This window comes from Erwinia sp. E_sp_B01_1 (assembly GCF_036865545.1).
Lineage (GTDB): Bacteria > Pseudomonadota > Gammaproteobacteria > Enterobacterales > Enterobacteriaceae > Erwinia.
Genome location: NZ_CP142208.1, coordinates 3,908,758 through 4,024,100, shown reverse-complemented (window position 1 = coordinate 4,024,100; position 115,343 = coordinate 3,908,758). Strand labels below are relative to the sequence as shown.

At 54.1% G+C, this 115,343-nt stretch carries 98 protein-coding genes, 1 tRNA gene, 1 other RNA gene and 10 pseudogenes (2 of these 110 only partly in view); 67 read left to right on the top strand and 43 right to left on the bottom strand.

The window, feature by feature from the left end:
• The 9 genes from nac to VRC33_RS18725 form a co-directional block, all read left to right on the top strand.
• On the top strand, nucleotides 1–473 hold the 3' portion of the coding sequence (nac, locus tag VRC33_RS18765; protein WP_338558210.1) for a nitrogen assimilation transcriptional regulator NAC. 451 nt of this gene lie to the left of the window's left edge; only the last 473 of its 924 coding nucleotides appear in the window; its start codon lies beyond the left edge, outside the window; the stop codon is at nucleotides 471–473.
• A gap of 102 nt (nucleotides 474–575) precedes the next feature.
• Nucleotides 576–1,013 carry an acetyl-CoA carboxylase biotin carboxyl carrier protein subunit gene (locus VRC33_RS18760; RefSeq protein WP_338558207.1) on the top strand — a complete coding sequence of 146 codons (438 nt, stop codon included), beginning with the start codon at nucleotides 576–578 and terminating at the stop codon, nucleotides 1,011–1,013.
• Complete coding sequence (locus VRC33_RS18755) at nucleotides 1,010–1,789, top strand: 5-oxoprolinase subunit PxpA (protein WP_338558204.1); 780 nt, start codon at nucleotides 1,010–1,012, stop codon at nucleotides 1,787–1,789. Before VRC33_RS18760 ends, VRC33_RS18755 begins: the two co-directional genes overlap by 4 nt.
• Before the next feature lie 129 nt (nucleotides 1,790–1,918).
• A complete protein-coding gene (locus VRC33_RS18750) occupies nucleotides 1,919–2,671 on the top strand; it encodes an SDR family oxidoreductase (protein WP_338576815.1) in 753 nt (250 codons plus the stop codon).
• A 30-nt stretch (nucleotides 2,672–2,701) separates the two neighbouring features.
• Entirely contained in the window at nucleotides 2,702–3,397 is a 696-nt protein-coding gene (locus VRC33_RS18745) for an amino acid ABC transporter permease (RefSeq protein WP_338558200.1), read from the top strand.
• A gap of 4 nt (nucleotides 3,398–3,401) precedes the next feature.
• Entirely contained in the window at nucleotides 3,402–4,145 is a 744-nt protein-coding gene (locus VRC33_RS18740) for an amino acid ABC transporter permease (protein ID WP_338558198.1), read from the top strand.
• Nucleotides 4,146–4,156: 11 nt separating this feature from the next.
• Nucleotides 4,157–4,894, top strand: a complete 738-nt coding sequence (locus VRC33_RS18735; RefSeq protein WP_338558196.1) for an amino acid ABC transporter ATP-binding protein — start codon at nucleotides 4,157–4,159, stop codon at nucleotides 4,892–4,894.
• Between the two features lie 1,068 nt (nucleotides 4,895–5,962).
• Nucleotides 5,963–9,088 (top strand): autotransporter outer membrane beta-barrel domain-containing protein, encoded by a 3,126-nt coding sequence (locus VRC33_RS18730; RefSeq protein ID WP_338558194.1) that lies wholly within the window; start codon nucleotides 5,963–5,965, stop codon nucleotides 9,086–9,088.
• Between the two features lie 75 nt (nucleotides 9,089–9,163).
• Nucleotides 9,164–9,616, top strand: coding sequence for a CaiF/GrlA family transcriptional regulator (locus tag VRC33_RS18725; protein ID WP_338558192.1), 453 nt, complete (start codon nucleotides 9,164–9,166; stop codon nucleotides 9,614–9,616).
• Nucleotides 9,617–9,819: 203 nt separating this feature from the next.
• On the opposite strand, the gene VRC33_RS18720 is transcribed toward VRC33_RS18725, so the two are convergent.
• The 8 genes and pseudogenes from VRC33_RS18720 to VRC33_RS18685 all read right to left on the bottom strand — a co-directional run bounded on the left by VRC33_RS18720 (nucleotide 9,820) and on the right by VRC33_RS18685 (nucleotide 16,696).
• Nucleotides 9,820–10,512 carry an amino acid ABC transporter permease gene (locus VRC33_RS18720; protein ID WP_338558190.1) on the bottom strand — a complete coding sequence of 231 codons (693 nt, stop codon included), beginning with the start codon at nucleotides 10,510–10,512 and terminating at the stop codon, nucleotides 9,820–9,822.
• A 13-nt stretch (nucleotides 10,513–10,525) separates the two neighbouring features.
• Nucleotides 10,526–11,218 carry an amino acid ABC transporter permease gene (locus VRC33_RS18715; RefSeq protein ID WP_338564355.1) on the bottom strand — a complete coding sequence of 231 codons (693 nt, stop codon included), beginning with the start codon at nucleotides 11,216–11,218 and terminating at the stop codon, nucleotides 10,526–10,528.
• A gap of 83 nt (nucleotides 11,219–11,301) precedes the next feature.
• Nucleotides 11,302–12,129 (bottom strand): transporter substrate-binding domain-containing protein, encoded by an 828-nt coding sequence (locus VRC33_RS18710; protein ID WP_338558188.1) that lies wholly within the window; start codon nucleotides 12,127–12,129, stop codon nucleotides 11,302–11,304.
• Nucleotides 12,130–12,146: 17 nt separating this feature from the next.
• Complete coding sequence (locus VRC33_RS18705) at nucleotides 12,147–12,887, bottom strand: amino acid ABC transporter ATP-binding protein (protein ID WP_338558187.1); 741 nt, start codon at nucleotides 12,885–12,887, stop codon at nucleotides 12,147–12,149.
• Nucleotides 12,888–12,898: 11 nt separating this feature from the next.
• On the bottom strand, nucleotides 12,899–13,465 hold the full coding sequence (locus tag VRC33_RS18700) for a peroxidase-related enzyme (protein ID WP_338558186.1): 567 nt from the start codon (nucleotides 13,463–13,465) through the stop codon (nucleotides 12,899–12,901).
• Entirely contained in the window at nucleotides 13,462–13,944 is a 483-nt protein-coding gene (locus VRC33_RS18695; protein ID WP_338558184.1) for a hypothetical protein, read from the bottom strand. Before VRC33_RS18695 ends, VRC33_RS18700 begins: the two co-directional genes overlap by 4 nt.
• A pseudogene (locus VRC33_RS18690) lies at nucleotides 13,941–15,409 on the bottom strand (NAD(P)/FAD-dependent oxidoreductase). The gene VRC33_RS18695 and the pseudogene VRC33_RS18690 overlap by 4 nt, the downstream one beginning before the upstream one ends.
• Before the next feature lie 327 nt (nucleotides 15,410–15,736).
• On the bottom strand, nucleotides 15,737–16,696 hold the full coding sequence (locus VRC33_RS18685) for a LysR family transcriptional regulator (protein WP_338558180.1): 960 nt from the start codon (nucleotides 16,694–16,696) through the stop codon (nucleotides 15,737–15,739).
• Nucleotides 16,697–16,944: 248 nt separating this feature from the next.
• Here VRC33_RS18685 and VRC33_RS18680 point away from each other — a divergent pair, with 248 nt between their 5' ends.
• From VRC33_RS18680 to VRC33_RS18665, 4 genes are all read left to right on the top strand, one after another.
• Nucleotides 16,945–18,174, top strand: coding sequence for an MFS transporter (locus VRC33_RS18680; RefSeq protein ID WP_338558178.1), 1,230 nt, complete (start codon nucleotides 16,945–16,947; stop codon nucleotides 18,172–18,174).
• A gap of 22 nt (nucleotides 18,175–18,196) precedes the next feature.
• The gene (locus VRC33_RS18675; RefSeq protein WP_338558176.1) at nucleotides 18,197–19,264 is read left to right on the top strand and encodes a sugar phosphate isomerase/epimerase; all 1,068 of its coding nucleotides are present in this window, start codon (nucleotides 18,197–18,199) and stop codon (nucleotides 19,262–19,264) included.
• Nucleotides 19,261–20,406: a Gfo/Idh/MocA family oxidoreductase gene (locus tag VRC33_RS18670; protein WP_338558175.1), complete on the top strand. Its 1,146-nt coding sequence runs from the start codon at nucleotides 19,261–19,263 to the stop codon at nucleotides 20,404–20,406. Before VRC33_RS18675 ends, VRC33_RS18670 begins: the two co-directional genes overlap by 4 nt.
• Nucleotides 20,407–20,608: 202 nt before the next feature.
• The gene (locus tag VRC33_RS18665) at nucleotides 20,609–21,589 is read left to right on the top strand and encodes a LacI family DNA-binding transcriptional regulator (RefSeq protein ID WP_338558173.1); all 981 of its coding nucleotides are present in this window, start codon (nucleotides 20,609–20,611) and stop codon (nucleotides 21,587–21,589) included.
• Nucleotides 21,590–21,709: 120 nt separating this feature from the next.
• Here the strand turns inward: VRC33_RS18665 and VRC33_RS18660 are convergent, their stop codons facing one another.
• A complete protein-coding gene (locus tag VRC33_RS18660; protein ID WP_338558171.1) occupies nucleotides 21,710–22,558 on the bottom strand; it encodes a sugar phosphate isomerase/epimerase in 849 nt (282 codons plus the stop codon).
• 186 nt (nucleotides 22,559–22,744) lie between these two features.
• On the opposite strand from VRC33_RS18660, the gene VRC33_RS18655 reads away from it, so the two are divergent.
• On the top strand, nucleotides 22,745–23,101 hold the full coding sequence (locus VRC33_RS18655) for a polymorphic toxin type 44 domain-containing protein (RefSeq protein WP_338558169.1): 357 nt from the start codon (nucleotides 22,745–22,747) through the stop codon (nucleotides 23,099–23,101).
• A gap of 2 nt (nucleotides 23,102–23,103) precedes the next feature.
• Nucleotides 23,104–23,541, top strand: a complete 438-nt coding sequence (locus VRC33_RS18650) for a hypothetical protein (RefSeq protein ID WP_338558167.1) — start codon at nucleotides 23,104–23,106, stop codon at nucleotides 23,539–23,541.
• Nucleotides 23,542–23,692: 151 nt separating this feature from the next.
• On the opposite strand, the gene VRC33_RS18645 is transcribed toward VRC33_RS18650, so the two are convergent.
• A tRNA-Phe gene (locus VRC33_RS18645) sits at nucleotides 23,693–23,768 on the bottom strand.
• 642 nt (nucleotides 23,769–24,410) lie between these two features.
• Between VRC33_RS18645 and VRC33_RS18640 the strand changes: the two genes are divergently transcribed.
• The gene (locus VRC33_RS18640; RefSeq protein WP_338558165.1) at nucleotides 24,411–26,561 is read left to right on the top strand and encodes an ornithine decarboxylase; all 2,151 of its coding nucleotides are present in this window, start codon (nucleotides 24,411–24,413) and stop codon (nucleotides 26,559–26,561) included.
• 56 nt (nucleotides 26,562–26,617) lie between these two features.
• On the opposite strand, the gene VRC33_RS18635 is transcribed toward VRC33_RS18640, so the two are convergent.
• Entirely contained in the window at nucleotides 26,618–27,250 is a 633-nt protein-coding gene (locus VRC33_RS18635) for a TetR/AcrR family transcriptional regulator (RefSeq protein ID WP_338558163.1), read from the bottom strand.
• Between the two features lie 312 nt (nucleotides 27,251–27,562).
• Here VRC33_RS18635 and VRC33_RS18630 point away from each other — a divergent pair, with 312 nt between their 5' ends.
• The 4 genes from VRC33_RS18630 (at nucleotide 27,563) to VRC33_RS18615 (ending at nucleotide 30,310) form a co-directional block, all read left to right on the top strand.
• Nucleotides 27,563–28,783, top strand: coding sequence for a Tm-1-like ATP-binding domain-containing protein (locus VRC33_RS18630; RefSeq protein WP_338558161.1), 1,221 nt, complete (start codon nucleotides 27,563–27,565; stop codon nucleotides 28,781–28,783).
• Nucleotides 28,784–28,785: 2 nt separating this feature from the next.
• Entirely contained in the window at nucleotides 28,786–29,613 is an 828-nt protein-coding gene (locus VRC33_RS18625; RefSeq protein WP_338576812.1) for a phosphoenolpyruvate hydrolase family protein, read from the top strand.
• Between the two features lie 227 nt (nucleotides 29,614–29,840).
• Nucleotides 29,841–30,023: a stability determinant gene (locus VRC33_RS18620; RefSeq protein ID WP_338558159.1), complete on the top strand. Its 183-nt coding sequence runs from the start codon at nucleotides 29,841–29,843 to the stop codon at nucleotides 30,021–30,023.
• Between the two features lie 5 nt (nucleotides 30,024–30,028).
• Complete coding sequence (locus VRC33_RS18615) at nucleotides 30,029–30,310, top strand: type II toxin-antitoxin system RelE/ParE family toxin (protein ID WP_338558156.1); 282 nt, start codon at nucleotides 30,029–30,031, stop codon at nucleotides 30,308–30,310.
• A gap of 27 nt (nucleotides 30,311–30,337) precedes the next feature.
• Here VRC33_RS18615 and mltC read toward each other — a convergent pair whose 3' ends face one another.
• Genes mltC through mutY form a run of 3 tightly spaced genes read right to left on the bottom strand, consistent with a single transcriptional unit; the run spans nucleotide 30,338 to nucleotide 32,829 of the window.
• A complete protein-coding gene (gene mltC / locus VRC33_RS18610; protein ID WP_338558152.1) occupies nucleotides 30,338–31,417 on the bottom strand; it encodes a membrane-bound lytic murein transglycosylase MltC in 1,080 nt (359 codons plus the stop codon).
• A gap of 51 nt (nucleotides 31,418–31,468) precedes the next feature.
• Entirely contained in the window at nucleotides 31,469–31,741 is a 273-nt protein-coding gene (locus tag VRC33_RS18605) for an oxidative damage protection protein (RefSeq protein ID WP_338558149.1), read from the bottom strand.
• The gene (mutY, locus tag VRC33_RS18600; protein ID WP_338558147.1) at nucleotides 31,741–32,829 is read right to left on the bottom strand and encodes an A/G-specific adenine glycosylase; all 1,089 of its coding nucleotides are present in this window, start codon (nucleotides 32,827–32,829) and stop codon (nucleotides 31,741–31,743) included. The genes VRC33_RS18605 and mutY overlap by 1 nt, the downstream gene beginning before the upstream one ends.
• 151 nt (nucleotides 32,830–32,980) lie before the next feature.
• Here mutY and trmB point away from each other — a divergent pair, with 151 nt between their 5' ends.
• From trmB to VRC33_RS18585, 3 genes are all read left to right on the top strand, one after another.
• The gene (gene trmB / locus VRC33_RS18595; protein ID WP_338558145.1) at nucleotides 32,981–33,700 is read left to right on the top strand and encodes a tRNA (guanosine(46)-N7)-methyltransferase TrmB; all 720 of its coding nucleotides are present in this window, start codon (nucleotides 32,981–32,983) and stop codon (nucleotides 33,698–33,700) included.
• A complete protein-coding gene (locus VRC33_RS18590; protein ID WP_338558142.1) occupies nucleotides 33,700–34,026 on the top strand; it encodes a YggL family protein in 327 nt (108 codons plus the stop codon). Before trmB ends, VRC33_RS18590 begins: the two co-directional genes overlap by 1 nt.
• Nucleotides 34,027–34,124: 98 nt before the next feature.
• Nucleotides 34,125–34,838, top strand: coding sequence for a DUF2884 domain-containing protein (locus VRC33_RS18585; RefSeq protein ID WP_338558140.1), 714 nt, complete (start codon nucleotides 34,125–34,127; stop codon nucleotides 34,836–34,838).
• A gap of 246 nt (nucleotides 34,839–35,084) precedes the next feature.
• Here VRC33_RS18585 and hemW read toward each other — a convergent pair whose 3' ends face one another.
• Genes hemW through VRC33_RS18565 form a run of 4 tightly spaced genes read right to left on the bottom strand, consistent with a single transcriptional unit; the run spans nucleotide 35,085 to nucleotide 38,102 of the window.
• Entirely contained in the window at nucleotides 35,085–36,224 is a 1,140-nt protein-coding gene (gene hemW, locus VRC33_RS18580) for a radical SAM family heme chaperone HemW (protein WP_338558137.1), read from the bottom strand.
• Complete coding sequence (rdgB, locus tag VRC33_RS18575; RefSeq protein WP_338558135.1) at nucleotides 36,217–36,810, bottom strand: RdgB/HAM1 family non-canonical purine NTP pyrophosphatase; 594 nt, start codon at nucleotides 36,808–36,810, stop codon at nucleotides 36,217–36,219. Before rdgB ends, hemW begins: the two co-directional genes overlap by 8 nt.
• Nucleotides 36,811–36,831: 21 nt before the next feature.
• Nucleotides 36,832–37,386 carry a YggT family protein gene (locus VRC33_RS18570; RefSeq protein ID WP_338558133.1) on the bottom strand — a complete coding sequence of 185 codons (555 nt, stop codon included), beginning with the start codon at nucleotides 37,384–37,386 and terminating at the stop codon, nucleotides 36,832–36,834.
• A gap of 8 nt (nucleotides 37,387–37,394) precedes the next feature.
• On the bottom strand, nucleotides 37,395–38,102 hold the full coding sequence (locus VRC33_RS18565; protein WP_338558131.1) for a YggS family pyridoxal phosphate-dependent enzyme: 708 nt from the start codon (nucleotides 38,100–38,102) through the stop codon (nucleotides 37,395–37,397).
• Nucleotides 38,103–38,116: 14 nt separating this feature from the next.
• Between VRC33_RS18565 and VRC33_RS18560 the strand changes: the two genes are divergently transcribed.
• Nucleotides 38,117–39,145: a type IV pilus twitching motility protein PilT gene (locus tag VRC33_RS18560; protein WP_338558129.1), complete on the top strand. Its 1,029-nt coding sequence runs from the start codon at nucleotides 38,117–38,119 to the stop codon at nucleotides 39,143–39,145.
• An 84-nt stretch (nucleotides 39,146–39,229) separates the two neighbouring features.
• Here the strand turns inward: VRC33_RS18560 and ruvX are convergent, their stop codons facing one another.
• The 8 genes and pseudogenes from ruvX to metK form a co-directional block, all read right to left on the bottom strand.
• The gene (ruvX, locus tag VRC33_RS18555) at nucleotides 39,230–39,652 is read right to left on the bottom strand and encodes a Holliday junction resolvase RuvX (protein WP_338558127.1); all 423 of its coding nucleotides are present in this window, start codon (nucleotides 39,650–39,652) and stop codon (nucleotides 39,230–39,232) included.
• Nucleotides 39,652–40,215, bottom strand: a complete 564-nt coding sequence (locus VRC33_RS18550) for a YqgE/AlgH family protein (RefSeq protein ID WP_338558125.1) — start codon at nucleotides 40,213–40,215, stop codon at nucleotides 39,652–39,654. Before VRC33_RS18550 ends, ruvX begins: the two co-directional genes overlap by 1 nt.
• A 94-nt stretch (nucleotides 40,216–40,309) precedes the next feature.
• On the bottom strand, nucleotides 40,310–41,254 hold the full coding sequence (gene gshB / locus VRC33_RS18545) for a glutathione synthase (RefSeq protein ID WP_338558123.1): 945 nt from the start codon (nucleotides 41,252–41,254) through the stop codon (nucleotides 40,310–40,312).
• Between the two features lie 93 nt (nucleotides 41,255–41,347).
• Nucleotides 41,348–42,078 (bottom strand): annotated as a pseudogene (gene rsmE, locus VRC33_RS18540) (16S rRNA (uracil(1498)-N(3))-methyltransferase).
• A 74-nt stretch (nucleotides 42,079–42,152) separates the two neighbouring features.
• Complete coding sequence (endA, locus tag VRC33_RS18535) at nucleotides 42,153–42,866, bottom strand: deoxyribonuclease I (RefSeq protein WP_338558121.1); 714 nt, start codon at nucleotides 42,864–42,866, stop codon at nucleotides 42,153–42,155.
• A gap of 107 nt (nucleotides 42,867–42,973) precedes the next feature.
• The gene (locus tag VRC33_RS18530; RefSeq protein WP_338558119.1) at nucleotides 42,974–43,498 is read right to left on the bottom strand and encodes a SprT family zinc-dependent metalloprotease; all 525 of its coding nucleotides are present in this window, start codon (nucleotides 43,496–43,498) and stop codon (nucleotides 42,974–42,976) included.
• A gap of 68 nt (nucleotides 43,499–43,566) precedes the next feature.
• Nucleotides 43,567–44,964: a sugar porter family MFS transporter gene (locus VRC33_RS18525; protein WP_338558117.1), complete on the bottom strand. Its 1,398-nt coding sequence runs from the start codon at nucleotides 44,962–44,964 to the stop codon at nucleotides 43,567–43,569.
• A 412-nt stretch (nucleotides 44,965–45,376) separates the two neighbouring features.
• Nucleotides 45,377–46,531, bottom strand: a complete 1,155-nt coding sequence (gene metK / locus VRC33_RS18520) for a methionine adenosyltransferase (protein WP_338558115.1) — start codon at nucleotides 46,529–46,531, stop codon at nucleotides 45,377–45,379.
• A 643-nt stretch (nucleotides 46,532–47,174) separates the two neighbouring features.
• Here metK and speA point away from each other — a divergent pair.
• The gene (gene speA, locus VRC33_RS18515; RefSeq protein WP_338558113.1) at nucleotides 47,175–49,151 is read left to right on the top strand and encodes a biosynthetic arginine decarboxylase; all 1,977 of its coding nucleotides are present in this window, start codon (nucleotides 47,175–47,177) and stop codon (nucleotides 49,149–49,151) included.
• 16 nt (nucleotides 49,152–49,167) lie between these two features.
• Nucleotides 49,168–50,091: an agmatinase gene (gene speB / locus VRC33_RS18510; RefSeq protein ID WP_338558111.1), complete on the top strand. Its 924-nt coding sequence runs from the start codon at nucleotides 49,168–49,170 to the stop codon at nucleotides 50,089–50,091.
• Between the two features lie 59 nt (nucleotides 50,092–50,150).
• On the opposite strand, the gene VRC33_RS18505 is transcribed toward speB, so the two are convergent.
• Entirely contained in the window at nucleotides 50,151–50,903 is a 753-nt protein-coding gene (locus tag VRC33_RS18505; RefSeq protein WP_338558109.1) for a M48 family metallopeptidase, read from the bottom strand.
• A 285-nt stretch (nucleotides 50,904–51,188) separates the two neighbouring features.
• Between VRC33_RS18505 and tkt the strand changes: the two genes are divergently transcribed.
• The 6 genes from tkt (at nucleotide 51,189) to argO (ending at nucleotide 58,810) form a co-directional block, all read left to right on the top strand.
• On the top strand, nucleotides 51,189–53,180 hold the full coding sequence (gene tkt / locus VRC33_RS18500) for a transketolase (protein WP_338558107.1): 1,992 nt from the start codon (nucleotides 51,189–51,191) through the stop codon (nucleotides 53,178–53,180).
• 356 nt (nucleotides 53,181–53,536) lie between these two features.
• A complete protein-coding gene (gene epd, locus VRC33_RS18495; protein WP_338558105.1) occupies nucleotides 53,537–54,556 on the top strand; it encodes an erythrose-4-phosphate dehydrogenase in 1,020 nt (339 codons plus the stop codon).
• A 50-nt stretch (nucleotides 54,557–54,606) separates the two neighbouring features.
• A complete protein-coding gene (pgk, locus tag VRC33_RS18490) occupies nucleotides 54,607–55,767 on the top strand; it encodes a phosphoglycerate kinase (RefSeq protein ID WP_338558103.1) in 1,161 nt (386 codons plus the stop codon).
• Between the two features lie 94 nt (nucleotides 55,768–55,861).
• Nucleotides 55,862–56,941, top strand: coding sequence for a class II fructose-bisphosphate aldolase (gene fbaA / locus VRC33_RS18485; protein WP_338558101.1), 1,080 nt, complete (start codon nucleotides 55,862–55,864; stop codon nucleotides 56,939–56,941).
• A gap of 186 nt (nucleotides 56,942–57,127) precedes the next feature.
• Entirely contained in the window at nucleotides 57,128–58,045 is a 918-nt protein-coding gene (gene mscS, locus VRC33_RS18480; RefSeq protein ID WP_338558099.1) for a small-conductance mechanosensitive channel MscS, read from the top strand.
• Between the two features lie 141 nt (nucleotides 58,046–58,186).
• Nucleotides 58,187–58,810, top strand: coding sequence for an arginine exporter ArgO (argO, locus tag VRC33_RS18475; RefSeq protein ID WP_338558097.1), 624 nt, complete (start codon nucleotides 58,187–58,189; stop codon nucleotides 58,808–58,810).
• On the opposite strand, the pseudogene VRC33_RS18470 reads toward argO, so the two are convergent.
• A pseudogene (locus VRC33_RS18470) lies at nucleotides 58,803–61,060 on the bottom strand (FAD-dependent oxidoreductase). The gene argO and the pseudogene VRC33_RS18470 sit on opposite strands and share 8 nt — an antisense overlap.
• Before the next feature lie 57 nt (nucleotides 61,061–61,117).
• On the opposite strand from VRC33_RS18470, the gene VRC33_RS18465 reads away from it, so the two are divergent.
• Nucleotides 61,118–61,813: an IclR family transcriptional regulator gene (locus VRC33_RS18465; protein ID WP_338558095.1), complete on the top strand. Its 696-nt coding sequence runs from the start codon at nucleotides 61,118–61,120 to the stop codon at nucleotides 61,811–61,813.
• Here VRC33_RS18465 and VRC33_RS18460 read toward each other — a convergent pair.
• Entirely contained in the window at nucleotides 61,797–63,104 is a 1,308-nt protein-coding gene (locus tag VRC33_RS18460; protein WP_338558093.1) for an MFS transporter, read from the bottom strand. The two genes, VRC33_RS18465 and VRC33_RS18460, sit on opposite strands and share 17 nt — an antisense overlap.
• 348 nt (nucleotides 63,105–63,452) lie before the next feature.
• Between VRC33_RS18460 and VRC33_RS18455 the strand changes: the two genes are divergently transcribed.
• A complete protein-coding gene (locus VRC33_RS18455) occupies nucleotides 63,453–64,178 on the top strand; it encodes an oxidative stress defense protein (RefSeq protein ID WP_338558091.1) in 726 nt (241 codons plus the stop codon).
• 205 nt (nucleotides 64,179–64,383) lie between these two features.
• Here the strand turns inward: VRC33_RS18455 and VRC33_RS18450 are convergent, their stop codons facing one another.
• A complete protein-coding gene (locus tag VRC33_RS18450) occupies nucleotides 64,384–65,286 on the bottom strand; it encodes a LysR family transcriptional regulator ArgP (protein ID WP_338558088.1) in 903 nt (300 codons plus the stop codon).
• A 205-nt stretch (nucleotides 65,287–65,491) separates the two neighbouring features.
• Here VRC33_RS18450 and rpiA point away from each other — a divergent pair, with 205 nt between their 5' ends.
• Nucleotides 65,492–66,151: a ribose-5-phosphate isomerase RpiA gene (gene rpiA, locus VRC33_RS18445; RefSeq protein ID WP_338558086.1), complete on the top strand. Its 660-nt coding sequence runs from the start codon at nucleotides 65,492–65,494 to the stop codon at nucleotides 66,149–66,151.
• A gap of 282 nt (nucleotides 66,152–66,433) precedes the next feature.
• Nucleotides 66,434–67,669 (top strand): phosphoglycerate dehydrogenase, encoded by a 1,236-nt coding sequence (serA, locus tag VRC33_RS18440; RefSeq protein ID WP_338558084.1) that lies wholly within the window; start codon nucleotides 66,434–66,436, stop codon nucleotides 67,667–67,669.
• 116 nt (nucleotides 67,670–67,785) lie between these two features.
• On the opposite strand, the gene VRC33_RS18435 is transcribed toward serA, so the two are convergent.
• The 3 genes from VRC33_RS18435 to zapA form a co-directional block, all read right to left on the bottom strand.
• Complete coding sequence (locus VRC33_RS18435) at nucleotides 67,786–68,373, bottom strand: 5-formyltetrahydrofolate cyclo-ligase (RefSeq protein WP_338558081.1); 588 nt, start codon at nucleotides 68,371–68,373, stop codon at nucleotides 67,786–67,788.
• An 88-nt stretch (nucleotides 68,374–68,461) separates the two neighbouring features.
• Nucleotides 68,462–68,645, bottom strand: a non-coding RNA gene (gene ssrS / locus VRC33_RS18430) — 6S RNA.
• Between the two features lie 42 nt (nucleotides 68,646–68,687).
• On the bottom strand, nucleotides 68,688–69,017 hold the full coding sequence (zapA, locus tag VRC33_RS18425) for a cell division protein ZapA (RefSeq protein WP_318789620.1): 330 nt from the start codon (nucleotides 69,015–69,017) through the stop codon (nucleotides 68,688–68,690).
• A gap of 167 nt (nucleotides 69,018–69,184) precedes the next feature.
• On the opposite strand from zapA, the gene VRC33_RS18420 reads away from it, so the two are divergent.
• From VRC33_RS18420 to VRC33_RS18385, 8 genes and pseudogenes are all read left to right on the top strand, one after another.
• Nucleotides 69,185–69,763: a YecA family protein gene (locus tag VRC33_RS18420; protein ID WP_338558072.1), complete on the top strand. Its 579-nt coding sequence runs from the start codon at nucleotides 69,185–69,187 to the stop codon at nucleotides 69,761–69,763.
• 25 nt (nucleotides 69,764–69,788) lie between these two features.
• The gene (gene pepP / locus VRC33_RS18415) at nucleotides 69,789–71,102 is read left to right on the top strand and encodes a Xaa-Pro aminopeptidase (RefSeq protein WP_338558069.1); all 1,314 of its coding nucleotides are present in this window, start codon (nucleotides 69,789–69,791) and stop codon (nucleotides 71,100–71,102) included.
• Complete coding sequence (gene ubiH / locus VRC33_RS18410) at nucleotides 71,102–72,280, top strand: 2-octaprenyl-6-methoxyphenyl hydroxylase (RefSeq protein WP_338558065.1); 1,179 nt, start codon at nucleotides 71,102–71,104, stop codon at nucleotides 72,278–72,280. The genes pepP and ubiH overlap by 1 nt, the downstream gene beginning before the upstream one ends.
• A 13-nt stretch (nucleotides 72,281–72,293) precedes the next feature.
• A complete protein-coding gene (gene ubiI / locus VRC33_RS18405) occupies nucleotides 72,294–73,496 on the top strand; it encodes an FAD-dependent 2-octaprenylphenol hydroxylase (RefSeq protein ID WP_338564353.1) in 1,203 nt (400 codons plus the stop codon).
• Between the two features lie 581 nt (nucleotides 73,497–74,077).
• Nucleotides 74,078–75,172 carry a glycine cleavage system aminomethyltransferase GcvT gene (gene gcvT, locus VRC33_RS18400; protein ID WP_338558063.1) on the top strand — a complete coding sequence of 365 codons (1,095 nt, stop codon included), beginning with the start codon at nucleotides 74,078–74,080 and terminating at the stop codon, nucleotides 75,170–75,172.
• A gap of 29 nt (nucleotides 75,173–75,201) precedes the next feature.
• Nucleotides 75,202–75,588, top strand: coding sequence for a glycine cleavage system protein GcvH (gene gcvH, locus VRC33_RS18395; RefSeq protein WP_338564351.1), 387 nt, complete (start codon nucleotides 75,202–75,204; stop codon nucleotides 75,586–75,588).
• A 68-nt stretch (nucleotides 75,589–75,656) separates the two neighbouring features.
• A complete protein-coding gene (gene gcvP, locus VRC33_RS18390) occupies nucleotides 75,657–78,530 on the top strand; it encodes an aminomethyl-transferring glycine dehydrogenase (RefSeq protein ID WP_338558059.1) in 2,874 nt (957 codons plus the stop codon).
• Nucleotides 78,531–78,607: 77 nt separating this feature from the next.
• A pseudogene (locus VRC33_RS18385) lies at nucleotides 78,608–78,709 on the top strand (SDR family oxidoreductase); the annotation flags it as partial.
• Nucleotides 78,710–78,886: 177 nt separating this feature from the next.
• Here the strand turns inward: VRC33_RS18385 and VRC33_RS18380 are convergent.
• The 4 genes and pseudogenes from VRC33_RS18380 to VRC33_RS18365 form a co-directional block, all read right to left on the bottom strand.
• Nucleotides 78,887–80,325: pseudogene (locus VRC33_RS18380) on the bottom strand (6-phospho-beta-glucosidase).
• Nucleotides 80,326–80,379: 54 nt separating this feature from the next.
• Nucleotides 80,380–81,882, bottom strand: a complete 1,503-nt coding sequence (locus VRC33_RS18375; RefSeq protein ID WP_338558054.1) for a PTS transporter subunit EIIC — start codon at nucleotides 81,880–81,882, stop codon at nucleotides 80,380–80,382.
• A 160-nt stretch (nucleotides 81,883–82,042) separates the two neighbouring features.
• A pseudogene (locus VRC33_RS18370) lies at nucleotides 82,043–82,770 on the bottom strand (MurR/RpiR family transcriptional regulator).
• Nucleotides 82,770–83,378 carry an HD domain-containing protein gene (locus tag VRC33_RS18365; RefSeq protein WP_338558051.1) on the bottom strand — a complete coding sequence of 203 codons (609 nt, stop codon included), beginning with the start codon at nucleotides 83,376–83,378 and terminating at the stop codon, nucleotides 82,770–82,772. The pseudogene VRC33_RS18370 and the gene VRC33_RS18365 overlap by 1 nt, the downstream one beginning before the upstream one ends.
• Before the next feature lie 260 nt (nucleotides 83,379–83,638).
• Here VRC33_RS18365 and VRC33_RS18360 point away from each other — a divergent pair, with 260 nt between their 5' ends.
• Entirely contained in the window at nucleotides 83,639–84,289 is a 651-nt protein-coding gene (locus tag VRC33_RS18360; RefSeq protein WP_338558046.1) for a hemolysin III family protein, read from the top strand.
• 28 nt (nucleotides 84,290–84,317) lie between these two features.
• Here the strand turns inward: VRC33_RS18360 and ygfZ are convergent, their stop codons facing one another.
• Nucleotides 84,318–85,301 (bottom strand): tRNA-modifying protein YgfZ, encoded by a 984-nt coding sequence (gene ygfZ, locus VRC33_RS18355; protein ID WP_338558042.1) that lies wholly within the window; start codon nucleotides 85,299–85,301, stop codon nucleotides 84,318–84,320.
• 216 nt (nucleotides 85,302–85,517) lie between these two features.
• Between ygfZ and sdhE the strand changes: the two genes are divergently transcribed.
• On the top strand, nucleotides 85,518–85,784 hold the full coding sequence (gene sdhE, locus VRC33_RS18350; protein ID WP_338558040.1) for an FAD assembly factor SdhE: 267 nt from the start codon (nucleotides 85,518–85,520) through the stop codon (nucleotides 85,782–85,784).
• Nucleotides 85,765–86,163, top strand: a complete 399-nt coding sequence (locus VRC33_RS18345; RefSeq protein ID WP_338558033.1) for a protein YgfX — start codon at nucleotides 85,765–85,767, stop codon at nucleotides 86,161–86,163. Before sdhE ends, VRC33_RS18345 begins: the two co-directional genes overlap by 20 nt.
• A gap of 6 nt (nucleotides 86,164–86,169) precedes the next feature.
• Here the strand turns inward: VRC33_RS18345 and fldB are convergent, their stop codons facing one another.
• Complete coding sequence (gene fldB, locus VRC33_RS18340; RefSeq protein WP_338558028.1) at nucleotides 86,170–86,688, bottom strand: flavodoxin FldB; 519 nt, start codon at nucleotides 86,686–86,688, stop codon at nucleotides 86,170–86,172.
• 99 nt (nucleotides 86,689–86,787) lie between these two features.
• Between fldB and xerD the strand changes: the two genes are divergently transcribed.
• From xerD to VRC33_RS18310, 6 genes are all read left to right on the top strand, one after another.
• On the top strand, nucleotides 86,788–87,681 hold the full coding sequence (xerD, locus tag VRC33_RS18335) for a site-specific tyrosine recombinase XerD (RefSeq protein WP_338558024.1): 894 nt from the start codon (nucleotides 86,788–86,790) through the stop codon (nucleotides 87,679–87,681).
• Nucleotides 87,682–87,733: 52 nt separating this feature from the next.
• A complete protein-coding gene (gene dsbC, locus VRC33_RS18330) occupies nucleotides 87,734–88,438 on the top strand; it encodes a bifunctional protein-disulfide isomerase/oxidoreductase DsbC (RefSeq protein ID WP_338558019.1) in 705 nt (234 codons plus the stop codon).
• Between the two features lie 2 nt (nucleotides 88,439–88,440).
• A complete protein-coding gene (gene recJ / locus VRC33_RS18325; protein WP_338558014.1) occupies nucleotides 88,441–90,162 on the top strand; it encodes a single-stranded-DNA-specific exonuclease RecJ in 1,722 nt (573 codons plus the stop codon).
• A 176-nt stretch (nucleotides 90,163–90,338) separates the two neighbouring features.
• Nucleotides 90,339–91,437, top strand: a protein-coding gene (gene prfB, locus VRC33_RS18320; protein ID WP_338558011.1) for a peptide chain release factor 2 whose coding sequence is annotated in 2 segments (ribosomal slippage) — nucleotides 90,339–90,413 and nucleotides 90,415–91,437 — 1,098 coding nt in all. Because the reading frame shifts where the segments join, the coding sequence is not laid out codon by codon here.
• Nucleotides 91,438–91,446: 9 nt separating this feature from the next.
• Nucleotides 91,447–92,967 (top strand): lysine--tRNA ligase, encoded by a 1,521-nt coding sequence (lysS, locus tag VRC33_RS18315; protein WP_338558006.1) that lies wholly within the window; start codon nucleotides 91,447–91,449, stop codon nucleotides 92,965–92,967.
• Between the two features lie 145 nt (nucleotides 92,968–93,112).
• Nucleotides 93,113–93,808: an amino acid racemase gene (locus tag VRC33_RS18310; protein WP_338558001.1), complete on the top strand. Its 696-nt coding sequence runs from the start codon at nucleotides 93,113–93,115 to the stop codon at nucleotides 93,806–93,808.
• 112 nt (nucleotides 93,809–93,920) lie between these two features.
• Here the strand turns inward: VRC33_RS18310 and VRC33_RS18305 are convergent, their stop codons facing one another.
• Complete coding sequence (locus tag VRC33_RS18305; protein ID WP_338557998.1) at nucleotides 93,921–94,544, bottom strand: serine protease; 624 nt, start codon at nucleotides 94,542–94,544, stop codon at nucleotides 93,921–93,923.
• Between the two features lie 472 nt (nucleotides 94,545–95,016).
• Between VRC33_RS18305 and VRC33_RS18300 the strand changes: the two genes are divergently transcribed.
• Entirely contained in the window at nucleotides 95,017–96,180 is a 1,164-nt protein-coding gene (locus VRC33_RS18300; RefSeq protein WP_338557995.1) for an MFS transporter, read from the top strand.
• Here VRC33_RS18300 and VRC33_RS18295 read toward each other — a convergent pair.
• Nucleotides 96,177–97,097 carry a LysR family transcriptional regulator gene (locus VRC33_RS18295; RefSeq protein ID WP_338557992.1) on the bottom strand — a complete coding sequence of 307 codons (921 nt, stop codon included), beginning with the start codon at nucleotides 97,095–97,097 and terminating at the stop codon, nucleotides 96,177–96,179. The genes VRC33_RS18300 and VRC33_RS18295 overlap by 4 nt on opposite strands.
• Before the next feature lie 121 nt (nucleotides 97,098–97,218).
• Between VRC33_RS18295 and lysA the strand changes: the two genes are divergently transcribed.
• From lysA to VRC33_RS18280, 3 genes are read left to right on the top strand one after another with little or no spacing between them, the layout of a single operon-like run.
• Nucleotides 97,219–98,472 carry a diaminopimelate decarboxylase gene (gene lysA / locus VRC33_RS18290; protein ID WP_338564558.1) on the top strand — a complete coding sequence of 418 codons (1,254 nt, stop codon included), beginning with the start codon at nucleotides 97,219–97,221 and terminating at the stop codon, nucleotides 98,470–98,472.
• 36 nt (nucleotides 98,473–98,508) lie between these two features.
• Complete coding sequence (locus tag VRC33_RS18285; RefSeq protein WP_338557988.1) at nucleotides 98,509–98,679, top strand: hypothetical protein; 171 nt, start codon at nucleotides 98,509–98,511, stop codon at nucleotides 98,677–98,679.
• 21 nt (nucleotides 98,680–98,700) lie between these two features.
• A complete protein-coding gene (locus VRC33_RS18280) occupies nucleotides 98,701–98,961 on the top strand; it encodes a hypothetical protein (RefSeq protein WP_338557983.1) in 261 nt (86 codons plus the stop codon).
• A 391-nt stretch (nucleotides 98,962–99,352) separates the two neighbouring features.
• Here the strand turns inward: VRC33_RS18280 and VRC33_RS18275 are convergent, their stop codons facing one another.
• Nucleotides 99,353–99,661, bottom strand: coding sequence for a PTS lactose/cellobiose transporter subunit IIA (locus VRC33_RS18275; RefSeq protein WP_338557980.1), 309 nt, complete (start codon nucleotides 99,659–99,661; stop codon nucleotides 99,353–99,355).
• Nucleotides 99,662–99,851: 190 nt separating this feature from the next.
• Between VRC33_RS18275 and VRC33_RS18270 the strand changes: the two genes are divergently transcribed.
• The 5 genes and pseudogenes from VRC33_RS18270 (at nucleotide 99,852) to VRC33_RS18250 (ending at nucleotide 104,345) form a co-directional block, all read left to right on the top strand.
• Nucleotides 99,852–101,186 (top strand): PTS transporter subunit EIIC, encoded by a 1,335-nt coding sequence (locus VRC33_RS18270; RefSeq protein ID WP_338557975.1) that lies wholly within the window; start codon nucleotides 99,852–99,854, stop codon nucleotides 101,184–101,186.
• 9 nt (nucleotides 101,187–101,195) lie between these two features.
• Nucleotides 101,196–102,623 carry a glycoside hydrolase family 1 protein gene (locus tag VRC33_RS18265; protein ID WP_338557970.1) on the top strand — a complete coding sequence of 476 codons (1,428 nt, stop codon included), beginning with the start codon at nucleotides 101,196–101,198 and terminating at the stop codon, nucleotides 102,621–102,623.
• Between the two features lie 9 nt (nucleotides 102,624–102,632).
• The gene (locus tag VRC33_RS18260) at nucleotides 102,633–102,950 is read left to right on the top strand and encodes a PTS sugar transporter subunit IIB (protein ID WP_338557964.1); all 318 of its coding nucleotides are present in this window, start codon (nucleotides 102,633–102,635) and stop codon (nucleotides 102,948–102,950) included.
• 87 nt (nucleotides 102,951–103,037) lie between these two features.
• Nucleotides 103,038–103,810 (top strand): annotated as a pseudogene (locus VRC33_RS18255) (FCD domain-containing protein).
• A gap of 85 nt (nucleotides 103,811–103,895) precedes the next feature.
• Entirely contained in the window at nucleotides 103,896–104,345 is a 450-nt protein-coding gene (locus VRC33_RS18250) for a GNAT family N-acetyltransferase (RefSeq protein ID WP_338577007.1), read from the top strand.
• A gap of 24 nt (nucleotides 104,346–104,369) precedes the next feature.
• Here VRC33_RS18250 and galR read toward each other — a convergent pair.
• Nucleotides 104,370–105,400 (bottom strand): annotated as a pseudogene (galR, locus tag VRC33_RS18245) (HTH-type transcriptional regulator GalR).
• Between the two features lie 210 nt (nucleotides 105,401–105,610).
• On the opposite strand from galR, the gene VRC33_RS18240 reads away from it, so the two are divergent.
• The 5 genes and pseudogenes from VRC33_RS18240 to VRC33_RS18220 form a co-directional block, all read left to right on the top strand.
• Complete coding sequence (locus tag VRC33_RS18240) at nucleotides 105,611–107,890, top strand: molybdopterin guanine dinucleotide-containing S/N-oxide reductase (protein WP_338557957.1); 2,280 nt, start codon at nucleotides 105,611–105,613, stop codon at nucleotides 107,888–107,890.
• A gap of 335 nt (nucleotides 107,891–108,225) precedes the next feature.
• Nucleotides 108,226–109,946, top strand: a pseudogene (locus tag VRC33_RS18235) (penicillin-binding transpeptidase domain-containing protein).
• Nucleotides 109,947–110,311: 365 nt separating this feature from the next.
• Nucleotides 110,312–111,441 (top strand): annotated as a pseudogene (locus VRC33_RS18230) (efflux RND transporter periplasmic adaptor subunit).
• A gap of 10 nt (nucleotides 111,442–111,451) precedes the next feature.
• Nucleotides 111,452–114,574, top strand: coding sequence for an efflux RND transporter permease subunit (locus VRC33_RS18225; RefSeq protein WP_338557954.1), 3,123 nt, complete (start codon nucleotides 111,452–111,454; stop codon nucleotides 114,572–114,574).
• On the top strand, nucleotides 114,564–115,343 hold the 5' portion of the coding sequence (locus VRC33_RS18220; protein WP_338557950.1) for an efflux transporter outer membrane subunit. 627 nt of this gene lie beyond the right edge of the window; the window shows 780 of its 1,407 coding nt (coding positions 1–780); the start codon lies at nucleotides 114,564–114,566; its stop codon lies off the right edge, out of view. The genes VRC33_RS18225 and VRC33_RS18220 overlap by 11 nt, the downstream gene beginning before the upstream one ends.

Sequence of the window (115,343 nt, the reverse complement as noted above, 5' to 3'; positions counted from 1 at the left end):
GTGAGATCCACGGCCTGCGTTTTATGCCGTTGATCAAGGAGGATCTCTATTTTGTCTGCCCTCACAGTCTGGGCAGACCGGGCAAATCCGTCCGCCTCGTGGAGGTAGCTAAGTACGATCTCTTCCTGCCCCGTATCTATAACATCATGCGCAAAGTGATTGATGAGGCTTTCATCCATGAGGGGCTGGCTTACCGGGTGAAATGTGAAATCGAATCGCAGACAACGCTGAATGCCGCGCTGGCTGCGGGCCTGGGTTGCACCGTGATGCCGGAATCAGCGGCACGGGCCATGCTGCAGGCATCGGATTCATGGATGGCGAAGATTGAGGATCCGGATATTCAGGCCTCCCTGTCGTTTTGCATGTCCGATCACCTGCCGCTGTCCCAGCCTGCCGAAGCCGTGAAAGGGATCCTGCTTTCGCTGATGGCCAACCGCACTCAGGATAATCGTCCGCTCACGCTGGTGGGGTGATAAGCCTCGCTTATTACCGCAAAGCCAAATGCTCTTACCAGGCATGAAAAAGGCCAGGTAAAGTTATCCCACCGTTTAGTCACTCTTTCCGGCGGGACAGATATGGAAAACAGAGCACCAGCACTTCGGGATTTACGTCAGATTGCGCAGAAAATGTGGGCGTCGGGCCTCAGCAGTATTGAAATCAGCGGCGGTAACTACCGCGTGCATATGAAATATGCCGCGCTGCCTCCGGCACCCTTATTCCAGCCTTTTGAAAGTGGGGATTTGCCCGTTGCTGCACCAGCAACCAGGGAAACGTTGTGCGCGCCAATGCCGGGCATCGTGCTGCTACAACATCCGCTCAGCGACCAACCCTTTACCAGACCCGGCCTCTTTGTCCGGAAAAACACCCTGCTGGGATTACTGAAGGTGGGACTGCTTTATCTGCCTTTAAGAAGCCCCGGTGAGGGCGTTGTTGGCGTTATTGCAGAGCAGGGCGACAGGGTAGAGTTTGGCGCCGGGATTTTCACCCTGGAAGCTCAGGAGGCAGCAGCATGAAGTGCATCGATCTCAATGCGGATATTGGCGAAGGCTTTGGTGACTATGAGATTGCCGACGACGCCACGCTGATGCCGTTAATCACTTCGGCCAATGTGGCCTGTGGTTTCCATGCCGGGGATGCCGTAATTATGGCGCGCACGGTAGCGCTGGCTAAACAACACGGGGTGGATTTGGGGGCGCACGTAGGTTTTCCTGACCTGCTGGGATTCGGCCGCCGCCGGATGCAAATCGACCCTGAGGTGATGGCAAACTATGTCACCTATCAGTTGGGGGCCTTATCTGCTTTCGCGGCGGCAGCTCACTATCCTCTGACACACATGAGCTTTCATGGCGCGCTGGGCAATATGGTTTCTGAGGATGAAGAGCTGGCACTGGTTTTACTTCGTGCCGTTAAGGTTTTTGATCCCACGATGATCATCAGCACTATGCCGGGCACCGCCGTAGAGCGCATGGCACGCCAGTTGGAATTACCGGTTATCTGTACTTTTCTGGCCGATCGCGCCTACGAGAGCAATGGTTTACTGGTCAGCCGCAGCAAACCCGGCGCGGTCATTCACGATAAAGAGCAGGTTCGCAGCCGTGTTCGTCAGCTTCTGACGAAAGGCACCGTACAGAGTATCGATGGCGTTGCTCTGAGAGTTGAGGCCAGCTCGATTCTTGTTCATGGCGATACCCCCGAATCGATAGAAATGGTTCATACCCTGCGAGAAATCCTTGCAGAGCTGCAGATCGCTTTGCTGCCGCCCGCAAAGCAGTTACGTCAGCAAAACTGAGCGTTATAAGTCCCCCTTATTGCCTCACACTGTTTATGTCTTATACCGGGTGAGGATTACTGGATAGAGTCACTTTCAGAGATTGAACCCGGCAAAAATCGTTGTGCCGGTGCTTACAGGAGAAGCGAAATGCCATTTTCAGATTACAAGACCGCGCTGGTCACCGGAGCTTCCGCAGGTATGGGTGAAGCCATTGTCGAGCGCCTCTGCCAGGAAGGAATTACGGTGCACGCCGTTGCCCGTCGTGAAGAGCAACTCAGTACTCTGGCTGCCCGCACGGGTTGCATTCCTCATGCCATAGATGTGGGCGATCTGGATGCCATCACCCGTCTCTGTCGGGAGCTTGAGGTGGATATTCTGGTCAACAATGCGGGCGTCTCCCGTCCCGGTTCAATTCTGGATGCTGACGAAGAAGCGATTGATACCCAGGTAGACGTAAACCTGCGCGCCGTGCTTCATCTCTGCCGTCTGGTGGTACCCGGCATGATGAAACGTGACCGGGGCCATGTCATCAACATCACCTCCATCGCCGCTATTTATAACTTCAACGGAAATTCGATCTACCACGCCACCAAAGCCGGAGTGCATGCTTTGTCACGTCAGCTGCGTGTGGACTGCTATGGCAAGAGGGTGCGCATCACCGAGATTTGTCCTGGCCGTGTGGCTACAGATATCTTCGGCAACGTGATGGGCGATCAGGAAGAGGCACGCCGCCGTTTTATTGATGGCTTTGAGCTGCCTCAGGCGAAAGATATTGCCGACTGCGTGGCCTTCGCGCTCTCAGCACCGGTAGCGGTCAATATCGGCAATATCGAAATCACCCCGACATTACAGGTACCTGGGGGGCTCTCCACTATGCGTCCAGGCGACCGTACCGACTAATCAGCCTGAACAGAGAGGGGTGAACAGAGGATGACACTTGATTTCAGTGCCGTCATGACCGGCCAGTTTGGGCAGATGATCGTCGACGGTACGGTAGTTACCCTGAAGCTTGCACTGGGATCCTGGCTGCTGGCGATGTGCATTGCTCTGCTGCTGGTAGTGGTACGTTTAAGTCAGAAACGATTGCCGGTATTTCTGGTCGCGGCTTATGTCTCTTACCATCGCAACGTCCCCACGTTGATCCAGCTGATGATGTGGTACTTCGCCATCCCCACGCTGCTGCCGGAATCGGTACAGATGGCGATCAATGACTATAACGCGGAGTTTCTCTTCTCAATGTTTGCGCTGGGTCTTTGTCAGGCAGCCTATTTTTCTGAGGATATCCGCAGTGGGCTGCGGGCCATTCCGGATGGACAAAACGAGGCATCCCGCGCTTTGGGCATGAGTTACCTGCGATCAATGCACTCGGTTATCCTGCCGCAGGGGATTCGCAATGCTTTACCCTCGCTGCTTAACCACACTGTGCTGCTGTTCAAAAATACCAGCCTGGCGATGGTCATTGGCGTAAGCGAACTGACCTACGTGACCCGTGATATTGAAAACCAGACATTCCGTACCTTTGAGTCTTATCTGGTGGCATCCATTGGCTATCTGTTCTTCTCCTTAATGTTGATGGCGGGCGGGGCTTTACTGGCTCGTCGCTTCCAGCGGGCTTACGCGAGGTAATCTGATGTCTGACCTCTTCACCATCCTGCAGGATAACGGGATGCTGCTCCTGATGGGGCAATATCCCAACGGGCCACTGGGCGGCATTCTCTGTACCCTGCTGATCTCACTGCTTGCCGTACTGTTGGCCTTTCCCCTGGGCGTATTACTGGGGCTGGCACGCATTTCCCCCTGGCGCTGGGTAAGCTGGCCTGCTGCCTGTTGGGTCTATGTTCTGCGCGGCATCCCGCTGCTGATGGTGGTCTTCTGGACCTACTTCTGCGTTCCCTTGTTGATCGGCCACAACATCAGCGGCTTCGCCACTATGCTCTGTACGCTTGTCATCTATGAAAGCGCCTATATTGCGGAAATTGTGCGCGGCGGGATCCAGGCGCTGCCTGGCGGACAATATGAAGCCTCAAGGGCGTTAGGGATGAGCTATTTCAAAACCCTCCGCCTGGTGATTTTGCCCCAGGCTTTGTACAACGCGCTGCCCAGTCTGGTGAGCCAGTTGGTATCGATCATCAAAGACAGCACGCTGGGCTATGTGATTAACGTGCCGGAGCTGACCTATGCTGCTAATCAGGTCAACAATCAATTGCTGACCAAACCTTTCCAGGTCTTCGCTATCGTTGCCATCAGTTATTACCTGATCTGTTTCAGTCTGACCTGGCTGGCCAACAGGCTCGAACTGCGGATTGCCCTTAAGCGACGCAATGCCACACCCGAGGCCGCGCAGGCCATGTTGCTGACCAAGACTCAGTCATAAAAGGAACCAGGATGAGACCGATGATATTGTTCAATCAGGTTAACAAGTGGTACGGCGAATACCAGGCGCTGACCGACCTGAGCGCTGAAATTCAAAGCGGCGAAGTGGTGGTGGTTTGTGGCCCTTCCGGCTCAGGAAAATCGACGTTGATCCGTACGGTAAATCGCCTTGAACCGATAGAGCAGGGGCAGATCCTGTTTGATGGAACCGACATTCACGGCACCAGCACCCGTCTGAATCAATTGCGTACGCGGATTGGTTTTGTATTTCAGAACTTCAATCTGTTCCCGCATGTTTCGGTGCTGGAAAATATAATGATGTCCCCAATGAAAGTGTTGGGCGTCAGGCGCGCTGAAGCCAAAATCCATGCCGGTGAATTGCTGGAAAGGGTGGGGCTGTCGCACAAGGCCGATGCTTATCCTGCGCAGCTTTCTGGCGGCCAGCAGCAGCGAGTGGCCATAGCCCGTGCCCTGGCAATGAAGCCCCCGGTGATGCTGTTTGATGAGCCGACCTCGGCGCTGGATCCCGAGATGGTAGGGGAAGTGCTGAACGTGATGCGCGGGCTGGCGCAGGAGGGAATGACCATGATGTGTGTCACCCACGAGATGAACTTTGCCCGCGAAGTTGCCGATACCATCTGGTTTATGGATCAGGGGCAGATACTTGAAAAAGCCAGCCCGGAACGCTTTTTCAGCAATCCTCAGCATGAGCGGGCTAAACGTTTCCTGAGCGATTTACGCCAGCACTGAGATCGCCCTGCGAAGGAATGCCCGTGAGTCTGCGACAGCTATTCAACCGGAAAAAGGGTCTGAGTCCTGAGCCTTTTCAGTACAGACCTGCTTAACTTCTCATGAATGCCTGGTGAGCGGAGAATCACTAATACCGCTCACTGGCCGTTGAATTCAGAACCCGTGTCACATCCTGTAAATTAAATTTATCTCCCTCCTCGTAACATTCCCTGTCTGAACTCTTTCACCTGATGATGTTAGGGCGCCATCCTCTGCCATAATAACAACAGAGTTGTTGTAACTGATAAAAAATGAAATAGCAGTCCCACTGACTAATATCTTAAAGAGAGTTTTTTCGTCTGTAGATTAATCTGTCAGTGTTACTGGAAATTAATAACAACTTAAATTCTGGTGAATTTAAATAAACTCAGGTAGCAAGGCTCAATTTCATCTGCTGAACGATGGTTGTAATTTTATTTCCGAAAATCATGCTGTAAAAAAAATTTTCTCCTTGTGTACTAATACAGGAATGATCTGATAGAGATTTAATAAATCTTACCTTTTTGCGAAAGTTTAATCAGACCGGTTTTTTTATAAAAATACACTTTAAAAACAGAGGGTAATCGGATGGTATCTTTCCGTGACGTGCCTTGTGATCTCTCAATCTTGCCGATAGCCCCTTACTTTCATCAGATTAATTAATGATCTGACTTATTTTTTTATTGAGTTAACCGCTTGTTATGATCAAATGGATTGATCGTTGCAATAAAAAATATTTGTTTTACAGCTTTTGTCTGCAATTCACATACTCGCCCCGATATTTACCTCGATTGTGTTTTTCTTGCGTAAATATAAAAAGGCCATATTAAGCGTTGTTCCTCAACAGGCCGTTATATCATGGGGTTTCTTCAGGGTTTAATTGATCTGCGTGAGAGGATTTTCATCAATTATTTGTCAGAAAAACAGAAGGCTTATTCCAGTAAGCCTGTGCGTCTTTATAATGTTAAAAGGAATTGCAGTGATGAAAAAAACAGCTTCAGTCTGAGCGCTGTCGCGTTATCTGTCTTATTTGGCTTAAGCGCAACAGCGATGACGGCTAACGCAGCATCAGTTGCTGTACCGGATGTCAGTGCACTGAGCAAAGATGCGAAGGGGCAGTATAGCGGTGGCGGCTCTGTGTTTATTGGTGGATCTGATTTGGCCTGGGCCAGCGAGGTTGTCAGCGGTACGTCCTGGGAGACGATCAACACCCGTACCGCCGGATTTGATGCGCTGGTACGGAGCAGTGGCTATCTGGCTTACCTGAACGGAAACGCGGCGACTTTGGGCTTCGATCCCAATTATTTAATCGAAGAAAACTATGAGCGCGCCGTTCATGGTCAACGACTCGCCTCTACCCTGACTGAGGCTGGCTATTCCCGCCCGGTCGGTGTGGTACAGGGATTGCGTATGGGAACAGCGGATCAGCGCTATACCAAAAACCAGTCGGTCACCTTCTATCAGCGTGATGCCAGCGGCAATATTGAATATCAGAAAGATGCCGGGGGTGCTTATGTGCTGGATAAACTGGATCATAAAATCCCTCTGACCGTCAGCAGCACGATCGCGCTGGATCGCAATTCAGATATCTATATTCGTACCGCTGATGACAGAGGGGGTGAAGTGGGTCTGCTTGATGCCGCCCTCTATTCCAAAGTTAAAAGCTTCCGCACTGATGTGGTTGCCGCCGTGACCGCTACCGGCAATCTGCATGAGAACAGCTGGAATGGCCATGCGCGCGATGTACTGAGCGTGAAAAACAGCATTATTAACAACACACTGACTGAAGATGCCAGCATCATCAATCCGGCAAACGAAAACAACGGTGATGAAGAGCAAATCTACAGCGAGGTGCCTTTTGCGGTGGGCATGTCAATTTCTCACACCGGTATGAGCTGGCAGACTGATGTGGCTAACGATCGGACCGGCTACAGCACGTCAACCAATGTGGTGCCGTCTGCCGCCAATGTCCTGCTGGATAACGTCCAGATTACGGCGCAGAATCTTGCGGCCGTTCGTAGTGACGATCACACCTATAACAACCAGACTCTTTACGGCAGGCTTGCAGATAACAGATCCACAGCCCTGCAGATTTCAGGCTCAGGTCTGTTTGTCTCACTGGCAAACTCGACCCTGACCGGCGGCGTGAATGGCGCAGGCAAATCGCTGACCCTGGGCGGACATGCAATCCGCACTGATATCTCAAATTCCATCCTGAAAGGTAATATCACTCTTGAGCATGACGGTTACACCCCTGTTATCACTGTAGCGGTGAAACGTGACACCAACGGCAACTATGTTGCGGTGGCTGCCGCCACTGGCACAGCCGGTGCTTCAGCGCTGGATCGCAGCCACAATGGCATCAGCCTTAACGTGGCTAACAGCGTGATTGACGGCGACATCACCGCTTCTGGTGTGCACGGTTTTGAAGTGCAGTTGGTCGATGTAACCAATGAAAAATCGTTGGGCAATATCTCTCCAACGGCGCACCCGACAGCCCAGGCGATTTACAATAATGCCGTGGCCAGTCTCGAGCAGACCGTGCTGACTAACGCCAGCAATGCCTGGACACCGACAGATGTGGCCCTGGATCGCAGCGTTCTGAATGGCGGCATCACTGGCACCACTGCGGTGGTTAACCCAGTAAGTCATGCGCACAACAGCGGGGTTAGGGTGATAACCTGGAATCCCGATCTGACCATGAAAAACGGTGCGGTCTGGAATGCGGCAGCCACGGCAGAAAGCAGCGGGACAGAAGTGAAGGTCAGTAATCTGCATGATTTTGATCTCTCTGCCTCCACGTTGAATCTGGTCAATCTCAACGCCGAAAATGCCACGCTTGGGGATAAAAATCGTTATGAGGAACTCAGTACCGCACGCGTGGTGGTTCATAACGACCTGACCCAGAGCAAAGATGCTAACGGCAACTATCTGACCTCACAGATCAACGTGGGGAAAAGTGTGGTTGAACCTCTGCTGGATCTGGGCGGCAGCTACAACTGGGGTTCTCTGCAGGTGAAAGGCAGGTCAGCGGGTAATTATCTGCTGAACATTGCCAACTCTGGTGTTGAACCCTATGTGAAAAAGGGATACCTGGCCGACAGTTCTGTCGATTCAGAAAGCCACAGCTTTGTTAATTACAAAAATGCCAACAGCAACGCCTTGTTCTTCGGCAAAACGGAGCTGGGCGTTTATCAATACATTGTGTCTGATGAGTATGACGATACGCAGCATGGCGAACGTAACGTTTACTTCAAGCGTAATGGCCATCTTTCTAACTCCGCAGCAGTTGCCTTAAGCCTGCCAGCAGCCCAGGCAAATATTGCCACGCAGGAATCGGACGCTCTGGCAAAACATCTGAACGCCTCCCGTTCATCTAAAGATGATGGTGGCGTGTGGATTTCATACTTCGGGGGTAAAAACGAAAATCGTGTCAGCGAGGGTGCAGAGTATGATCTGAAAACGCAGGGCGTAATGCTGGGTGTTGACAGTCGTTTCGACAGCGCCAAAAGCGGTAGCTGGCTGGCGGGTCTTGCCTTTAGTTCTGCACGTTCAAATCTCAGCGTGATGAACAGCAGCGGCGATCTGGACAGCTACGGTGCGCAGTTCTACCTGTCACGACGTTTCAATAACGGCGTGTTCGTTGATACCCAGGGGCAATTTGACCACTTCAGCAACAGTGCTTCTGTTCACATGCTGGATGGGGGCAAAGGCCACGCTGAAGTCTCCGGCAATGGATATGGTCTGGGTATGAAGGTGGGCTACACCTGGGAACAACAGGGATTCTTTGCTGAACCTTATGTCAAAGCTACCGCTCGTGCATTTGATGGCGCTGATTACACCCTGAGCAACGGCATGGTCGTTAACGGTAATGACTACAAATCTATGCAGGGTGAATTGGGTGTTGATCTGGGGCTTACGCTGGATATTAACGCCGGCTACGTGAAGCCTTATGTCCATCTGGCAGGGATCAACGAATTTGCTGACAACAACAAAACCCGGGTCAACAACGTGACGCTGAATAACAGCATCGACGGGGCTGCTGTCCAGATAGGTGTAGGGACTGAGGTTAAACTGTTTGAAAACCTTGGCGGCTACGTAGCCTTTGATTACACCAAAGGCCATGACGCTGAAAGGCCATGGCAGACCAACGTGGGGGTGAATTACAGCTGGTAAATTTTTACCATCTTCCCTGCCTTCCGCGCTTCGGAGGCAGGGCTTTTTTTAACACCGCTCAGGGAGAAAAGGGCTATGGCCAGGGAAGATAATCCACAGACAGAACCTTCGATGCGCAAAATAGTGAAACAACGCAACCATGACAGCGCCATGATCCCTGCGGGGCTGCAGGAACACGCCGACAAGCCGCTCTACATGCTGATTGCACTCTGGTGTTGCAGGCAAAAAACCTGGATAGATCGCCAACAGATATCCGATGCTTTTGCCATCACTGAACGCCGTGCCACTTTTCAGATTACCTATATTCTTCGGCACAATAAGAGGATCAATTGTCAGAGTCGCAAAATACGGGGAGAACAGACCGGCAGGATCAGATTGCAGATCAATGTTCAAAAAGTTGATTTAGACCGGAGGTTAAAAAACCCGGAGGCAGCGGCACAAAGCAGCGCTTTAAAACTGAGAAACGGTGAGGAGCACCGTGAAAATCTGCGTTGGGTGTTAAGCAGACAGCCACCGCAATTTAAATAACCTCTTAACCCGCGTACCTGACAATGCCCTTACAGATTCACAATGAATGCCAGGACGTACAGGCTCCATTTGCATGATTATTGACGACGCCACCCAGGGAAAAACTTCAACATTACTGACAGTTATCTCTGAATCCCTCCTGTTTGGCTGAGCAGTTGCCTTGCCCAGCCAAATCAGGCGTATCAACGTTTTGTCACACCCTCTCAGGTCCGGACTCTCAGCGCGGCTTCGATCTTATCAGCCACTTTCGTCACTACCCAGGCTATCACCATATAAAACACCACGGCCACCAGGAAAGCTTCCAGGTAGTAGAAGTTCAGTGCAGCAGTCAGCTGTGCCTGAGCAAAGATATCGACCACTTCGATAGCAAAAGCCAGCGACAGCGCCTTCATGATCACCATAAAGGAGTTAGCCAGATCCGGTATAGCCGACACGATAATCTGAGGAAACAGCACGCGGCGGAACAACTGGCCGTTGGTGTATCCCAGCGAGTGGGCCGCATCAGACTGACCGGAATCAAATGAGTTTAACGCCCCCTTGACCACTTCTGCCTGAAAAGCGGCCACACAGGCGGTCAGTGCCACAATGATGATCACCCAGTTCGGCATCGAATGAGCATTGATTTCAATGCCCAGCAATGTGCTCACTGACTGAAGCGCCATCGGTAAACCGTAATAGGCCAGGAAGATCACCACCACCATCGGAATTCCTTTGAAGGTGATTTTATACAGCACTACCAGCTGACGCAGCACGGGGATCCGTTTGTGTTCCACAAGGGCAAACAGGCCACCTACCAGCGTTGAAATAATAAAGATGGTCACGGCCATCGCCAGGGTTACCGGCACCGCATCCAGGATGCTCCAGAAGTCCGGCAGCAATACATCAAAATCAAACATAATTACCTCTGTATCAGACGCTTGCCGTGAACTTTATCTTCGCCGTGGCGGTTTTTGAGGTGTACTTCGCATGGCGTTTTTCAAAGAAGCGGACGATTAGCCAGGCGATCAGACACAGCAGGGAATAGATCACCGCCAGCACCAGGTAAGTGCCAAACTGATACTGATTATAATCCCGCTCCATGATCAGATGAGCTGTAGCCATGACATCGGCGGCACCGATATACATCACCAGCGCGACATTATGAATAAGGTAGATGATCGAATTGCCGTAACCCGGCAGCGCAATGTGCACGGCCTGTGGCCCGATAATACGGATAATCTTCTGACGGAAGGTATAGCCCATGCTGTCAGCCGCATCATGCTGGCCCCGTTCCACCGCCAGAAATGCCGGACGCATCACTTCAGAAAGATAACCGCCATGATAAAGGCTCAGACCTAACATGGAGGCCACCGTGGCAGAAAGAGAATCGTCCAGGCCAAACTGATCTGCCACCAGAGGGATGCCGTAGAATGCCACAAACAGCTGCAGCACTACCGGCACACTGCGGGCATAAGAGACGTACAGGTCAGCCAGCTGGCTGAGTACGGGGATCCTGCGCACGCGCAGCGCGGTGGCGATCAGCGCGAGGAAAAACCCGGCGATAAGCGCCACAAACATAATCGCTAACGTCAACGGCAAAGCCGAGAGCAGCTCGGGAATCATGGTAGAGAGATCCACGTTGAAACACTCCTGAAAAAAGCACAGCTTTGACCGTCGGCCCTGAAATACAGGGCCGGAAAGCCTGATTACTTCATGTATTTAACAATGTCTTCGCCAAACCATTTCTGCGAAAGCTTGTCGAGAGTGCCGTCATCTTTCAGTTCTTTCAGCGTATTGTTGATATCGTCATTCAACGCTTTATTTTCATCTGAACGATGGATCAGCACGTAGGTATTGTTAACCGAGACAGGCTCACTGGCTTTGATGGCGAGTTTCTGATTGTCGATAACAGTCTGCTCACCCAGGTTGGAAGGCAGGATCAGGGCGTCGTACTTGCCGTTCTGCACCTCTTTCAGGCGATCCGGATAAGGAATACCGGCGCTGGACGCTTTGACAGTGACCTTATCGTTGGGGTTTTCCTGCTGCCACTGAGTAACGAATTTGTAAACACCACCACCGGCTGTTACCGGCACGATGTTTTTACCCGCCAGATCTTTCATGGTGTTGATGTTGCTGTCTGTACGGCTGTAGATCTTCATCAGACTGGCACCCATAGGGTTGTCCGGGATCAGGAACTGTTTACTGCGGGCAGGCGCTTTATAGAAACCGCCGGTGGCAATATCGTACTTGCCGGTCGCCAGACCGGTTTCCTGCGCGATATCAGCAGCACCCGTCATCACAAATTTGTACTGAGGCAGCTTAGCGTTGATCGCCTTGAGCACGTCCGGCTCATAGCCCTGAGGTTCATGGCCAATGGCACCCCATGACAGCGGCTTGGATTCTGCAGCCGTAGCAATTTTAATGGTGCGTACCGCGCTGTCTGCGTTAGCTGAGCCGATCCCGGCAGTAGCCAGTGCCAGAGTGATGCCGCCCAGTGCAGCAAAGCGACGTAATGTTGAGGTGATTGCAGGCATGTCTTACTTTCCTTTTATTAGTAGAGTACGCGTTCAGAATTCAGGAACTGAGCCAGTCGCGGAAGCGTCGGACGATCAAAAATCTCCGACGGCGAACCTTCTGCGGCAACCACACCCTGATCCATAAATACAATGCGGTTTGAAATGTTCTTCGCAAACTGCATCTCGTGCGTCACCAGCAGCGAGGTGATGCCGGAAGAGGTCACTTCTTTAATCACCTTCAACACTTCACCCACCAGTTCGGGATCCAGCGAGGAAGTGGGTTCATCAAACAAAATCACATCGGGCCGCACGGCCAGCGCCCGCGCAATGCCGGTACGCTGTAACTGCCCACCCGAAAGCTGCGACGGGTAGTTATCCTGTTTTGCGGAAAGCCCCACGCGCTCCAGCTCCTGTCGCGCAATTTCGCGGGCTTCTTCTCTGGACTTACGCTGTACCACAACCAGCGGGTCCATGATGTTTTCAATTACCGTCATGTTTTTAAAGACGTTAAATTGCTGAAACACCATAGCGGTACGCAGGCGGATCGCCTGAACCGAACTTTTATCCGCAGACTGGTAATCCATGCGGATATTGTCGAGCGTAATGGTGCCGGACGTGGGTTTAGCCAGATAGTTGATACATCTCAGCAGGGTAGTTTTGCCCGTGCCGCTGGGACCGATAATGGATACCACATCGCCACGTTTTACCGACAGGTTGACGCCTTTGAGGATCTCGTTGTTGCCGTAGGACAGTTTGATGTTATTGAGTTCAAGCATTGAAAATCCCCTTATTTCCCGACGGTGGCATGGCCAAGCACATGCATCAGGCGGTTAGCCCAGCCGAAAATGGCAATAGCGTGGATCAAATCGATGATCTCGACTTCCTCCAGGCCTGCTTCACGCAGTTGCGCCACATCTTCTGCCGTGGCCTGTGAAGGCGTGACCGACAGACGGCGGGCAAAACGGTAAATTGCGGCATCTCTTGGGCCAAGCAGTTCAGCTTTGTCGAACCAGAGCGCACTGACCACTTTTTCGTCTTTAGTGAGTTGCGCATGGCGACGGGCGTGAACCACTGCACAATATTTGCAGCCGTTAACGATGGATGCGCCTAATGCGCCCAGTTCACGATCCGCACGGTCAAGGCCACCTTCAACATACATAATGGCGTTAAACAACACCGTACGGGCGACGTAACTTTCAGGATCGTGGGCCAGCGTGCGCACATATTCTGAAATTTTCTTGTTTGAAGGGGTCACTTTCATCGCATCCAGCTGGGCTGGCGTCGCCTGGTCAACTTCGACAGGCGCAATATAAGGATGCCAGTGCAGGGGCTTCAGGCTGACCATCGGGATCATACAGACCTCATCAGGCGCAAGCCGGCGGCCACGCGCGTCTGGAAGTTAATAAATGCGATCAGCTCGGACAGCGCGACAATCTGCGGATTATCCAGACCGGCCTGCTCAAGCAGGGTGATATCACCGGCTTCAGCTCTGTCTGGCGTCAGGGTGATCAGATCGATATGACGGGCCAGCGTCGCCAGAGGCTGGGTCAGGGAGGTTTCGCCTCCGGCCAGCGCCAGCAGTTCCGCTGAAGGCTGGCGCTCTGCAAGCTGCGCGGCATAGTCGGCAACCAGAGCGGGATCGGCATTCAGGGTGGCGATACGGTGTGCCACCGCCAGACGTAACTCGCAGGCCAGGCCCTGATCGTTCTGCGGATACAATACGGAAAGGCGGCAGAGTTCCGCCCCCTCGACAAATTCAGGCCGGAAACGGCGGGCACGGAAGAGTTCTTCATCCGCAGAAAGGCCGGCGACCTTATCAATGGCGTCGATCACAACGCTTTCTCCTGTTTTAGCAAAGGGGTTGAATCTGTCCACTCGTCACCCTGAAGTTCGGGTTTATCGTAAGCGATCAGACTGGCGAAATGGCTGTCGACATCTTCGGCGAAAAGAGAGGCGGTGATCCCCCGCACCAGACGATCTGCTCCTGCGCTTACCGCCGGAATATCGCCAGAGACTTTGCCGTGGGTCAGCATCGCCGCATCGTTGAAGCAGTGAATATGGGCCAGCAGTGGGCAGATACCTGGCACAAGCTCGCGGAATTCGAAAGCGGGGCCGAGGTCGGGCGCTTCCAGCATATTCTGTCGTGGCGTGCCCATCTCCGGCTGATAACGACCGTCAGCCCAGTTGCGAATATAAGGCGCGAAGGCGGCAAATTCCGGGCGGCCGGTGAAATCGTTGGAAAACCCGGTGGCCGCGATCAGATAGTCGTACTGCAAAAGACCCTGCGTGGTTTCGATCTCAAGCCCGCCCGCCCTCCCGGTTACCGCCAGAATGCCGCAGTCCAGCAGGAAGCGTGCATTGGTATGACGGGAAACACGCAGCGTGGATGAGCGTGGCGGGGGAGTCTGGGTAGTGGCGGTGTAATCCACAAATTTCCATTTCCAGCTGTCGGGTAACTGATGCATACCCTGAACCACACCCTGACTGCCGATGCCGGTCATTTTGTTGATGCGTGGCATCTCTTTACGGCGTATCAACAGATCTACCGAACCTGCACCCGCTTCCAGAGCGGTAGCCGCGTTATCCATAGAGGAAGCGCCGGCACCAATTACCGCGATGTTTTTCCCTTTCAGCGCGGCAAAGTCGATCTCGCCAGCCGAATGTGCCCAGTATGCAGGCTTGATGCCTTTAAGGAAGTCGGGAACTGCAAAGCCCCCAGGCCTGATCGCCCTGTAGCCAGAACCAGGCGGCGGGTCAGCACACGGCCCGTTTCGTCGCCCTGCAGATCGAGCGCGATTAAATCACCTTCAAAAGAAATATTGGTCACGCTGACAGCATTACGCACGGGCAGATCCAGCACTTTGCGGTACCAGACCAGATAATCCATCCACTGATTTTTGGGGATTTTTTCCAGCGCCTGCCAGGCCTCATTACCCCACTGGGCCGTGAACCACGCACGGAAAGTGAGTTGAGGCAGGCCGAGTGCCGGGCCGCTCAGCGTTTTGGGTGAACGCAGGGTTTCCATGCGGGCAAAGGTGACCCAGGGGCCTTCCAGCCCGGCCGGCGCTGCATCGTAAGCCACCACGTTGGTGATGCCCGTCAGTATGAGTTTTGCCGTAGCGGCAAGTCCACACATCCCTGCACCAATCACCACCACGTCCCGGACCTGCTCACCCTGATACGTGCGCCCGGGCACCCAGGGTTTAGCGGGCAGTTCCAGAAACTCCAGATCCTGCCGGAGTTGGGCTTCCAGTGCGGCAAGGCCGGCTGGAGCAGAGGAGAGGGCTGAAGGCGTCATAAAAGTCCCTGATTAATGTCGGATCCCATAGCATGGCCGTTGAAGGCCTGCCGTGGACGAAATCTATTCATGAAAGGTGCTGGATAGCGCCGATGTTACTATCTGTCTTATGCATGATTTAGTGCTCATTATTTTTATATCGCATAATAAAGATGGGCGTCCCGAATCATCCACTGCCCCGGACAGTGAGTCAATAATGGCGCTTAATTACTGACCAATGAATTTCTTATAACTTATACCGAAAAACATCTAAGCCCCGTGAGAAGGGCTTGTGCGGCATTTTTGAGAGGGGGAAGGAAGCGTGGTTGGCGAGCGGGCGGCTAAAAATTAATGGCTGTTAATCAGCAACATCACGCGCTGATGTTCCGATGCGGGCAGGCGCCTGAACGCAGGTAAGAGTTTTTCTGCCGCAGCCTCAAGTGCTTCCACTAATGAGACCGCAGCGGGCGAAAGCTGACGCCCAAGCGGTGTGATTACACCAAAGAAATAGGGGATCTCCTCTCTCAGCGGACGAATGGTGACGCCCTCCAGCGGCATTCCCCAGGCCGTGACCGGCTCAATGATTGCCACACCAAGACCGGCACGCACGCACGCCAGCATGTTAGCCGAAGAGTTGGTTTCAATCATTTCATGCGGCGGCACCTTAAGCTTCTTCAGCGCTTTCTCGAAACGCCCTCTCAAGCGAAGGGGATTCCAGGGCGCAATCAGACGGCGGCCAGCCAGACTCGTCAGCGGGATTTCAGCCTCGTTTGCCAGAGGATCTTCTGCCTGAAGTGCCACCGCGCAACGGGACTGCCCAATCCAGTGCAGGTCTACCGCATGATGGTCCAGCGGCAGGCTGCACAAGCCAATGTCGGCCTCAGCCGTGATCACCGCATGGGTAGTCTGCTCGGCAGACTGACTGACAATCTGCACCTTATTCTGTAATCCCAACAGCGCGAGCGCCTGGGGCAACAGCCCGGCTGCCAGCGCCGGAGTAGTGGCGATGTTCAGGGGGCGATGCTGTTGGTGACCAATTTCATGGGCACGCAGACGGATCTGCTGCAGAGAAAGTAGCGCTCTCTGCACATACTGATGCAGTTGCAGAGCCTCTTCGGTTGGATGGATCCGGGGGCCATTGCGTATAAACAGAGGATAACCGAGAGAGAGTTCCAGTTCCTGAATCAGACGAGAGACCGTAGGCTGCGAACGCGCCAGCACTTTTGCTGCCGCCGTCACGTTACCGGCAGAAATCACCGCCGCAAATGCCTCAAGCTGTCGTAAATCAAGGTCTTGTAAAGTGTTCATCTGGTCAGCAATGTCCCGAAATATGACCCCGGCCACGGCGGGAAACGTTGCCAATCATAGAGAGACTTCACGAAATATGCCACAGCAGGGGAGGTCCGGCGGCACGGCATGCAGATGATCAGGGCCCTGGCAGACCGGATGATCTTCATGATCCCGATTTGTGATCGGGCTAAAAGACTTCTTAAAAGTAATCGATTACTTTTTTAGCCACTACAATGTAATCGATTACTTTTAAGCTGAGGTGATTCATGGTGTCTACAACGCAACCTACCCGTCAGGCAGTGGTCACCCAGCGGATGCTGGTACCACGCCTGTCATTGATGATGTTTATGCAATTTTTTATCTGGGGAAGCTGGTCAGTGACCCTGGGGCTGGTGATGACTCAGCACAATATGTCGCTGCTGATAGGCGATGCGTTTTCTGCCGGGCCAATCGCCTCCATTCTTTCACCTTTTGTACTGGGTATGCTGGTCGACCGCTTTTTTCCGTCGCAAAAAGTGCTGGCGGTGATGCATCTGGCGGGCGCGGTGATCCTGTGGTTTGTGCCGCAGGCATTGATAGCTGAAAACGGCGCGCTGCTGATCGGGCTGCTGTTCGGCTACACGCTCTGCTACATGCCAACGCTGGCTCTGACCAACAACATTGCCTTTCACAGCCTGGCAAACACGGAAAAAAGTTTCCCGGTGGTGCGGGTATTCGGCACCATTGGCTGGATTGTGGCGGGGATATTTATTGGCGTGGCCGGAATTTCCGCCAGCGTCTCAATCTTTACCCTGGCAGCCATCTGCTCGGTAATACTGGCCGTCTACAGCCTGACATTGCCCCACACGCCTGCACCGGCTAAAGGCCTGCCGTTCAAAGTGCGCGACATGTTCTGCGCCGATGCTTTTGCGCTGCTGAAAACCCGCCACTTCTTTATTTTTGCCCTCTGCGCCACGCTGATCTCTGTCCCCCTTGGTACCTACTATGCCTTTACCGCCTCCTGGCTGGCCGATGCAGGCGTGGAAAACGTCAGCACCGTGATGTCCTTCGGACAGATGTCTGAAATCTTCTTCATGCTGGTGATCCCGCTGCTGTTCCGTCGCCTGGGTGTGAAGTACATGCTGCTGATTGGCATGGTCGCCTGGTTTGTGCGTTATGCGCTGTTTGCTATGGGCATGAACGAAGAGGGGCGCACGCTGATTTATCTGGGGATCCTGCTGCACGGGGTCTGTTACGACTTCTTCTTTGTGGTGGGCTACATCTACACCGACCGCATCGCAGGCGAGAAGGTCAAAGGTCAGGCACAGAGCATGGTGGTGATGTTCACTTATGGCATCGGCATGCTGCTTGGCTCGCAAATTTCGGGCGCACTTTACAACAATCTGGTGGCCGGGCAGGTATCGGCCCAGAACTGGGCGCTTTTCTGGTGGATCCCTGCCGTATCGGCAGCGGTAATCGCCTTAATTTTCTTCTTCTCGTTTAAATATAAAGAGTAAGAGGCTTTATCCGGAGGTGAACGTGAAAACGTTAAAAGGACCTGGTATTTTTCTGTCGCAGTTTATCAGTGAGAGTGCGCCCTTTAATTCGCTGGAAGGGCTGGCACAGTGGGCATCTTCTCTGGGATATAAAGCGTTGCAGATCCCCTGTAACCATCAGGCGATATTCGATCTTTCTCTGGCGGCAAACAGCCAGACTTATTGTGACGAGGTCAGCGGGATGCTGGCCAGTTATGGCCTGTCGGTCAGCGAATTATCCACCCATCTGGAGGGGCAGTTGATTGCTGTCCATCCGGCGCATGATGTTGCTTTTGATGGGTTTGCCCCGGAACAAGTCAGAGGCGATAACGCAAAACGCACGGCGTGGGCTATCGACAGGGTGAAGCTGGCAGCCAAAGCCTCTGCCAGTCTGGGGCTGACTGCCCATGCCACCTTTTCTGGCTCGCTGGCCTGGCCCTATCTCTATCCGTGGCCGCCACACAATCCTGTTCTGTTTGAGGAAGCGTTTGCCGAGCTGGCACGGCGCTGGGAACCCGTGCTGAACGAGTTTGATCGGCACGGCGTGGATGTCTGTTACGAGATCCACCCTGGTGAAGATCTGCATGACGGGGTGACGTTCGAACGTTTTCTGGCGCTGGTGAACAACCATCCGCGCTGCAATATGCTGTACGATCCAAGCCATCTCCATCTGCAACACATTGATTATCTTCAGTACATCGACATTTACCATCAACGAATCAAAGCCTTCCACGTTAAGGATGCCGAATATCTGCCGAATGGCCGCAGCGGGGTTTATGGTGGTTACCAGCGCTGGATCGACCGCGCCGGACGTTTCCGGTCACCCGGCGACGGCCAGATCGATTTCAAAGGGATATTCAGCAAGCTGGCGCAATATGATTACGGCGGCTGGGCAGTTCTGGAGTGGGAATGCTGCTTAAAAGAGAGCGACGCAGGCGCACGAGAGGGCGCGGAATTTATAAAACGCCACATTATCCCGGTGGCCGGACGCGCTTTTGATGATTTCGCCGCGCAGGGATCCTCATCTGATGTTCGTGCGCAGCTTGGGCTGGATAACGGGAGGATGAAATGATCCAGGTCGGTATTATTGGCACCGGCTTTATCGGGCCTGCTCACCTTGAAGCTTTACGCCGCCTGGGTAACATCCAGGTGGTGGCGCTTTGCGAGTCCAGCCAGGCCAGCGCTGAGAAACGAGCGCTACAGCTTAATGTGCCGCACGCCTACGGCGATGTAGCGACCTTCCTTCAGCACCCCGGGCTGGAAGTTGTGCATAACTGCACGCCAAATCATCTCCATGCTGAAATCAACCGTCAGGTTCTGCGGGCGGGCAAGCATCTCTTCTCAGAAAAACCGCTTTGTATGACTCTGGATGAGGCTCACGAGCTGGTGGAACTGGCCGAACAGGCCGGTGTAGTACATGGCATCAGCTTTGTTTATCGCCAGTTTGCTATGGTGCAACAGGCGGCCAGCATGATCAGGCAGGGCGAGCTGGGACGACTGTTCTCAGCGCAGGGAAGCTATCTGCAGGACTGGATGCTGCAAGAGACAGATTACAACTGGCGGGTAGAGGCGGCTAAAGGCGGGCCATCGCGGGCAATGGCCGATATTGGCTCACACTGGTGTGACACCATACAGTTTGTCACTGGCCGAAAAATTGTCGAGGTCATGGCGGATCTGTCGATTGTCTGGCCCACGCGCAAAGCCAACGTCAGCGGATCCTCTACCTTCAGTGCGCATCAGGAGCAGGCAGTTTATGAAGATCGCGAGGTGACGACCGAAGATATGGGCTTTGTCCTGATCCGGTTTGATGACGGCAGCAAAGGCAGCTTCAGCGTTTCGCAGGTTTCGGCAGGGCGCAAAAATCGCCTGAATCTGGAGGTCAGCGGCAGCGAGGCTTCTGTGGCCTGGGATCAGGAAACGCCGCAGCAGCTCTGGACAGGCAAACGGCATCAGCCCAATCAGCTCCTCTCTGACGATCCCGCTTTACTGAACAGCGACATTGCCGACCGGGCACATTTTCCCGGCGGCCATATTGAAGGCTGGCCGGATGCCTTCCGCAATATGATGCAGCAGTACTATGCCGCTGTAGCAAAAGGAACACCTCCTGCCCCCGGAGAAGCCGGGTTTGCCACTTTCCACGAAGGTGCTCAGGTGATGGCAGTAATTGAGGCTATAGTCCAGAGCCATCGCCAACAGCGCTGGATCAGGGTTTGAAGCCTGCTCTGTAACGGATCTTAAGGTGAGAGTGGCGAGCTTTTGCGCCCACTTTATGGCCGTTTTGTAGGTATGGCCGGCAAGCTGGCTGGCCCTGACCTGTGACTCTCTCTTAGCCCGGCGCACTGCCGGGCTAACTTATTGTGTCGGGTGAAATTATGGTAGCCTTGAGGCCAATAATTCGTCTGCAGGAACGCTGTCCATGTCCATTCAAAAAATCGCCCGAATGGCGGGTGTCTCAGTTGCTACGGTTTCGCGGGTGCTGAATAACAGCGACTCAGTGAAGGAAGCCAACCGGGAAAAGGTTCTGCAGGCCATCAAAGCAAGTAATTACCAACCTAACTTACTTGCCCGTCAGCTCCGTACTTCGCGCAGTTCTATGGTGCTTGTTCTGGTATCCAATATCTCCAATCCGTTTTGTGCCGAAGTGGTTAAAGGAATAGAAGCCCAGGCCGAAAAGAACGGCTACCGCATTTTGCTGTGCAACTCCGGCTCGGATATTGAGCGCTCCCGATCCAGCCTGCAAATGCTGGCAGGTAAAATGGTGGATGGCATCATTACTATGGATGCCTTCAGTAAACTGCCGGATCTGGCCCGCCTGATAGGTGAGATGCCCTGGGTTCAGTGTGCAGAATATGCTGACGAGGGGGAGATTTCCTGCGTTGGCATCAATGATATTGAAGCCGCACAGCAGGTGGTGGGGTATCTGGCGGAGAAAGGCTGCCAGCGGATCGCGTTGATCAACCACGATCTGAGCTACAAATATGCCCAGCTTCGTGAACAGGGTTATAAGGCCGCCCTGGAACGAGGCCAGCTAAACTGGCAAGCCATCGCTTACGCCAGCGAGTTAAGTTTCAGCGCGGGAAAGCAGGCGATGGCATCGCTACTGGAGCAGGAAGAAAAGCCGGATGCTGTTTTCGCCGTGTCCGATACGCTGGCAGCAGGCGCGATGTCGGTGATCCAGCAGGCTGGTCTCCGTGTACCTGAAGATATTGCGGTGGTGGGGTTCGATGGAACCGAACTGGCAGAGATGACTTCACCGCCACTGACCACGCTTGCGCAGCCTTCCCGGGATATTGGCCGTCAGGCCTTTATGCTGCTTCTGCAAAAAATCGACAGCCCGGCATCAGGCGCAGAACGGGTCATGCTGGACTGGCAGCTTATCAGGCGGGCCAGTGCCTGAGATTGTCCAACAGATAAGACTACCCACCCAGGACTGGCTTGAATGAACAGGGCCAGCCCTGGGGCGATTTTCCTGAAATGGGGAGCCCTGCCAGTCGAAAACTCACCTCTTTGATTTCAGTTAATGAGGCAGTTTTTCCAGCGCTTCCGTCAAGTTGTTGTGCGATGTGGTGATGATGCTCCACGGATTTTTCGGCTTGTCATGTTCGATGATAAACCAGCGCACGCCACTGGCTTTAGCCGCAGGCAGGATACTTTTCCAGTCCAGTAACCCTTCTCCCAGAGGCGCAAAGTTCATTTCATCGTCCCTGATGCCAATCGATGCATTGTCTTTTGCATGAAGAGCATAAATCCGCCCAGGGTATTTTTTGAGAAATTTCACCGGATCCTGACCGCCACGAGAGACCCACGCGGCATCCATTTCCAGCTTAAGGTTATCTGGCTTTGTATGGTCGAGAAGGATTTCAAGAGCCGTCAGGCCATCGTACTTTTTCATCTCAAAATTGTGATTGTGATAAGCCAGCTGGATGCCATCCTTATGAAGTTTTGCGCCCAAAGCATTCAGACGCTGAGCGTACTTAATCCAGCTTTGCGTGCTGTCGGGGCGATCCTCTGGCTCAATCCACGGCACGATAATTGTGGCGTTATCAATGGTTTTGCTGAACGCTACTGTGTTCTGGTAATCGTTCTCCAGTACACTGAGTTGCACATGTGAAGAGGTTACTTTGAGATGATTTTTAGCCAGAGAGGCTTTCATTTGTGCGGCATCAACGCCCTGGTCACCCACAAGCTCAACATTTTTGAACCCCGCTTTGTGCGCCATAGCGAACTGTTCCTCCAGTGAACCCACGTTCCTTAAGGTATACATTTGCAGGGCAATCTCATTTTCTACGCTGACTGCATGGCCGGGTAGTGAAGACAAAGCTGATACGGCCAGTATTCCTGCACCCAACAAGTTTTTGAACGGCATTTAGTGCTCCCTGAATTTAAAAGTAATCGATTACAAAATTACCTTTGCTAAGTAATCGATTACAAAATATTTTCAGAATTTGCGCCAGATATGTGATTTGGTTCAAATAGTCTTCTCTGCTCAGGGTACCCTTTCAGATTGCAAGGTGATTCAATAACCAGCAGGATTTTTAAACTAAGGGATTATATGGCTATTATACCTCTCTTGCCCCCACAGGGTTTTCCGCTGCTGATGAAAAACCTTTATGAAGCCCGCCACCATGGATTGCCCCGCAATATGGCTAGTCCTACAGTTTATTACTGGTTTTACCAACAAGTTCGTAATAAAGGACCATGGGATTACAAGCAAATGGGACCTCAGTATCAAAATTTTGACAACTTTAATTTTGGAGCAACAGGTGTTGTTGCCGGGATCCCTGAGGCAGTCTTGTTAAGGGGCGCTGGTTGGGCGCAAAATCGCGCCGGTACTTCGGATCCTCGCTGGGGGCAATGGTATTGGGATATGCCTTATGGTGATGATCCACGCGATCGGTTTTGGAATTGATTATGCCAATCGGCACCATTATTAAGTGGTCACACCGGGCGCTTACAGCCGTCTTGTTACTTATAGTTGTTGTGGGCGGGGTACTCTGGTATTCGGAGAATGCCCCCAGGAACAATCGCTTATTCAGCCAGAGGCAGTTATCAGACAGCGTCTGGCTGTATGTGACCAAATATCAGGATGCAGGCGCGACGGATTCTGATGTGTATCGGTACTACGTTAACCAACATCTGACCGATCCAATGCATGTGTTAGCGAAAGCAGCGCCATTTTTGGAGGCTGACACGGGGAGTGCTTCAGTATCGGCTGTGGGTGACCATGTACTGGTCAGCCTTAACGGGAAGATCTATTCCTTCTCAAATACTGCATTTTATTACGATGGAAAAGTGCCCATCATGCCGCGTATCGATCTTAATTCAACTGCAGTTAATCCCTGGAAGTGACTCTGCTCAGGGGAACTTAACGCTATCAAGAATCAATACCTGGATGAAAGATGCCAGGAGGGCGAGAGGGAGGGGGCATACTTTTTGCTCACCAGAATCAGCCCGATCCCAGAAAGCAAAAACCCAGCCACAGGCTGGGTTCTTTAATTAGTGGTGCCCGGACTCGGAATCGAACCAAGGACACGGGGATTTTCAATCCCCTGCTCTACCGACTGAGCTATCCGGGCAACGGGGCGCATTAAACCGTACTGGCTGCCGGGCGTCAATGGCTTTATGGCTTAATCGCTACTGACTGCACTTTTTTGCATCAAAATGATGGAAAAGTGACAATTTTCCACTCGTTACACTATTTTATTTATTGCTGAATAGGCTTGCAGTGAAATTGCATAACTAACAGAAATTTAACCGTTTTTATTGCTGGATTTATTCACAAATACAATTAAATCAATTGCTTATATTTTAGTGTCCGCTTGCGTGAAATCAGATCCCGTCTTGTACCGAAAAATAAAAAATGTCATCATTGCGCCCACTTTGGACGGACACCGTCATCCCCTTTACTTTGAGGACGCCGCATGAAAGGTTCACTGCTGTTTACCAGCATCTGTCCCCGCCTGAAAATGTGCATGCGCCTCTCTCCCAGTCACATCCTGTTGAAAAAAACGCCCCCCGTGCGGTGAGGTTTTCATAAGCTTACTGTTGGCCATGAGTAAAAACAGACGCGATCTGATTTTACTGATGTCTATCGGTCGAAGCTGGTTCCCATCTGGCTGTTCATCCATCAGACACCTTTCGCCGGGCGAGGGCTTTTGCCGTCTCCCATTGCTGTGCCACTGGCACCCACTCATCCTTATCGCCTGAGGATTTGTGTTATGACACCACTGAAAATTGCAGCCAGCACCACTGTGGCTATCCACCTCCAGACCGGACGCGAAGTCGTCACCCTGGAGAAAACTGATTTTACTGATGTGGCGGCGGTGGTCGTCTCCGTTGCCGACTCCCGTAGCGGCATGCTGGCGCTGCTGCGCCATACCGGCTTTAACCTGCCGGTCTTTATCTCGCTGGATTATCCCGGCCAGCAACATGAGCAGGATCTGCCTGAGAATGTCGGCCTGCTGACCGGCGATGCGGACGATGCGATCAAACTTGAAGCCGCTGCTGCGGAATATCAGAACGATCTGCTGCCGCCGTTTTTCAACACGCTGACCAAATACGTGGCGATGGATAACAGCACTTTTGCCTGTCCGGGCCATCAGGGCGGCGCGTTTTTTAAAAAGCATCCCGCAGGACGGCAGTTCTATGATTTCTTCGGTGAGAACGTGTTTCGCGCTGATATGTGTAATGCGGATGTAAAGCTCGGCGATCTGCTGATCCACGAAGGCTCCGCCAAGCACGCCCAGAAGTTCGCGGCCAAAGTTTTTAATGCTGATAAAACCTACTTCGTTCTTAACGGCACCTCCAGCGCAAACAAAGTGGTGACCAATGCGTTGCTGACGCGTGGCGACCTGGTGTTGTTCGATCGCAATAACCATAAATCTAACCACCACGGCGCGCTGATTCAGGCTGGTGCCACGCCGGTGTGGCTGGAAACGGCCCGCAATCCCTTTGGCTTTATCGGGGGCATTGATGCGCACTGTTTCAATGAAGAGTATGTGCGCGAGCAGATCAGACAGATCGCGCCGGATCGGGCGAATGAAGCACGGCCTTTCCGCCTGGCGGTGATCCAACTGGGAACCTACGATGGCACCGTATATAACGCCCGTAAGGTGATCGACAGCATTGGCCACCTTTGTGATTACATCCTGTTTGACTCAGCGTGGGTAGGGTACGAACAATTCATCCCGGTGATGGAGGCCTGTTCGCCACTGTTGTTGGATCTGAATGCCAACGATCCCGGTATTTTTGTCACCCAGTCAGTGCATAAGCAGCAGGCTGGTTTCTCGCAGACTTCGCAGATCCATAAAAAGGACAACCATATCCGCGGGCAGCAGCGTTTTTGCAGCCATAAGCGGCTGAACAATGCCTTTATGCTGCACGCTTCAACCAGTCCTTTCTATCCCTTGTTTGCCGCGCTGGACGTTAACGCCAAAATGCATCAGGGAGAAGCGGGGCGCCGTCTGTGGCATGAGTGTGTCACCTTAGGGATCGATGCCCGAAAAGCGATCCTCGCCAGATGCGAAATGATCAAACCCTTTATCCCGGATGAGGTGGACGGCAAGCCCTGGCAGGAGGCAAAAACCGAAACCATCGCTTCTGATGTCCGTTATTTCAGTTTTGCGCCGCGGGCGACATGGCATGGTTTTGAAGGCTACGAGAAAGATCAGTACCTGATCGATCCCTGTAAGCTGCTGCTGACCACGCCGGGCATTGATGCGGCCAGCGGGCAGTATGCTTCTTTCGGCATCCCGGCCACAATCCTGGCTAATTATCTGCGCGAAAATGGGGTAGTTCCGGAGAAATGCGATCTCAATTCGATCCTGTTCCTGCTGACGCCAGCAGAGAGCGTTGAGAAGATGGCGCATCTGGTAGCGAAACTGGCGCAGTTTGAGCAGCACGTCAAAGAAGATGCGTTGCTCTCCGATGTGCTGCCGACTATCTATCGCAAAAATGCAAAGCGCTATGCGGGATACACCTTACGCCGACTGTGTCAGGAGATGCATCAGCTCTATGTCAGTTATGGTGTGAAAGACTTACAGAAGGCGATGTTCCGCCGGGAAAGCCTGCCGAAAGTGGTGATGAACGCCCAGGATGCCAACATCGAATTTATTCGCGGCAACGTGGAGCTTGTCCCTGTTGCTCAGGCTGAAGGGCGCATCGCTGCCGAAGGCGCGTTGCCTTACCCTCCGGGCGTTCTCTGTGTGGTCCCTGGCGAAGCCTGGGGCGGCGCAGTGCAGCGCTACTTCCTGGCGCTGGAAGAAGGCCTTAACCTGCTGCCCGGCTTCTCTCCTGAATTACAGGGAGTCTACGCCGAGGCCGATGAGCAGGGTGTGAAACGTCTGTATGGCTACATGATTAACGAATAGGATCCCCCGCGCCTGCGGATGTCGATAGCGATCGACATTTCAGGCGCGGTTCAACATCAGCTCAATGCTGCCCGCGTCTGGCCAGCCTTCAGCGTTTTCTCGTCTTCCCGTGCCTGACTGACGATAGCTTTGGCAATCCATTTGCCGATATCCTCAAGCTGGTGGTTGGAACACCCCCAGATATCCTTCATCACCAGAAAAATCTCCGAACCGTAAACCAGCGATAACGACTGTACGACGCGCTCGACTAATTCCGGAGACATCTCCTGGTTCAGCGGTTCGACCACATGTTGCAGTAGCGCCTTACGGTTACCCCTGATCAGCTTCTCTTTTTCCGGCCGGTCACTGGAGCGGGATTGCGCCCATTGGGTCAGCGAAAGATGCAGTGCTGCACGCAGCGTCCCTTCGTGCTCCAGCATTTTTGGAAACGCAAAGCCCAGCAGTTCATCAATACGTTCGCTGGTCTCCTCTTTAGAAGGACGCCAGCTTTTGATCGGGCTGAGGGTTTCAGTCACGATCGCAGAGACCAGCGCGCTTTGAGTAGGGAAATAACGGTATGCCGTAGCGCGTGAAAGCTGAGCTTCCTGAGCGACTTCAGTAATCGAAGGAAAGGCGCCACTGTCAAACATCTTCATGGCAGTTTCGATCAGTAAACGGCGTGTTCTTGCTCTTGTAGCGGTTAATGTCATAACCCCAGCGGAATCCCTTTGCTCCACAATAACCTCATTTGTTCGGTTAAATCTGCTTGCTATTCAAGCGATTGACGAATATTAAGCAGGATAAACAGCTTTAGCCTGCCTGAACCTGACACTCAGATCCCGTTGTTAAGCGTAGTCAACAACAGCGTGAGACGCATATTTCATTCAATTGATTTATCAATATTGAAGGTGGTACTGTAATCTCGTGACCCTGAAAACGTTGACGCCTCTATGGTTATTTACGTTTTTATTACAGGTTTATCAAGTCTTTATTTTGTCTAATAACAGGGTGTTGTTACGGCTATGAGTATAAATACAGGTTATATCTATGCTGTTGCTACAGCAGATACTAAAGGAAGGGAACTGTTTTACGTCAGCGAGTGTATAGCTAATACCGGCGCTGAGGTAGTAACAGTTGATCTGTCTACTCAACCAGTTAGCCCACCTTCGGGCGCTGATTTTCCTCCCGAACTGATTGCTGATTTCCATCCCAATGGCCGTGATGCCGTATTCTGCGGTGACCGGGGCAAAGCCATTGATGCTATGGCGCTGGCCTTTAAGAATTTCCTCAGCCGCCGCAGTGACCTGCTGGGCGTAATAGGATTGGGAGGTTCAGGCGGTACCGCGCTGATCACGCCCGCTATGCAGGCCCTGCCCGTCGGGATCCCAAAAGTGATGGTCTCCACCATGGCCTCAGGCGATGTCTCCGGCTATGTGGGTGCCAGCGATATCAACATGATCTATTCCGTCACCGATGTGGCCGGGCTCAACCGCATTTCCCGTCGGGTACTGGGAAACGCTGCACACCAAATTGCCGGAGCAGTGCTTTGGGAGCAGGAGGAGAGCGAGGAGGAAAAACCTGCGCTGGGGCTGACGATGTTTGGCGTCACCACCCCCTGCATTCAGCAGGTCAGCGCTGAACTGGAAGCGGACTACGACTGCCTGGTGTTTCATGCCACCGGCAGCGGCGGCATGGCGATGGAGAAACTGACTGAGAGTAATATGCTTTCCGGTCTGCTCGACCTCACCACTACGGAAGTCTGCGATCTGCTGTTTGGCGGAGTGCTTGCCTGTGATGATACGCGCTTTGACGGGGTGGCAAAATCTGGTGTGCCTTGCGTTATTTCCTGTGGGGCGCTGGATATGATCAACTTTGGTCATGTCACTACCGTGCCGGAAAAATATGCCGACCGGCTGTTCTATCATCACAATGCGCAGGTTACGCTGATGCGTACTGACGTGGATGAGAACGTGGCGATGGCCAGGTGGATAGCTGGCAAACTCAACCAGTGTCAGGGAAAAGTCGTATTCCTGATCCCCGAAGGGGGCTTCTCGGCACTTGATGCGCCAGGGCAACCTTTCTGGTCGCCAGAGGCCGATCTGGCCTTTATCACCACGCTTGAGGCACACTTACAGCAGACGGAAAAACGTATAATTCGCCGTCTGCCCTATAACATCAACGATCCTTTATTTGCACAGGCTGCAGTGGCGCAATTTCGCCAGCTAGCGGAACAGGAGTTTTGAGAATGGCTTTTACCCGTCAGGAAATACTGACTAAATTCAGAAAGATGATCGCCCGCCGGGAGCCAATTATCGGAGGAGGTGCCGGTACCGGCCTTTCTGCAAAGTGTGAAGAGGCGGGGGGGATTGACCTCATTGTTATTTACAATTCCGGCCGTTACAGGATGGCGGGGCGCGGTTCACTGGCCGGTCTGCTGGCCTATGGCAATGCCAATGAGATTGTGGTGGATATGGCGAAGGAAGTGTTGCCGGTAGTGAAGAACACGCCGGTGCTTGCCGGGGTTAACGGCACCGATCCCTTCTGCCAGTTCGATAAATTTCTGGACGATCTCAAGGCTCTTGGCTTTTCCGGCGTGCAAAATTTTCCCACCGTGGGCCTGATTGACGGCAACTTCCGCGCCAATCTTGAGGAAACGGGCATGGGCTACGGTCTGGAAGTGGAGATGATCCGGCTGGCACATCAGAAAGAGATGCTGACCACCCCCTATATTTTCAGCGAAGCCGATGCCATTGCGATGACCGAAGCGGGTGCCGATATCATTGTCCCTCATATGGGCCTGACCACCGGCGGCAACATTGGCGCAGAAACAGCGCTTAAGCTTTCCGACTGTGTGCCGCTGATCAATCAGTGGGCTCAGGCCGCTAAAGCGATACGGGAAGACGTAATCGTTTTATGTCATGGCGGACCGATTTCCAGCCCTGAAGATGCTCAGTACATTCTTGACCACTGTCCGCAGTGCGATGGTTTCTATGGTGCCAGTTCAATGGAGCGCCTGCCGACCGAAACCGCCCTGACAGACACGACAAGACAATTTAAAAATATCACTCGCTGATATTTTGTCAGGATTGAGGTTATTAAAAAAACGGCGTTTCTTCGGAAAAGCCGTTTTTTTATGTTTAATTGCGAGTGCTGTCCAGGAGCTGCCTGCAAAAAGACAGCGGGTTTCAGAACATTTAGAGAAAGACCTGAGAATGAAGACAGGGTGCAAAAACCTGACTGGACTTAAGCCACCAGACTTTTATACTGTGCGAAATTTCATCATCCAAAGGGAGAAGTATTATGACGAAATTACATCCCAATCTTAGCGGTATCCTTCCGGAAAAAGAGGGGGAAAACTATGAAAACTGGTTTCGCCAGCAAGTAGAAAAATCCCTGGCCAGTAACACACCGCGCCACAGTCATGAAGAAGTCATGGCAGAGGCCCAACGGATTATTGCCGGAGTTAAAAACAAGGGACTGTAACTCTCATGCGGGACGTCAAATGGACTGACGAGGCAACTGATCAATTGCTACATATCATTGGCTGGCTGGCCGAAAGAAACTCCGAAGCAGCCGAATTGCTTCTTTTGCGGATTGAAAGGCTCGTTGCAATTGCTGCTGAAAGTCCTGCTCTTTTTCGCTGTGGACATGTTGCGGGAACTCGCGAAATTATCGTACATGCTAATTACATTATCGTTTTTCGCAGCATGAATCCGGGCACAGAAATTCTCGCCATTTTACACGCCAGACAGGCCTGGCCAGCCGGATGAAGATCTCTTCATCCGGCCGGAGGTCACTCAGTAAAGATGGTAGCTCTTCTGCGCGCTGTTCACTTTATAGAGATAGCGACGGGACTCAGCAGAAGGGTGGTTGCTGGTCAGCGTCTGATAAACCTCTGAAGGCGAGAGATTATTGATGGTGTTGAAGGCTTTAGTCTTGTCACTGGAGAAGACTTTCAGCACGCTGCCCGCGCCGCCGTTATAGGCGGTGATCACCGCATATTTGCGGGAGGTCGGGTTGGAAATACCCGCCAGATAACTGCTCTGCAGAATGGAGAGATAAGCAGTACCGGCATCAATATTGTTCTCCGGATCCAGCAGATAGCTGCGGCTTGGTTTGCCCCATTTCCCTTTCATCCTGAAAACATCCACACCGGCGGTATGCTGCACCACCTGCATCAGCCCCAGCGCATCCGCATTACTGACCGCGTAGGGGTTGAAGCTCGATTCAATCTGCATAATGGCCAGGATCAGCGACTGATCGACACCGTACTTCGCGGCGGCCTCGCGTACCATCGGCAGATACTTATGGGCACGCTTATCCAGATGGTTTGGCACCATCGGAATAGTGATCGAATAGATCACATGCAGACCGGAATTACGGCGCTGAAGCTTGGTCTGTAACAGGTAATCGGCGAAGCTCGCTGCACGGCCTTCCCAGCGGATCGGCTGCCCGGTGTTATCCAGCACCTGACCATAGAGCAGCGGCTCTTTGCCAATTTTGACATCATTAGCGTCGGAATAGAGATCGACATTGCCTGGATCTTCACCAATCAGCAGGGTGGTGATAATGGCCTGGCGCAGGCTGGCCATCGGATCGGTTCCGGCGATGGTCTCAATGGTGATCGAGCCTGATTCGAAGTTAATGTGGCTACGCGTGTAATATTGATCGCTGTATTTCACATAGTCTTTCGGACCGGCGATCAGCACTTCATTGATGCCCCAGATATTCTCAATGTTATGGGCAAACTGTCCCATCAGAATATCGAATCCATTGGTGTCTTTGACCCACTCTTCGTGGAAAACCGGTTTTTTGTTGCCTGAGCAGGAGATCAGCAGCGGCGCTATTACCAGCAAACCTATCAATTTCTTATTCATGTTGTCGTGCTTAGCCCACATTGAGAGGGCCTCATCTGTGAGGCCCAACGATTATTCTTCTGGCGGGGTATAACCTTCGATATGGACGTCGTGTCCTTCGAACAGAAATTTCACCATTTCCTGCTCAAGTTGCTTACGATCTTCCGGATTCATCATGCTGAGCTTCTTTTCGTTGATCAGCATAGTTTGCTTACTCATCCATTGAGACCAGGCTTCTTTAGAAATCTCATTATAGATACGCTTGCCGAGTTCGCCCGGATAAAGCTGGAAATCCTGTCCATCGGCATCACGTTGCAGAAACGTGCAAAAAATCATTCGGCTCATTACTCTTCCTCTTCTTTTGCGCGGATGTTCAGCGCTTGCTGTTGTGGCTGACGCAGTTGTTGTAACAGGCGATCCACCGGGGCGGCCAGCCCAACGGACTGTGGCTGCGCTAAGTTATACCAGAGACCAGCGTCTTCATCCATTGCCGCACCTGCCGGAGGCAGTTCCAGCCACATTGGCACAATATCCAGGTGGAAATGGCTGAAGGTGTGACGAAACGCGATCTCCTGCTGTAATTTTGCGTCATCAATGCGTTTGTCGCTCAGCCACTGTTGCAGCTCGGGCAGGGTGGCAAACTGTGGGAAACAAAACAGTCCTCCCCACAGGCCGACCGGCGGGCGCTGTTCAAGCCAGACCTCCTGGCCCTGCTGCATCATCAGCAGCCAGCCCGTGCGCACGGGCAGGGTCTGCTTCGGCTTTTTACCGGGGTAATTTGCCCAGGTGCCGTTGGCGTAAGCTACGCAACCCAGATTCAGCGGACAGATTTCACATTTCGGTTTTGAGCGGGTACAAACCATCGCGCCCAGATCCATCATCGCCTGATTGAACTGGCTGACACCCTCAGCCGGCGTCACCTCATCACTGATCTCCCACAGGCGTTTTTCCACCTCTTTTTTACCCGGCCAGCCTGATACGGCATAGCAGCGGGCCAGCACCCGTTTGACGTTGCCGTCGAGGATAGGGAAATGCTTACCCAGTGATAAGGAGAGAACCGCACCCGCCGTTGAACGGCCAACGCCTGGCAAATCGACCACCTCTTCAAACGTTTCCGGGAAGATGCCCTGGTGCTTATCCGCCACCACTTTGGCCGCTTTATGCAGATTACGCGCACGGGCGTAGTAACCTAATCCGGTCCATAAATGCAGAACTTCATCCAGCGGGGCCGCGGCAAGATCGGATATGGTCGGGAAACGCGCCATAAAACGCTCAAAATAAGGAATGACGGTGGCAACCTGGGTCTGCTGCAACATCACTTCAGAAAGCCAGACTTTATAAGGCGTTTTTTCCAGCTGCCAGGGCAGGGTTTTACGCCCAAAGCGCTGATACCAGTCCAGTACCTGCCGTGAGAACTGCGGCGCTTGCATCATGTCAGAGAAATATCCTGCATAAGTAAAAATCAGGGTGGGATTCCAGCACAGACCAACTATGCTGTAAACCGGAAGTTACCGGGGCTTGCTTAACCGCTGTAACTTTGCATAATGCCCCCTTTCCAGATATTGCAGACCAGCAGGCAGAAACATGAAGAATGAGGTTATTTCTCCGGAGTTTGATGAAAACGGTCGCCCAATGCGCCGCATTCGCAGCTTCGTACGTCGTCAGGGCCGTCTGACGAAAGGCCAGCAGCACGCGCTGGACAATTACTGGCCGGTGATGGGCGTGGAATACCAGCCTGAACCTGTGGATCTGGTTAGCCTGTTTGGTCGCGAGGCGCCGGTGGTGCTGGAGATCGGCTTCGGTATGGGCGCTTCACTGGTCACCATGGCCGCGAGCAACCCGCAGCAAAACTTCCTGGGTATTGAGGTTCACTCCCCGGGCGTGGGCGCCTGCCTGAGCACCGCCCATGGGGCTGGCGTGGAGAATCTTCGCGTGATGTGTCACGATGCCGTCGACGTGCTGGACAAAATGATCCCGGATAATTCGCTGCGCATGGTGCAGCTGTTCTTCCCGGACCCCTGGCATAAAGCGCGTCACAACAAGCGCCGCATCGTGCAGGCGCCTTTTGCTGAGCTGGTGATGCGCAAGCTGAAACTGGGCGGCGTGTTCCATATGGCGACCGACTGGGAAGCCTATGCAGAGCACATGCTGGAAGTGATGAGCAGCATTGCCGGTTATCAGAACCAGTCAGCCACGCAGGACTACGTGCCGCGCCCTGAGTCGCGCCCGTTAACCAAATTTGAGCAGCGTGGTCAGCGTCTTGGCCACGGTGTTTGGGATCTGATGTTTGAGAGGATTAAATAATGGCTACCCAACGCAGTCGTCGTTTGCGTAAAAAGATGCATATTGATGAGTTTCAGGAATTAGGCTTTTCCATTGGATTTGGCTTCCCTGAAGGCACCAGCGAAGAGACCATCGACAAAACTGTGGATGCGCTGATCGAAGAAGTTATCGATCCTAATGGCCTGGCTTTTGATGGCAGCGGCTATCTGCAGTGGGAAGGCTTAATCTGCCTGCAGCAGACCGGCAAATGCACCGATGAGCACCGCGAGCTGGTGCGTAAGTGGCTGGAAGAACATAAGTTGAGCAATATCCAGGTTACCGAACTTTTCGACGTCTGGTGGGACTAAGAAAGTATCCCGCCTCATCCTGAAGGATGTGGGGAGATAAGGATGGATATCGGGGCCACGCATCATGCGTGGCCTTTTCACTCTCAGGAGAATGCAAAATGCGTAAAGCGATGATGGTGGGGGCCTTATTACTGGCAGCAGGCCAGGCTCAGGCAGACTATCAATGTAGCGTGAAACCCCAGGATGACATCGTCATTTCTCCGCAAACCGTGCAGGTTGTCGGGGCCAGTGGCAATCTGATCATCACCCCAACGGGTGAGGTGGAGCGTAACGGTAAGGCTGCCTCTGTTGATACGGCCACGCGTCAGAAAGCGATCGATTACCAGACCGCGCTGCGTCGTGATTTGCCCTGGATCGATCAGGGTGCACGTCAGCGTCTGGAAAAAAGCCGTGTGGCGCTGGATAAGGTGATCGTGGAGAAGCTGGGGCAGGACAGCAAGGTACGTAACCGCCTGACCTCACTGGATACTCAGCTTAAGCAGCAGATGAACCGGATTATCGAGCACCGTAGCGACGGGCTGACTTTCCACCATCAGGCAATCGAGCAGGTTCGTCAGGATGGCGAGAAGCTGGTGCAGAACGCTATGGGTGGAGTGGTGCAGGACAGTCTGAATGAGATGGGTCGCCAGCAGGCAGGGAATGGCGATAATCCGCTTCAGGCGATCATGGGCAACCTTGGCGGTCTCCAGCAGTCTGTTCAGGCTGAATGGAAAAATCAGGAGCAGGATTTTCAGAACTTCGGCCATGAAGTCTGTAATCGTGTGACCACGCTGGAAGGCCAGCGCGAAGCGATGATTGCCGGGCTGAAATAACCCGCAACAAAATGTTCAGCAAAAAAACGCCTGATAACGTTCAGGCGTTTCAGTTATTGGCAAAGTGCAGGCTCAGGGAGCATATGCCTCTCACAAAGACGCAAAAAGCGCCATCCCTGCCAGCTCAGCACGGGCCGTCCGTGGCCCGTGATGCTTTGTTCAAGGCATATGCTCCCATCGCTTCAGGTTCGTCAGCAGTCTGAAACGCCTGATAAATTTCAGGCGTTTTTCTTTTCAGGGCTGAGGCTATTCTTCTGCCAGGAACAGCTCAAGCAGCGAATTCAGGAACAGCTTCCCTTTCTCCGTCACCTGCCAGGTTTCTGCCGTTTCAATCAGATAGCCCTCAGTAAGCGCCTGATCTAACTGTGGGCGGATAATGCTTTCAGGCAACCCGGTGTAAAGCGCAAACTCTTCACGCGGGGCCGCTTCCAGCAGACGGAAGCGGTTCATAAAGAATTCGAACGGCTTCTCGCTGTCAGCGACTTCATGCTGGCGATCGAGATATTTCCCGGCCATAAACCCACGAGGATGTCGGGTTTTGGTGGTGCGGACGATGCGGCCATCGGTCTGGGTCAGCTTACCGTGCGCGCCACAGCCAATGCCGAGATAGTCGCCAAAGCGCCAGTAATTCAGGTTATGTTCACAGCGATAGCCCGGCTTTGCATAGGCCGAGGTCTCATACTGCTGGTAGCCTGCCGCCGTCAGTAGCTGGTCGCCCTGCTCAAAGATATCCCACAGCGCATCGTCGTCCGGCAGCACGGGAGGGCGTGAGGCGAACAGGGTGTTAGGCTCAATAGTCAGCTGATACCACGACAAATGCGGGGGATTCAGCGCAATGGCCTGGCGCAGGTCGTCCAGCGCCTCTTCAAGCGACTGGTCTGGCAGACCGTGCATCAGATCCAGGTTAAAGCTGCGCAGATTCAGATCGGTCGCCAGCCCCGCTGCACGCCTGGCCTCTTCCGGGCCGTGAATGCGCCCGAGACGCGCCAGCTTCTTCTCGCTGAAACTCTGCACGCCAATTGAAATACGATTGATACCGGCGCGCTGGTAGCCGCTGAAGCGGTCTGCTTCTACGGTGCCGGGATTCGCTTCCATGGTGATTTCAGCCGTTGGTGAAAGCGGTAAGCGCTCGCGTACCCCGTCCAGCAACATCTGCATCGCTTCACTGCTTAACAGGCTGGGTGTTCCGCCACCAATGAAAATGGTGCTGACTTCGCGTCCTGAAGTCAGGTGCAGGTCAGCATCCAGATCCGCCAGCAGGTGCCGGACATACTCTTCATGCGGCACATCACCTTTCAGCGCGTGCGAGTTGAAGTCGCAGTAAGGGCACTTCTGCACGCACCAGGGGATGTGAATATAAAGGCTTAACGGAGGAAGCTTACGCATTGCGCATCGCTTCCAGCAGCAGCGTCATTGCTTTGCCACGGTGAGATACCGCATGTTTTTCCGCTTTGCTCAGCCCGGCTGCGGTTTTACCCAGCGCCGGGACAAAGAAAATGGGATCGTAGCCGAAACCGCCTTCACCCGCTGCGCTACGGGCAATCTCACCCTGCCAGCTACCGTGGAACACCAGCGGAGTGGGATCTTCCGCATGACGCAGATAAACCAGCACACAGTGGAACTGTGCCTGACGTTGCCCGTCCGGCACCTCTTCCAGTGCGTCCAGTAACTTGAGCAGGTTCTGCTGGTCACTGGCCTCTTCTCCGGCATAACGCGCCGAGTAGATACCAGGCGCGCCGCCAAGTGCATCTACCGCCAGCCCTGAGTCATCGGCGATGGCCGGTAAGCCGGTAAGCGCTGCGGCGTGGCGAGCTTTCAGAATAGCGTTTTCAATAAACGTCAGGCCGGTCTCTTCGGCTGACTCTACGCCAAGTTCGGTTTGCGCCACGATATCGAGGCCAAAAGCGGCGAGTAAATCAGCCATTTCACGAACTTTTCCGGGGTTTCCGGTGGCGAGCACGACTTTTTGCATATCAGGTCCAGAATTTTCAGATTACAGCAGGTACCAAAGGCCAGGGAACAGATCCATGCCCAGGTAGTTCAGCATGTAAAGGATCAGGATCACCACCATGGCAGAGAAATCAATTCCACCCATCGCGGGCAGAATGCGGCGGATTGGCGCCATCAGCGGTTCGGTCAGTTGGATCAGCACGTAATCGACCGGGCCACGGCCCTGGCTGATCCAGCTCATCAGCGAGCGGATGATGATCACCCAGAACACCAGATAGCCAGCGGACTTCACCAGCGACAAAAGGCCAACCAGCAGATTCATTGGGTCTACCGAGAAGGCGCCCACCTGAATCAGTAATAAAATCGGGTATTTCAGCGTAGTCAGTACAAAAGCCAGCAGCAAAGACGCGGTATCGACCGGGCCAATGGAGGGCAGGATACGTCGCAAAGGTTTCACCACGGGCTGGGTAATTTTAACGATAAATTGCGCCAGTGGGTTATAGAAATCGCAGCGTGCCCACTGCATCCAGATACGCAACAACAGCACCATTACGTAGAGGTCGATCAGGGTCTTGACCAGAAATGTCAACGTCAGCATGGGGGTCCTTAATTATTGTTGTGAGCGGCGCTGTAATCACGCGCGCCAAAAATGGCGGTGCCAATGCGCACCATGGTACTGCCTGCCGCAATTGCGGCATCCATATCGTCGCTCATTCCCAGAGAAAGTGTATCGACGGATGGATACTCTTTTTTCAGTGCGGTAAACGCCTCCGCCATTTGCTGACAAACGGCCAGTTGGCGTGAATATTCCGCTTCCGGCGCCGGGATTGCCATCAACCCCCGCAGCGATAAACGCGGCAGAAGGGCAATCTCTTTTGCCAGTTCATTCAGCGCCTCCAGCATGATGCCAGATTTACTGTTTTCGTCACTGATGTTTATCTGGATCAGCACGTTCAGTGGGGGCAGAGAAACCGGACGCTGTTCGTTCAGCCGGGTGGCTATCTTCAGCCGGTCCACGGTGTGACACCAGCCAAAGTTTTCTGCCACCAGCCGGCTCTTATTGGATTGCAGCGGGCCAATAAAGTGCCAGTCGAGGGCTGAATTTCCCAACGCCATGATCTTATCCACGCCTTCCTGCACATAGTTTTCACCGAAACAGCGCTGGCCTGCGACAACCGCTTCTTCGACCGCGCTCGCAGGTTTTGTTTTGCTAACTGCAAGCAGAGTAATTTCTGCCGGATCGCGCCCGCACCGTGCGGCTGCCGCTGAGATACGTTCGCGGACTTGCTGTAAGTTGTGCTGAATCGAGGTCATAGTCAGGGAGTTTTATGAATATTGAGGAGATGGTGGCCCATAGTGTAAAGCATAACGCGGGGGATCTGCACCTGTGCAGTGGTCATTCTCCCTACTGGCGGCGTTATGGCCGGCTGGAGCCGCTGCCAGATTCGGTCCGGATAACCCAGGCACTGCTGCAATCCAGCGCTGAAAGCTGGCTGACGCCCGCGCAGCTTGAACAGTTCGAACGGGAGGGGCAGCTGGATTTTGCCCTGACGCTGGCTGACGGGACGCGGCTGCGGGCCAATCTTTTCCGTCAGCGAAAGGGGCTATCGCTGGCGCTAAGGCTGATTGCCACTGAATGCCCGGATCTCGTCTCGCTCAAATTGCCAGCCATCGCCAGCGCAATACTGCAACTGGAAGATGGACTGGTGCTGGTGACTGGCGCAACAGGCAGCGGTAAATCTACTACCCTGGCCGCGCTGATTGGGGCCATCAACCAGCAGCAGGATCGGCATATCCTCACCCTGGAAGATCCGATCGAATTTATCCATCACAGCCAGCGTTCTTTAATCCAGCAGCGTGAGATTGGCACGCACTGCCGCTCATTCAGTGAAGGATTGCGTAGCGCGCTGCGTGAAGATCCGGATGTGATTTTGTTGGGGGAATTGCGCGATGGCGACACTATCCAGCAGGCGCTGACGGCGGCAGAAACTGGCCATCTGGTGCTGGCAACGCTGCACACCAGAGGCGCAGCCCAGGCCGTAGACAGGCTGGTGGATGTATTTCCCGGCGCGGAGAAAAACCTGATCCGCAGCCAGCTGGCGGGCAGCCTCAAAGCGGTGATTGCTCAAAAGCTGGTGCAGAGCACCGGGCAGGGCAGGGTGGCGCTGTTTGAAGTGCTGGTTAACACCCCTGCGATAGCAAATTTGATCCGTGAGGGAAAAACTCATCAGCTACCGGGCCTGCTGGAAACCGGCATGCAGGCGGGAATGCAAACCTTTGCGGGCAGTCTGGCAGAGAGACGGCAGGCCGGGTTGATTGCCCCTTCTGAACAGAAGGCGGTAGAGGGATTCTTATGACAGCGCGGCTGGTTTGCCAGCGCTGTCCCAGAATTGCTGAAAATGCAGAACATGGCAGCGCTGAATCAGCCGCGCAATGATGCTTTATGACCAGCTATTTTCAAACCAGCTTTCAAGAATAATCACCGCTGACAGGGAGTCGACGCTGCCTTTGCTCAGGGCACGAAAGCCGCCACGTTCGAAAAGCTCCGCACGCGCTTCCACCGTGCTCAGTCGCTCATCGTGAAGGTCAACCTGTACGCCAAAACGGCCATGAATACGGTTAGCAAATTTACGGGCTCTGGCCGTAAGGGGCTGCTCTGTGCCGTCCATATTCAGCGGCAGGCCTACCACTACGCGGTCTGGCAGCCACTCTTTTAACAGCGCTTCAATCTTATTCCAGTCCGGCGTACCGTCCTGCGCTTTCAATGCCGCTAAGGGTCTGGCGGTGCCGGTGAGCTGTTGTCCAATGGCCACGCCAATACTTTTGGTTCCAAAATCAAAAGCTAACAATGTCATATGCGTCATCAGGCATGACCCACATCACTGGTGATGTTATGGATATCCACACCAATGCTTTTAGCCGCTTCACGCCAGCGCTCTGCGACAGGCGTTTTAAACAAAATATTGCTGTCGGCGGGCGTGGTGAGCCAGGCGTTTTCCAGCAGTTCATTTTCCAGCTGATCTTTCTCCCAGGCACAGTAACCCAGGGCGACCAGCACATTCTGAGGCTGCTCAGGGGTGCCAAGCGTTTCCAGTACATCGCGGGAAGTAGTGATTACCGTGTTATCTGACACACGAATGCTGGAGGCGAAAGTACGCTGAGCAGAATGCAGTATAAAACCGCGATCTTCTGCCAGGGGGCCACCTGAAAAGACCGGCTTGTCGAGCTTGACCTCGGGCTCACGCGGGGTGGGCATAATCTTCAGTTTTTTCAGAATACCGTCAACGGTCAGGTTCTCCATTGGCTTATTCACTATTATGCCCATGGCTCCGTCTGCATTATGCTCGCAGATATAAACCACCGAGCGCTTAAACAACGGATCCTGCAGCGTGGGCATCGCAATCAAAAAATGATGCTGTAAATTCATATCAGGGTTCTGTATTCGGGTTAACCGCCCGCGGCTGAAACCGCGGGCGTAATTAACGGGTTAATAAAGGGGCCCGTTGACCCCGTTCATACCGTCAGGCCAGGCGTTTCTCAATGGCATCCATCAGCATACCAGTTACAGAGATGGGGAATGCGGCCTCGATCTCACGGATGCAGGTTGGGCTGGTCACGTTAATTTCAGTCAGCTTGTCGCCGATAATATCCAGGCCTACAAAGATCAGACCTTTGGCTTTTAACGTTGGGCCAACACGGCGGGCAATTTCCCAGTCGCTGTCTGACAGCGGGCGGGCTTCGCCACGGCCACCGGCCGCCAGGTTACCGCGGGTTTCACCCGACTTTGGAATACGGGCCAGGCAATAAGGTACCGGCTCACCGTCCACAACCAGCACGCGCTTGTCACCTTCTTTGATGGCTGGCAGGAAATTCTGCGCCATGCAGTAGAAGTTGCCGTGTTCAGTCAGGGTTTCAATAATCACTGACAGATTAGGATCTTCCTTTTTAACACGGAAAATCGAAGCGCCGCCCATGCCATCCAGAGGTTTCAGGATGATATCACCGTGCTCCTGCCAGAATTCGCGGATCTGCTGCGCATTACGCGTAACCAGCGTGTCTGGCGTCAGCTCGGCGAACCAGGCGGTGAACAGCTTTTCATTACAGTCACGCAGGCTCTGCGGCTTGTTAACAATCAGCGTTCCTTTCTCCTCAGCGCGTTCGAGGATATAAGTAGCATAGATAAATTCCGTATCAAACGGCGGATCTTTACGCATCAGGACGACATTCAGGTCAGCCAGCGCAATATCCTGCTCGCTGCCAAATTCAAACCATTTGTCGTAGTTTTGCTCCACGCTGAGGGTGCGGGTATGCGCACGGGCTTCGCCGCCGCGGAGATAAAGATCGTTCATCTCCATATAATGGATTTCGTAACCACGGCGCTGCGCTTCCAGCAACATAGCGAAGCTGCTGTCTTTTTTGATATTGATGGCGGTAATAGGGTCCATCACAATGCCAAGCTTGATCATGTAATCTGTCTCCGGTGAGCTGTGTTTTCTGAGTCTCCGATCGCCGTAACGATACCGCTCAGGACTCATTGTTAATTAGCGTAAAAGGCGTTCTTAACCAAGATCGCCAAACCGTACCTGAAGTGCAGTGATAGCCGTCAAAGCCGTGGTTTCAGTGCGCAATACGCGTGGGCCTAACAGAATATCGGTAAATCCGTGACGCGCCGTCATGCTGATTTCATCTGCCGTCAGGCCGCCTTCGGGGCCGATCAGCAACCGCACGCGTTCAACGGGCAGCGGCAGCGTATTAATACTCTGGCTGGCTCTGGGATGAAGGTTGAGTTTCAGGCCCGCTTCCTGCTCTGCGCTCCAGGCTTCAAGCGTCATCGCTTCACGGACTTCAGGCACGCTGTTTCTGCCGCACTGTTCACAGGCGGCAACCACAATTTTTTGCCATTGCTGGTTTTTCTTTGCCAGCCGTTCGGCATCAAGCTTTACGCCACAGCGCTCAGAAAACAAGGGGGTGATCACATTTACCCCAAGTTCGACCGCTTTCTGAATGGTGAACTCCATCTTCTCCCCCTGGACATCACCTGCCCTAAATGGAGGTGAAGCGGGGATTCCCGGCTCTCTTCGCGGCCTTCGCCTACGGAAACCCGCACGCTTTTTTTACCGGCTTCCACTATTTGTGCAGGAAAAACCAGATTACTGCCATCGAACAATTCCAGGGCTTGTCCGGCACTCATGCGTAATACGCGACCTACGTGATTCGCAGCGTCGTCGTTCAGGGCAATTTCACTGCCTGCGGTCAAAGATTCGGGATGAAAGATGCGGGGTATACGCATGGAAATCCTGATAAAGGTTAGCGGCCGGGCAACGGGCACGGCCTGAAGATAAACACTAGTTTAGGTCAGTGATTTTACCGCTGGCAAGCTTGCTGTACATAGGGATTATGGTTGCCCTGTACGCGAGCGATGCGATTGTCCCGTTCGCACTCCCAGGCGGTGGCGGGATAGAGCTTGTTCCAGACGTTCATTAACTGGGTCTGCTGTTTGGACATGCTGATCTGATACTGGTCCCGCATATATAACCAGGTGCGGGCTATGGCTCCCCGGGCACGGGCTGGCGGCTCAGCAAGTTTGTTCTTGAAATCGATTTTCATTTCACACTGACCATACTGGTGCTCGCTGCCGTTCCACTGGCTGTACATAAAGTTACCGCGATCGCCATTCACCTCGCCTACCGCAGGCTGAAGGTTATGTAAATCGGTCTCAATACGGCGATATCCGGCATCTTTGGCGCACTGCTTGCGGCCACCGTTTTGCCAGCACTGACGCTGATGACCAAACGTCCAGGCAGGGACGACGTGCTCCCATTCAATGCGGTTGGCGCGATTGGCATTTTTACGCGGCTGATAACCACAAGAGGCCAGGTCAGGAATGCCTTTTTTGCCTTTCCAGGTAATTTTACAGCCGCAATAGAAGGAGCCTGGCGCATCGGCGTTGATCTTCGCGGCATACTCTTTTGCCTGGCCGAAACTGTTCTGATGATAGTTATCCAGGCTGAGGCTGTGGGCGAAAAAGGTCGGCAAAAGCAGGGAGAGTGAAAAGCAGCGGAAAAGATTGAGAAGCATGTTCCAGATGTCTCTGTTGTAAACGAGGCGGCGAGAGTAACAGATGCGATCGGGAACAGGAAATTACGGCAGGGCAAATTAGCTGTTTATGGGCGTTTTTAGCGCTGTCAGGCTGATTTTTCGGAAAGTTGGAAATCACCGGGTGCCAGACGTTCGCCGCAGCGGACGCAGCGATACTCTGTTTCACCACGCACCACCCGGTTGTGGCGGCGCACGGTTAACTGATGCTGCTGGCAGCCGCAGCGGTAAGGGAAACAGCGGCTGCGTACCGAGTCGATCTCAAATTTGTGGGTGCGCTGTGCGGGAACTTCCAGCACGCTTTCCATCATCCACTTCCACTCTTTGCCGTGGGGCGCTTTCCGGCCAAAGTGTTTCCACACCAGCAAATGAGCCAGTTCGTGGGGAACAACTTCATCGATAAAGGCCTGCTGGTTTTCCAGCAGCAGCACCGGATTCAGGCGGATCTCCCACTGCTGTAGCCAGGCTGTTCCTGCAGCCGTGCCGCGCTGCTGATACACCAGTTTGGGTTCGGGATAGTCGCGTTCCAGACGAAGATTTGCCAGCTGCAGTTTTTCACGCAGCGAGCGCATAACTGCCTGTTGCAGGGCGATGGGAAGTCTGAGGGATTTCATAGGGGGAGGATACGATCTGGCAGAGAGGATTTCAATCAGGATGGCCGGGTTTCCCCGGCCAGAAAGACTTAGTCGCGGTGGCCAATGTCACGCAGTTTTTTACCGCCTAACAGGTTACGTTCAATGTGTTCCAGTGAAACGTTTTTGGTTTCCGGGATAAGCCAGATTGTCAGGATGATAAACACAATGTTCAGACCAGCGTAGACCCAGAAGGTATTCGCGTTACCCAGGGTATTGAGCATGGTCAGGAAGGTTGCGCCCACAATCATGTTGGCAATCCAGTTTGTTGCGGTAGAGACGGTGATACCGAAATCGCGGCCTTTCAGCGGCTGAATTTCAGAACACAGAACCCAGATCAACGGACCGGCGCTCATCGCAAAACCAATGATGAACATCATCAGCATGCCGATAGCGAAGTACTGTGCGCCCTGGGAATGGATACCCATATGCAGCATTGTACCCAGCACGCCCATGCCCACAGCCATTACCAGGAAGCCCAGCTTCAGGGTTGGCTTGCGGCCCCAGCGGTCAACCAGACCGATAGCAATGAAGGTGGCCAGAACGTTGACCAGACCAACAATAACCGTGCCCCACATCTGTTCAGTGGTATTGGTGAAGCCAGCAATTTCAAAAATCTTCGGCGCGTAGTACATGATGACGTTCATACCGGTGAACTGCTGCATTACCTGCAGAAGAACGCCCAGATAAACGGCGCGGCGGAAGTTGCTGTTGTCTTTGAACAGGCTCCAGCCAGACTGTTTGATCTTCAGGCTTTCACGGATTTCGTCCAGCTCGCGTTTCGCCTGCTCGCTGGTATCACGCAGACGATCCAGAACACGCTGAGCGGTACGGAAGTCGCCTTTCGCGGCCAGCCAGCGCGGACTGTTGGGCAGGAAGCAGACGCCAACCAGCAACAACGCAGCAGGGATAGTAATAACACCCAGCATCCAGCGCCATTCGCCGGTATAGCTGAAGGCCGTATCAGAGAGATAGGCACCCAGGATACCGATGGTGATCATCAGCTGGTACAGCGAAATCATACTGCCGCGAATCTTCTCCGGAGCGATCTCGGAGAGATACAAAGGAGCAGTATAAGAAGCCACACCCACTGCCAGACCCAGGATAACGCGCGCAAAGATCAACATTTCCGGGTTGGATGACATCGCTGACCACAGCGAGCCAATCACAAACAGGACGGCACCAATCATCAGGCTCTTTTTACGGCCCAGGCGGGAAGACATCCAGCCGCTGCCCACTGCACCTACGGCGGCACCAAACATCATTGAGCTGACAATCCACTCCTGCTGATGTGGGGTAACGTTGAAATCCTTAGCGATGAAGGGCAGGGCGCCGGCGATAACGCCGATATCCAGACCAAACAGCAGACCCGCCAGTGCGGCGAGAAAACAGACAAAAAAGGTCATCGCCTTGTTTGAGGTTCTGCTCTTTTTCTTATTATCAGGCATAACGCCTCCATTAAAGTGGTACTGCTTATTGTTGTTATAAATGGTAGAAAACCTTTGCCCGCAAGACTGTGCTGGAGATCACACTAGTGTAATCGGTTACACACAAGATCAATCCTGAATGCAGCATTTTCACGCGTGCTTACGCTTTTTAACCAGATAGACATAGTGTTGAATAGTTTCACTCAAAATCTGTATGAGCATCCATCGGACAGCGCTGAAAATAGCGCATTACGCTACAGAATGTTAAGAGTATTAATTCTTAATTATCAGATATACAAAATGTTTCCCAATGTAACCGTTAACACTTGCCGGGTATAAATTCTCAAGAAGTGTAGCCAGGCGCCGCGACTCTGCCAGCGACAGACAGCAAAAAGGGCACCCGATGGGTGCCCTCAGAACCGCCTTTTAACGCTTACTTCAGGCCAGCAGCTTCACGCAGCAGTTCAGCCTTGTCGGTTTTTTCCCATGGGAAATGCTCACGACCGAAGTGGCCGTATGCGGCTGTCTCACGGTACATTGGGTGCAGCAGATCCAGCATCTGAATCAGACCGTATGGACGCAGGTCGAAGAACTCACGCACCAGCAGGGTCAGTTGTTCAGTTGGGACTTTCTCGGTACCGAAGGTTTCAACCATGATGGAGGTAGGCTCTGCCACGCCGATAGCGTAGGAAACCTGAATCTCACAGCGGTCTGCAAGGCCAGCGGCAACAATATTTTTTGCAACGTAGCGAGCAGCATAGGCTGCAGAACGGTCAACCTTGGACGGATCTTTACCGGAGAAAGCACCGCCACCGTGACGGGCCATGCCGCCGTAGGTATCAACAATAATTTTACGACCGGTCAGACCGCAGTCACCCATTGGGCCACCGATAACGAAACGGCCAGTCGGGTTGATGTGGTACTTGGTGTTGGAAGTGATCCACTCTTCCGGCAGAACCGGCTTGATGATCTCTTCCATCACCGCTTCCTGCAGATCTTTCTGCGAGATATCTTCAGAGTGCTGAGTAGACAGAACTACCGCATCAATACCGACGATTTTACCCGCGTCATACTGGAAGGTGATCTGGCTCTTGGCATCCGGGCGCAGCCACGGCAGCGTGCCGTTTTTACGCACTTCGGCCTGACGCTGCACCAGACGGTGAGCATAAGTCACCGGAGCAGGCATCAGGACATCAGTTTCATTGGTGGCATAACCAAACATCAGACCCTGATCGCCTGCACCCTGTTCCAGCGGATCGGCACGGTCAACACCCTGATTGATATCCGGGGACTGTTTACCGATGGCATTCAGTACGGCGCAGGAATTAGCATCAAAGCCCATATCGGAATGGACATAACCGATTTCGCGCACGGTATTACGGGTGATCTCTTCGATATCTACCCAGGCCGAAGTGGTGATTTCACCACCGACCAGCACCATGCCGGTTTTAACATAGGTTTCGCAAGCAACGCGGGCTTTCGGATCCTGCTCGAGGATGGCATCGAGCACAGCATCAGAAATCTGGTCGGCGATTTTGTCAGGATGTCCTTCTGAGACGGACTCGGAAGTGAAAAGGTGTTTAGCCATTAATTCTTTACCTTACTGAATACGGGTTGAAATCGACTGCTTAGCGCTAAAGTCTGAATGCCAGTTCATGCTGGCTTACTTTCCCAGCGCCCCCTCAGGCAAAGCCATGAGCAGTACTACAATAGAAGACGCTTAGAAGTTAACCGGTATAGATGGATTAACATCTGGACGGCTATTTTAGGTTACTCATTAATCGGATTGCCAGCCTTTTTTCTTTAATGAAAGTTTCTGCCAGCCATCAAAGTGTCAAAATTTCCTGACAGACTACACAATTCGCACATTTTGATTTTGCATTCAGGGCGATCTGGCTGTATAAAACGCCGCTGCCTTATATGCCCCGGCATCACATACCTTTCCTGGTATCGCAAACCCTGCGCCCGCTTCCGGTCGTCTTTATACCGACACCCGCCGGGTTAACCCTTTACCCAAGCCGTTCTCTCTGCTCTCAGATTTTCACTGAAGGATTTTTGCCATGCGCCGTCCAACGCCTGAGCCAGCCGTGAATGATGTTATACTTAGAGACCGATTGGTGTGATGCGCCAGCTTTTTATGCTGGGTTTCCCGGTAGTCGATGGGTTGTTGTTGCAGTGTTTCCCTGCGATAGTAGATAACTGTTCCGCATCATTCAATTTTGAGGCTCGTAATGTCTGACGACATGAAGACTATCAAGGGTTCGTCAGCAGGCGAACAGGGTGTACTCCGCTCCATGCAGGAGGTAGCTATGAGCGATCAAGATGCCAGCAAGATGCTGCGCACCTATAATATTGCCTGGTGGGGCAATAATTACTATGACGTGAATGAGCTTGGACACATCAGTGTTTGTCCGGACCCGGACGTGCCAGAAGCGCGCGTCGATTTAGCAAAACTGGTTAAAGAGCGCGAGGCTGATGGCCAGCGTCTTCCCGCCCTGTTTTGTTTCCCTCAGATTCTGCAACATCGCTTGCGTTCGATAAACGCCGCGTTCAAACGCGCCCGTGAATCTTACGGTTATCGCGGTGATTACTTCCTGGTCTACCCGATTAAAGTGAACCAGCATAAACGCGTCATCGAGTCGTTGATCAACTCGGGCGAACCGCTGGGTCTGGAAGCCGGTTCCAAAGCTGAGCTGATGGCCGTGCTGGCCCATGCTGGCATGACGCGTTCGGTTATCGTCTGTAACGGCTATAAAGACCGTGAGTACATTCGTCTGGCGTTGATCGGCGAAAAGATGGGCCATAAGGTCTATCTGGTGCTGGAAAAAATGACCGAAGTGAAGCTGGTACTTGAAGAGGCGGAGCGTCTGAACGTGATCCCTCGTCTGGGTATTCGTGCCCGTCTGGCCTCTCAGGGTTCAGGCAAGTGGCAATCCAGCGGCGGTGAAAAGTCGAAGTTTGGCCTGTCAGCTACCCAGGTTCTTAAGCTGGTGGAGATCATGCGCGAAGCGGGCCGGATGGAAAGCCTGCAGCTGCTGCACTTCCACCTGGGTTCACAGATGGCGAACATTCGTGATATCGCCACCGGCGTCCGCGAGTCAGCCCGCTTCTACGTTGAGCTGGCTAAGCTGGGCGTTAATATCCAGTGCTTCGATGTGGGTGGCGGTCTGGGCGTGGATTACGAAGGGACCCGCTCTCAGTCCGACTGTTCCGTGAACTATGGCCTGAACGAATATGCCAACAATGTGATCTGGGCTATTGGCGATGCCTGTGAAGAGCATGGTCTGCCGCACCCGACAGTGATCACCGAGTCTGGCCGCGCCGTTACTGCGCACCATACCGTGCTGGTTTCCAACATTATTGGTGTGGAACGTAACGAATTCAGCGAGCCGTTGCCGCCATCTGAAGATTCGCCACGTCCTGTTGTCAGCATGTGGGACACCTGGCAGGAGATGCACGAGCCAAATAACCGCCGCTCGCTGCGTGAATGGCTGCACGACAGCCAGATGGATCTGTTTGATATCCATACCGGTTATTCGCAGGGTACCTACGACCTGAAACAGCGTGCCTGGTCTGAACAACTCTATCTGAACATCTGCCACTATATTCAGCAGCATCTGGATCCCAGCAACCGTGCACACCGTCCAATAATCGACGAGCTGCAGGAGCGCATGGCGGATAAAATTTACGTCAACTTCTCGCTGTTCCAGTCGATGCCGGATGCCTGGGGTATCGATCAGCTGTTCCCGGTGCTGCCGCTTGAAGGGCTGAACAAATCACCTGAGCGCCGCGCTGTCCTGCTGGACATCACCTGTGATTCCGATGGCACCATCGATCACTATGTGGATGGCGATGGCATTGCCACTACCATGCCGATGCCTGAATACGATGTGGATAATCCGCCGATGCTGGGCTTCTTTATGGTGGGAGCCTATCAGGAAATTCTGGGCAACATGCACAATCTGTTCGGCGATACCGAGGCGGTTGACGTCTTCGCCTATGCCGATGGCCGGGTAGATGTACAGCTCTCCGATGAAGGGGATACCGTCGCCGATATGCTGGAGTATGTTCAGCTTGATCCTCAGGAATTGTTAACTCACTTCCGTAACCAGATCAAAGAGAGCGATCTGGATGAAGAGCTTCGCGCGCAGTTCCTGGAAGAGTTTGAAGCTGGCCTGTACGGCTATACCTATCTGGAAGATGAGTAATTAAAGAGGATTCAGTATGAATAACACCCTGGGCAACCAGTACGATAACTCACTGGTTTCAAACGCCTTTGGTTTTATGCGTTTTCCGGTAAATTTCCAGCCCTACGACAGCGATGCCGAGTGGGTGATCACCGGCATTCCATTCGATGCGGCGACCTCTGGTCGTCCTGGTAGCCGTCTTGGTCCGGGCGCAATCCGTCAAATTTCCACTAACCTGGCGTGGGAAGGTTGCCGCTGGCCGTGGAAGTTCGATCTGCGTCAGCGTCTGAAAGTGATCGACTGCGGCGATCTGGTTTACGCTTTTGGTGATTCACAGGACCTGTCCGATAAGTTACAGGCCCATGCTGAGAAACTGCTGGCTAACGGCAAGCGTATGATGACTTTCGGCGGTGACCACTACGTCACGCTGCCGCTGCTACGCGCCCATGCTAAATACTTCGGTAAGATGGCGCTGGTGCATTTCGATGCGCATACCGATACCTACTCTAACGGACCGACCTTTGACCACGGCACCATGTTCCACCATGCGCCAAAAGAAGGTCTGATCGATCCGGCACATTCAGTGCAGATCGGTATCCGTACCGAGTTTGATGCCTCGCTGGGCTTCAACGTGCTGGATGCTGCTCAGGTCAACGACCGCAGCGTGGATGACATCATTGCTCAGGTAAAACAGATTGTTGGCGATATGCCGGTCTACCTGACGTTTGATATTGACTGCCTGGATCCGGCGCATGCTCCGGGAACCGGGACGCCAGTGATTGGTGGCCTGACCACGGATAAAGCGACCAAACTGGTGCGCGGCCTTCAGGGGCTGAACATTGTGGGGATGGATCTGGTAGAAGTTGCGCCAGGCTATGACCAGTCTGATTTGACTGCTCTGGCGGCGGCCACGCTGGCGCTGGATATGCTGCATGTTCAGGCTGTGAATAAAGGCGAGTAAATTCTGCCTGTAGAGAGAAGGGCGTCCCGGAAGGGGCGCCCTTTTTTTATCGCGATACCTTACTTTTCGGCAGCGAGACGATCTTTGAGGTGTTGAGCACGGGAGTCAGAAGACGGGTGAGAATCAAACATGCTGCTCTCATGAGTGCCTTCCAGTTTAGACAGCTTCTCGAAGCTGGTCACCAGACCCTGCTGGCTGATGCCGCGTTTTTTTAACAGATCGAAGGAGTAGTCATCCGCCTGTGATTCCTGCTTTTGCGAGAACTGGGCATTAACCAGCTTTTCGCCCAGGTCGCCAAGCTGTGACTGAGAAAGCGAACCAGCGATGCCACCTACAGAAGCTGCGGCGGTACGGGCGGCTGTGGTGCCGTAAGCAACCTGCATCGCACGGCGGGTATGGCCCAGCGCCACGTGGCCCATTTCATGGCCCAGTACGCCTTCCACTTCGTTATCGGTCATCAGGTCCATTAATCCGCTGTAAACGCGGATACAGCCATTCGCCATCGCCCAGGCGTTAACGTCTTTAGTCAGGTAAACCTTATAGTTGGCCGGAGTGCCATCAATGTTATCGCCCAGTGCTTTGGCGATTTTATTCAGACGTTGGGTATAAACGCTGCTGGCAGGAGCAATCTGCGCTTCGCTGTCCATCTGGGCACAGGATTTCACGCTCAGCTCTTTGACCTGCTCATCGCTCAACGAGGCAGCCTGATAAGCCTGCGCACCGGACTGCATCAGGGCATTGCTGTCGAAGTTCTGGCAACCAGAAAGTGCGGTAACCACGCCGAGAGTCATTAAAGAAGTACGGAGTTTCATGATGTTTTATCCATTCAGTAACAAGGTAATAAAAACAAGCACCTGCCAAACTGGCAGAAAATAATAAAGCAGATAAATAAGGCGTTATAACGCTTGCAGCCTTACATGGCTAGTCGCAATCAGAGCAAAGCGCAAGTTTGTCCCTGCCATTTTGCACGTTTCGCCATGTACATGCGGGCTGTTTTTCATGTACATTGAGGGTCGACTTTTACCACTTTGCCTGATAACTCATTGATTAAAATAGGTTAAGGACGGCGAAGCGTACAATCCGACCTGGAGCAAAACATGTCCTCTCGTAAAGAGCTTGCTAACGCTATTCGCGCATTAAGTATGGATGCGGTACAAAAAGCTAAATCTGGCCACCCGGGCGCCCCTATGGGCATGGCAGATATCGCCGAAGTATTGTGGCGTGAATTCCTGAACCATAACCCAGCCAATCCGATGTGGGCCGATCGTGACCGCTTCGTGCTGTCCAACGGTCACGGTTCAATGCTGATCTACAGCCTGCTGCACCTCAGCGGCTACGATCTGCCGATTGCTGAACTGGCTAACTTCCGCCAGCTGCACTCTAAAACTCCAGGTCACCCTGAATTCGGTTATACCGCTGGCGTGGAAACCACCACCGGCCCATTAGGTCAGGGCGTGGCGAACGCTGTAGGTATGGCGATCGCCGAGCGCACTATGGCCGCTCAGTTCAACCGTCCGGGCCACGACATTGTTGACCATAGCACCTACGTGTTTATGGGCGACGGCTGCATGATGGAAGGCATTTCCCACGAAGTATGCTCGCTGGCGGGTACGCTGAAGCTGGGCAAACTGGTTGCCTTCTATGATGACAACGGCATCTCTATCGACGGCCACATTGACGGCTGGTTCACTGATGACACGGCTAAGCGTTTCGAATCTTATGGCTGGCATGTGGTGCGTGGCGTTGATGGTCACGATGCAGAAGCCATCAAAAAAGCGGTTGAAGAAGCGAAAGCGGTCAGCGATAAGCCTTCCCTGCTGATGTGCAAAACCGTGATTGGCTTTGGCTCACCTAACAAAGCCGGCACGCACGATTCACACGGCGCACCGCTGGGTGATGATGAAGTGGCACTGACCCGTAAGCAGCTGGGCTGGACTCACGCTCCGTTTGAAATCCCTCAGGATATCTACACGCAGTGGGATGCTAAAGAAGCCGGTCAGGTTAAAGAAGCGGCCTGGAACGAGAAGTTTGCCGCTTACGCAAAAGCTCATCCAGAACTGGCGCAGGAATTTACCCGCCGTATGGGCAACGAGCTGCCAGCTAACTGGCAGGCAGAGTCGCAGAAATTCATCGAACAGCTGCAAGCTAATCCGGCGAAAATTGCCAGCCGTAAAGCCTCCCAGAACACGCTGGAAGCTTTTGGTAAACTGCTGCCGGAGTATCTGGGCGGTTCCGCTGACCTGGCACCAAGCAACCTGACCATGTGGTCTGGTTCTAAGCCAATCAACGTAGAGGCAGCCGGTAACTACATTCATTACGGCGTGCGCGAATTCGGCATGACCGCTATCGCTAACGGCATCACGCTGCACGGTGGTTTCCTGCCTTACACCGCTACCTTCCTGATGTTTGTGGAATATGCCCGTAACGCTGCCCGTATGGCTGCGCTGATGAAAATCCGTCAGGTGATGGTCTATACCCATGACTCCATCGGTCTGGGTGAAGATGGCCCGACGCACCAGCCGGTTGAGCAGATGGCCAGCCTGCGCGTGACCCCGAACATGAGCCTGTGGCGTCCGTGCGACCAGGTTGAGTCCGCGGTAGCCTGGAAATACGCTATCGAGCGTTTTGATGGCCCAACGGCGCTGATCTTCTCCCGTCAGAACCTGGCGCAGCAGGATCGTACTGCTGAGCAGCTGGCGAACGTGGCACGCGGTGGTTATGTGTTGAAAGATTGCGAAGGCCAGCCTGACGTGATCCTGATCGCTACCGGTTCAGAAGTTGAACTGGCCGTGGGCGCGTATGACCGTCTGACCTCTGAAGGCCGTAAGGTTCGCGTTGTCTCTATGCCATCCACCGATGCTTTCGACAAGCAGGATGCGGCTTACCGTGAATCCGTGCTGCCAAAAGCTGTCTCCGCTCGCGTGGCTATTGAAGCCGGTATCGCTGATTACTGGTTCAAATACACCGGTCTGAACGGTGCTATCGTGGGCATGACCACTTTCGGTGAGTCTGCGCCTGCTGAGCAGCTGTTTGAAATGTTTGGCTTCACCGTGGATAACGTGGTCGCTAAAGCGAAAGAACTGCTGTAAGAGTGATGGGGCGGGAATGATTCCGCTGATGAGCAGGCTCTCATCGCTTTGGTATTCGTGAGTAGTCTGAGGGGCGGGGATTATCCCGCCCCTGTTCTTTTTGTTACGCGCGGGTCCTCCGGGCAAAATTTTCCAAATCTGTGACACAGATCCAAAGATTGTCGCAGCAATTGATCCTCGTCATTCCTATTATTCCTCACTTCAATTATTGTGGCTGAACCGTTTCAGTTAGCGTAAGCACTGTTGAAAAACGGGCGAAGTACAGCGCTGTTTCCAGAAGAATTCCCTGTACAAACATCAGTGCCTGGCTCAGGCTAAAGCTCCAGTTTTACACTGAATTCGGATGCAGGAGTGATATGACGGTTCGCATTGCCATTAACGGTTTTGGTCGCATCGGGCGCAACGTATTGCGCGCGCTCTATGAAACCGGACGTCGTGCAGAAATCACCGTGGTGGCCATCAATGAGTTGGCGGAAGCAGCGGGGATGGCGCATTTGCTGAAATACGATACCAGCCACGGGCGTTTTGCGTGGGATGTTCGCCAGGAGCGGGATCTGCTGTCGGTGGGTGAAGATACGATCCGTATTTTGCACCGTGCGGAAATCAGCGATCTGCCCTGGAAAGAGCTTAACGTCGACGTGGTGCTGGACTGTACAGGCGTGTACGGCAGCCGGGCAGATGGCGAAGCGCATCTGGCCGCCGGGGCCAAAAAAGTTCTGTTCTCCCATCCGGGCGGTAACGATCTGGATGCCACCGTGGTCTACGGTGTGAATGAGAAAGAGCTACAGCCAGATCATCTGATCGTCTCCAACGCCTCCTGCACTACCAACTGTATTATTCCCGTAATTAAACTGCTGGACGATGCCTGGGGTATTGAATCGGGTACGGTAACGACCATTCACTCTGCCATGCACGATCAGCAGGTAATCGATGCTTACCATACTGACCTGCGGCGGACGCGCGCCGCCAGTCAATCGATCATTCCGGTGGATACCCGGCTAGCCGCAGGTATTACCCGTATTTTTCCTAAATTTAATGACCGCTTTGAAGCTATTGCCGTACGGGTGCCTACGATTAACGTGACGGCAATTGATTTGAGCGTCAGCGTGCGCGATGCGGTGCAGGCGTGTGAAGTTAATGCCTTGTTGCGAAATGCCTCAGAAGGGGCATTTAGTGGTATAGTTGACTATACGGAATTACCGTTAGTCTCCATAGATTTTAACCATGATCCGCACAGTGCCATTGTGGACGGCACGCAGACGCGGGTCAGCGGTCAGCACCTGATCAAAACGCTGGTCTGGTGCGACAACGAGTGGGGCTTTGCTAACCGGATGATCGACACGACGTTAGCAATGGCCGCAAGCGGTTTCAGGTAGGGCGCGGTTTGCGCCTGTCAAAACTTAGAGAATCAACGAGAGGATTCACCATGTCTGTAATTAAGATGACCGATCTGGATCTTGCTGGTAAACGCGTCCTTATCCGTTCCGATCTGAACGTGCCAGTGAAAGAAGGGAAAGTGACGTCTGATGCACGTATTCGTGCTTCATTGCCGACCATCGAAGCGGCGCTGAAGCAGGGCGCGAAAGTGATGGTAACCTCCCACCTGGGCCGCCCGACCGAAGGTGAATACAACGAGGAGTTCTCCCTCCTGCCAGTTGTTAACTATCTGAAAGAAAAACTCTCTTCTCCAGTACGCCTGGCAAAAGACTATCTGGACGGCGTGGACGTTGCAGAAGGTGAGCTGGTGGTGCTGGAAAACGTTCGCTTTAACAAAGGCGAAAAGAAAGATGACGAAGCCCTCTCTAAAAAATATGCCGCACTCTGCGATATCTATGTGATGGATGCCTTTGGCACCGCACACCGTGCGCAGGCTTCAACCCACGGCGTAGGTAAATTTGCTCCTGTAGCCTGTGCAGGCCCTCTGCTGGCTGACGAACTGGAAGCTTTGGGTAAAGCCCTGAAAGAGCCAGCGCGTCCAATGGTTGCTGTGGTGGGGGGCTCTAAAGTCTCCACTAAGTTTGACGTGCTGAACTCGCTGGTAAAAATTGCGGATACCGTGATTGTGGGTGGCGGTATCGCCAACACCTTCGTGGCTATCGATAACAACGTCGGTAAGTCTCTGTATGAGCCTGACTTTGTAGAAGCCGCTAAAAAACTGCGTGATGAATTTAAGATCCCGGTTCCTACTGACTCCCGTGTTGGCACAGAATTCTCTGAAACTGCCCCTTCTACCGTTAAAAAAGTCAGCGAAGTCAAGGATGATGAAGAGATCATGGACTTCGGCGATGAGACCGCAGAGGCGATGGCTAAGTTACTGAAAGATGCCAAAACTATCCTGTGGAATGGTCCGGTTGGCGTGTTCGAATTCCCTAACTTCCGTAAAGGCACTGAGATTGTTGCCAGGGCCATTGCAGACAGCGACGCATTCTCTATCGCCGGCGGCGGTGATACGCTGGCGGCCATCGATCTGTTCGGTATCGAAGATAAAATTTCTTATATCTCTACCGGCGGCGGTGCTTTCCTGGAGTTCGTGGAAGGCAAAAAACTGCCAGCAGTTGCCATGCTTGAAGAGCGTGCGAAACAGTAACCTCTGGGGCGGAGGCTTGTCTTCCGCCGGACTGATTTGCCCGTCTGACGGGCTTAGAATCTCTTAATACGACCGACGAAACAGGACAAAAAACATGTCTAAAATTTTTGATTTCGTAAAACCAGGTGTTGTCACCGGCGACGACGTGCAGAAGATTTTCAAAGTAGCGAAAGAGAACAAATTCGCTCTGCCAGCTGTTAACTGCGTGGGCACCGACTCCATCAACGCCGTTATGGAAACCGCTGCAAAAGTAAAAGCACCGGTTATCATCCAGTTCTCTAACGGTGGCGCAGCATTTATCGCCGGTAAAGGTCTGAAATCAGACAAGCCACAGGCTGCGGCGATCCTGGGCGCAATCTCTGGCGCACACCATGTGCATCAGATGGCTGAACATTACGGCGTGCCGGTTATCCTGCACACTGACCACTGCGCGAAAAAATTGCTGCCGTGGATCGACGGTCTGCTGGACGCGGGTGAAGCGCACTTCAAGAAAACCGGTAAGCCACTGTTCTCTTCTCACATGATTGACCTGTCTGAAGAGTCTCTGGAAGAGAACATCGAAATCTGCAGCCAGTATCTGGCCCGTATGGCTAAGATCGATATGACGCTGGAAATCGAACTGGGTTGCACCGGTGGCGAAGAAGATGGTGTGGACAACAGCCACATGGACGCTTCTGCCCTGTACACTCAGCCAGAAGATGTTGATTACGCTTACACCAAACTGAATGCTATCAGCCCGCGCTTCACCATTGCGGCTTCCTTCGGTAACGTGCACGGCGTTTACAAGCCAGGCAACGTGAAGCTGACCCCAACCATCCTGCGCGATTCTCAGGACTATGTGAGCAAGAAACACAACCTGCCACATAACTCTCTGGACTTCGTTTTCCACGGCGGTTCCGGTTCATCTGCGGCTGAGATTGAAGAATCAATCGGCTACGGCGTGATCAAAATGAATATCGATACTGACACCCAGTGGGCAACCTGGGACGGTATCCTGCAGTACTACAAAAAGAACGAAGGTTATCTGCAGGCCCAGCTGGGCAACCCGGAAGGCGCAGACAAGCCGAACAAGAAATACTACGATCCACGCGTATGGCTGCGTGCTTCTCAGTCTTCTATGATCGTTCGTCTGGAGCAGGCTTTCAAAGAACTCAACGACGTTGACGTTCTGTAAGTCTCCGGCTTCAGCCTGAATCGGGCCCCTTCGGGGGCCTTTTTTTATGGCCGCAATCCGTAACAAATTGTTAATTTCCCTGCTTATTTGGCAGAGCGCGGCATTATTGGTTACCCTTTGGGTTTGGGATGTCAGTTTATCTGGCAATAACCGTAACCCGGTTGGGAACAACAACAGGATATCTATATGGAAGATCTGAACGTAGTCGATGGCATCAACAATGCCGGTGGCTGGCTGGTGCGCAACCAGGCGCTGCTTTTAAGCTATGCCGTTAATATTGTTGCTGCTATTGCAATCATCATCGTTGGGATGATCGTGGCCCGCATCATCTCTAATGCTTTGAACAAAGTTATGCGGGCTCGTCATATTGATGCCACCGTGGCGGACTTCCTCTCTGCGCTGGTACGCTATGGCGTGATCGCCTTTACGCTGATTGCTGCCCTGGGGCGGGTAGGTGTGCAGACCGCCTCGGTGATTGCGGTGCTGGGTGCGGCAGGTCTGGCCATTGGTCTGGCGCTGCAGGGCTCACTGGCTAACCTGGCGGCTGGCGTCCTGCTGGTAACTTTCCGCCCATTCCGCACTGGCGAATTCATTGATATCGGCGTAATGGGAACCGTGCAGAATGTGCAGATCTTCTCTACCACGCTGAAAACCGCCGACGGTAAGATCGTGGTGGTGCCTAACGGTAAAATCATCTCAGGCAATATCGTCAACTTCTCCCGTGAGCCGGTGCGTCGCAACGAGTTCATCATTGGTGTGGCTTACGATGCCGATGTTGACCAGGTGATCCAACTGCTGCAGGAAGTGGTGGAAGCTGATGACCGTGTATTGAAAGATATGGGTATTCAGATTGGCCTTAACGAGCTGGCTGCTTCTTCACTCAACTTTGTGGTGCGCTGCTGGAGCAACGCGGGCGACCTGCAAAACGTCTACTGGGATTTGATGAAGAACTTCAAACGTACGCTGGATGCCCATCAGATCGGCATCCCTTACCCGCAGATGGATGTGCATCTGCATCAGGTTAAAGCGCAGGGCGAGCAGGAAGAGCAGCAGAAACAGGTTGCGGCCCCGACAGCGGCACCTTCCATTATTAAGCCAGAATAAGCAGACAAAGGCGGACTCCGGTTCGCCTTTTTAAAGCTTTACACTATTAGCTAATCTGATATCCCATAAGTTTTATCCATTTCCTCTAATAACAATCCCGCTATACACTCGCCTGCAATCAAAACGGACGAGGGCTTTTCAGTGCTATCAATTTTCCTGCAGGGTATGGCTTTGGGAGCCGCATTAATTTTGCCGCTTGGCCCACAAAACGCTCTGGTGCTGAATCAGGGGGTGCGTCGCCAGTATCATCTGATGACGGCTGGCCTGTGTACCCTGAGCGATATTGTGTTGATTTGCGGTGGCGTGTTTGGTGGCAGTGCATTGCTGACCCGCTCGCCTGTGCTGCTGAGCCTGGTCACCTGGGGCGGCGTCGCCTTTCTGTTATGGTATGGCTGGGGAGCCTTCCGCACGGCGCTAAGCGGCAATATCGATATGGCTTCAGCCGCCGCCATGAAGCAGAGCCGCTGGCGTATTTTTGCCACTATGATGGCTGTGACCTGGCTCAATCCTCATGTTTATATCGACACCTTTGTGGTGCTGGGCAGTCTGGGGGGGCAGTTGCCCGCAGAGGCCCGTAGCTGGTTTGCGCTGGGCTCGGCCAGTGCTTCATTGCTCTGGTTCTTCGGGCTGGCCTCCCTGGCGGCCTGGCTCTCACCGTTACTCAATACCACCAAAGCGCAGCGGATTATTAATGGGCTGGTTGGCCTGATGATGTGGGGCATAGCCCTGAAACTGGCATTGCAGGGCATGGGCTGGGCTAACTGAGGTTCAGCGTATAGAGCGCGGGCAACCCGCCTGCGCTTTTCAGCAGCTCAAGGCGTACTACTGTAACAGCCAGACCCTCCGGTATGGCATGACTGCACACCGAATGGCGATTTTCCGTCACTTCTGCCAGTAATATGTCGTTGACCCACAGGCGATATTCCGTTGTACAGTGCGGGGTGACCGCCAGCGCATGGCCCATCTGCACCGACTCCATTGCATGGTCAAAGTCGTTGTCGAACACCAGCGTCAATTTTTTCGGCGTTTGCGGCGTTGCCCACTGCCAGGTGAGCGTGGGGTGATTGTCGTTGGGGGCTGGGACCCAGCCGTTAGTATGCTGTTCAGGACGGGAACGCCCGTTAAGCAGATAGTCCGCGTGCCACAACGCCAGCGGCTGGCTGAAATGAATCGCAGGCATAATCTGATGCGGCTGGCGTCGCGGTAACCAGAAATCAAACTCATCCACACCATAGTCGCCATCCGCAATCTGGCGGGTGCGTTTTGCAACTCTGGCATTCAGGCTGTTGAATACCGTCATTACGCCCGGCAACAACTCCCTGGTCAGCGCCATCTCTACCTGTGGATGAATATCAAAGGCTATAAACAGGTATCTGTCCTGCTCCGCACGGTAATCAAAGTGCACGGCATACTCACCGCTGGCCTGAACCTCTAAAGAGATTTCACTCAGCAGGAGATCGGCGGTGGTATTGGCACATTTCTCGCTGGTCAGTAATTTGACCTGCACGGTTTGCAGCCCTTCTGCGCGCAGGGTAAACCCAAAGGTGGGAAGCGATTCACCCGCTTTTATGGGGATCAACAGCGCGCAGCGTTCTTCCAGCTTATGCCAGCCTGCATCAGCCGGGAGCGTCTCCAGAATGTAAGTGCTGCTGGCGGTGACGGTTGCGCCCCAGGCTGGATCCTGTAGCGGCAGGCGGGGAATATGACAGCCGCTGGCGAGGAGATGCTGTTGCAAAGCGCCGACGCGTTCCGGCGCAGCCAACTGTTTCGCCGTGATTTGCTGATGGTGGCAAACGGCGGCAGCGCGGCCCACAACTTCGCCCAGCAGACCACAGGTGCACATCACGCGGGCACTACCGAACGCCACATGCGAGGCAGAAATCAACCTGCCTGTCAGCAACAGGTTATCCAGCGAGCTGCTGTAAAGCGATCGGAAGGGAATAGTGTAAGTCCCCTTGCTGTGAAACTGACGGCAACCATCCTCTTTACTGTAAACGCCATCGGCAGGGTGGAGATCTATCGACCAGCCTCCATAAGCCACGGCGTCATAGCGATCGCGCTGCTCAATAATATCCTGCTGGCAAAGCATGTAGTCGCCGGTGAACCTGCGGCTTTCACGCTTACCGGGAATTTGCCCGACCCATTCCAGGGTCAGCCTGTCGGCGTCCGGGAATTCACCGGAGTTTTTAATATAGTCCCAGACTCCCCAGACAATTTTCCATAACTCCCATTTGATCTGCTCGCTGTCGTGCACCGTATCCAGCCTGCCGCCCCATTCAAGCCACCAGAGATCGCAGCCGTTCAGCGTGGAAGTCAACCGACGGTAACGGGGGATTTCCTCAATATCCTGCAGCGCGAAAGAGGGGGAACAAACTTCACCGGCTGCGCGCCTTGTTTGGTGTAGAAGTAGATGGAGTGACCGAGCTTATGGCCAAAGTCATCGCCGGGCGCCATTTTCTCTCCCAGCTCGTCCGGCGATTCCGCACCTACTCTGTGCGCCGCACCGGCAAGATATCCAAGCACTCCATCCCCCGTGGCATCGCAAAACTGACGCCCGTGAAGAGTGTAAAAGGTTTCGTTGATGGCGTTAAACGCCGTCACTGACTGGATAGTGTCTGCCGCTTTTTCCAGCGCATAGACGGCGGTATTCAGTAGCAGGGTGAGCCCTTGCTGTGCCTGAGCCATATCCAGTAACAGCGCATCAAACAGAATCGGGTTGCCCTCTTTATTACGCCAGAGATTCTCCTCCATGATCTCGCCCATAATGCCGCCTTCCCGCGCCCAGCGGTTATTATTGCCCATATGGGAGGTGGCACCATTAGCCCACAGGCGCACTTCACTGGAGGCGTTCCCGCCCAGTACGGGGCGATCCTGCACCAGAATCACCTGCAATCCATCACGGGCGGCGGCCAGTGCAGCACAAAGGCCAGCAAGGCCGCCACCGGCTACCACAAGGTCAGCGTGCAGGCTTTGATGGGGGAAAGTTCTGGCGGTTTCCGGGCTGAAAATTTGCATGTTTTCTTTCCTGGGTAACTAAAGATAAAATCGGTGTTTTCCACTACAGGGCGCGTTATGTCATCTCAACCTAATCAAAGCCTGATCGACGGGATCCGCTGTCTGCAATATCTCGTCTCCAGCAGCGAAGCGATCGGGGGCCGGGAACTGGCGCGTCAGATGGGCATGAACAGCACCAAAGTGAACCGCCTGTTGATGACCATGGCCTCGGTCGGTTTGACGATGCAGGATGAACAGCGGCGCTATCTTCCCGGGCCGGGTATTCACGCTCTGGCGGCTCAGGCTATCCGGGGATCGACGCTGTTTTCTCAGGCACTGCCACTGCTTGAACGCCATGCGCCGAAAGATCTGGTCGTGGCGATGGGGGTGCTCTGGGAGGATCAGGTCATCTATCTCTATCACTTCGAACCTGGCGCCCAGGTGACCCAGGCGCTGGCCGGTTTTCGTATGATCCCGGCCTGGCAATCGGTGATTGGCATTGCGCTGTTGGCCGCTGAAGAGGACAGCCAGTTGCAACCCCGTTTCAGCGTTGAACAGTGGCAGCAGATGGTGCCGTTGCTGGCTAAGCAGCGTACAGAGGGGCAACTGGTCTGGCAGCATGAAGATGGTGAAGTCTCGATTGCCGAACCCTTGAGCCACAACCGCGCCGCGTTGGCTTTTGCCAAAATCTACCAGGGCAGCGAGCAGGAGATTGCTCAGCGCCGTGCTCAACTGGCGGAACTGGCCGCTGAGTTGATCAATGTGAAGGGGTGACATCATCAATCCGTCCCACCACAAACAGATAGCTACAGATACCCAGCGCCGCCAGGATGGCAATAAAGGCCAGCGCCGGCGCGAAGTTCTGCCCGTCAATTAACGCACCAATCGCGATGGGAACCACGATAGAGGAGAGCGCGCCGGTGAAATTGAAGACGCCCCCGGCCAGCCCTATCAGATGCCGCGGTGCCAGCGCGGTGACAAAGACCCAGGTGATGGTTGCCAGCCCGTTACCGAAAAATGCCAGTGACATAAAAATAATGATCCAGGTGGGATCGTCGGTGTAGTTCGCGCCCAGAATAAACAGCGTCATAAACATGCCCAGGATCACCGGGGTTTTACGCGCCACGCTGCCCGAAACTCCCCGTCGTATCATCCGGTCAGAAACAAACCCTGCCAGTAGCACGCCACAAAAAGCAGCCAGATAGGGAACAGAGGCGACGTAGCCGCTCTTGATAAAGCTCATATGGCGATAGTCGACCAGATAGGTAGGGAACCAGGTGAGGAAAAACCAGAAGGTGGCCGAGATGGTGAACTGCCCTAAATAGATCCCAATCAGCTTGCGGCTGTTAAACATCAGAGCCAGATCCTGCCAGCTGAATCGTCTTTGCGCTTGCTCACGGCTATCAAGCAAGGCTCCACCTTCACGGATGTAGTCCAGCTCTGCCTGAGAAACGCCTTTATGATCCAGCGGCTCGCGGTAGAGCCAGTACCAGATAAATGCCCAGACCATGCCCGCCACACCGGTGATCAGAAACAATCCCCGCCAGCCCCAGGCATCCTGCACATGGAACAGCAAGGGCGTCATGCAGGCCAGGCCGACAAACTGGGCGGAAGAGTAGATGCCGATGGCGGTGGCCCGTTCATGCACCGGGAACCAACTGGAGATAGCGCGGTTGTTCGAGGGCATGACCGGCGCTTCAAAAGCACCCACGCCCAGCCTCAATCCTACCAGTCCCAAAAAGCTACTGGCCAGGGCATGCAGGGCGGTGATCAGCGACCAGGCAAACAGGCCGACACCATAGACCAGGCGTGCGCCAAGCCGGTCAATCAGGAAGCCGCCCGGAATTTGCAACGCAGCATAGATCCAGCCGAAGGCCGAAAAGATCAGCCCCATCTCCAGCGGCGTAAAACGCAGTTCACCCGCCATCTCCGTAGCGGCAACGGAAAGATTAGTCCGGTCCATATAGTTGATGATGATGTTGATAAACACCAACCCAAGGATCAAAAATCGGGTTCGTCCGGCACGGGGGCAGGTTGTGGTCGCGGTCAGAGGCTGTTCAGACATAGTGATGATCTCTTATTCAGTAAGGCATCGCGATGACATGGGTATTATGTTTCTTTAATAGAAACACTCAGCAGGGATTCTTGCCCTCTTTTTGATACAAAACTGTGACCAGTCTGGCGATAAAACTGCTCTGTGAGAGAACTTTTGCCAGAATAAAAACTCAGAGCATCACTGATGTTAAGGCGTCATCTGCTGTATTACTCTGGCAGCGCCTGGCGGATAGCCACCTGTAATTACTGTCGGACTCGTCCTGCAGTGCTGCCAGGTGGCAACCTGCTAATACCCCTGCACGACTCTGGCAGGGCATGGCGGACATCACCCTATTATTTCTCTCCAAGGAGGAGTGTTGTGAAATTGAAAGCACTGGCTTTAGCTGGACTGATGGCGGCAACCACGCTGCCACTCACTGCCCTGGCGGATGAATTGCCAAACGGCCCCCATGTTGTGACCTCCGGTCAGTCAAGCGTTGACGCCACCCCGGATATTGCCACCCTGGCGATTGAAGTCAGTATCACCGCCAAAGATGCCGCTGATGCCAAGAAGCAGGCTGACGACCGCGTAGCGCAGTATTTTGATTTCCTGCAGAAAAATGGCATTGAGAAGAAAGATATTGATGCGGCTAACCTGCGTACTCAGCCAGAATACGACTACACCAAAGAGGGCAAATCGGTACTGAAGGGCTACCGTGCTGTGCGCCAGGTGCAGGTTACGCTACGCCAGTTAGACAAGCTGAACGATCTGCTGGATGGGGCGCTGAAGTCGGGCCTGAATGAAATCCGTTCGGTAGAACTGGGCGTGGCTAATCCGGAGCAGTACCGTGACAAAGCTCGCCAGGCGGCTATTGATAATGCCACCCAACAGGCGGGTCAGTTGGCTAAGGGCTTTAACGCCAAGCTGGGTGCGGTCTACAGCATCCGTTATCACGTGGCTAACTATCAGCCGATGCCGGTGGCCCGGATGTATAAAATGGCGGATGCTGCGCCAATGACTTCCGCCGCTGAAACTTATGAAAAGCAAAGCATTCACTTCGACGATCAGGTCGATGTGGTGTTTGAGTTGCAGCGTAACCAGTAAAGCCCAGGGCCTCCATTTGGAGGCCCTCAGACTGCTGACGAATCCCGAAGCGATGGGAGCCTGTGCCTTGAACAAAGCATCACGGGCCAAGGACGGCCCGTGCTGAGCTGGCAGGGATGGCGTTTTTTGCGTCTTTGTGAGAGGCATATGCTCCCTGAGCCTGCATTTTATCGATGCCCTGAGGGCCTCCATCCGGAGGCCTTTTTTATGCGAGGTCGGTCTGACGCAGCACGCGATGGCCGTGGGCAATCAGCGCGTCGGTGACTTTACGCATCAGGCGGCTCTCTGGCGCAAAGCGGTGCCAGTAAAGCATCCGGCGCTGGAACAGGCCTGGGGTCAGATCGATCAGCTCGCCTTCTGCCAGCTCACGCTCGATTTGCAGATGGGGGATCATACAGCAGGTGGTTCCCTGCCTTGCCAGCTGCACAAAGGCTTCTGACGAGTTAACGATATGGCAGGGCACGCTACCGGGCGACAGGTCAAAATTCTGCTGTAAAAACGCCTGATGCATATCATCCAGATGATCAAAGGCGACCGCCGGAGCTTTCAGCAACGCTGAGCGGGTAACGCCATTCGGGAAATAGCGGGCAGCAAACTCTTTCGAACCCACAAACAGATAGTCCAGCGCGCCGAGTTGATCGACCAGGCAGCTTGGCAGAGGCTGCGGCTGAATACTCACCGCCCCCACCACTTCACCACGGCGCAGGCGCTCCTGCGTGCGGCTCTCATCTTCCACCTGCAGGTTCAGCCGTACCGGCGAATCGGTTAACACGGTTTTTAACGCGGGCAGCAGCCAGGTTGCCAGACTGTCGGCGTTGACCGCCAGCGAAAGCAGCAGGGGCGTGGTGCCACTGTTTTCATCGCCCAGCCACTCCTCTTCCAGCAGCTCAACCTGGTGCAGCAATGCCAACAGCTTCTGGCCCTGCTCGGTGGGGCGGGGCGGCACGGTACGCACCAGCAAAGGCTGGCCGAACATGTTTTCCAGCTGTTTGATTCGCTGAGAAACGGCTGACTGGGTAATACAAAGCTTTTGTGCGGCGCGTTCAAAACCGCGCTCGCGAATGACTGCATCCAGCGCCTGAAGCGTGCGATAATCCGGGCGTTTCATTGTGGGTGATAACTCTCTTTCAGGTGTGGAAACTGCACTATGCCATATTTTTGTCATTTTGCCCTGGGCAATGGCGAGATTCTCCGCTAACAGCTTTGTGGGCCCGCTTCCAAACTGGTAACAAATCCGCCGCGAAGGCGGGGATTTCTGTGCGGGTTGTTTTATACTGGCGCCACACTGTAGCTGTACGGAATCTAAACTTATCATGACACAGGATGAACTGAAAAAGGCCGTAGGCTGGGCCGCACTGGAATACGTCACCCCCGGCACGATTGTCGGTGTGGGAACAGGATCTACTGCGGCACATTTTATCGATGCGCTAGGCTCGATTAAGCATCAGATTGAGGGCACCGTCTCAAGTTCGGAAGCCTCAACCCTGAAGCTGAAAAGCCTGGGTATTCCGGTCTTCGATCTGAATGAGGTCGATTCTCTTTCGGTCTATGTTGATGGCGCTGATGAAATCAACGGCATGATGCAGATGATCAAAGGCGGTGGCGCGGCGCTGACGCGGGAGAAAATCATCGCTGCTGTAGCTGATAAGTTTGTCTGTATTGCGGATGAGTCCAAACAGGTTGACCTGCTGGGCCGCTTCCCGCTGCCGGTAGAAGTTATTCCGATGGCGCGCAGTTTTGTGGCGCGGGAGTTAGTGAAGCTCGGAGGCCTGCCAGAATACCGCCAACACGTCCTGACCGATAACGGCAACATCATTCTCGACGTGCATAATCTCAAAATTCTGGACGCTGTGGCCCTGGAAATGGCCATAAATGCGCTGCCTGGCGTGGTGACCGTCGGCTTGTTTGCAACCCGTGGCGCGGACGTCGCGCTGATTGGCACCGCCAGTGGCGTAAAGACCATAGAAAAATGATCTGACCAGCGTTATTACGACATTGGCTTATTTATTATAAAAAAACATCTTTTCTTCACAGGGCGAAATTTGGTGACTTATATCACATAAGTTTCGCCCTCAGGCTAATCCTGCTGATCCTGGCCCGCACGCCGTGATTATCTGCCAATTTGTGCTGTCCCATGCCTTTGCCGTGCTACCCCTCAGGCAATCGTTTGTATTGCCGCAGGCTTAAATTTTGATATTTTGGCATAAGGCTATTCTATAAGTTACATCCGAAGTCAGCGAAAATAAGGTCGGGAAATGGCAAAAGTATCACTGGAGAAAGACAAGATTAAGTTCTTGCTGGTGGAAGGCGTCCACCAGAGCGCGGTAGATAATCTGCGCGCATCAGGCTACACCAACATCGAATTCCATAAAGGCGCGCTGGACAGCGAAGCCCTGAAAGAGTCCATCCGCGATGCGCACTTTATCGGGCTTCGTTCGCGCACCCAACTGACCGAAGACATTTTTGCCGCGGCAGAGAAACTGGTAGCGGTGGGCTGTTTCTGTATCGGTACCAACCAGGTTGACCTCAATGCCGCCGCAACACGCGGTATCCCAGTCTTTAACGCACCTTTCTCCAATACCCGCTCCGTAGCTGAACTGGTTATTGGCGAGCTGCTGTTGATGCTGCGCGGCGTCCCTGCGGCTAACGCCAAAGCGCACCGTGGCATCTGGAACAAGCTGGCGGTGGGATCTTATGAAGCCCGTGGTAAGAAGCTGGGCATCATTGGTTATGGCCACATTGGTATGCAGCTTGGCGTGCTGGCTGAAAGCCTGGGCATGCACGTGTTCTTCTACGATATTGAGAGCAAGCTGCCGCTGGGCAATGCTACTCAGGTTCGCTATCTCTCTGACCTGCTGAACATGAGTGATGTGGTCAGCCTGCACGTACCGGAAACCCTTTCTACCCAGAACATGATGGGTGCGGAAGAGCTGGCGATGATGAAGCCTGGCGCGCTGCTGATTAACGCCTCACGCGGGACAGTGGTCGATATCCCGGCGCTGTGCAAAGTGCTGGCTGATAAGCATCTCTCTGGCGCCGCGATCGACGTTTTCCCTGAAGAACCTGCCACTAACAGCGATCCGTTCAATTCTCCTCTCTGTGAGTTTGATAACGTGATCCTGACGCCGCACATCGGTGGCTCCACGCAGGAAGCTCAGGAGAACATCGGCATTGAAGTTGCTGGCAAGCTGGCGAAATATTCCGATAACGGCTCGACGCTTTCTGCGGTGAACTTCCCGGAAGTTTCTCTGCCGATGCATGGCCAGCAGAGCCGTCTGCTGCATATCCATGAAAACCGTCCGGGCGTGCTGACCGCAATCAACAACATCTTTGCGGGCCAGGGCATCAACATTGCCGCTCAGTACCTGCAAACTACTCCGCAGATGGGGTATGTGGTAATTGATATCGATGCGCCGCAGGATGTGGCGAACACCGCGCTGCAGCTGATGAAGGCCATCCCGGGTACCATCCGCGCCCGTCTGCTTTACTGATTGTCCGGGCGGGGTAACCTGCCTGTAGATGAAAAAATAAGGGAGCGGGCAGGGTAACCAGCCTTCTCATCAACAAAAACGCCCCGACAAATTTCTCTGTCGGGGCGTTTTTTTGTCTACCACTGCCAGATCTTCGAGGGGGTAATCATCGCCGGTAGCGGCACATCCCAGTCGGCCACCGGCAGGTTATCCACTTCCTGACAATCATGCGCCAGGCCCACCGGCAAAAAATTGTGCTGTTGCCAGTTCTGAAGCGTTCTGTCGTAAAATCCCCCGCCCATGCCCAGCCGCTGCCCCTGCCGGTCGAAAGCCACCAGAGGTACCATCACCACATCCAGTTCGCTCAGCGTAGCCAGGTTGCGGATATCCAGCGGCGGCTCGGGGATCCGCAGCTTATTCGGCGTTAACGTAGTGGTGGCATCGTAACGGAAGAACAGCAGTTGTCCCGGCGAAAAAGGGTGCAGAACCGGCAGATAGACCTGCTGTTTGTGCTGCCAGAGTTTGGCGATCAAGGGACGGGTATTAAGTTCGCCATCAAAGGAGAGAAACAGGGCGATTTTCCGGGCTTGCTGAACAGGCGCGAAATTCAGTGCCTTCTCCGCAGCCTGCACGGCAGCCTCTTGTTGCTGCTCAGCTGTCAATGCACGACGAAGATGACGCACATGAGTACGGATATCCTGGCGATCGCGAAGATTCAGGTTCATGGTTCCACCGTGCTTCAGGGCTGAAAGAGTGAGTCTAAAGCTGAATGTACACTGAGTGGGAGAATTTCAAAAGGGGAGAGCTGAGAGGGGAATCTCCGAGATGCCGCCGCAGGCTGTAACCCTTGAACCCATGGTTCAAGGTGAGAATGCCGTCGTAACCATCAGGCTTCTCGGACGGACCGAGCTTGCGCACAAGTTACAGAGCAACAGACTCTGTTGGTATTAAATATCGGCTCAGGGGACGGGCCCGCTTGCAAACATCTCAGAGAAATTTTGTACTTCACCGTTACTCTAACACAGATAACGATGAGGTGTTATTCGAACTTACTACCGGTACGTTCTGTAATGCGACCCTGTTCAAGCAACGCCTGTTCAATGGTCTGCTGCAGCATCCGGATACGCTGCTCCATGTTGCTGGCATAGTCGCGGGTTTTAACTTTTTCCGCCGCCAGTTCATGACAGATGTTCAGTGCAGCGATAAAAACCAGCTGCTCGGTATTTGTGACTCTAGTGCGAACTTTTAAATCTTGCAACCGCTGATTAAGATCTTCGGCAGCCATATTCAGCGCATCTTGCTGTTCAGGCGGACAATTAACTCTTAAAGAACGGCCAAAAATTTGAATATCTACCGGTTGTGCAGACATGCCACCATCCTGACTGATTACTTCGCCACCAATCTCCCTTAACACTGGGTTGGGAGGGGCGCAACTATAACTACGCCTTACAGAAGAAACAACCCCTTTTATGGAATCGTTGAGGCACCTGGTGGTAGCATAACACGAACTTATTCAGCCAACGATGACCAAAACGTATGTCACTATCAAACACAATGCCGGGCTATGACGCGCTGGCTTCAGCACTCACGCAGCAGGGCGTAGGAATGACCCCTGCTGAAATGCATGGCTTGATTAGCGGAATGCTTTGTGGCGGCACCAGGGACAGCAACTGGCAGGCGCTGGTTCATGATCTGACTAATGAAGGTATGGCATTTTCCCAGTCGCTGGCTTTGCCTCTGCAACAGCTGCATGAGGCCGTCGGCAATTCGCTTGAGGAAGAGGGTTTTCTGTTTCAGCTTTATCTGCCGGAAGATGACGATATCAGCGTGTTCGACCGCGCCGATGCGTTAGCCGGCTGGGTGAATCACTTCCTGCTCGGTCTTGGCGTGTCACAGCCTAAACTGGATAAAGTGAAAGGCGAGACTGGCGAAGCGATTGACGATCTGCGGACTATTGCCCAGCTCGGCTATGATGAAGATGAAGATCAGGAAGAGCTTGAGCAGTCTCTTGAGGAAGTGATTGAGTATGTCCGCGTTGCGGCGCTGCTCTGTCACGATACCTTCACCCATGTGGTGCCAACAGCCGTGGAAGTGCAAAAACCGACCCTGCATTAAGTCAGGGCACAATCAGGAGATGTTGATGACCCAGCAAGAATTTTTACGCCGTCGACAGGCGTTGCTGAGCAAAATGGCTCCGGCCAGCGCGGCGGTGATTTTTGCCGCGCCGGAAGTCACGCGCAGTAACGACAGTGAATATCCGTATCGACAAAACAGCGATTTCTGGTACTTCACCGGGTTCAATGAACCTGAAGCGGTGCTGGTGCTCATCAAAAGTGACGAGACCCATAATCACAGCGTGCTGTTCAATCGCGTCCGCGACCTGACTGCGGAAATCTGGTTTGGCCGTCGCCTTGGGCAGGATGCCGCGCCAGAAAAGCTCTCTGTGGATCGCGCATTGCCCTATGGCGACATCGGTGAGCAGTTGCCGCTGTTACTGAATGGCCTTGACGAGGTCTATCACGCGCAGGGCCTCTACCCGGAAGCGGATCGGCTCCTGTTCGCCGCGCTGGAGAAGCTGCGCCGGGGATCAAGACAGAATCTTACCGCACCGGCTTCCCTCACTGACTGGCGTCCGGTTGTGCATGAAATGCGGTTGATCAAGTCCCCGGAAGAGCAGGCGGTAATGCGTGAAGCTGGCCGCATCAGCGCCCTGGCACACACCAGAGCGATGCAAAAATGTCGTCCGGGTATGTTTGAATATCAGCTGGAAGGTGAAATTCACCATGAATTTTGCCGTCATGGCGCACGTTTTCCCTCCTATAACACTATCGTGGGATCGGGCGAAAACGGCTGTATTCTGCATTACACCGAAAACGAGAGCCGGATGCGTGATGGCGACCTGGTGCTGATTGATGCAGGCTGCGAGCTGAACGGTTATGCCGGCGATATTACCCGAACCTTCCCGGTCAACGGCAAATTCAGCGCCCCGCAACGCGCTATCTATGACATCGTACTCGCTTCGCTGAACAGGTCGCTGGAGCTGTTCCGGCCTGGCACCAGCATCCGTGATGTCAATGCGGAAGTTGTGCGCATTATGGTTACCGGTCTGGTTAAGCTCGGCGTGATGAAAGGTGACGTGGATCTGCTGATCGAAGAACAGGCGCATCGTAAATTCTTTATGCACGGTCTGAGCCACTGGCTGGGGCTGGATGTGCATGATGTCGGCGTCTATGGCAACGACCGTGACCGCCTGCTTGAGCCGGGTATGGTGATCACCATTGAACCTGGCCTCTATATCGCGCCAGATGCAGATGTCCCCGCCGAATATCGTGGCATTGGTATCCGCGTGGAAGACGACATTATTATCACCGCAGACGGCAATGAAAATCTCACCGCCACGGTGGTGAAGGATCCTGACGAGATTGAAGCACTGATGGCGGCAGCGAAAGCCTGATGAGCATTGTAATAGCAGGAGGAGGAATGGCCGGCGCCACGCTGGCGCTGGCGATTTCTCATCTGACTCAGGGGGGCATACCGGTCACGCTGGTGGAGGCTACGGAACCGGCAAGCAGGCGTCACCCGGGCTATGATGGCCGGGCCATTGCCCTGGCAGAAGGAACATGTCAGCAGCTTGCCTCCATCAATCTCTGGCACTCTCTGAAAGAGTGCGCGACGGCGATCACCCATGTGCACGTCAGCGATCGCGGACATGCGAGCTTTGTCTCGCTGGACGCGGCCGACCACGGTATCTCCGCACTGGGGCAGGTCGTTGAGCTTCACGATATTGGCCAGCGCCTGTTCGCTCTGCTGAAAAAAGCGCCCGGCGTGCAGCTTTGCTGCCCGGCAAAAGTGACCAGAGTGGAGCGCAGCCAGCAGAGTGCCAGCATCACGCTGGACAACGGCGAAACGCTTCAGGCCCGGTTACTGGTTGCCGCTGACGGCTCCCGCTCAGCGGTTGCGGCTTCCTGTGGCGTGCAGTGGCAGTCACAGGATTACCAGCAGGTAGCCGTGATCGCTAACGTCTCCAGCCAGCAGCCCCATCAGGGCCGCGCGTTCGAGCGTTTCACCGAGCATGGCCCGCTGGCTTTACTGCCGATGTCGTCAGGACGAAGCTCTCTGGTATGGTGTCACCCGCTTGCTGAAAAAGCCCGTATCGATGGCTGGAGCGATAAGCAGTTTCTCGAACAGCTACAGCAGGCGTTTGGCTGGCGGCTGGGGCGCTTTACACAAGTAGGGCAACGTCACAGCTATCCTTTGCAGCTACAGGTTTCTTCCCAGCATGTTTCACACCGTCTGGCGCTGGTGGGGAATGCTGCTCAAACGCTGCACCCCATCGCCGGACAGGGGTTTAACCTTGGACTGCGTGATGTCATGTCGCTGGCCGAAACCGTAGCAGCGGCCTGGCGTGCAGGCGAGGATGTGGGAGGCTACGCCACCTTACAGCAGTATCAGCAGCGCCGTCAGCCGGATGCCCGCGCTACTATTGGTATTACCGACACCCTGGTCAGGCTATTTGCTAACCGCTATACACCACTGGTGGCAGGACGAAACCTTGGCCTGATGGCTATGGATTCACTGCCGCTGGTGCGGAATTTGCTCGCCGAGCGCACGTTAGGCTGGGTTGAGCGTTAAGGAGAAAGCAGTGATGCAAACCTATGATGTTATCGTCGCGGGCGGCGGTATGGTTGGACTGGCCGTCGCCTGTGGGCTTCAGGGCAGCGGCATGAAAATAGCCGTGCTGGAGCGTGAACCAGCGCAGGACTTTTCTGTCAGTGAAGCGCCCGCCCTGCGCGTATCCGCGATCAATGCCGCCAGTGAACGTCTGCTCCAGCATCTTGATGTCTGGACCGCCATCCTGGCCGCTCGCGCCAGCGCTTATCACGGTATGGAAGTCTGGGATCGTGACAGTTTTGGTCATATCGCTTTTGATGATGGTCAGCAGGGGCTGGCCCATCTTGGGCACATTATCGAAAACGCGGTCATTCACCAGGCTTTGTGGAAAAAAGCCAGTGAGCTCAGCGATATCACGCTGATTGCGCCAGCTGAACTTCAGCAGGTGGCGTTTGGTGATAACGAAGCTTTTGTCACCCTGAATGATGGCACCATGATGAGCGCTCGTCTGTTGGTTGCAGCGGATGGCGCTAACTCCTGGCTGCGCAATAAAGCCGATATTCCGCTGGCATTCTGGGATTACGATCACCATGCGCTGGTTGCCAATATCCGCACTAAAAAGCCTCACGATGCTGTGGCCCGTCAGGTTTTCCACGGTGACGGCATTCTGGCATTCCTGCCGTTGAGCGATCCTCATCTCAGCTCCATCGTCTGGTCACTGCCACCGCAGGAAGCCACCAGATTGCAGTCGATGCCAGCCGATATATTCAATCAGCAGCTTTCAGTGGCTTTCGATCTTCGTCTGGGGCTGTGTGCGGTAGAAAGCGAGCGCAAAACGTTTCCTTTGATGGGGCGCTATGCGCGTAACTTTGCCGCGCACCGTCTGGCGCTGGTGGGTGATGCTGCTCATACCATTCATCCGCTGGCGGGGCAGGGCGTGAACCTGGGCTTTATGGATGCGGCAGAGCTGATTGGCGAAGTGAAACGCCTGCACCGACAGGGCAAAGACATTGGTCAGCATCTTTACCTCCGACGCTATGAGCGCAGCCGCAAGCACAGTGCGGCAATGATGCTGGCAGGAATGCAGGGCTTCCGTGAGCTGTTTAACGGCAGTCATCCGGCCAAAAAACTGCTGCGGGATATTGGCCTGAGCCTGGCTGATTCCCTTCCCGGAGTGAAACCTCGTTTGCTGAAGCAGGCAATGGGGCTGAACGATCTACCGGAGTGGCTGAAATAGCCCGTTCTCAGGGCGACCCCAGTGTTCGCCCTGAGCTTCAGGGTTCGTCAGCAATCTGAGGGCGACCTCAGTGTTCGCCCTGAGCTTCAGGGTTCGTCAGCAATCTGAGGGCGAACCCGGTATTCTTCCTGTCTCTGGCAGGCGGCATCAGTTCTTTTTTCGCCTTCAGGTCTAAAGCCCAGCCTCAATTCAAACTCCCCGTCAAACTCCCCGTTCGCCCTCTTCCCGGCGTTGCCCCATTTTGGATCATCGTTTGAAAAATTCTAATTTTACCGCGCTGTTCGCATTACTTTTAATAATGCATAATTTATTTCCCTGCAGGCATTATTTATCCCTTACTGCTTAATTCACTATTTTTAATCTGAATTTTTCCCTGTCGGCTGCCGAATCTGTGCGGTTTGACGCAGATTTCTGGTGAAAAATTCTGGAAACTTACTTGTGGATCCGCTCTGCACCGAAATGATTCGACCCCGTTTAACTTATGGTTAATCACCGCGTTCGGTGGTAAGTTCAGAGCCAGGTTATCGTTTGCGTCCCGGGAGGAAGCAGGCGCCTGACAACTTTATCAGTACAGGAATGATATGACTCAGCAGACCCCCTTGTTCGAACAGCATCAGGCTTGCGGCGCGCGTATGGTGGATTTCCATGGCTGGATGATGCCGCTGCATTATGGCTCCCAGATGGATGAGCATCATGCAGTCCGTACTGACGCCGGCATGTTTGACGTGTCGCACATGACCATTGTCGACCTGCGTGGTACCCGCACCCGTGAATTCCTGCGCTATCTGCTTGCCAATGATGTCGCCAAACTGACCCAGCCCGGCAAAGCACTTTATACCGGCATGCTTAATGCTTCTGCTGGCGTAATTGACGATCTGATTGTTTACTTTATGACCGAGGACTTTTTCCGGCTGGTGGTTAACTCCGCAACCCGCGAAAAAGATCTGGCCTGGATAGGCGAACATATTACCTCCTATGGCATTGAGCTGACGGTGCGTGATGACCTGTCACTGATTGCCGTGCAGGGGCCGCAAGCTCAGGCTAAAGCGCAGACGCTGTTCGATGATGCGCAGCGTGAAGCCGTCGCCGGAATGAAGCCGTTCTTTGGCGTCCAGTCAGGTGATTATTTTATCGCTACCACCGGTTACACCGGCGAAGCAGGCTACGAGATTGCGCTGCCAAACGAGCAGGCTGCTGAATTCTGGCAGAAGCTGCTGACCGTAGGCGTTAAACCTGCCGGACTGGGCGCGCGCGATACGCTGCGTCTGGAAGCCGGCATGAATCTTTATGGCCAGGAGATGGATGAAGGTGTCTCTCCGCTGGCGGCCAATATGGGCTGGACGGTGGCCTGGCAGCCAGAAGATCGCAATTTTATCGGGCGTGAAGCGCTGGAATCCCAGCGTGCAAAAGGCACCGACCAGCTGGTTGGCCTGATCATGACCGAAAAGGGCGTGCTGCGTAATGAGTTACCGGTACGCTTTACTGACAGCGAAGGCAATCTGCGTGAAGGCGTGATCACCAGCGGATCTTTCTCGCCCACTTTGGGGTACAGCATTGCCCTGGCACGCGTTCCTGCTGGCATTGGTGAGCAGGCTATCGTGCAGATCCGCAACCGGGAAATGCCGGTTAAAGTCACCAAACCGATTTTTGTGCGCGCCGGTAAACCGGTCGCCTGATAACAATAACTTCTCAGGAGAGCATGGCTATGAGCAATGTGCCAAATGAACTGAAATACCGTGACAGCCACGAATGGGTGCGTAAAGAAGCCGACGGAATCTACACCGTAGGCATCACCGAACACGCGCAGGAACTGCTGGGCGATATGGTGTTTGTCGATCTGCCGGATGTGGGTAACACCTACAGCCAGGGCGATGACTGCGCCGTAGCCGAATCGGTGAAAGCGGCCTCCGACATCTATGCGCCAGTCAGCGGTGAAATCGTTGAAGTGAACAGCGCGCTGGACGGCGAACCAGAACTGGTTAACAGCGCCCCTTATGCGGAAGGCTGGCTGTTTAAAATCAAAGCCAGCAACGAATCTGAACTGGATTCTCTGCTGGATGCGGATGCGTACAAAGACAGTATTGACGAATAAATCATAACTTAACGGGAGGTCTATCCCTCCCGTCATGCCTACTCTGCCCGATTCAGGATTTACCGCTAATGACTCAGACTCTCAGCCAGCTTGAACATACCGGCGCGTTTATTGAACGCCATATTGGCCCATCGCAGGAGCAGCAAGCTGCGATGCTTGAGGCCACCGGTGCCAGCTCACTTCATGACCTGATCGCCTCGATCGTGCCGGCAGACATTCAGCTGCCCAGCCCGCCAGCGGTCGGCGATGCCCTGACTGAACACCAGGCCCTTGCCGAGCTGAAGGCGATCGCCAGTCAGAATCTGCGTTATAAATCCTGTATCGGCATGGGCTACACCCCGGTTCTGACGCCGCCGGTTATCCTGCGCAATATGCTGGAAAATCCGGGCTGGTACACCGCTTATACCCCTTATCAGCCGGAAGTCTCTCAGGGGCGTCTTGAAGCGCTGCTGAACTTCCAGCAGGTGACGCTGGATCTCACCGGGCTGGATATTGCCTCCGCTTCGCTGCTGGATGAGGCCACCGCCGCCGCTGAAGCGATGGCAATGGCTAAGCGCGTCAGCAAGCTGAAAAACGCCAACCGTTTCTTTGTGGCTGAAGATGTTCATCCGCAAACGCTGGACGTGGTGCGCACCCGTGCCGAAACCTTTGGCTTTGAAGTGCTGGTGGATAAAGCTGAGAAGGTGCTTGAGCATCAGGACGTGTTCGGCGTGCTGCTACAGCAGGTTGGTACTACCGGTGAAGCGCATGACTATACCGATCTGATTGCAGAGCTGAAAAGCCGCAAGATCATTGTCAGCGTCGCCGCCGATTTTATGTCGCTGGTAATGTTGCAGGCGCCGGGTAAGATTGGGGCTGATATTGTCTTCGGCTCCGCACAGCGTTTTGGTGTGCCTATGGGTTACGGCGGCCCACACGCTGCTTTCTTTGCCGCGCGTGATGAACACAAACGTTCCATGCCTGGCCGTATCATTGGCGTATCGCGCGATGCCGCAGGTAACACGGCATACCGCATGGCGATGCAAACGCGTGAGCAGCATATCCGCCGCGAGAAAGCCAACTCCAACATCTGTACCTCACAGGTGCTGCTGGCAAATATTGCCAGCCTGTATGCGGTGTTCCACGGACCCGTCGGGCTGAAGCGCATCGCCTCCCGTATCCACCGACTGACCGACATTCTGGCGGCTGGCCTGCAAAAAGGCGGCCTGACCCTGCATCATCAGAGCTGGTTCGATACCCTGACCGTTGAGGTTGCCGATAAAGCCGCAATCCTGGATCGCGCCCTGAGCTTTGGCGTGAACCTGCGTACTGATATCCACAATGCCGTGGGCATCACCCTGGATGAAACCACCCTGCGTGAAGACGTTGTGGCGCTGTTCTCTATCCTGCTGGGCGAAAATCACGGGCTGGATATCGACGAGCTGGATGCCAGTGTTTCTGCTGAAAGCACCTCTTTGTCTGCCGCGCTGGTGCGCCAGGATCCGATCCTGACCCATCCGGTCTTCAACCGTCATCACAGCGAAACCGAGATGATGCGCTATATGCACAGCCTGGAACGCAAGGATCTGGCGCTGAATCAGGCGATGATCCCGCTGGGCTCCTGCACCATGAAGCTGAATGCGGCGGCAGAGATGATCCCGATCACCTGGCCGGAATTCTCTGAACTGCATCCGTTCTGCCCGGCCGATCAGGCCACCGGCTATCTGCAAATGATCGGCCAGCTTTCCCAGTGGCTGGTGCAGCTCACCGGTTACGATGCCCTGTGTATGCAGCCAAACTCAGGCGCGCAGGGTGAGTATGCGGGTCTGCTGGCAATCCGTCGCTACCACGAAAGCCGCAACGAAGGCGGCCGTAACATCTGTCTGATCCCAAGTTCGGCGCACGGTACCAACCCGGCCTCGGCACAGATGGCAGGGATGTCAGTGGTGGTGGTTGCCTGTGATAAGCAGGGCAATATCGACCTGCAGGATCTGCGTGCAAAAGCAGAGCAGACGGGCGAAGCGCTCTCCTGCATCATGGTGACTTACCCATCGACTCACGGCGTGTATGAAGAGACAATCCGCGAAGTCTGCCAGATCGTTCACCAGTTTGGTGGCCAGGTTTATCTGGATGGCGCGAACATGAATGCGCAGGTGGGCATCACCACGCCGGGCTATATCGGCGCAGATGTTTCTCACCTGAACCTGCATAAAACCTTCTGTATTCCTCATGGCGGTGGCGGTCCGGGTATGGGTCCTATCGGCGTGAAAGCGCATCTGGCCCCGTTTGTTCCGGGTCACAGCGTGGTACAGATTGATGGCGTGCTGACCCAGAACGGCGCGGTTTCTGCAGCACCGTTTGGCAGCGCTTCAATTCTGCCAATCAGCTGGATGTATATCCGGATGATGGGTGCCGAAGGGCTGAAGCAGGCCAGCTCCGTAGCTATCCTGAATGCTAACTATATTGCCACCCGTCTGCAGTCGGCTTATCCGATTCTGTATACCGGACGTGATGGCCGTGTGGCGCACGAATGTATCCTTGATATTCGTCCGCTGAAAGAGCAGACCGGCATCAGCGAGCTGGACATTGCCAAGCGCCTGATCGACTACGGATTCCACGCACCGACCATGTCCTTCCCGGTTGCCGGAACGCTGATGGTTGAACCAACAGAATCCGAAAGTAAAATTGAGCTGGATCGCTTTATTGATGCGATGCTGGCTATCCGCATCGAGATTGACCGTGTGGCTGAAGGCGAATGGCCGGCGGACGATAACCCGCTGGTGAATGCGCCGCACACCCAGATGGAAATCGTAGGCGAGTGGTCGCATCCTTACACGCGTGAGCTGGCCGTATTCCCGGCAGGCAGCGACAACAAATACTGGCCAACCGTGAAGCGTCTTGATGATGTTTACGGCGACCGTAATCTGTTCTGCTCCTGCGTGCCGATGAGCGACTACGAATAAATCCGCATTATTGACTACGGTTAAAGGGCACATCAGGTGCCCTTTTTTTATGGGAAAAAAACATGGCATTAGTCACTGGCGGTCAGCCTGAAGAGATTGCTCAGGCCATACTCTGGCTGCTTAGCGAAGAGGCTTCCTACATTACCGGCACTTTTATTGATGCCGCTGGTGGCCGCTGAAAATGCACCCTGTTGCAGGGAGACAGAATTGCCTGCACTTGCTCCTTTCTGAAACCAGGTCATTCATTCAGGCGATTCAGCCGAACCGGGGAAAAAATCCCCGGTTTTTTGGGCACCTGGCTGACTTCGGGTACATCAGCACTCTCAGCGATTCCAGTCACTACACTGACTCAGGCTTTACAACTTCTCGCCATGACTGGCGATCACCTGCTGATACCAGCCAAAGCTTTTTTCTTTGAGCGTTTCAGCGTGCCGCTACCGTCGTCATTTTTATCCACATGGATAAAGCCGTAGCGTTTACTGTACTGCCCGGTAGTGAAGGAAACGCAGTCAATACAGCCCCAGGGGGTGTAGCCCATCAGCTCCACGCCGTCATAAAACACCGCCAGCTTCATCTGCTCAATATGCGCTTTCAGATAGGCGATGCGATAGTCATCGTTGATCTGTCCGTCCGCCTCCGGCTTATCGATAGCGCCAAAGCCGTTTTCCACGATAAATAAAGGTTTCTGATAGCGTTCATACATCGCGGCAAGACTGTAACGCAGACCCACAGGATCAATCTGCCAGCCCCAGTCGGAAGCTTTAACGTGAGGGTTAGGCACGCTGCCTTCAAAGCCTGAAACCGCACTGCCGCTGCCTTCGGCGTTGGCCTGCACCGCATTGCTCATGTAGTAGCTCAGGCCAATGTAATCCGCACAACCTTCCTGCAGGATTTGCTGGTCATCACTTTGCATTTCGATGTGATAACCCTTACGTGCCCACTCATTGAGAATATATGACGGGTAGTAGCCACGCATATGCACATCACCAAACAGGTAACGCTCGCGCATCGCTTCCTGCGCCAGCATCACATCGTCCGGATGGCAGGACCAGGGATACAGCGGCACCATGGCGATCATGCAGCCAATTTTTAGCTCCGGGTTGATTTCATGTCCCAGCCTGACCACTTTTGCGCTGGCGACAAACTGATGATGAAGCACCTGATACATCGCCTGTTCAGGATTTTCGTGATCGGTAAAGACCACGCCGGAACAGCAATAGCCGAAAAGAGGATATTTCCAGTTTCTCTGGTTATTGATCTCGTTAAAGGTCATCCAGTATTTCACTTTGTTTTTATAGCGCTCCAGCACCACTTCGCTGAAGCGAACAAAGAAATCCACCACTTTGCGGTTAAGCCAGCCGCCGTACTCTTTCACCAGGTGATACGGCATTTCGAAATGGGAAAGGGTAATCACCGGTTCGATGTTGTGCTTCAGCAGTTCGTCGAACAGATCGTCGTAGAATTGCAGGCCAGCCTCGTTCGGCTCCTGCTCATCGCCGTTGGGGAAAATGCGGGTCCAGGCGATGGAGGTCCGGAAGCATTTGAAGCCCATCTCAGCGAACAGGGCGATGTCCTGTTTGTAGTGTGAATAAAACTCCACGGCCTGGTGATTGGGGTAGCTGTATCCCTCCTGCACGCCATCCGTCATCACGCGATCAACGCCATGCGCGCCGCCGGAAAGGACATCGGCAATGCTCACGCCTTTTCCGCCCCGATCCCAACCGCCTTCAACCTGATGCGCGGCGACAGCGCCTCCCCACAGGAAATCTTCTGGTAACTGCTGATGTGTGCTCATCAATCCCATCCTTCTGGTTAATAGAAATCCCGGGCAGCGGGGCTGCCCCATAAATCACGCCTTTGCAGGCTTCAACGTTGTGGTGCTGACAGGCTGTTCTTTGAATCCAGCGAACCAGGTGAAGATCACGCCCAGCATAAATGCCGTGCCGATCGAGATCAGGAAGCCGATAAACTGCGGCATATGCCCCTCTTTAAAGAACACCGGCAGCACGGCAATCCCTGGCAGGCAGTAGCTCCAGGAGACAGCATTAAAGAACCCGGCCACCGAACCGCCGATAGCCCCGGCCAGGCAGCCGCAAATCATCGGGCGCTTCAGCCGCAGGGCCACGCCGTAAATGGCAGGTTCAGTGATGCCAAACAGCGCGGTCATTCCGGCTGAAAGAGAGACCCGCTTCATCTCCTGATCTTTCGCCTTGAGCCAGACGCCAAAGGTGGCCCCCGCCATGGCAAACACCGCCGAGGCCTGTAGCCCGGTGAAGGTGTCGTAGCCCAGGGTGGCGTAGTTGCCTACCGTCACTGGCGTAATCCCCCAGTGGACACCCAGCGTGACCAGCGGCATCCACAATGCGCCCACCACAAAGCCTGCAATAACCGGGCTGAGGCCATAAAGCGTGTTATAAACACCGCCGATAGCCCCACCAATGGCATTGCCTACCGGGCCGAAAGCCAGCAGGGTCAGCGGCACCATAATGGCAATACAGAACATCGGGGTGAACAGATTGCGGATCACTAACGGCAGCACGCGTTCGAAAAAGTGCTGGATATAAGACATCACCCAGACCATCAGAATGATCGGGATAACTGAAGCGGTGTAGCTCAGGTATTTCACCGGCAGGCCGAAGAACTCCAGCGCTGGCGCGTTAACCGGCACACCAGCCACTTCAGCCAGCACCTTCGCAATTTCCGGATTGTTCACTGCCTCTTTCATCAGCATTTGCATTGCCGGATCGGCAGAGTTCGCCAGCAGGATCTTATTGGCCGTCAGCATGTTCATATAGTCAGGACTGACCAGCGCACAGGCGGCAATCACGGCGGTGAACGGATTAACGTTGAATTTCTTCGCGGCGGTAAAAGCCACCATGACGGGCAGGAAGGTAAATCCGGTCCAGGAAACAAAATTGAGGATGCGGTAAGCGCCACTGGCCTGATCCATCCAGCCCAGCGCCGTTACCAGCGATAAGATCCCCTGCAGTACACCACAGGCGGCCAGAGGATAGAGGAAAGGGGCAAAGATACTGGAGATAATATCCATCAGTCTGCTGACAATGCCAACGTTGGGCGCAGAAACAGCGGCATTTTCATCCACGCTGACCCTTTTTAACACTTCCTGATAGGCTTCACCCACGTGATTGCCAATTACCACCTGAAGCTGGCCGCCGGCCTCAATAACGGTAATAACGCCTTCCACCCGTTTTAATTGTTCTTTATTGACCTCTTCACGTTCCTTTAATATAAACCGCAGCCGGGTGGCACAATGTGTGACATTGATCACGTTGTCGCTGCCACCAATCAGATTGATTATTTCCACTGCGGACTGAGCATAATTCAGAGCCATGCGGTTCTCCTCGGTAGGGTACCTTTGCTTCCCGGATGAAATACCAGGTAAGCTATGGGTTTTTTATTATTACCGCGAGTTTAACAAGGAATGGAATATTGTCACGATATAACAAATCACCGCTGATGTGATTTGTTACATGGAAAAAACAGGGTGTTTTTTATTTCAGCTTGCCAGCCAGCCTGCGACCAATGGTTTCCAGAATATAGATAACAGGCACCTGAGTAGTGACATCGTACTCGCCGGAGACCAGCAGCTGCGGCATATGGTAGGAAAGATTGAAATCGGCCATTTTAGCCAGCGAGGAGTTATCATTATTAGTGATCGAGATCACCTGGCACTGATGAAAACTAAACTGACTGGCCAGGCGAATTATTTCCGGCGTTTCACCTGAAACCGATAATATAATGGCGACGGCCTCTTTATACATATCACTGTTAACAGGGTAATAGGGGTCATCAATATAATTGCTGAATTTCCCTATGTTGGAAAAAACCTTGCGCCATATTTTCCCAGCGTACCTGATGTTCCGGCACCGACGAATATAATTCGTTCGGCCCGCACCAGATGCTTAACCGCCTGATCAATTAAACTTTCAAACTCTTCATTGTTAATGCTTTTAAAAAAACTGACGATTTCACTGACTCCGGAATAGCCTGGCTGCTGCTGTTCCTGTTCAAGATAGAGTTTGAAACGGATGCGAAATTCTGAATAGCCTTCACAGTGCATTTTGCGGCAAAAACGCAGCACGGTGGTGGTGGAAACCTGCGCCGCATCCGAGAGTTCGCGAATGGTCATATACATCACCTTATCGCGATTTTTAATGGCGTAATTATAAACCTGTAATTCCAGACTGTTGAGGGTGGCGAGGTTGTGATGGGTAAACATTACAGCAGCCAGCCTTGTTGATGCGCCCGGTCCAGATGCTGTTTAAGGTGATTCCACAGCGCTGGCCACTCCCGGGCAATAAGCGCGTTGCGGCTGACAACCTGTTCAAGGCGGATCTGATTCTCTTTCCAGCTTTGTCCCTGGTTGTGCAGGTTCTGAATAATAGGCAGAGCGCGATCGAGCATATTGGCGAAGCGGGCTTCGGGCGTTTCACCGGCTTCATATTCATCCCACAACGCGCGGAATTTATCGCATAACGCGGCGGGAAGCAGGGCAAAAATACGGTCGGCAGCGGCCACTTCCTGCGCCTGAATCGACTCGCGTGCGGCGAGGTCATAAACCATGACATCACCGGCATCAATTTCCACCACGTCATGCAATAAAGCCATCTGCACCACGCGCTGCACATTTAACTGCATACCGGAATAGGGTGCCAGGCTCATGGCGGCTACGGCGAGCTGCCAGCTATGCTCTGCCGAATTCTCATGGCGCGCATTGCCAATAAGTCTGGTGCGGCGTTCAACACTTTTCAGTTTATCCAGCTCCATCAGAAACTGAATAACGTCTGTCATTTCACCGAAATCTAATACGGATACATTCCCGGACATGGCGGCCTCGACACTTCCATGAAGAAAAAATTTGGCAACCAGTGTAAGGGAAACGGCCCGGCAAATCCCGCCTTAAAGTCAGTGTTACACCCCTTCACAGATTATTTTAAGCTTACATGTGTACTCTGAAATTATTCTCAGTTAGGCTGGTAATGTTCACTATTTGGTCGAAGCGACAATAATCTGTTTGCTGTTGTCATTTTAATAGCCCGGTTAAGCAAGAATACAAGCCCGTGCAGGGCAGGGAGTCTCCCCCATTTATGACCATGAAAACTGTTACGGCCGGCTATTCGCTGGCGGAAGAAGTGGCTAACAGCATCAGCCACGGTATTGGTTTTATTTTCGGCATTGTGGGTCTGGTGCTGATGCTGACTCAGGCCGCAGCCAGCCAGGCCAGCGCCATCGCTATTACCAGTTACAGCCTGTACGGCGGCAGTATGATCCTGCTGTTTCTGGCTTCCACTCTCTATCATGCTATTCCTCATCCTGCTGCCAAGCTCTGGCTGCAAAAATTGGATCACTGTGCGATCTATATTCTGATTGCCGGCACCTACACGCCGTTTCTGCTGGTTGGACTGAAGTCGCCGCTGGCGCATGGGCTGATGGCAGTGATCTGGAGCCTGGCGCTGTTGGGCGTGTTGTTTAAGCTGGCTTTTGTGCACCGTTTTGAAGCCCTGTCGGTGATTACCTATTTGCTGATGGGCTGGCTTTCGCTGATTGTGGTTTATCAGCTGGCGTTGAAGCTCTCTCCGGGCGGGATCTGGCTGCTGGCAGCGGGCGGGATCATCTATTCGCTGGGGGTAATCTTTTATGTCTCAAAACGCATTCCCTACAATCACGCCATCTGGCATGGCTTTGTACTGGGCGGCAGCGTTTGTCACTTCCTGGCAATTTACCTCTACGTGAAGTAAAAAAGGGGCCATCCGGCCCCTTGAATTTTTACTCAGTCAGCGAATAGGGCAACGGCTGAATAGCCAGTTTGCCGCCATCATCACCCTGAACGCGGAGTTCAGTTTCCGGCTCCAAATCGTTGTTCAACACCGCCTGAACCCACACTTCACCATTATCTAACTGGCAGGCAGAAAGGATGGTGCCAGTCCGCCGCCAGTTCTCACCCAGCTTCATTTCCAGCGAATCATTCGCAGCAGGGAGATGACCAGCGGTGCCTGCCAGCCAGTAAAGTGCGCGCTTGTTAGCACCCCGGAATTTGGCTCGGGCCACCATCTCCTGACCGGTATAACAGCCTTTTTTAAAGCTGATGGCGTCCAGCGCCTGAAGGTTGGTTGCCTGAGGGATAAACTGTGCGCTGGTCACGCTATCAATAACCGGGAATCCCGCTTCAATATTCAGTGCCAGCCACTGGGCGCTGTCATTCAGCTGCGCTTCGCCTTCCAGCCCCTGTCGCAAAGCCTGAGCCTTCTCTTCGCTGGTGACCAGCAGAAAGCGTTCAGCGGGAGAAGCAAACCACAGTAGCGTGGTGTCATCCTGCTGCACTACCGGATTTTCTGCATCGGGTAACTGCTCAAAGAAATTGCTCAACGCTGAGCGGGCCTGAAAACCCGCAACGCCCAGCAGCACGGCCTGATCGTCAGCCTGAATGGTCACTTTAGCGAACACCGCATATTTTTTCAGTTCGGTAATCTGGTTATCCCGCAGGCTGCGACGCTCCAGATAGGCGAGTCCTTCCCCACGGTGAAACAGACGCAGATTACTCCACATTTTACCTTTGGCATCACAATGTGCAGCAGGCAGATGGCTGTTGGTTCCCAGCGCGGCGATATCCAGCGTCACCTGACCCTGCAGGTAGCTGACGCGGTCGGCGCCGGTAACCGTCACCAGCGCCCACTCTTCCAGCGAGATCAGCGTGAGCGGCAGGCGAGAAGAGGCCGTGGGATGACGGGGTGGGAAAGAGAGTGTCGGCATGATTCCATCCTGAATAGGGAAGCTATGCCTTTCATGTTAAAAGAGCCCACTGGCTTTGCAACCTGTTTCCTGAAAAGGAGGCACAAATCGCGTGATAACCCTGCAACGTTTGCGCCTGCTTTCAGAAGCTATACGCAACCTGACAACTACGCCATCAACATCAGGTTAAAAAAGCGCTACACTGGCCCCCTGTTTGACTGACTGACGATGGATAACATGGATATTACTAATAAAGCCCGGGTTCACTGGGCGTGCCGCCGGGGTATGCTTGAACTGGATATCGCCATCATGCCGTTCTTTAAATTTGAGTACGATTCGCTGAACGACCACGACAAGCAGCAGTTTGTGCGTCTGCTGGAAAGCCCCGATCCTGACCTCTTTAACTGGCTGATGAATCACGGTGAGCCGGATGATGCTGAACTGAAGCGTATTGTGCATCTCATCCAACAGCGAAATCAGCAACGTGGCCCTGTGGCACTCTGATCTGCGGATCTCATGGCGTGCGCAGTGGCTCTCTTTAGTGCTGCACGGCGTGGTGGTCCTTGCGCTGTTACTGGCTCCCTGGCCTGCCAGCTTCACGGTGGTATGGGTGATGTTGTTAACGCTGGTGGTGTTTGAATGCGTGCGCAGCCAGCGTCGTATTCGCAGTCGCGAAGGTGATATCTCACTGCTGGAAAACAGGCAGGTGCACTGGCGGCAGAAGCGATGGCAGATTTGTGGCCGCCCCTGGATGACACGCCAGGCCATTTTACTGGCGCTGCGCACTCCAGCGGGTGAGAAAGAGAAACTCTGGCTACTGCGTGACAGCATGGATGAAGAAGAGTGGCGCCAACTGCGCCAGCAACTTTTGATGCCAGGCTGACAGCATTTACAGCGTATCGGCCATCTCCGTGAGGATCTGTTCGCACCACTGAGCAATGCGATCGTCGGTAGCTTCAAACTGATTGATATCATCCAGCGCCAGCCCGACAAACTGCGTACCGTCTGCGGTCAGCGGTTTTTTGCTGGTGAACTCATAGCCTTCATTAGGCCAGTAGCCGACAAATTTAACGCCTGACGGGGTCAGCACATCGTGCAGCATTCCCAGCGCATCCAGGAACCATTCACTGTATTCGCCCTGGTCACCCATGCCGTAAAGTGCCACCACTTTACCCTGTAAATTCAGCGCAGGCAGCTCGGTCCAGATCGCCTCCCAGTCCTCCTGGAGTTCGCCGAAATCCCAGGTTGGGATGCCGAGGATCAGCATGTCATACTGCTCCATCAACTGCGGCGCATCGTCTTTCAGATTGTGCAGGGTGACGAGATCCTCGCCGATGAAATCGCGGATCTTCTCTGCTGCCATTTCGGTGTAGCAGGTACTGGAACCATAAAAAAGACCGATATTCATATCCGATAACTCAATTGACCTGGTGCAATGGCGCGGATTATATCAGAATTGAGCCTCAGCGGCGTAGTAGGCCGACCTTAGTCAGTGAAAGGGGAAGACGTGCAGGACAGCGATCTGATCGATCAATTTCTTGATGCCTTGTGGATAGAGCGCAATCTGGCTGAAAATACGGTGGCCTCCTATCGCCTCGATCTGATGTCGTTGGCTGAATGGCTGAAGCACAATGCGTCAAATTTGCTTAAGGTGGATGCTGTCGATCTGCAGGGCTTTCTGGCAGAGAGAGTGGAGGGCGGCTATAAAGCCACCAGTTCGGCCCGCCTGTTAAGCGCGATGCGCCGGCTTTTCCAGTATCTCTACCGCGAAAAACTGCGCGACGACGATCCCAGCGCTTTACTGGCCTCGCCCAAATTGCCCCAGCGGCTGCCCAAAGATCTCAGCGAAGCGCAGATTGATCGCCTGCTGCAGGCACCCAGTGTCGAACAGCCCATTGAACTGCGTGATAAAGCGATGCTGGAACTGCTGTATGCCACCGGGCTGCGCGTCACCGAACTGGTTACCCTGACGTTGAATAATGTCAGTCTGCGGCAGGGCGTGGTGCGGGTAATTGGTAAAGGGGACAAAGAGCGCCTGGTGCCGCTTGGCGAAGAGGCCGTTCACTGGCTGGAGCAGTATCTGGAGTATGGCCGTCCCTGGCTGCTCAACGGCCAGACGCTGGATGTGCTGTTTCCCAGCAGCCGGGCCAGGCAGATGACCCGGCAAACTTTCTGGCATCGGATCAAACATTACGCCACACTGGCAGGGATCGACAGCGAGAAGCTTTCACCTCACGTTCTGCGCCACGCTTTTGCCACCCATCTGCTGAATCACGGTGCAGATTTGCGGGTAGTACAAATGCTTTTAGGGCACAGCGATCTTTCGACCACGCAAATTTATACGCATGTCGCCACCGAGCGGCTGCGGCAGTTACATCAACAGCATCATCCCCGCGCCTGACGTGACGGATTGCGACAAACGGCCCGCGAATGAGGCTTTTAAGGACAAATCGATGAAAAAGCATTACCTGTTATTTTCCTTGCTGATGACGACAATCGCCGGCCTGGCTCACGCTGACGATGCGGCTATTCAGCAATCGCTGAAAAAATTAGGTTTGCAGCAGACTGAAATTCAGCCCTCGCCGCTGCCCGGCATGAAAACCGTGCTGACTGAGAGCGGTGTGCTCTACGTGACGGAAGACGGCAAACAGTTTATTCAGGGGCCGCTGTATGATGTCAGCGGTGGCCAGCCGGTGAACGTCACCAACAAGCTGTTGGAGAAAAAGGTCGAGGCGCTCAGCAAAGAGATGATCGTGTATAAAGCGCCGAAAGAGCAGCATGTGATCACGGTATTCACCGATATCACCTGTGGCTATTGCCGCAAGCTGCACTCAGAGATGGCTGACTACAATGCATTAGGCATCACCGTGCGTTACCTCGCTTTCCCAAGGGAAGGGATGAATGGCCAGGTAGCGAAAAACATGGAATCTGTCTGGTGTGCCGCCGATCCGAAAAAAGCCTTCACTACTGCGATGAACGGCGGCGATATTTCCCCGATTGACTGCAAAATCGATCTCTCCCAGCACTACAAACTGGGGATCCTGTACGGCATCCAGGGCACGCCAGCAATTCTGCTGCAGAACGGCATGATGATCCCGGGCTATCAGGGGCCGAAAGAGATGAAACAGTTACTTGATAGTCAGAAAGCAGGCGGCTGAGTGTGGTAAACAACCCGACAGAACTCCGCCGTCGCCAGGTGGTGGAGGGGGATGAACTCCCCGCAACGCTTCATCCTTTATTACGCCGTCTGTATCTGCATCGGGGGGTTCGTCAGGCCGATGAACTGGAGCGGGGGGCAAAAAATCTGCACTCCTTCCAGTCGCTTTCCGGTATAGCGCTGGCGGCTGAGATCCTGCAAAAAGCGCTGGCCGACAACCTCTGCATCATGATTGTTGGCGACTTTGATGCCGATGGCGCAACCAGCACTGCCCTGACCGTGCTGGCGCTACGCAGCATGGGCGGCCGCAATATCAAATACCTGGTACCCAACCGTTTCGATGATGGCTATGGCCTGAGTCCGGAAGTGGTAGAGCAGGCCGCGGCGCGCGGTGCTCAGCTTATTGTCACCGTGGATAATGGTATTTCCTCGCACGCGGGTGTGGCGCTGGCGCACGAAAAAGGCATCGGGGTGGTGATTACCGATCACCACCTTCCTGGCGAAACGCTGCCGGATGCTGAAGCCATCGTTAACCCCAATCTTGAGGATTGTGCATTCCCTTCCCGTTCTCTGGCGGGAGTGGGCGTGGCGTTTTACCTGATGCTCGCACTGCGCGCCCGCCTGCGGGACAGCGGTGTTGAAGTGCTGCCAAACCTGGCGGAACTGCTGGATCTGGTGGCGCTGGGCACGGTGGCAGACGTGGTGCCGCTGGATGCTAATAACCGCATTCTGGTCTGGCAGGGGCTGAGTCGTATCCGCGCCGGTAAGTGCCGGGCAGGCATCAAAGCGCTGCTGGAAATTGCCAATCGCGATGCCCGGCAACTGGCGGCCAGCGATTTAGGGTTTGCGCTCGGCCCCAGGCTTAATGCGGCTGGCAGGCTGGATGACATGTCAGTTGGCGTGGCGCTGTTGCTGAGTGAAGATATTGCCCAGGCCAGAATGCTGGCCAGCGAATTAGACGCGCTGAACCAGACGCGTAAAGAAATTGAACAGGGAATGCAGACCGAGGCGCTGGCACTCTGTGATGCGCTGGAGCGCAGCAGTGAAGCCCTGCCGCTGGGGATTGCGATGTATCACCCAGAGTGGCACCAGGGCGTGGTGGGTATTCTGGCCTCGCGGCTGAAAGAGCGTTTTCACCGCCCGGTTATCGCCTTTGCTCCTGCCGGTGATGGCACGCTGAAGGGCTCAGGCCGCTCCATCGCCGGGTTGCACATGCGTGATGCGCTGGAAAGGCTGGATACGCTGCATCCCGGTTTGATCATCAAGTTTGGCGGTCACGCGATGGCAGCCGGGCTGTCGCTGCAGGAAGAGAAGTTTGACGAGTTTCGTCAGCACTTTGGCGATCTGGTGGGAGAGTGGCTGGATGCAGAAGCGCTTCAGGGCGTGGTCTGGTCCGATGGCGAGCTGATGGCGCAGGAATTGACGCTGCCGACGGCAGAGCTGCTGCGTGAAGCCGGACCCTGGGGCCAGGCCTTCCCGGAGCCGCAGTTTGACGGCAAATTCAAGCTTATCCAGCAGCGGCTGGTCGGCGAGCGTCATCTGAAAGTGATGGTCGAACCCCTTGGCGGCGGCCCGTTACTGGACGGCATTGCCTTCAACATCGACACCAAACTGTGGCCAGACCCGAGCGTCAGGCAGGTTGAGCTGGCCTATAAACTGGATATCAATGAGTTTCGCGGCAACCGTAACGTTCAGCTGATTATCGATCATCTCTGGCCCCTCTGATAACTGGCGGTCTGCCTGAAGTGGATTAACTTCCCACTCTGGCAGACACCGGGTTATCTGTGCCGGGGCAGCTATTGCTTCCCGGCGCAAAATGCCCCCGCTTCAACGCTACAATCCGCAGCCAATTTCAGTTAAACTTGTCCGTTACATTCATGTCCCTAAAAGATTCTAAAATCATGTTTGAAATTAATCCGGTAAAGAACCGAATTCAGGATCTCTCTGAGCGCAGTGGCGTTCTCAGGGGGTATCTTTGACTACGATGCCAAGAAAGAACGTTTAGAAGAAGTTAACGCCGAGCTGGAGCAGCCTGACGTCTGGAACGAACCCGAGCGCGCACAGGCGCTGGGCAAAGAGCGCTCCTCGCTGGAAGCGATCGTTGAAACCCTGGATCAGATGGAGCAGGGGCTGGAAGATGTCGCGGGTCTGCTGGAGCTGGCTGTAGAAGCTGACGACGAAGATACCTTCAACGAAGCCATTGCCGAACTCGACGTGCTGGATAAAAAGCTCGGCGAGCTAGAGTTCCGCCGGATGTTCTCTGGTGAGTATGACAGTGCAGACTGCTACATCGATATCCAGGCAGGTTCTGGCGGCACCGAGGCTCAGGACTGGGCGGGAATGCTGGTCCGCATGTATCTGCGCTGGGCCGAAGCTAAAGGCTTCAAAACCGAAATCATTGAAGAATCTGAAGGTGAAGTAGCGGGCACCAAATCGGCCACGCTGCGCATCATGGGTGATTATGCCTTTGGCTGGCTGCGTACCGAAACCGGCGTTCATCGCCTGGTTCGTAAAAGCCCGTTTGACTCCGGTGGCCGCCGTCATACCTCCTTCAGTTCCGCATTTGTCTATCCGGAAGTCGACGACGATATTGATATCGAAATCAACCCGGCCGACCTGCGTATTGACGTTTACCGGGCCTCTGGCGCGGGTGGTCAGCACGTTAACCGGACTGAGTCGGCGGTGCGTATTACTCACCTCCCGACCAATACCGTGACCCAGTGTCAGAATGACCGTTCTCAGCACAAGAACAAAGACCAGGCGATGAAGCAGATGAAGGCGAAGCTGTACGAGCTGGAAATGCAGAAGAAAAATGCTGAGAAACAGTCGCTGGAAGACAACAAGTCTGACATCGGCTGGGGCAGCCAGATCCGTTCATACGTGCTGGATGACTCACGTATCAAAGATTTGCGTACCGGCGTTGAGACCCGTAATACCCAGGCGGTGCTGGATGGCGATCTGGACCGATTTATTGAAGCAAGCTTGAAAGCAGGGCTATAAGGAACTGACATGTCTGAACAACAACCGCAGGGCGCTGATACCGCACTTGAGCTGAATAACGAACTGAAAGCACGTCGCGAAAAGCTCAGCGTGCTGCGTGAAAATGGCGTGGCATTCCCTAATGATTTCCGCCGCGACAGCCTTTCAGACCAGCTACACGCTGAGTACGATGAAAAATCGAAAGAAGAGCTGATCGATCTGGGGATCGAAGTGAGCGTGGCCGGTCGTATGATGACCCGCCGCATCATGGGTAAAGCCTCTTTCGTGACGCTGCAGGATGTGGGTGGCCGTATTCAGCTTTATGTCTCCCGCGACGATCTGGCGGAAGGCATCTACAACGAGCAGTTCAAAAAGTGGGATCTGGGCGATATTCTCGGTGCCCGCGGCAAGCTGTTCAAAACGCAGACCGGTGAACTTTCGATCCACTGTAGCGAACTGCGTCTGCTGACCAAAGCCCTGCGCCCGCTGCCGGACAAGTTCCACGGCCTGGCCGATCAGGAAACCCGCTACCGTCAGCGTTATCTGGATCTGATCGCCAACGAAGAATCCCGTAAAACCTTCCAGATCCGTTCGCAGATCATGGCTGGCGTGCGTAACTTCATGGTTAACCGCAACTTCATGGAAGTGGAAACGCCAATGATGCAGGTGATCCCCGGCGGCGCTTCTGCCCGTCCGTTTATCACCCATCACAATGCGCTGGATATCGATATGTACCTGCGCATCGCGCCGGAACTCTATCTGAAGCGTCTGGTGGTTGGCGGCTTTGATCGCGTGTTCGAGATCAACCGTAACTTCCGTAACGAAGGGATTTCACCGCGTCATAATCCAGAGTTCACCATGATGGAACTCTATATGGCGTATGCGGATTACAAAGATCTGATTGAGCTGACCGAAAGCCTGTTCCGTACCCTGGCACAGGACATTCTGGGCAACACCGTGGTGCCTTACGGCGATCAGGAATTCGATTTTGGTAAGCCTTTTGAAAAGCTGACCATGAAAGAAGCGATCCTGAAATACCGCCCTGAAACCAACCTCGCCGATCTGGATGATTTTGATAAAGCCTCTACTGTCGCGCAGTCGCTGGGCATCAAAATTGAGAAGAGCTGGGGCCTGGGCCGCATCGTGACCGAAATCTTTGAAGAGACGGCAGAAAGCCATCTGATTCAGCCTACTTTCATCACTGAATATCCGGCTGAAGTCTCTCCGCTGGCGCGTCGTAATGACCACAACCCTGAAATCACTGACCGCTTCGAATTCTTTATCGGTGGTCGTGAAATCGGTAACGGCTTCTCGGAGCTGAACGATGCGCAGGATCAGGCTGAGCGTTTCCTGCAGCAGGTTAACGCCAAAGATGCGGGCGATGACGAAGCGATGTTCTATGACGAAGACTACGTTACCGCCCTGGAGCATGGCCTGCCGCCGACAGCGGGTCTGGGCATCGGGATTGACCGTATGGTGATGCTGTTTACCAACAGCCACACTATCCGCGATGTGATCCTGTTCCCGGCACTGCGTCCAACCGGCAAATAATACCGGTAAGGTTGTGCAACAGAGGGGCGAAGTGATTCGCCCCTTTTTTGTGGGCGCAATCTCGTGTTCTGAGCGGTGAATTGATCCCTGCCGTGGAATACGGAATAGTGGAGGGAATCTATTTTACGCGTAAAAGGGCAGAATAATGAAAACACTGGGACTGATTGGCGGCATGAGTTGGGAATCCACCGTGCCTTACTATCGTCTGATCAATGAAGGGATCAAACAGCAGCTCGGCGGGCTGCACTCGGCGAAGCTGGTGCTGTACAGCGTGGACTTTCATGAGATTGAAGCCTGTCAGGCAAGCGGCGACTGGGATAAGGCCGGGCAGATGCTGGCAGATGCGGCCCTGGCGCTGAAAAAAGCCGGGGCAGAAGGCATAGTGCTGTGTACCAATACCATGCACAAAGTCGCGGATCCCATTATCCAGCAAAGCGGGCTGCCATTTTTGCATATTGCTGACATCACGGCGGAAGCTATTCAGCAGGCCGGTATGACTCGCGTAGCCTTGCTGGGCACGCGCTATATCATGGAGCAGGATTTTTATCGTGGCAGGCTGAGCAGCGAATATGGCATTGAAACGCTGGTGCCGGAAGCCGCTGAAAGAGCGGAAGTGAACCGCATTATTTTTGAAGAGCTTTGCCGGGGCGAATTCACTGCGACAGCAAAACGTTACTATCAACAAGTCATTGCCGGGCTGGTTGCCCAGGGCGCGCAGGGCATCATTTTTGGCTGTACTGAGATTGGTCTGCTGCTTAAGGCTGAGGATTGCTCTGTACCGGTGTTTAACACCACGTCAATCCACGCTTCTGCAGCGGTAGCTTTTATGCTTGATGAGTAATGAGCACGCTTGAGCATGATAAGCCCTGGTCTGATGAGTCACGAGCACGCTTATAGCCGTGGGCATTATGTCGGCCAGTACAGCTACTGGCTCCCTGTTGCAGGCGTGGAGATCAGGATTTTATAGCCGTATCAAGCCAATCTTTGAACCGGGCATAAGGCACATATAAAGAGACATCTTTATAAAGCAACTTGCCCGTTTTCAGATCGTTGATGCGGCTGGAGTAGCCCACAATCACGCCACCAATCGAGTCGTCTGAAGTGTTATAGACGGCACCGCCAGACATACCTTTCACCACGCCCGCATCGGATGCCACAACCACACAACTCACCTTATTCCAGTCATTTTTCAGACCGGTGTTAACCAGGTTGGTGCCGCTGGAGGCCACGGGCATCGCGGAGATAAAACTGTAGCCGTAGAGATTAATTTTGTCGCCGATATGGCCATTGCGGAACTGCGGTGGCGTGAAATCACTGTTTTTATGATAGACCACGGCAAGATCGCACTCCGGGTGGTAAGCCTTAACGCGATATAACGAGAATTTGGCTACGTGCGCTGCGGTCAGGCTGTACTCAGACGTCAGTGGAATGGTGGTGCCGAGTGTGCCGACGCCCAGCACGGTCGGGATACCGGTGACGGTCATATCCACTCTTTTCTCAGCTTCTCTGCTGTACTCATATTTTCCTACAGAGCAGCCGCTAATCAGTAACGCCAGCAGGCAACAAGCAAGTCGCATCTTCTCTCTCCGGTAGTGAATCGATCAAGCACAGCAAAAAGCCCGTTAAATCCCGTTGAGGTATCGGCCTGTCATCGCATAACTTTAACCATTAATTCTTAGTCCAAAGTCTGTTTTTTTCTTACAGAACAGAATTAACCCGGTTAAGAACCTGAACTGTTAAGACCTTTCGCACCGGTGATTGTTCAGAAAGTATTATGCAACCCGCCTTTGAAGCAACCCATAGTCGATAAAGATTTCGTAAAAGTGGCATTTGAGCGGCTTTTATTTACCCACTCGTCCGGAGGGTAGTGAAGACGATTTCGACCGCAATGCGCTGATTATTGATTCTCCTGCAAAAGACCTTTGCCAATCCCGAGGTAGGAGCAGGTAGAGTGCTGTGCTTTAATTATCACTGTGACCTGGATCAAATTTTTATCCTGCCTGACAATGCCGGCTTTAAGCCTTATACAATTTTACTGGAGAGTGTGACATGCCTGTTTCCTTGCTGGCGCTGGCGTTAAGTGCCTTTGCCATTGGCACCACGGAATTTGTCATTATGGGCTTACTGCCTGAAGTGGCTGGGGATCTTCATGTGACCCTGCCTTCCGCGGGATGGTTGATCAGCGGCTATGCACTGGGTGTGGCTATTGGTGCGCCCATTATGGCTCTGCTGACAGCGAAACTGCCGCGCAAACGTACGCTGATGTTGCTGATGGTGATTTTCATCATAGGTAACATTCTTTGTGCGCTGGCATACAGCTATAACCTGCTGATGGCCGCTCGTGTGATTACCGCTTTGTGTCACGGTGCTTTCTTCGGCATTGGGGCCGTGGTGGCTGCCAGCCTGGTCGCGCCGGGCAAGCAGGCTTCAGCGGTTGCGCTGATGTTTACCGGCCTGACGCTGGCGAATGTGCTTGGTGTTCCCTTAGGCACCTGGTTTGGTCAGTTATATGGCTGGCGCGCCACCTTCTGGGGCGTTTCAGTGATTGGCGTGCTGGCGTTTATTGCGCTGATTGTCAGTCTGCCAACCAACCGGGATGAGAAGCCGGTTGACCTTGCCAGCGAGATTGGTGCTCTGGCGAATGGCAAACTCTGGCTGTCACTGTTGATGACGGTGTTTTTTGCTGCTGCCATGTTTGCGCTGTTCAGTTATATCGCGCCGCTGCTGCTGCAAGTCACCGGTATCAGCGATAAAGGGGTGAGCTGGACGCTGTTCCTGATTGGCGGAGGTCTGACGGTGGGGAATATTCTGGGTGGGAAGCTGGCGGACAGAAAGCTGTCGCTGAGTCTGATCCTGAGTTTCTCGCTGATTGCGGTGTTCTCGTTGCTGTTCAGCTGGACCAGCCATGCGTTGTGGCTGGCTGAGCTGACACTGTTTCTGTGGGCAATGGCGACTTTTGCCACCGTGCCGGGTTTGCAGATCAATGTGGTACGGCATGGTAAAGAAGCGCCAAATCTGGTTTCGACCCTCAATATCTCTGCGTTTAACGTGGGCAATGCTTTTGGTGCCTGGGCGGGCGGGGCAGTGATCGGCAGCGGTTATGGTTTGACAGCCGTGCCGGTTGTTGCTGCCGTGCTGGCGGCAGGCGGACTGGTGCTTTGCCTGATCACGTTCCGGACCTCCCGTGGGCAGGCGCACCCTGTCAACGCTTAAGCCAGCGCCGCTGTAAGACGCTGGTTGACCAGGCTGATGTGCTCAAGCAAATGCGCACAGAAGGCCTCAACCAGCGCGGAAGAGGGACGGTGCCGTGGCCTGACCAGGCTGACGGTAAAAGGCACTTCAATGCTGAACCTTTTAATCACCACACCGCTGCCGGCATAATCCAGCGCCGTCAGCGGATTCACTATCGACACGCCAACACCGGCTCTGACCATCGAACAGACCGAAGCGGCGCTGTGCGTCTCCAGCACCATCCTCCGTTGCACGCCTTTTTCATGAAACAGGTTATCCAGAAGCTGGCGATAGCTGTCGGTGCGGGACAGGCTGATGTAGTTCTGGCCCGCAAAATCTTCCGGCGTCAGGCATTCACGGTCTGCCAGCGGATGATGTTCGGGAAGGACGCAAACTTCATTACCGGTAAACAGCTCGGTGCGTTCTGTTCCGGCTGGCGTCTGTCGGGTTTCCGTCAGACCTAAATCGTAGCGCTGAGCAGAGAGCCATTCTTCCAGCAAGGGGGATTCCTGAGGAATGATATTCAGGCTCACATCCGGATAGCGTTGCAGAAAGGGCTGGCAAAACAGCGGCAGCAGCGACTGAGAAAATACCGGCAGACAGGCGATGGACAATTCACCCTGGCGAAACTGCCTCAGCCCTTCCGCCGCATTGATAATTCTGTCCAGTCCGTACCAGGAACGCTGCACCTCTTCAAACAGTCGCAAGCCCTGCACGGTGGGGTGCAATCGCCCGCGTACCCGATCGAATAATCTCAGGCCCGCCAGTTGTTCAAAGCGGGCCAGTTCGCGGCTGACCGTGGGCTGCGAAGTATGCAGCATAGCGGCGGCTTCGGTAAGGTTACCGGCGGTGACCACAGCGTGGAAGATTTCAATGTGTCGCAGCGTAATGCCAGCCATACTTTTTATCCGAACGAACCCTTTAAGCCATATCATGGATGAATAGACCTGGTTAAAACAGATATTTTTCATTCGTTTCGCTCTGTGGCGTAATGGGCTTATTAATTTCTGGAGAACCCTGATGCCACGTTTACTGACCGACACGGATACTGCATTAACCCGCGATAATCTTCTGCCACTGGCGCAGCATTACGGCGGCCCGGTCTGGGCTTATGATGCGACGGTTATCGCTGAGCGAATTGCGCAGTTGCAGCAGTTTGATGTGGTGCGCTTCGCGCAGAAAGCTTGTTCAAATATCCATATTTTGCGTCTGATGCATGCCGCTGGCGTGAAGGTTGATTCGGTTTCGCTGGGCGAGATCGAACGTGCGCTGGTAGCCGGGTTTAAGCCGGGTGGCGATGAGATCGTGTTCACCGCCGATGTGATTGATGAACCCACGCTGGCGCGTCTGGCAGAGCTGAAGATCCCGGTTAACGCGGGTTCTGTTGATATGCTGGATCAGCTGGGCGAGGTGTCTGAAGGGCACCCGGTGTGGCTGCGTGTGAATCCTGGTTTTGGTCATGGTCACAGCCAGAAGACCAATACCGGTGGCGAGAACAGTAAGCACGGCATCTGGTATACCGATTTATCCCTGGCGCTGGAAGCTATTCAGCGTCATCAGCTTAAGCTGGTGGGTATCCATATGCATATCGGTTCTGGCGTGGATTATGGTCATCTTGAGCAGGTGTGTGATGCAATGGTGAATCAGGTGATCAGTTTCGGTCAGGATCTGGAAGCCATCTCGGCAGGGGGAGGGTTATCAATTCCCTACCATTTTGGTGAAGAAGCCATTAATACCGAACATTATTTTGGTCTTTGGGATGCAGCCCGTCAGCGTGTTGCCAGGCATCTGGGGCACGATGTTAAATTAGAGATCGAGCCGGGACGTTTTCTGGTAGCGGAATCTGGCGTGTTGGTTTCCAAAGTGCGTGCGGTTAAGGCGATGGGCAGCCGTCACTTCGTGCTGGTAGATGCAGGCTTTAATGATTTGATGCGTCCCGCCATGTACGGCAGCTACCATCATATTTCAGCGATCGCCGGTGATGGCCGTGAGCTGGATGAGCAACACAGTATTGAAAGTGTGGTGGCGGGGCCATTGTGTGAGTCAGGCGATGTGTTTACGCAGTTAGAAGGTGGAAAAGTAGAGACCCGTGCTCTGCCTGCGGTGAAGGTGGGGGATTATCTGGTCTTCCATGATACCGGTGCATACGGTGCCTCAATGTCTTCAAACTACAATAGTCGTCCGTTATTGCCAGAAGTGTTATTTGAGAACGGTCAGCCGCGCGAGATCCGTCGCCCACAGACTATTCAGGAGCTTCTTGCGCTGGAACTTTAAGCGTTGCTGAATGGTTTGATGTCTGGTCAGGGGGTAATGTGCTGGCTGAAAAAAGCACGTTGCCTGAATGGCTTGATGTCCGGGCAGGGAGAGTGGGTTGAACACAAAGACGCAAAAAGCGTCATCCATGACGGCTCGGCCCGGCACGTCCATGTGCCGGGACGCTTTGCTTATCAACCCACTCTCCCTTCCCCAAAGCTGTGGTGATATCTGTTGGAGGTTGCCTGAATGGTCGGGCGTCTGGTCAGTGAGGGTAATGTGCTGGCTGAAAAGGCACGTTGCCTGAATGGCTTGATGTCTGGTCTGGTCGGGGAGGGTAATGTGCTGTCTGAAAAGGCACGTCGCCTGAATGGCTTGGTGTCCGGGCAGGGAGAGTGGGTTGAACACAAAGACGCAAAAAGCGTCATCCATGACGGCTCGGCCCGGCACGTCCGTGTGCCGGGACGCTTTGCTTATCAACCCACTCTCCCTTCCCCAAAGCTGCGGTGATATCTGTTGGAGGTTGCCTGACTGGTCGGGCGTCTGATCAGGAAACAGCGGTTTAATCTTCAGGAAAGTCCAAACTGCGCTCATTGTTTATCCTGAATTTTGACCTGTGCATCCACCAGATCTGCCAGCATCACTGAAGTTTGTGGGTGGTGCCAGGGGGAACGTTAGCCGGGTGTATGCAGCATGGACGCTGCATCCAAGCCCCCAGGGACGGGTTCACGGCGTCCCGGATAACGTTCCCCCTGGTGGCGCCTGACCACCGCACCCGGTTTTGACTCTAAGTCAGTGCGTGCTCTATGGTGGCGCCTGACCACCGCACCCGGTTTTGACTCTAAGTCAGGTGCGTGCTCTATGATGACGCCTGACCACCGCACCCGGTTTTGATCCCCCGTCAGCCAAACATCTCCTTTCGCAATAACACGATCTCTTCGGCCAAATCGCGGCACAACATCGCATTCATCAAATGATCCTGCGCATGCACCAGAATCAACGTCACCGGCACCTTGCCACACCCTTCATCGGCACCGATCAACTGGGTCTGAATATGATGCGCTCCTTTTGATGCCTCCAGCGAGGCCGCTAATGCCTCATCAGCCTCCTGCCACTTCTTCTGCCGCGCAAACTGAATAGCACTCATCGCGTGGGAACGCGCTTCACCTGCGTTAATCAGTAACTCCATCATGGTTTGCTCAAAATCCATCGCCGCCTCCAATATTGGTATGCCAATAACCGTATAAACATCCTATCGGAATGCCAATGTGCACTTCTGTGAGATTTATCACAGAAAATAAAGTGGGTTTCGCTACTTTTGGTATGCCACGAGAACAGAATTTCATCAGGGCAGCTAAAACACCGGGATGCCTGACCACTTACTTCTGAGGGTATTACGCATGTCTCTACAGGATCGGCTCATCGACTCTTTGGGCAGCTTTGCTACCAAATTCAACAGCTACCGCTACATCATGGCGATCAAAGCTTCCTTTATCACCCTGATGCCGGTGATCATCGTTGGCGCCTTCTCCGTTCTAATCTCTAACATGGTGCTGGACGGTAAAAATGGCCTCGCCAGCTTCCAGGCACTGAGCTTCCTGGCGGAATTAAAACCGATCACCACCAGCATCAACTACGCCACGCTCAGCTTCCTGAATATCGGCGCGGTGTTTCTGATTGGCATTGAGCTTGGCAAAATCAACGGCATCAAAACCCTGTTTCCCGGGCTGCTGGCGATTATCTGCTTTATCGCCGTCACCCCAACCACCCTGACCATGCTGGTAGACGGGCAAATGCACCTCGTCACCGACGTGCTGGCAAAACAGTTTTCTGATACCAAGAGCCTGTTCCTCGGCATGTTTATTGCCATCCTCTCGGTGGAAATTTATTGTCGGCTGGAGAACGTGGAGCGGCTCAAGATCAAAATGCCTGACACCGTGCCGCCAAACGTCTCCGCCTCATTTTCGGCGCTCATTCCCTCGATCATCACCGTCTCTGCCATCGCCACTTTTGGCTTTATCTTTCACCGCTTTACCGGCATGTACCTTTACGACGCGGTCTATAAAGTGGTGCAGGAGCCGCTGGAATCCGTGGTGCAAAGCCTGTGGGGCATTCTGCTGCTGATGTTCGTTGCCCAACTCTTCTGGGTGATCGGCATTCACGGTAACCAGATGATTAAACCTATTCGCGAACCTCTGCTACTGGGTGCCATCCTCGTCAATATGAACGCTTTCGAACAGGGCAAAGAAGCGCCTAACATCATCACCATGCCGTTCTGGGATGTTTATATGAGCATTGGAGGATCCGGGCTGACTATCGGGCTGCTCAGCGCCGTCATGCTGGCAACCAAACGCAAAGAGATGCGGGAAATTGCCAAACTCTCGTTTGGTCCCGGCCTGTTCAATATCAATGAACCGGTTATTTTCGGTATGCCGATCATGCTTAACCCAATCCTGGCAATCCCCTTCATCATTACCCCGTTAATCACCGGATCGATTGGCTACTTCGCCACGGTGATGGGCTTTGCCGGAAAAGCCGTAGTGATGGTGCCCTGGACCACGCCGCCAATTATCAATGCCTGGCTCTCAACAGCGGGATCGATGGGGGCAGTGGTCACGCAAATCGTCTGTATCCTGGTTTCCATTCTGGTCTATCTGCCGTTTGTAAAAATTGCTGCCCGCCGTGCCGAGGCTGCCGAAGCCAAAGCCCTGCAGCCAGAACTGGCGCAGAACTAAGGAGAAAGTATGAGTAAGGTAACAATCGACATCCCGGATGATTTTATTCTTGGCGCAGCCGCGTCCGCCTGGCAGACCGAAGGGTGGAGCGGGAAAAAGCCCGGCCAGGATTCTTACCTGGATGCCTGGTACCAGAACGACCGTCATGTCTGGCACAACGGTTACGGCCCGGCAGGGGCCACGGATTTTATCAACCGCTATAAAGAAGACGTGGCGCTGATGAAAGCGGCCGGGCTGACTCACTATCGCACTTCAATCAACTGGTCGCGTTTTCTGACCGACTATGAAAATGCCGTGGTGGATGAAGAGTACGCCAGCTATTACGACGCGTTGATCGAGGAAATGCACGCTCAGGGCATTGAGCTGATGCTCTGCCTGGAGCATTACGAACTGCCTGCGATCCTGCTGGAACAATATGGCGGATGGGGTTCAAAGCGAGTGGTTGAACTCTTCCTGAGTTATGCCGAAAAAGTCTTTGAGCGTTATGCCGGAAAAGTCACCCGCTGGTTTGCTTTTAACGAGCCGGTAGTGGTGCAGACCCGTGTGTATCTCGATGCTCTGCGCTGGCCTTACGAGCAAAACACCAGCAAATGGATGCAGTGGAATCATCACAAAAACCTGGCTACTGCCAAAGTCGTCAAACTGTTCCGTGACAAAGGCTACAGCGGGACGGTGGGCACTATCCTGAATCCTGAAGTCACCTATCCCCGTTCCAGCGCGCCTCACGATGTGAAGGCCGCAGAGAGTTACGATCTGTTCTACAACCGCGTATTCCTCGACCCGGCCATCAAGGGGGAGTATCCCGCTGAACTGGTGCAGTTGCTGGCTGAACATGCTGTTCACTGGGACTATACCCAGGCGGAACTGGATCTTATCGCCCGATATCGCGTTGATGAAGTGGGCATCAATCTTTATTACCCACATCGGGTTAAAGCGCCTTCACGTGCCTGGCACCCCGACACGCCGTTCCATCCGGCTTACTACTATGAACACTTTGAACTGCCAGGCCGCCGGATGAACAAATCCCGGGGCTGGGAAATTCAGCCCCGCATCATTTTTGATATGGCGATGCGGATTAAAAACGACTACGACAATATCCCGTGGTTTGTCGCTGAGAACGGCATGGGCATTGAAAACGAAGGGCAGTTTAAAAATGCCGCTGGCGAAATTCAGGATGATTACCGCATTGAATTTATTGCGGAGCATCTTTATCAGACGCTGAAAGCGCGTGAGGCAGGGGCGAATTGCCAGGGCTACATGCTGTGGGCCTTTACCGATAACGTCTCGCCCATGAACGCCTTTAAAAACCGCTACGGGCTGATTGAGATCGATCTGGAAAACCATCGCCAGCGGCGGATGAAAAAGTCGGCCCACTGGTTCCGCCAGCGCCGTGATACCCGCCAGCTAACCCTGAACCTTGATGATGAAATGAAATAAGGAATCACCATGAAACGTATCGTGCTGGCCTGCGCCGCAGGCATGTCCACTTCTATGGTCGTCACGCGGATGGAAAAAGAGGCGGAAGCTCGCGGCCTGGCTTTTAAAATCTATGCCATTCCCGAACAAAACCTGCGGGATGAACTCCAGGATAACGCCGGGGAGGTTGTGGCAGTGCTGCTTGGCCCACAGGTTCGCTTTAAGCTGGAGGAGAACCGGAAGCTCACCGACAGCTACCAGATCCCGATAGCGGTGATTGATACCCTGGCTTATGGCACCCTTAACGGAGCAAAAGTGCTCGATCAGGCGCTGGCTTTGGTAAACTAAGCGGATTAACTCGCCCGCTGTTCTCCGGAGCCCTGTTCCGGTTGCGGCAGCCGGCGAGATTATCATCAATGAGCTAAGGGTGAACACGTGGAAAAGGGCGCGGCTGGTCAAGAGAAGAAACAGTATCAGGAAATCGGACAGCATCTGCGCCAGCAAATTCTTGAGGGACACTATCCCGTGGGGTCGCGGCTTCCGCCCGAGCGTAATATTGCCGAAACCTGGGGCGTCAGCCGTACCATCGTCAGGGAAGCGCTGTTAATGCTGGAGCTGGAAGGCACCGTGGATATCCGGCAGAGTTCCGGGGTCTATGTTATGCGCATTCCTTCCGAAAGCAGCGATGAGGAAGAAGCTTTTTTCGCAGTGATGTCGGGCCATTTGAAATGCTGCAGGCCCGTCAGCTGCTGGAGAGCAACATCGCCGCTTTTGCCGCAAAGATGGCGACCAAAGCCGATATCGAAAATCTCAAGCGTATTCTGGAACAGGAACAGAAAGCGATTGCGATGAATGACGCCAGTCAGGACAACGACAAGATGTTCCACCTGTTGCTGGCCGGTGCCACGCAGAATCAGATGCTGCTGGATACCGTCACCAGTATCTGGCGTCATCATGAAACCAGTCCTCTCTGGCAGCAGCTACGCAGCCACATTGAAACCCGGAGTTACCGGCTGAAGTGGCTGGGCGATCACCAGACCATCCTGGCGGCTTTACGTCGACGTGATGTGATGGGATCCTGGCAGGCGATGTGGCAGCACCTGGAAAACGTCAAAAATTCCCTGCTGGAACTCTCCGATGCTGATGCGCCCGACTTCGATGGTTATCTGTTTGAGTCCGTGCCAATTTTTCAGGGCAAACTGGTATGAACAGCCGTTCTCTTCTTTCAGGACACGCGAGCGGGCATTCGCTGGTTAGTGCTCCCGGTCTCCGGGTTATGCCGGAATGAGTGAGCTGAAAATCCTTCCCCTCTGCGAGGCGCAGGCGCATCTGGAAACGGTGACCGACTGGCTCTGGCAGGCGTTTGGCAGCGAAAACAGCCGGCCTTTTTTTGCCAGTATTATGACCAGCAGCCTCAGCGGTGCAGACCTGCCCCTGACCTGGGTTGCGCTGGACGGTGAAAAGGCGGTAGGCACGGCAGGCCTGTGGCGCTGCGACCTGATCAGCCGTCAGGATTTATTCCCCTGGCTGGCCGCGCTGTATGTGGATGAGAGCTATCGGGGCAGGGGGCTGAGTGAAAAGCTACAACAGAGGGTCATGGCCGAAAGTCGCCTGCGCGGCTTTGCCGATCTCTATCTCTATTCAGCCTGCGCAGACTACTACGAGCGCTTTGGCTGGCGCTATTGCGGTGATGCTCTGGATTATCCGGATATCACAGTGCGTCTTTACCATCAGACGCTCTGACTGTAAAAACCATCGGCCTGACTATCAGAGGTTCTGACTGTTAACACCAGCGGCCTGTTGAGGCGATCCTACTGAATGACGACGAACCAGCGTTGGGCTGAACATGTTGGTCACCTCGGGCAGCGGCTGGTTATTGGCCAGCGCTAAAGCCAGAGCCGCAGCCTGCTGCGCCATAGTGACAATCGGATAGCGCACCGTAGTCAGACGGGGGCGAACGTAACGCGATACCAGCACATCATCAAAGCCAATCAGTGACATCTCTTCCGGCACCCGTACGCCGTTATCGCTCAGTACTGCCAGCGCCCCGGCCGCCATCGAATCGTTATAACAGGCCACGGCGGTAAACGGCTTACCCCGGCCCAGCAGCTCGGTCATCGCCTGCTCGCCGCCCACTTCATCCGGCTCGCCCAGCGCCACCAGACGGTCGTTACAGGGCAGATTATGTTCCTTCAGGGCATCGTAATAGCCCTGCAACCGGTCTTCGGTATCGGAAATAGGGTGGGTGGAGCAGATAAAGGCGATGTTCTGGTGCCCCTGCTGGATCAGATGCCGGGTTGCCAGCCAGGAGCCGTAGCGGTCATCCAGAGCGATGCAGCGATTTTCAAAACCGGGCAGCGCACGGTTTATCAGCACCATGCCGGGGATCTGCTTCATCAGGGAGATCAGTTCCACATCGGGAATTTTTTTGCATGGACCACCAGCGCACCACAGCGATGCCGGATGAGCTGCTCAATCGCCTGACGCTCTTTTTGCTCGTTATGGTAACCGTTACCAATCAGCAAAAAGTTGCAGGTTTCATAGGCAACTTCTTCCACGGCTTTCACCAGCGCGCCAAAGAAAGGGTCGGAAACGTCACCCACCACCAGCCCCATCGTTTCAGTAGATTGCTGCGCCAGGGCGCGTGCGTTGGCGTTGGGATGATACTGAAGCTGCTCCATAGCACTGTTAACGGCCAGGCGTGAGTTCTCACTCGCTTTCGGCGAGTTGTTAATAACACGGGAAACCGTTGCCACGGAAACGCCCGCGAGCCTGGCAACATCCTTTATGGTAGCCATGGTTAAGTGCCTTCCAGGGTAAGCGTTTACATAGCTGTTTAGTGTTGCGGAAATTCCCTGTTACTTCAAGCACACAGAATGTCAGCGGTGTCGCAAAGCTGGATAATTCAGTCCATTCTGTCGGGCAGGGCGGCCAGGAGATATTCAGCTTTCCAAAAAAAGGCTATTCTGGCACTCCAAAGATAAAAAATTCGCCTGCCGGACCGCCATATGACTGTTAAAAAAGTGCCGCATCTTGCCCATTGGGGCGCCTTCACTGCCGTGGTTGAAGAGGGGAAGCTGCTGCGCTGTGAACCTTTCTTCGCCGATCAGGATCCTTCGCCAATGCTGAACAGCATTCCGGAGCTGGTCTATTCCGATAAGCGTATCCGTAAGCCAATGGTGCGCCGCTCCTGGCTGAAGTCGCGTGAAAACAGCGATCGCACTCTGCGCGGGCGGGAAGACTTCGTTGAGGTTGACTGGGACACGGCACTGGATCTGGTGGCGGAAGAGAACCGTCGCGTACGGGACAAGTATGGTGCCAGCGGCATCTTCAACGGTTCCTATGGCTGGTCTTCGGCTGGCCGCGTGAACCATGCGCGCACCCTGATCCGCCGTTTTTACTCGCAGGGCGGAGGCGGTATCGATCAGCTGGGCAACTACAGCTGGGGTGCTGCACAGTTCTTCCTGCCCTATGTGATCGGCACCTATATGCCGCTGACCGGCAGGGTAACCGACTGGCCGGACGTGGTGGAACACGCTGAAATCTTTGTCGCTTTTGGCGGTCTGGCCCTGAAAAATGGCCAGGTGGCGTCCGGAGGCGCAGGCCAGCACAGCCTGAAGCCTGCGCTGCTGGAGCTGGCAGCCAAAGGCACGCCGGTGATCAACATCAGCCCGATGCGCGACGATTGTCCGGAATTTGTTAACGCAGAGTGGATCCCCATCCGTCCGAACACCGACGTGGCCCTGATGCTGGCGCTGGGCTTTGAAATTCAGCGGCTGAATGCGGTTGATACCGCTTTCCTGCAATCCCACTGCGTGGGCTATCCACAGTTGCTCAGCTATCTGTTGGGCGAGAGTGACAAGACGCCCAAGACGCCGAAGTGGGCCAGTGAGATCACCGGTATCCCGGCGCTGCGCATTGAGCAACTGGCGAAACAACTGATCGGCAAACGCAGTTTTATCACCTGTTCCTACTCTGTTCAGCGCGCCCACCGCGGCGAGCAGCCTTACTGGATGATGATTGCGCTCTCTTCCATGCTCGGCCAGCCTGGCCTGCCGGGTGCAGGCTTCTCCTTTGGTCACGGCTCAATGAACAGCGTGGGCAATCCCCGTATTGAAGGCCCTGCGCCAATGATGTCCACGGGCGTTAACCCGATTGCTGACCAGGCGATCCCCGTGGCCCGAATCAGCGATATGCTGCTCAATCCTGGTGAGCCCTACAGCTTCCAGGGACAGACGCACACCTATCCGGATATCCATCTGATCCACTGGGCTGGCGGCAATCCTTTCCACCATCATCAGCAGCTCAATCGTCTGGTTGAAGGATGGCAGCGCCCTGATACGGTGATTGTGCAGGATATCGTCTGGACGCCAGCGGCGCAGATGGCGGATATCGTGTTGCCGGTGACCACCACGCTGGAGCGAAATGATATCGGCGGGTCGTCGCGCGATCGCTTCGTGCTGGCAATGCATCAGGCGATCAAGCCGCAGCATCAGGCCCGTAACGACTTCGATATTTTTGCCGACCTGGCCGATCGTCTGGGCTACCGGGAAACCTTCACCGAAAACCGCAACGAAGCGCAGTGGATTGAGCATCTTTATCAGCAATGTGCCGTCGCGCATCAGCGTAAAGGTGTTGACTGGCCAGAGTTCCAGACCTTCTGGGAGCAGGGCCATGTGGAAGTCCCTGTGGGTGAAAAGCCGTTTATCTTTATGGAAGATTTCCGCAGGGATCCGGTGGTTAATCCGATCAAAACCGCCAGCGGAAAAATTGAGCTGTTCAGTGAAACCATCGCCGGATACCAGCTGCCAGACTTTGCGCCGCACCCGGAATGGCAGCCGCCGAAGGAGTGGCTGGGGGCGGAAATCAGCCAGCGCTTCCCGCTGCATATGATCTCTATTCAGCCGAAAGACCGGTTGCACAGCCAGATGGATGCCACCCCGTCGGTGCAGGCAAACAAAACGGCGGGACATGAAACGCTGTGGATGCACCCTGAGGATGCCACTCCGCGCGGCATTGCCGACGGTGATGTGATTGATGTCAGTAACGACCGTGGCCGGATGCTGGCTGGCGTCAGGGTCACCGATGGCGTCAGCACTGGCGTGGTGTTGATTTCTACCGGCGCCTGGTTCGATCCAGGCTTCGGCAAAGCCTGGCAGCCCTATGACCGGGCAGGCAACCCCAATGTGCTGACGCTGGATATCGGCACCTCATCCCTGACCCAGGGGCCAAATGCGATGAGTTGCCTGGTGGAGATCAAAAAGGCCAAAGATTGCAAAAGTGCCTAAGAATCACATAGCTGGTTACAGTTTGCGGCGAACTGTTGCGAATCCTGGCTGGCAGGCGCAGCGGCCAGATTGCTACAGTCTTAGTCCCAGAGGTATTGATGGGTGAACATCAAAAAGTTTTATGCTTTGTTTCACCGACCTGCGCAGATGCGCAGGTTTTTTTTGCCTGTAAAACGCCGCAGCGGTAAGCCGATGAATATACTGGGGAACCAGGTTATGCGCCTTTCACCCGGTGGCGGTGCAATCACGATCTGAAACACAGTTTCCCTGTTATCTCCACACCATTTTTTGTATAACTCTCCGTCAGTTATCCCGCTCACTTCAGTAGAAAACCCATGTCCCGCTTAAAGAAACTACTCGCGAAAGATCAGTCAAAATCTCCATTTCATCCTCTTCGTTTCCGCCTGATTTGTGCGGGCGTCTTCGGCTGTCTGGTCATTTTGCTGGCGTGGGTAGGCGATTTGCAGCTGATCAACCATCCGATGCTGGAAAAGCAGGCCGATGAACGCTCGTTGCGTACCGTCACGCTTCCCACCAATCGTGGAACCCTGCTGGATCGTAATGGTGAGGCGCTGGCGCTGAGCGTGCCATCACGCGATATCATTGCCGACCCCCAGCGCGTGCTGGAAGCCCATCCTGATTTTACCAGCGCCAAATGGGAGTATCTGGCCAACGCCCTTGATCAGCGCCCTGAGCAGATTGCTCAGCAGATCAACGCCAATCCTAAACGCCGCTTCCTTTACCTCGGGCGCAAAATTGAGCTCGGCATTGCTAAAGATATCTCCCAACTGCACCTGACCGGCATCACTACCGTTTATGATGACAGCCGCTTCTATCCGATGAGCGATGCCACCGGGCCACTGCTGGGGATTGTGGGGGCGGATAATCTCGGCCTTACCGGTCTTGAAAAAGGCTTTGATAAAGTGCTGCAGGGCACCCCAGGCGTGGAGAAATACCGCCAGGATGCGCATGGCAATATCGTGGCGATGATCAACTACGAACCTCCCCGCCAGCCGCCAACGGTGCAACTGAGCATTGATAAGTTCGATCAGTACACGCTTTACAGCAAACTGCGGGATGGCGTGCTGCTGAACAAAGCTGATTCAGGTGCGGCCGTGCTGATCAAAATCGACACCGGGGAAATTCTCGGGATGGCATCTTATCCCTCATTTAACCCGAACAACTTTGTTAACGTCTCGGCTAATCAGATGCGTAACACGGCAATCAACGACAGCTATGAGCCAGGTTCAACCGTCAAGCCGCTGGTGGTGATGGAAGGGCTGGCGCGTAAACTGGTGCGGCCTGATTCGGTTCTGGATACCACCCCTTACCGTGTTAACGGCCACCTGATCCGCGATGTGGGTCACTGGCCACGCCTGACCATGACCGGCATCCTGCAAAAATCGAGCGATATCGGCGTTTCGCATATCGCGCTGGCCATGCCTGCTGAAGTGCTGGTGAACACCTACAGCGCATTCGGACTGGGTAAACCAACGGGACTGGGGCTGACCGGTGAGAGCGTGGGCTACTTCCCCCTGCACCGCGAGCGCTGGGCGGACATCGAACGGGCAACGTTCTCGTTTGGCTATGGCCTGCGCGTCACCCCGCTACAGATTGCCCGTGAATATGCCACCCTGGGTTCATTTGGCATCTATCGTCCGCTCTCAATCACTAAAGTGACGCCACCGGTCATTGGCAAACGGGTCGCAGATGAAGACAACGTTCGATCCGTGGTGCATATGATGGAAAGTGATGCCCTGCCAGGGGGAGTGGGGTTCGTGCTGCGGTACCGGGCTATCGTCTGGCTATCAAAACCGGTACGGCTGAGAAGATGGGTGACAGTGGTAAATATGATGGCGGTTATATCAACTACACCGCTGGCGTGGCACCGGCCAGTAACCCTCAGGTGGCGCTGGTGATTATGATCAACCATCCGACAGCAGGCGATCACTTTGGTGGCTCCGTAGCCGCGCCGGTCTTTGGCAATATCATCGGGCCGGTGTTGAAACATATGAATATTGCACCGGATGCGCTTTACTCCACCCATAGCGGGTAGCCAATAAGTTACCCGCCAGGGCGATCTCAATTGCAAGAATACTTCATTGCAGATCTCTGAAAACAGGCAGGGCCGGAAGCCGATCTCCGGCCCTGCAGTTACCTCCGGTTTACAAAATCCAGCCTGTAATTAACCTCAAAAAAAACAGGGTTTATGACCCCTTGCTAAGCCAGGCCGCCAAAAAAGCACAAAAGTAACCGTTTGCGGACGGGGTTTTACTCCTTTCAGCACTGAAAGCTTGCCCGAAGCGTTTGGACAATTAACTTAGCGGAAACTTAACACTTCTTCTTTTCAGGCCCACCTATACTTGTCCTCTTTTATGAGAATAGTCACTCTCATTATTACTATTATTCTGAGAATTCACCATGCGCTTAAAGATCCTTTCAGCGAGCCTGATCTTACTGTTGTCCGCCTGCGATCGGCAGCCAACTACTTCCCCCCGGCGGCTGACCCGGTCTCAGTCGGGGTAACCACCCTGAAGAGCGAAGCTGTCACCTTATTTACCCGGTTACCTGGCCGCACTACGGCAGTTCGTACGGCGGAGGTTCGCCCTCAGGTTAGCGGGATCATCCTCAAGCGTCTCTACACCGAAGGCAGTGAAGTGACAGCGGGCCAGCCGCTTTATCAGATCGACCCGGCGACCTGGCAGGCGGCGTATGACAAAGCTGAAGCGACATTAATTAACGCCAGCAAACTGGCCCAGCGTTACAAACCGCTGGCGGCGGCGCATGCCATCAGCGGGCAGACTTACGATGATGCTGTGGCTTCCGCGCGTGAGGCGCAGGCCGATCTGGCAACTGCCCGGGTCAACCTCAATTACACCAAAGTGCGCGCACCCATTTCAGGCCATATCGGACGTTCTCTCTCTACTGAGGGGGCACTGGTCACTGACGGGCAGACCAGCTACCTCACCACCATTCAACAGCTGGATCCGGTTTATGTCGACGTCAGTGAATCCTCGCAGGATTTGCTGCGTCAGCGTCGCGCGCTGGCAGACGGCAAGCTTAAAGCCGCAGGAGATAACGCGGCGTCGGTGAAGCTGATCCTGGAAGATGGCACGCCTTATTCGCAGCCAGGCAAACTGGAGTTCTCGGAAGTGACGGTTGATCAGGGCACCGGTAGCGTCACCCTGCGCGCCGCGTTCCCCAATCCGGACCGCATTCTGCTGCCGGGTATGTACGTTCACGCAACTTTCCCGCAGGGCGTGGCAGACCGGGGCATTCTTGTGCCTCAGGAAGCGATCATGCACGACACCAAAGGTCAGCCGTATGTCTTTACAGTCAGCGCAGATAACACTGTGTCGCAGCAAAGCATTACCACCGGCGAGATGATCAACGGCAAATGGCTGGTGACTTCAGGGCTGAAGGCTGGCGATCGCGTGATTGTGGATGGCCTGCAAACCGTGCGCTCGGGGGCGAAGGTCACCGCCAGCGAAAGCCAGCCCAAAGCTGCCCCGCAGGCCAATCTGACCACCACCGATCCTTCAGCGCAGTAGAGGAAATCTGATGTCTAAATTCTTTATTGAGCGCCCGATCTTTGCCTGGGTGGTGGCGATTATCGTGATGCTGATTGGGGGCTTGTCCATTCTCAAATTGCCCATCAACCAGTATCCCAACATTGCCCCTCCGGCTATCTCGGTTCAGGTGACCTATCCGGGTGCCAGCGCTGAAACCGCGCAGAACACCGTGGTTCAGGTTATTGAGCAGCAGCTCAGCGGCATCGACAATATGCGCTACATCGAATCGCAGAGTAACAGCGACGGTAGCGCCACCATCATCGTGACTTTTGATCAGGGAACCGATCCGGATATCGCTCAGGTGCAGGTACAGAACAAAGTTTCGCTTGCCGAATCGCAGTTGCCGACCGAAGTGACCCAGCAGGGGATCAACGTGCGTAAATATCAGGCCAACTTTATGCTGGTGGTCAGCCTGATTTCAACCAACGGGAAAATGAGCAACGGCGATCTGGCAGACCTGCTGGTGTCCAAACTGGAAGATCCGGTATCGCGGACTAAAGGCGTGGGCGATTTTATGGTGATGGGGTCGGAATACGGTATGCGTATCTGGCTCGATCCTGCAAAACTCGATAAATATCAGCTGATCCCGGCGGATGTTTCTACCGCTATCACTCAGCAGAACGTGCAGATCTCCAGCGGTAAGCTGGCCGGGTTACCCACCGTTCCAGGTGCCAAATTCAGCGCGACCATTATCGGTAAAACCCGTCTTCAGTCGGTGAAAGCGTTCCAGAACATCCTGCTGAAGGTTAATCCGGATGGATCTCAGGTTCGTCTGCGCGATGTGGCGAAAGTCGATCTGGGGCCGCAGGATTACAGCATTTCCGCCACCTACAACGGCAAACCTTCTGCCGGTATGGCGCTGCGCCTGGCGAGTGGGGCTAACGTGCTGGATGCGATCAACGCGGTACGCACCACGGTAGACGGCATCAAATCTTCCCTGCCGGATGGCGTGGAAGTGACCTTCCCGTATGACACTTCGCCGGTGGTCAGTGCCTCGATTGAAGAGGTCGTAAAAACCCTGTTTGAAGCGATCGCCCTGGTGTTCCTGGTGATGCTGGTGTTCCTGCAAAACCTGCGCGCCACGCTGATCACCACCCTGGTCGTGCCTGTGGTGCTGTTGGGAACGTTCGGGATTCTGTCTGCCTGTGGCTACACCATAAATACCCTGACGATGTTTGGCATGGTGCTGGCGATAGGCTTGCTGGTGGACGATGCGATCGTGGTGGTGGAAAACGTCGAGCGCGTGATGCACGACGAAGGGCTGGACCCGAAGGCCGCGACGATAAAGTCCATGGAACAGATCCAGGGCGCGCTGTTTGGGATTGCGCTGGTGCTCTCGGCGGTGCTGTTGCCGATGGCGTTCTTTAGCGGATCTACCGGGGTTATTTACCGGCAGTTCTCCATCACCATCGTGTCGGCGATGGCCCTGTCGGTGCTGATGGCGTTGATCTTCACGCCTGCCCTCTGTGCGACCCTGCTGAAACCCGGCTCGGCGGAGCACAAAACCCGTGGCATGGCGGGCTGGTTTAACCGCAAGTTTGATGCCGGTACACTGCATTACACCCAGGGTGTGGGAGCGATAATCTCCAAACGTAACCTGTTCCTGGCGATTTATCTGCTGCTGGTTGCCGCCACCGGTTATCTGTTCACCCGCGTGCCAACCTCGTTCCTGCCGGATGAGGATCAGGGGGTAATGATGATGCAAACCACCCTGCCAGCCAATGCGTCAAGTGAACGAACTCAGCAGGTGCTGGATGAGATTCAGTCCTGGCTGCTGAAGAACGAACCGGAAGTCAGCTCGGTGTTCTCACCAAACGGCTTCAGCTTCTCCGGGCGTGGGGAAAACACGGCCATGTCCTTTGTGCTGCTCAAGCCCTGGGCGCAGCGTAACAGTGACCAGACGGTGCAAAAACTGGCACAGCGCACCATGGCGCACTTCGCCACCCTGAAAGATGCCAAAGTGTTTGCGCTGGTGCCACCGGCGGTGATGGAGCTGGGGAATGCCACCGGTTTCGACTTCTTCCTGCAGGATACTGACAACCAGGGGCATGAAGCTTTGATGGCCGCGCGTAACCAGTTCCTGGGGATGGCGGCGAAGGATAAGCGCCTGATGGCGACCCGTCCAAACGGCATGGAGGATGAGCCGCAGTATCACCTGATCATTGATGATGAACGCGCGCGTGCTCTGGGCCTGAGCCTGGAAGATATCAACGACACGCTCTCCACGGCCTGGGGTTCAACCTATGTTAACCAGTTCATTTATCACGGCCGCGTGAAGAAAGTCTATCTGCAGGGTAACGCTGGCTCCCGCGTGACGCCGGAGGATCTCAACAAGTGGTATTTCCGCAATACCAGCGGCGACATGGTGCCATTCTCCGCTTTCGGTAGCGGGAAGTGGGAATACGGTTCACCGCGTTATGAGCGCTTCAACGGCATTTCTGCGGTGGAGATCATGGGTTCTCCAGCCTCGGGTTACAGCTCGGGCGATGCCACCCAGGCGGTGCAGGAGATTGCCGCTAAATTGCCTGCGGGCTTCAAAGTACAGTGGCATGGGCTGTCGTATGAAGAGCAGAGTTCCGGCTCGCAAACGCCAGCACTCTATTCGATCTCCATCCTGGTGGTGTTCCTGTGTCTGGCTGCGTTGTATGAGAGCTGGTCGATTCCCTTCTCGGTAATCCTTGTGGTGCCGCTTGGCGTGCTGGGCACGCTGCTGGCAGTGCTGATGCGCGGGCTGGAAAACGACGTCTTCTTCCAGGTCGGCCTGCTGACCACTGTCGGGCTGGCGGCGAAAAACGCCATTCTGATTGTGGAGTTCGCCAAAGAGCTGCACGAGAAAGAGGGTAAAGGCCTGGTGGAGGCCGCGCTGGAAGCGGCAAAACTGCGTATCCGCCCCATCATTATGACCTCAATGGCCTTTGTGCTCGGCGTGTTGCCGCTGACGATCTCCAGCGGGGCCGGGGCGGGCAGTCAGCACTCCATCGGCACCGCCGTGGTAGGCGGGATGATTACCGCGACCTTCCTGGCGATCTTCTTTGTGCCGATGTTTTACGTTGTGGTGGCACAGCGCTTCTCTGCTAAGAAAAAATCCAAGGTAAAAACTCATGCTTCGTAAGACTTTTTCGCTGGCCGCGTTGCCGGTTGCGGTGATGCTGGTGCTCAGCGGTTGTACCATGGAGCCCGATTATCAGCGCCCGGCGCTGCCCGTTGCGGCGCATTACACTCAAAATGCTCAGGCCGGAAATGGCGCAGATATCAGCTGGCAGAACTTCTTCACCGATCCGGTGATGCACAAGCTGATTGCGCTGTCGCTGGCGAACAACCGTGACCTGCGGGTGGCCGCGCTGAATGTGGATGTAGCGCGTTCCCAGGTACAGATTGACCGGGCAGCCCTGCTGCCCTCCGTTGACCTGAGCGCGTCACAGACCTCGGCGCACCTGCCCGGCAATTTGTACAACACGGCTTCAACCGGGCCGGTGACCTATCATGAACTGAGCAGCAACCTGGGCGTTACGGCCTGGGAGCTGGATTTCTTCGGACGTCTGCGCAGCCTCAGGGATCAGGCGCTGGAAAGCTATCTGGCGACGGCGGCCACCCAGCGGGCGACCCAGATCAGCCTGATCTCAGAGGTGGCTTCGGCTTACCTGTCGCTGTGCGCGGATAATGAATTACTCAAGCTGGCGCAGGATACGGTCACCAGCCAGCAGGATTCGTATAACCTCACTAAACGCAGTGTGGAGGGGGGCGTCAGCAGCGAGCAGGATTTGGTACAGGCGGAAACCTCGGTGCGCACCGCGCAGGCCGATGTGGCTTCCTACACCCGTCAGGTGCGCCAGGATGTGAACGCGCTGGCGCTGCTGGTGGGCACCGATCTGCCAGCAGAT

Bases quoted from the DNA above. Each gene is read 5' to 3' on its own strand.
- dsbC (WP_338558019.1), top strand. From the start codon at position 87,734: ATGAAAAAGCATTACCTGTTATTTTCCTTGCTGATGACGACAATCGCC.
- VRC33_RS18670 (WP_338558175.1), top strand. From the start codon at position 19,261: ATGATCCAGGTCGGTATTATTGGCACCGGCTTTATCGGGCCTGCTCAC.
- ubiH (WP_338558065.1), top strand. From the start codon at position 71,102: ATGAGCATTGTAATAGCAGGAGGAGGAATGGCCGGCGCCACGCTGGCG.
- fbaA (WP_338558101.1), top strand. From the start codon at position 55,862: ATGTCTAAAATTTTTGATTTCGTAAAACCAGGTGTTGTCACCGGCGAC.
- pgk (WP_338558103.1), top strand. From the start codon at position 54,607: ATGTCTGTAATTAAGATGACCGATCTGGATCTTGCTGGTAAACGCGTC.
- VRC33_RS18605 (WP_338558149.1), bottom strand. From the start codon at position 31,741: ATGAGCCGAATGATTTTTTGCACGTTTCTGCAACGTGATGCCGATGGA.
- serA (WP_338558084.1), top strand. From the start codon at position 66,434: ATGGCAAAAGTATCACTGGAGAAAGACAAGATTAAGTTCTTGCTGGTG.
- VRC33_RS18265 (WP_338557970.1), top strand. From the start codon at position 101,196: ATGAGTAAGGTAACAATCGACATCCCGGATGATTTTATTCTTGGCGCA.
- rpiA (WP_338558086.1), top strand. From the start codon at position 65,492: ATGACACAGGATGAACTGAAAAAGGCCGTAGGCTGGGCCGCACTGGAA.
- VRC33_RS18640 (WP_338558165.1), top strand. From the start codon at position 24,411: ATGACACCACTGAAAATTGCAGCCAGCACCACTGTGGCTATCCACCTC.
- VRC33_RS18300 (WP_338557995.1), top strand. From the start codon at position 95,017: ATGCCTGTTTCCTTGCTGGCGCTGGCGTTAAGTGCCTTTGCCATTGGC.
- VRC33_RS18665 (WP_338558173.1), top strand. From the start codon at position 20,609: ATGTCCATTCAAAAAATCGCCCGAATGGCGGGTGTCTCAGTTGCTACG.
- gcvT (WP_338558063.1), top strand. From the start codon at position 74,078: ATGACTCAGCAGACCCCCTTGTTCGAACAGCATCAGGCTTGCGGCGCG.
- hemW (WP_338558137.1), bottom strand. From the start codon at position 36,224: ATGCGTAAGCTTCCTCCGTTAAGCCTTTATATTCACATCCCCTGGTGC.
- gshB (WP_338558123.1), bottom strand. From the start codon at position 41,254: ATGATCAAGCTTGGCATTGTGATGGACCCTATTACCGCCATCAATATC.
- VRC33_RS18680 (WP_338558178.1), top strand. From the start codon at position 16,945: ATGGTGTCTACAACGCAACCTACCCGTCAGGCAGTGGTCACCCAGCGG.
- VRC33_RS18700 (WP_338558186.1), bottom strand. From the start codon at position 13,465: ATGATCCCGATGGTCAGCCTGAAGCCCCTGCACTGGCATCCTTATATT.
- VRC33_RS18365 (WP_338558051.1), bottom strand. From the start codon at position 83,378: ATGTCCGGGAATGTATCCGTATTAGATTTCGGTGAAATGACAGACGTT.
- VRC33_RS18465 (WP_338558095.1), top strand. From the start codon at position 61,118: ATGTCATCTCAACCTAATCAAAGCCTGATCGACGGGATCCGCTGTCTG.
- sdhE (WP_338558040.1), top strand. From the start codon at position 85,518: ATGGATATTACTAATAAAGCCCGGGTTCACTGGGCGTGCCGCCGGGGT.
- VRC33_RS18360 (WP_338558046.1), top strand. From the start codon at position 83,639: ATGACCATGAAAACTGTTACGGCCGGCTATTCGCTGGCGGAAGAAGTG.
- VRC33_RS18270 (WP_338557975.1), top strand. From the start codon at position 99,852: ATGTCTCTACAGGATCGGCTCATCGACTCTTTGGGCAGCTTTGCTACC.
- VRC33_RS18650 (WP_338558167.1), top strand. From the start codon at position 23,104: ATGCCAATCGGCACCATTATTAAGTGGTCACACCGGGCGCTTACAGCC.
- VRC33_RS18630 (WP_338558161.1), top strand. From the start codon at position 27,563: ATGAGTATAAATACAGGTTATATCTATGCTGTTGCTACAGCAGATACT.
- VRC33_RS18715 (WP_338564355.1), bottom strand. From the start codon at position 11,218: ATGATTCCCGAGCTGCTCTCGGCTTTGCCGTTGACGTTAGCGATTATG.
- VRC33_RS18280 (WP_338557983.1), top strand. From the start codon at position 98,701: ATGGTCGGGCGTCTGGTCAGTGAGGGTAATGTGCTGGCTGAAAAGGCA.
- gcvH (WP_338564351.1), top strand. From the start codon at position 75,202: ATGAGCAATGTGCCAAATGAACTGAAATACCGTGACAGCCACGAATGG.
- VRC33_RS18750 (WP_338576815.1), top strand. From the start codon at position 1,919: ATGCCATTTTCAGATTACAAGACCGCGCTGGTCACCGGAGCTTCCGCA.
- rdgB (WP_338558135.1), bottom strand. From the start codon at position 36,810: ATGCAAAAAGTCGTGCTCGCCACCGGAAACCCCGGAAAAGTTCGTGAA.
- lysA (WP_338564558.1), top strand. From the start codon at position 97,219: ATGCCACGTTTACTGACCGACACGGATACTGCATTAACCCGCGATAAT.
- VRC33_RS18375 (WP_338558054.1), bottom strand. From the start codon at position 81,882: ATGGCTCTGAATTATGCTCAGTCCGCAGTGGAAATAATCAATCTGATT.
- VRC33_RS18720 (WP_338558190.1), bottom strand. From the start codon at position 10,512: ATGTTTGATTTTGATGTATTGCTGCCGGACTTCTGGAGCATCCTGGAT.
- VRC33_RS18225 (WP_338557954.1), top strand. From the start codon at position 111,452: ATGTCTAAATTCTTTATTGAGCGCCCGATCTTTGCCTGGGTGGTGGCG.
- VRC33_RS18655 (WP_338558169.1), top strand. From the start codon at position 22,745: ATGGCTATTATACCTCTCTTGCCCCCACAGGGTTTTCCGCTGCTGATG.
- VRC33_RS18740 (WP_338558198.1), top strand. From the start codon at position 3,402: ATGTCTGACCTCTTCACCATCCTGCAGGATAACGGGATGCTGCTCCTG.
- ruvX (WP_338558127.1), bottom strand. From the start codon at position 39,652: ATGACGCATATGACATTGTTAGCTTTTGATTTTGGAACCAAAAGTATT.
- VRC33_RS18305 (WP_338557998.1), bottom strand. From the start codon at position 94,544: ATGCGACTTGCTTGTTGCCTGCTGGCGTTACTGATTAGCGGCTGCTCT.
- ubiI (WP_338564353.1), top strand. From the start codon at position 72,294: ATGCAAACCTATGATGTTATCGTCGCGGGCGGCGGTATGGTTGGACTG.
- VRC33_RS18710 (WP_338558188.1), bottom strand. From the start codon at position 12,129: ATGCCTGCAATCACCTCAACATTACGTCGCTTTGCTGCACTGGGCGGC.
- VRC33_RS18505 (WP_338558109.1), bottom strand. From the start codon at position 50,903: ATGAAACTCCGTACTTCTTTAATGACTCTCGGCGTGGTTACCGCACTT.
- VRC33_RS18625 (WP_338576812.1), top strand. From the start codon at position 28,786: ATGGCTTTTACCCGTCAGGAAATACTGACTAAATTCAGAAAGATGATC.
- VRC33_RS18310 (WP_338558001.1), top strand. From the start codon at position 93,113: ATGAAAACACTGGGACTGATTGGCGGCATGAGTTGGGAATCCACCGTG.
- epd (WP_338558105.1), top strand. From the start codon at position 53,537: ATGACGGTTCGCATTGCCATTAACGGTTTTGGTCGCATCGGGCGCAAC.
- VRC33_RS18570 (WP_338558133.1), bottom strand. From the start codon at position 37,386: ATGCTGACGTTGACATTTCTGGTCAAGACCCTGATCGACCTCTACGTA.
- speB (WP_338558111.1), top strand. From the start codon at position 49,168: ATGAATAACACCCTGGGCAACCAGTACGATAACTCACTGGTTTCAAAC.
- pepP (WP_338558069.1), top strand. From the start codon at position 69,789: ATGACCCAGCAAGAATTTTTACGCCGTCGACAGGCGTTGCTGAGCAAA.
- VRC33_RS18745 (WP_338558200.1), top strand. From the start codon at position 2,702: ATGACACTTGATTTCAGTGCCGTCATGACCGGCCAGTTTGGGCAGATG.
- tkt (WP_338558107.1), top strand. From the start codon at position 51,189: ATGTCCTCTCGTAAAGAGCTTGCTAACGCTATTCGCGCATTAAGTATG.
- VRC33_RS18560 (WP_338558129.1), top strand. From the start codon at position 38,117: ATGAATATTGAGGAGATGGTGGCCCATAGTGTAAAGCATAACGCGGGG.
- VRC33_RS18295 (WP_338557992.1), bottom strand. From the start codon at position 97,097: ATGGCTGGCATTACGCTGCGACACATTGAAATCTTCCACGCTGTGGTC.
- VRC33_RS18275 (WP_338557980.1), bottom strand. From the start codon at position 99,661: ATGGATTTTGAGCAAACCATGATGGAGTTACTGATTAACGCAGGTGAA.
- VRC33_RS18260 (WP_338557964.1), top strand. From the start codon at position 102,633: ATGAAACGTATCGTGCTGGCCTGCGCCGCAGGCATGTCCACTTCTATG.
- VRC33_RS18660 (WP_338558171.1), bottom strand. From the start codon at position 22,558: ATGCCGTTCAAAAACTTGTTGGGTGCAGGAATACTGGCCGTATCAGCT.
- VRC33_RS18725 (WP_338558192.1), top strand. From the start codon at position 9,164: ATGGCCAGGGAAGATAATCCACAGACAGAACCTTCGATGCGCAAAATA.
- VRC33_RS18705 (WP_338558187.1), bottom strand. From the start codon at position 12,887: ATGCTTGAACTCAATAACATCAAACTGTCCTACGGCAACAACGAGATC.
- speA (WP_338558113.1), top strand. From the start codon at position 47,175: ATGTCTGACGACATGAAGACTATCAAGGGTTCGTCAGCAGGCGAACAG.
- endA (WP_338558121.1), bottom strand. From the start codon at position 42,866: ATGCTTCTCAATCTTTTCCGCTGCTTTTCACTCTCCCTGCTTTTGCCG.
- zapA (WP_318789620.1), bottom strand. From the start codon at position 69,017: ATGTCTGCACAACCGGTAGATATTCAAATTTTTGGCCGTTCTTTAAGA.
- VRC33_RS18530 (WP_338558119.1), bottom strand. From the start codon at position 43,498: ATGAAATCCCTCAGACTTCCCATCGCCCTGCAACAGGCAGTTATGCGC.
- VRC33_RS18755 (WP_338558204.1), top strand. From the start codon at position 1,010: ATGAAGTGCATCGATCTCAATGCGGATATTGGCGAAGGCTTTGGTGAC.
- mutY (WP_338558147.1), bottom strand. From the start codon at position 32,829: ATGATGCAAGCGCCGCAGTTCTCACGGCAGGTACTGGACTGGTATCAG.
- VRC33_RS18565 (WP_338558131.1), bottom strand. From the start codon at position 38,102: ATGACCTCGATTCAGCACAACTTACAGCAAGTCCGCGAACGTATCTCA.
- VRC33_RS18435 (WP_338558081.1), bottom strand. From the start codon at position 68,373: ATGAACCTGAATCTTCGCGATCGCCAGGATATCCGTACTCATGTGCGT.
- VRC33_RS18685 (WP_338558180.1), bottom strand. From the start codon at position 16,696: ATGAACACTTTACAAGACCTTGATTTACGACAGCTTGAGGCATTTGCG.
- VRC33_RS18525 (WP_338558117.1), bottom strand. From the start codon at position 44,964: ATGCCTGATAATAAGAAAAAGAGCAGAACCTCAAACAAGGCGATGACC.
- VRC33_RS18450 (WP_338558088.1), bottom strand. From the start codon at position 65,286: ATGAAACGCCCGGATTATCGCACGCTTCAGGCGCTGGATGCAGTCATT.
- VRC33_RS18285 (WP_338557988.1), top strand. From the start codon at position 98,509: ATGTGCTGGCTGAAAAAAGCACGTTGCCTGAATGGCTTGATGTCCGGG.
- VRC33_RS18550 (WP_338558125.1), bottom strand. From the start codon at position 40,215: ATGAATTTACAGCATCATTTTTTGATTGCGATGCCCACGCTGCAGGAT.
- mltC (WP_338558152.1), bottom strand. From the start codon at position 31,417: ATGAATAAGAAATTGATAGGTTTGCTGGTAATAGCGCCGCTGCTGATC.
- VRC33_RS18735 (WP_338558196.1), top strand. From the start codon at position 4,157: ATGAGACCGATGATATTGTTCAATCAGGTTAACAAGTGGTACGGCGAA.
- VRC33_RS18420 (WP_338558072.1), top strand. From the start codon at position 69,185: ATGTCACTATCAAACACAATGCCGGGCTATGACGCGCTGGCTTCAGCA.
- VRC33_RS18585 (WP_338558140.1), top strand. From the start codon at position 34,125: ATGCGTAAAGCGATGATGGTGGGGGCCTTATTACTGGCAGCAGGCCAG.
- VRC33_RS18730 (WP_338558194.1), top strand. From the start codon at position 5,963: ATGACGGCTAACGCAGCATCAGTTGCTGTACCGGATGTCAGTGCACTG.
- ygfZ (WP_338558042.1), bottom strand. From the start codon at position 85,301: ATGCCGACACTCTCTTTCCCACCCCGTCATCCCACGGCCTCTTCTCGC.
- VRC33_RS18460 (WP_338558093.1), bottom strand. From the start codon at position 63,104: ATGTCTGAACAGCCTCTGACCGCGACCACAACCTGCCCCCGTGCCGGA.
- lysS (WP_338558006.1), top strand. From the start codon at position 91,447: ATGTCTGAACAACAACCGCAGGGCGCTGATACCGCACTTGAGCTGAAT.
- VRC33_RS18760 (WP_338558207.1), top strand. From the start codon at position 576: ATGGAAAACAGAGCACCAGCACTTCGGGATTTACGTCAGATTGCGCAG.
- fldB (WP_338558028.1), bottom strand. From the start codon at position 86,688: ATGAATATCGGTCTTTTTTATGGTTCCAGTACCTGCTACACCGAAATG.
- VRC33_RS18240 (WP_338557957.1), top strand. From the start codon at position 105,611: ATGACTGTTAAAAAAGTGCCGCATCTTGCCCATTGGGGCGCCTTCACT.
- VRC33_RS18590 (WP_338558142.1), top strand. From the start codon at position 33,700: ATGGCTACCCAACGCAGTCGTCGTTTGCGTAAAAAGATGCATATTGAT.
- mscS (WP_338558099.1), top strand. From the start codon at position 57,128: ATGGAAGATCTGAACGTAGTCGATGGCATCAACAATGCCGGTGGCTGG.
- gcvP (WP_338558059.1), top strand. From the start codon at position 75,657: ATGACTCAGACTCTCAGCCAGCTTGAACATACCGGCGCGTTTATTGAA.
- VRC33_RS18620 (WP_338558159.1), top strand. From the start codon at position 29,841: ATGACGAAATTACATCCCAATCTTAGCGGTATCCTTCCGGAAAAAGAG.
- metK (WP_338558115.1), bottom strand. From the start codon at position 46,531: ATGGCTAAACACCTTTTCACTTCCGAGTCCGTCTCAGAAGGACATCCT.
- trmB (WP_338558145.1), top strand. From the start codon at position 32,981: ATGAAGAATGAGGTTATTTCTCCGGAGTTTGATGAAAACGGTCGCCCA.
- VRC33_RS18615 (WP_338558156.1), top strand. From the start codon at position 30,029: ATGCGGGACGTCAAATGGACTGACGAGGCAACTGATCAATTGCTACAT.
- VRC33_RS18635 (WP_338558163.1), bottom strand. From the start codon at position 27,250: ATGACATTAACCGCTACAAGAGCAAGAACACGCCGTTTACTGATCGAA.